At 62.8% G+C, this 113,861-nt stretch carries 106 protein-coding genes and 4 tRNA genes (1 of these 110 running past the window's edge); 65 read left to right on the forward strand and 45 right to left on the reverse strand.

Annotated elements, in window-relative coordinates; translation table 11 throughout:
- The 7 genes from CHB88_RS24405 to CHB88_RS25595 all read left to right on the forward strand — a co-directional run.
- Positions 1-129: hypothetical protein (locus CHB88_RS24405; protein WP_143131220.1), on the forward strand; the 129-nt coding region annotated here is incomplete at its 5' end.
- A 276-nt stretch (positions 130-405) separates the two neighbouring features.
- Positions 406-2,058 carry an FAD-dependent oxidoreductase gene (locus tag CHB88_RS11020; RefSeq protein ID WP_089399390.1) on the forward strand — a complete coding sequence of 551 codons (1,653 nt, stop codon included), beginning with the start codon at positions 406-408 and terminating at the stop codon, positions 2,056-2,058.
- A gap of 97 nt (positions 2,059-2,155) precedes the next feature.
- Positions 2,156-3,181 (forward strand): UDP-glucose 4-epimerase GalE, encoded by a 1,026-nt coding sequence (gene galE / locus CHB88_RS11025; RefSeq protein ID WP_089399391.1) that lies wholly within the window; start codon positions 2,156-2,158, stop codon positions 3,179-3,181.
- A gap of 133 nt (positions 3,182-3,314) precedes the next feature.
- Positions 3,315-4,106, forward strand: a complete 792-nt coding sequence (locus CHB88_RS11030; protein WP_176442417.1) for a polysaccharide deacetylase family protein — start codon at positions 3,315-3,317, stop codon at positions 4,104-4,106.
- Positions 4,107-4,108: 2 nt separating this feature from the next.
- A complete protein-coding gene (locus CHB88_RS11035) occupies positions 4,109-5,044 on the forward strand; it encodes a glycoside hydrolase family 16 protein (RefSeq protein ID WP_245844914.1) in 936 nt (311 codons plus the stop codon).
- Positions 5,045-5,047: 3 nt separating this feature from the next.
- Positions 5,048-6,202 carry a glycosyltransferase family 4 protein gene (locus tag CHB88_RS11040; RefSeq protein ID WP_089399393.1) on the forward strand — a complete coding sequence of 385 codons (1,155 nt, stop codon included), beginning with the start codon at positions 5,048-5,050 and terminating at the stop codon, positions 6,200-6,202.
- A gap of 356 nt (positions 6,203-6,558) precedes the next feature.
- Positions 6,559-8,409, forward strand: coding sequence for a glycoside hydrolase family 16 protein (locus CHB88_RS25595; protein WP_245844917.1), 1,851 nt, complete (start codon positions 6,559-6,561; stop codon positions 8,407-8,409).
- 248 nt (positions 8,410-8,657) lie between these two features.
- Here CHB88_RS25595 and CHB88_RS11060 read toward each other — a convergent pair whose 3' ends face one another.
- The 9 genes from CHB88_RS11060 to CHB88_RS11100 form a co-directional block, all read right to left on the reverse strand.
- Positions 8,658-9,428, reverse strand: coding sequence for a WecB/TagA/CpsF family glycosyltransferase (locus tag CHB88_RS11060; protein ID WP_089399394.1), 771 nt, complete (start codon positions 9,426-9,428; stop codon positions 8,658-8,660).
- Positions 9,418-10,587: a glycosyltransferase gene (locus CHB88_RS11065; protein ID WP_089399395.1), complete on the reverse strand. Its 1,170-nt coding sequence runs from the start codon at positions 10,585-10,587 to the stop codon at positions 9,418-9,420. Before CHB88_RS11065 ends, CHB88_RS11060 begins: the two co-directional genes overlap by 11 nt.
- Before the next feature lie 49 nt (positions 10,588-10,636).
- The gene (locus CHB88_RS11070) at positions 10,637-11,878 is read right to left on the reverse strand and encodes a glycosyltransferase (RefSeq protein ID WP_245844918.1); all 1,242 of its coding nucleotides are present in this window, start codon (positions 11,876-11,878) and stop codon (positions 10,637-10,639) included.
- A 203-nt stretch (positions 11,879-12,081) separates the two neighbouring features.
- Entirely contained in the window at positions 12,082-12,939 is an 858-nt protein-coding gene (locus CHB88_RS11075; RefSeq protein WP_089399396.1) for a glycosyltransferase family 2 protein, read from the reverse strand.
- The gene (locus CHB88_RS11080) at positions 12,936-13,745 is read right to left on the reverse strand and encodes a glycosyltransferase family 2 protein (RefSeq protein ID WP_089399397.1); all 810 of its coding nucleotides are present in this window, start codon (positions 13,743-13,745) and stop codon (positions 12,936-12,938) included. Before CHB88_RS11080 ends, CHB88_RS11075 begins: the two co-directional genes overlap by 4 nt.
- Before the next feature lie 31 nt (positions 13,746-13,776).
- Positions 13,777-15,219: an O-antigen ligase family protein gene (locus CHB88_RS11085; protein WP_089399398.1), complete on the reverse strand. Its 1,443-nt coding sequence runs from the start codon at positions 15,217-15,219 to the stop codon at positions 13,777-13,779.
- A 1-nt stretch (position 15,220) separates the two neighbouring features.
- Positions 15,221-16,750: a lipopolysaccharide biosynthesis protein gene (locus CHB88_RS11090; RefSeq protein ID WP_089399399.1), complete on the reverse strand. Its 1,530-nt coding sequence runs from the start codon at positions 16,748-16,750 to the stop codon at positions 15,221-15,223.
- An 812-nt stretch (positions 16,751-17,562) separates the two neighbouring features.
- Complete coding sequence (galU, locus tag CHB88_RS11095) at positions 17,563-18,519, reverse strand: UTP--glucose-1-phosphate uridylyltransferase GalU (protein WP_089399400.1); 957 nt, start codon at positions 18,517-18,519, stop codon at positions 17,563-17,565.
- A gap of 272 nt (positions 18,520-18,791) precedes the next feature.
- Positions 18,792-20,153 carry an undecaprenyl-phosphate glucose phosphotransferase gene (locus CHB88_RS11100; protein WP_245844920.1) on the reverse strand — a complete coding sequence of 454 codons (1,362 nt, stop codon included), beginning with the start codon at positions 20,151-20,153 and terminating at the stop codon, positions 18,792-18,794.
- A 377-nt stretch (positions 20,154-20,530) separates the two neighbouring features.
- Between CHB88_RS11100 and CHB88_RS11105 the strand changes: the two genes are divergently transcribed.
- The 3 genes from CHB88_RS11105 to CHB88_RS11115 all read left to right on the forward strand — a co-directional run bounded on the left by CHB88_RS11105 (position 20,531) and on the right by CHB88_RS11115 (position 23,838).
- On the forward strand, positions 20,531-20,932 hold the full coding sequence (locus tag CHB88_RS11105) for a group II truncated hemoglobin (RefSeq protein ID WP_176442418.1): 402 nt from the start codon (positions 20,531-20,533) through the stop codon (positions 20,930-20,932).
- A gap of 27 nt (positions 20,933-20,959) precedes the next feature.
- Positions 20,960-22,417 carry a DNA recombination protein RmuC gene (locus tag CHB88_RS11110; protein WP_089399403.1) on the forward strand — a complete coding sequence of 486 codons (1,458 nt, stop codon included), beginning with the start codon at positions 20,960-20,962 and terminating at the stop codon, positions 22,415-22,417.
- A 101-nt stretch (positions 22,418-22,518) separates the two neighbouring features.
- Positions 22,519-23,838, forward strand: coding sequence for a hemolysin family protein (locus CHB88_RS11115; protein ID WP_089399586.1), 1,320 nt, complete (start codon positions 22,519-22,521; stop codon positions 23,836-23,838).
- Between the two features lie 34 nt (positions 23,839-23,872).
- On the opposite strand, the gene moeA is transcribed toward CHB88_RS11115, so the two are convergent.
- The 3 genes from moeA to CHB88_RS11130 all read right to left on the reverse strand — a co-directional run bounded on the left by moeA (position 23,873) and on the right by CHB88_RS11130 (position 29,662).
- A complete protein-coding gene (gene moeA / locus CHB88_RS11120) occupies positions 23,873-25,156 on the reverse strand; it encodes a molybdopterin molybdotransferase MoeA (protein WP_089399404.1) in 1,284 nt (427 codons plus the stop codon).
- A 67-nt stretch (positions 25,157-25,223) separates the two neighbouring features.
- Entirely contained in the window at positions 25,224-26,582 is a 1,359-nt protein-coding gene (gene chrA, locus CHB88_RS11125; protein ID WP_089399405.1) for a chromate efflux transporter, read from the reverse strand.
- Between the two features lie 131 nt (positions 26,583-26,713).
- Positions 26,714-29,662, reverse strand: a complete 2,949-nt coding sequence (locus tag CHB88_RS11130; protein ID WP_089399406.1) for an Rne/Rng family ribonuclease — start codon at positions 29,660-29,662, stop codon at positions 26,714-26,716.
- Between the two features lie 577 nt (positions 29,663-30,239).
- Between CHB88_RS11130 and CHB88_RS11135 the strand changes: the two genes are divergently transcribed.
- The 4 genes from CHB88_RS11135 to CHB88_RS11150 are packed head-to-tail and all read left to right on the forward strand — an operon-like array spanning position 30,240 to position 33,370.
- Complete coding sequence (locus CHB88_RS11135; protein WP_089399407.1) at positions 30,240-31,262, forward strand: RluA family pseudouridine synthase; 1,023 nt, start codon at positions 30,240-30,242, stop codon at positions 31,260-31,262.
- Between the two features lie 55 nt (positions 31,263-31,317).
- On the forward strand, positions 31,318-31,977 hold the full coding sequence (locus CHB88_RS11140) for an HAD-IIIA family hydrolase (protein WP_089399408.1): 660 nt from the start codon (positions 31,318-31,320) through the stop codon (positions 31,975-31,977).
- Positions 31,974-32,348 (forward strand): Rieske (2Fe-2S) protein, encoded by a 375-nt coding sequence (locus tag CHB88_RS11145; RefSeq protein WP_089399409.1) that lies wholly within the window; start codon positions 31,974-31,976, stop codon positions 32,346-32,348. Before CHB88_RS11140 ends, CHB88_RS11145 begins: the two co-directional genes overlap by 4 nt.
- A gap of 20 nt (positions 32,349-32,368) precedes the next feature.
- Positions 32,369-33,370 (forward strand): S49 family peptidase, encoded by a 1,002-nt coding sequence (locus CHB88_RS11150; protein WP_089399410.1) that lies wholly within the window; start codon positions 32,369-32,371, stop codon positions 33,368-33,370.
- Positions 33,371-33,718: 348 nt separating this feature from the next.
- Here CHB88_RS11150 and CHB88_RS11155 read toward each other — a convergent pair whose 3' ends face one another.
- Together CHB88_RS11155 and CHB88_RS11160 are read right to left on the reverse strand one after the other, a co-directional pair.
- Entirely contained in the window at positions 33,719-34,483 is a 765-nt protein-coding gene (locus tag CHB88_RS11155; RefSeq protein ID WP_089399411.1) for an SAM-dependent methyltransferase, read from the reverse strand.
- A 36-nt stretch (positions 34,484-34,519) separates the two neighbouring features.
- Positions 34,520-35,134, reverse strand: a complete 615-nt coding sequence (locus CHB88_RS11160) for a Maf-like protein (protein ID WP_089399412.1) — start codon at positions 35,132-35,134, stop codon at positions 34,520-34,522.
- Positions 35,135-35,234: 100 nt separating this feature from the next.
- Here CHB88_RS11160 and CHB88_RS11165 point away from each other — a divergent pair, with 100 nt between their 5' ends.
- The 28 genes from CHB88_RS11165 (at position 35,235) to CHB88_RS11300 (ending at position 57,284) form a co-directional block, all read left to right on the forward strand.
- The gene (locus CHB88_RS11165) at positions 35,235-35,735 is read left to right on the forward strand and encodes a YceD family protein (protein ID WP_176442419.1); all 501 of its coding nucleotides are present in this window, start codon (positions 35,235-35,237) and stop codon (positions 35,733-35,735) included.
- Positions 35,736-35,847: 112 nt separating this feature from the next.
- A complete protein-coding gene (gene rpmF, locus CHB88_RS11170; protein WP_089399413.1) occupies positions 35,848-36,030 on the forward strand; it encodes a 50S ribosomal protein L32 in 183 nt (60 codons plus the stop codon).
- A 148-nt stretch (positions 36,031-36,178) separates the two neighbouring features.
- Positions 36,179-37,273 (forward strand): phosphate acyltransferase PlsX, encoded by a 1,095-nt coding sequence (gene plsX / locus CHB88_RS11175; protein ID WP_089399414.1) that lies wholly within the window; start codon positions 36,179-36,181, stop codon positions 37,271-37,273.
- The gene (locus CHB88_RS11180; protein ID WP_089399415.1) at positions 37,270-38,256 is read left to right on the forward strand and encodes a beta-ketoacyl-ACP synthase III; all 987 of its coding nucleotides are present in this window, start codon (positions 37,270-37,272) and stop codon (positions 38,254-38,256) included. Before plsX ends, CHB88_RS11180 begins: the two co-directional genes overlap by 4 nt.
- An 18-nt stretch (positions 38,257-38,274) precedes the next feature.
- Positions 38,275-39,207, forward strand: a complete 933-nt coding sequence (gene fabD / locus CHB88_RS11185) for an ACP S-malonyltransferase (protein WP_089399416.1) — start codon at positions 38,275-38,277, stop codon at positions 39,205-39,207.
- Positions 39,204-39,950, forward strand: a complete 747-nt coding sequence (gene fabG / locus CHB88_RS11190; RefSeq protein WP_176442420.1) for a 3-oxoacyl-ACP reductase FabG — start codon at positions 39,204-39,206, stop codon at positions 39,948-39,950. The genes fabD and fabG overlap by 4 nt, the downstream gene beginning before the upstream one ends.
- A gap of 115 nt (positions 39,951-40,065) precedes the next feature.
- Positions 40,066-40,305, forward strand: coding sequence for an acyl carrier protein (gene acpP, locus CHB88_RS11195; protein WP_040041346.1), 240 nt, complete (start codon positions 40,066-40,068; stop codon positions 40,303-40,305).
- A gap of 26 nt (positions 40,306-40,331) precedes the next feature.
- Positions 40,332-41,579 carry a beta-ketoacyl-ACP synthase II gene (fabF, locus tag CHB88_RS11200; protein WP_217900158.1) on the forward strand — a complete coding sequence of 416 codons (1,248 nt, stop codon included), beginning with the start codon at positions 40,332-40,334 and terminating at the stop codon, positions 41,577-41,579.
- A gap of 51 nt (positions 41,580-41,630) precedes the next feature.
- Positions 41,631-42,152, forward strand: coding sequence for a protein YgfX (locus tag CHB88_RS11205; protein WP_089399418.1), 522 nt, complete (start codon positions 41,631-41,633; stop codon positions 42,150-42,152).
- Positions 42,153-42,212: 60 nt separating this feature from the next.
- Positions 42,213-42,815 carry an RNA polymerase sigma factor RpoE gene (gene rpoE / locus CHB88_RS11210; RefSeq protein ID WP_019140877.1) on the forward strand — a complete coding sequence of 201 codons (603 nt, stop codon included), beginning with the start codon at positions 42,213-42,215 and terminating at the stop codon, positions 42,813-42,815.
- 69 nt (positions 42,816-42,884) lie between these two features.
- On the forward strand, positions 42,885-43,475 hold the full coding sequence (locus CHB88_RS11215; RefSeq protein WP_089399419.1) for a sigma-E factor negative regulatory protein: 591 nt from the start codon (positions 42,885-42,887) through the stop codon (positions 43,473-43,475).
- A 358-nt stretch (positions 43,476-43,833) separates the two neighbouring features.
- Entirely contained in the window at positions 43,834-45,303 is a 1,470-nt protein-coding gene (locus tag CHB88_RS11220) for a DegQ family serine endoprotease (protein ID WP_089399420.1), read from the forward strand.
- A gap of 80 nt (positions 45,304-45,383) precedes the next feature.
- A complete protein-coding gene (locus CHB88_RS11225) occupies positions 45,384-45,641 on the forward strand; it encodes a glutaredoxin family protein (RefSeq protein ID WP_089399421.1) in 258 nt (85 codons plus the stop codon).
- A gap of 199 nt (positions 45,642-45,840) precedes the next feature.
- Positions 45,841-47,634: a translation elongation factor 4 gene (gene lepA, locus CHB88_RS11230; protein WP_089399422.1), complete on the forward strand. Its 1,794-nt coding sequence runs from the start codon at positions 45,841-45,843 to the stop codon at positions 47,632-47,634.
- Entirely contained in the window at positions 47,631-48,548 is a 918-nt protein-coding gene (lepB, locus tag CHB88_RS11235) for a signal peptidase I (protein ID WP_089399423.1), read from the forward strand. The genes lepA and lepB overlap by 4 nt, the downstream gene beginning before the upstream one ends.
- 33 nt (positions 48,549-48,581) lie before the next feature.
- On the forward strand, positions 48,582-48,971 hold the full coding sequence (locus CHB88_RS11240; protein WP_245844922.1) for a DUF4845 domain-containing protein: 390 nt from the start codon (positions 48,582-48,584) through the stop codon (positions 48,969-48,971).
- An 11-nt stretch (positions 48,972-48,982) separates the two neighbouring features.
- Positions 48,983-49,957: a ribonuclease III gene (gene rnc, locus CHB88_RS11245; protein ID WP_217900155.1), complete on the forward strand. Its 975-nt coding sequence runs from the start codon at positions 48,983-48,985 to the stop codon at positions 49,955-49,957.
- Positions 49,954-50,856 (forward strand): GTPase Era, encoded by a 903-nt coding sequence (era, locus tag CHB88_RS11250; RefSeq protein ID WP_089399425.1) that lies wholly within the window; start codon positions 49,954-49,956, stop codon positions 50,854-50,856. Before rnc ends, era begins: the two co-directional genes overlap by 4 nt.
- A gap of 34 nt (positions 50,857-50,890) precedes the next feature.
- Positions 50,891-51,748 carry a DNA repair protein RecO gene (gene recO / locus CHB88_RS11255; RefSeq protein WP_089399588.1) on the forward strand — a complete coding sequence of 286 codons (858 nt, stop codon included), beginning with the start codon at positions 50,891-50,893 and terminating at the stop codon, positions 51,746-51,748.
- Positions 51,749-51,765: 17 nt separating this feature from the next.
- On the forward strand, positions 51,766-52,533 hold the full coding sequence (pdxJ, locus tag CHB88_RS11260; protein ID WP_089399426.1) for a pyridoxine 5'-phosphate synthase: 768 nt from the start codon (positions 51,766-51,768) through the stop codon (positions 52,531-52,533).
- A gap of 1 nt (position 52,534) precedes the next feature.
- Positions 52,535-52,927 carry a holo-ACP synthase gene (gene acpS / locus CHB88_RS11265; protein ID WP_089399427.1) on the forward strand — a complete coding sequence of 131 codons (393 nt, stop codon included), beginning with the start codon at positions 52,535-52,537 and terminating at the stop codon, positions 52,925-52,927.
- Positions 52,927-53,991 carry a beta-N-acetylhexosaminidase gene (gene nagZ, locus CHB88_RS11270; protein WP_089399428.1) on the forward strand — a complete coding sequence of 355 codons (1,065 nt, stop codon included), beginning with the start codon at positions 52,927-52,929 and terminating at the stop codon, positions 53,989-53,991. Before acpS ends, nagZ begins: the two co-directional genes overlap by 1 nt.
- A 13-nt stretch (positions 53,992-54,004) precedes the next feature.
- Positions 54,005-55,867, forward strand: coding sequence for an excinuclease ABC subunit UvrC (gene uvrC / locus CHB88_RS11275; protein WP_089399429.1), 1,863 nt, complete (start codon positions 54,005-54,007; stop codon positions 55,865-55,867).
- 87 nt (positions 55,868-55,954) lie between these two features.
- Entirely contained in the window at positions 55,955-56,542 is a 588-nt protein-coding gene (gene pgsA, locus CHB88_RS11280; RefSeq protein ID WP_089399430.1) for a CDP-diacylglycerol--glycerol-3-phosphate 3-phosphatidyltransferase, read from the forward strand.
- 87 nt (positions 56,543-56,629) lie between these two features.
- Positions 56,630-56,705: transfer RNA gene (locus CHB88_RS11285), tRNA-Gly, on the forward strand.
- Between the two features lie 71 nt (positions 56,706-56,776).
- A tRNA-Gly gene (locus CHB88_RS11290) sits at positions 56,777-56,852 on the forward strand.
- 115 nt (positions 56,853-56,967) lie between these two features.
- Positions 56,968-57,041: transfer RNA gene (locus tag CHB88_RS11295), tRNA-Cys, on the forward strand.
- A gap of 150 nt (positions 57,042-57,191) precedes the next feature.
- A tRNA-Leu gene (locus tag CHB88_RS11300) sits at positions 57,192-57,284 on the forward strand.
- A 614-nt stretch (positions 57,285-57,898) separates the two neighbouring features.
- Here CHB88_RS11300 and CHB88_RS11305 read toward each other — a convergent pair.
- The gene (locus tag CHB88_RS11305) at positions 57,899-58,558 is read right to left on the reverse strand and encodes a PEP-CTERM sorting domain-containing protein (RefSeq protein ID WP_089399431.1); all 660 of its coding nucleotides are present in this window, start codon (positions 58,556-58,558) and stop codon (positions 57,899-57,901) included.
- A 319-nt stretch (positions 58,559-58,877) separates the two neighbouring features.
- Here CHB88_RS11305 and CHB88_RS24415 point away from each other — a divergent pair, with 319 nt between their 5' ends.
- The gene (locus tag CHB88_RS24415; protein ID WP_143131221.1) at positions 58,878-59,153 is read left to right on the forward strand and encodes a hypothetical protein; all 276 of its coding nucleotides are present in this window, start codon (positions 58,878-58,880) and stop codon (positions 59,151-59,153) included.
- 24 nt (positions 59,154-59,177) lie between these two features.
- Here the strand turns inward: CHB88_RS24415 and CHB88_RS11310 are convergent, their stop codons facing one another.
- Positions 59,178-59,564: a DUF2237 family protein gene (locus tag CHB88_RS11310; RefSeq protein ID WP_089399432.1), complete on the reverse strand. Its 387-nt coding sequence runs from the start codon at positions 59,562-59,564 to the stop codon at positions 59,178-59,180.
- Between the two features lie 352 nt (positions 59,565-59,916).
- Here CHB88_RS11310 and CHB88_RS11315 point away from each other — a divergent pair, with 352 nt between their 5' ends.
- From CHB88_RS11315 to CHB88_RS11335, 5 genes are all read left to right on the forward strand, one after another.
- On the forward strand, positions 59,917-60,204 hold the full coding sequence (locus CHB88_RS11315; RefSeq protein WP_089399433.1) for a hypothetical protein: 288 nt from the start codon (positions 59,917-59,919) through the stop codon (positions 60,202-60,204).
- Positions 60,205-60,460: 256 nt separating this feature from the next.
- The gene (locus tag CHB88_RS11320) at positions 60,461-61,657 is read left to right on the forward strand and encodes an acyl-CoA dehydrogenase family protein (RefSeq protein ID WP_089399434.1); all 1,197 of its coding nucleotides are present in this window, start codon (positions 60,461-60,463) and stop codon (positions 61,655-61,657) included.
- Positions 61,658-61,667: 10 nt separating this feature from the next.
- The gene (locus CHB88_RS11325; protein ID WP_089399435.1) at positions 61,668-62,807 is read left to right on the forward strand and encodes an acyl-CoA dehydrogenase family protein; all 1,140 of its coding nucleotides are present in this window, start codon (positions 61,668-61,670) and stop codon (positions 62,805-62,807) included.
- A 15-nt stretch (positions 62,808-62,822) separates the two neighbouring features.
- Positions 62,823-63,287: a MaoC family dehydratase gene (locus CHB88_RS11330; protein ID WP_089399436.1), complete on the forward strand. Its 465-nt coding sequence runs from the start codon at positions 62,823-62,825 to the stop codon at positions 63,285-63,287.
- Between the two features lie 34 nt (positions 63,288-63,321).
- Positions 63,322-63,777: a MaoC family dehydratase gene (locus CHB88_RS11335; protein ID WP_089399437.1), complete on the forward strand. Its 456-nt coding sequence runs from the start codon at positions 63,322-63,324 to the stop codon at positions 63,775-63,777.
- A gap of 72 nt (positions 63,778-63,849) precedes the next feature.
- Here CHB88_RS11335 and CHB88_RS11340 read toward each other — a convergent pair whose 3' ends face one another.
- From CHB88_RS11340 to CHB88_RS11360, 5 genes are all read right to left on the reverse strand, one after another.
- Positions 63,850-64,542, reverse strand: a complete 693-nt coding sequence (locus CHB88_RS11340; RefSeq protein ID WP_089399438.1) for a glutathione S-transferase N-terminal domain-containing protein — start codon at positions 64,540-64,542, stop codon at positions 63,850-63,852.
- 89 nt (positions 64,543-64,631) lie between these two features.
- Positions 64,632-65,894, reverse strand: a complete 1,263-nt coding sequence (locus CHB88_RS11345; protein WP_089399439.1) for an acyl-CoA dehydrogenase family protein — start codon at positions 65,892-65,894, stop codon at positions 64,632-64,634.
- 67 nt (positions 65,895-65,961) lie between these two features.
- The gene (locus CHB88_RS11350; RefSeq protein ID WP_089399440.1) at positions 65,962-67,026 is read right to left on the reverse strand and encodes a phosphotransferase family protein; all 1,065 of its coding nucleotides are present in this window, start codon (positions 67,024-67,026) and stop codon (positions 65,962-65,964) included.
- 82 nt (positions 67,027-67,108) lie between these two features.
- Entirely contained in the window at positions 67,109-67,813 is a 705-nt protein-coding gene (locus CHB88_RS11355; RefSeq protein ID WP_089399441.1) for a histidine phosphatase family protein, read from the reverse strand.
- Positions 67,810-68,589 (reverse strand): oxepin-CoA hydrolase, alternative type, encoded by a 780-nt coding sequence (locus CHB88_RS11360; RefSeq protein ID WP_089399442.1) that lies wholly within the window; start codon positions 68,587-68,589, stop codon positions 67,810-67,812. Before CHB88_RS11360 ends, CHB88_RS11355 begins: the two co-directional genes overlap by 4 nt.
- Positions 68,590-68,847: 258 nt before the next feature.
- On the opposite strand from CHB88_RS11360, the gene CHB88_RS11365 reads away from it, so the two are divergent.
- The gene (locus tag CHB88_RS11365; RefSeq protein WP_089399443.1) at positions 68,848-69,501 is read left to right on the forward strand and encodes a glutathione S-transferase family protein; all 654 of its coding nucleotides are present in this window, start codon (positions 68,848-68,850) and stop codon (positions 69,499-69,501) included.
- 13 nt (positions 69,502-69,514) lie between these two features.
- Here CHB88_RS11365 and CHB88_RS11370 read toward each other — a convergent pair whose 3' ends face one another.
- Together CHB88_RS11370 and CHB88_RS11375 are read right to left on the reverse strand one after the other, a co-directional pair.
- Complete coding sequence (locus CHB88_RS11370; RefSeq protein WP_089399444.1) at positions 69,515-70,687, reverse strand: pyridoxal phosphate-dependent aminotransferase; 1,173 nt, start codon at positions 70,685-70,687, stop codon at positions 69,515-69,517.
- Positions 70,688-70,720: 33 nt separating this feature from the next.
- Complete coding sequence (locus CHB88_RS11375; RefSeq protein ID WP_089399445.1) at positions 70,721-71,203, reverse strand: PIN domain-containing protein; 483 nt, start codon at positions 71,201-71,203, stop codon at positions 70,721-70,723.
- 30 nt (positions 71,204-71,233) lie between these two features.
- On the opposite strand from CHB88_RS11375, the gene yaaA reads away from it, so the two are divergent.
- Positions 71,234-72,010, forward strand: coding sequence for a peroxide stress protein YaaA (gene yaaA / locus CHB88_RS11380; protein ID WP_089399446.1), 777 nt, complete (start codon positions 71,234-71,236; stop codon positions 72,008-72,010).
- Positions 72,011-72,091: 81 nt separating this feature from the next.
- On the opposite strand, the gene CHB88_RS11385 is transcribed toward yaaA, so the two are convergent.
- Positions 72,092-72,889, reverse strand: a complete 798-nt coding sequence (locus CHB88_RS11385; RefSeq protein ID WP_089399447.1) for an outer membrane protein assembly factor BamD — start codon at positions 72,887-72,889, stop codon at positions 72,092-72,094.
- A gap of 78 nt (positions 72,890-72,967) precedes the next feature.
- Here CHB88_RS11385 and CHB88_RS11390 point away from each other — a divergent pair, with 78 nt between their 5' ends.
- Together CHB88_RS11390 and pgeF are read left to right on the forward strand one after the other, a co-directional pair.
- Positions 72,968-73,969, forward strand: coding sequence for an RluA family pseudouridine synthase (locus CHB88_RS11390; protein WP_425436097.1), 1,002 nt, complete (start codon positions 72,968-72,970; stop codon positions 73,967-73,969).
- Positions 73,966-74,736, forward strand: coding sequence for a peptidoglycan editing factor PgeF (gene pgeF / locus CHB88_RS11395; RefSeq protein ID WP_089399449.1), 771 nt, complete (start codon positions 73,966-73,968; stop codon positions 74,734-74,736). The genes CHB88_RS11390 and pgeF overlap by 4 nt, the downstream gene beginning before the upstream one ends.
- 13 nt (positions 74,737-74,749) lie before the next feature.
- Here pgeF and CHB88_RS11400 read toward each other — a convergent pair whose 3' ends face one another.
- On the reverse strand, positions 74,750-75,004 hold the full coding sequence (locus CHB88_RS11400; RefSeq protein WP_089399450.1) for a hypothetical protein: 255 nt from the start codon (positions 75,002-75,004) through the stop codon (positions 74,750-74,752).
- Positions 75,005-75,082: 78 nt separating this feature from the next.
- Between CHB88_RS11400 and phaC the strand changes: the two genes are divergently transcribed.
- The 5 genes from phaC (at position 75,083) to CHB88_RS11425 (ending at position 80,762) form a co-directional block, all read left to right on the forward strand.
- The gene (gene phaC / locus CHB88_RS11405; protein WP_089399451.1) at positions 75,083-76,795 is read left to right on the forward strand and encodes a class I poly(R)-hydroxyalkanoic acid synthase; all 1,713 of its coding nucleotides are present in this window, start codon (positions 75,083-75,085) and stop codon (positions 76,793-76,795) included.
- A 254-nt stretch (positions 76,796-77,049) separates the two neighbouring features.
- Positions 77,050-77,622, forward strand: coding sequence for a polyhydroxyalkanoate synthesis repressor PhaR (phaR, locus tag CHB88_RS11410; RefSeq protein ID WP_089399452.1), 573 nt, complete (start codon positions 77,050-77,052; stop codon positions 77,620-77,622).
- Positions 77,623-77,702: 80 nt separating this feature from the next.
- Positions 77,703-79,064 carry a 30S ribosomal protein S12 methylthiotransferase RimO gene (rimO, locus tag CHB88_RS11415; RefSeq protein ID WP_089399453.1) on the forward strand — a complete coding sequence of 454 codons (1,362 nt, stop codon included), beginning with the start codon at positions 77,703-77,705 and terminating at the stop codon, positions 79,062-79,064.
- A 3-nt stretch (positions 79,065-79,067) separates the two neighbouring features.
- Positions 79,068-79,532 (forward strand): hypothetical protein, encoded by a 465-nt coding sequence (locus CHB88_RS11420; protein ID WP_176442421.1) that lies wholly within the window; start codon positions 79,068-79,070, stop codon positions 79,530-79,532.
- A gap of 39 nt (positions 79,533-79,571) precedes the next feature.
- Positions 79,572-80,762 (forward strand): cystathionine beta-lyase, encoded by a 1,191-nt coding sequence (locus CHB88_RS11425; protein WP_089399454.1) that lies wholly within the window; start codon positions 79,572-79,574, stop codon positions 80,760-80,762.
- Positions 80,763-80,787: 25 nt separating this feature from the next.
- Here the strand turns inward: CHB88_RS11425 and CHB88_RS11430 are convergent, their stop codons facing one another.
- From CHB88_RS11430 to mfd, 3 genes are read right to left on the reverse strand one after another with little or no spacing between them, the layout of a single operon-like run.
- Complete coding sequence (locus tag CHB88_RS11430) at positions 80,788-81,147, reverse strand: DUF4870 family protein (RefSeq protein ID WP_089399455.1); 360 nt, start codon at positions 81,145-81,147, stop codon at positions 80,788-80,790.
- A gap of 29 nt (positions 81,148-81,176) precedes the next feature.
- Positions 81,177-82,019 carry a phosphoserine phosphatase SerB gene (gene serB, locus CHB88_RS11435; protein WP_089399456.1) on the reverse strand — a complete coding sequence of 281 codons (843 nt, stop codon included), beginning with the start codon at positions 82,017-82,019 and terminating at the stop codon, positions 81,177-81,179.
- 26 nt (positions 82,020-82,045) lie between these two features.
- The gene (mfd, locus tag CHB88_RS11440; RefSeq protein WP_089399457.1) at positions 82,046-85,492 is read right to left on the reverse strand and encodes a transcription-repair coupling factor; all 3,447 of its coding nucleotides are present in this window, start codon (positions 85,490-85,492) and stop codon (positions 82,046-82,048) included.
- A 205-nt stretch (positions 85,493-85,697) separates the two neighbouring features.
- Between mfd and ispD the strand changes: the two genes are divergently transcribed.
- Together ispD and ispF are read left to right on the forward strand one after the other, a co-directional pair.
- Positions 85,698-86,396, forward strand: a complete 699-nt coding sequence (gene ispD / locus CHB88_RS11445) for a 2-C-methyl-D-erythritol 4-phosphate cytidylyltransferase (RefSeq protein ID WP_089399458.1) — start codon at positions 85,698-85,700, stop codon at positions 86,394-86,396.
- A complete protein-coding gene (gene ispF / locus CHB88_RS11450) occupies positions 86,393-86,878 on the forward strand; it encodes a 2-C-methyl-D-erythritol 2,4-cyclodiphosphate synthase (RefSeq protein WP_089399459.1) in 486 nt (161 codons plus the stop codon). The genes ispD and ispF overlap by 4 nt, the downstream gene beginning before the upstream one ends.
- Before the next feature lie 20 nt (positions 86,879-86,898).
- Here ispF and CHB88_RS11455 read toward each other — a convergent pair whose 3' ends face one another.
- From CHB88_RS11455 to dapC, 14 genes are all read right to left on the reverse strand, one after another.
- Entirely contained in the window at positions 86,899-87,114 is a 216-nt protein-coding gene (locus CHB88_RS11455; RefSeq protein ID WP_089399460.1) for a hypothetical protein, read from the reverse strand.
- Between the two features lie 119 nt (positions 87,115-87,233).
- Complete coding sequence (locus CHB88_RS11460) at positions 87,234-88,574, reverse strand: ATP-binding protein (RefSeq protein WP_089399461.1); 1,341 nt, start codon at positions 88,572-88,574, stop codon at positions 87,234-87,236.
- A gap of 38 nt (positions 88,575-88,612) precedes the next feature.
- The gene (ompR, locus tag CHB88_RS11465) at positions 88,613-89,380 is read right to left on the reverse strand and encodes an osmolarity response regulator transcription factor OmpR (protein WP_089399462.1); all 768 of its coding nucleotides are present in this window, start codon (positions 89,378-89,380) and stop codon (positions 88,613-88,615) included.
- Positions 89,381-89,464: 84 nt separating this feature from the next.
- A complete protein-coding gene (locus tag CHB88_RS24420; RefSeq protein WP_143131222.1) occupies positions 89,465-90,001 on the reverse strand; it encodes a hypothetical protein in 537 nt (178 codons plus the stop codon).
- Positions 89,985-90,833: a Rossmann-like and DUF2520 domain-containing protein gene (locus tag CHB88_RS11475; RefSeq protein ID WP_089399464.1), complete on the reverse strand. Its 849-nt coding sequence runs from the start codon at positions 90,831-90,833 to the stop codon at positions 89,985-89,987. Before CHB88_RS11475 ends, CHB88_RS24420 begins: the two co-directional genes overlap by 17 nt.
- 13 nt (positions 90,834-90,846) lie before the next feature.
- On the reverse strand, positions 90,847-91,416 hold the full coding sequence (locus CHB88_RS11480; protein WP_089399465.1) for a GNAT family N-acetyltransferase: 570 nt from the start codon (positions 91,414-91,416) through the stop codon (positions 90,847-90,849).
- Between the two features lie 52 nt (positions 91,417-91,468).
- Positions 91,469-92,566 carry a CaiB/BaiF CoA transferase family protein gene (locus CHB88_RS11485; protein ID WP_089399466.1) on the reverse strand — a complete coding sequence of 366 codons (1,098 nt, stop codon included), beginning with the start codon at positions 92,564-92,566 and terminating at the stop codon, positions 91,469-91,471.
- A gap of 68 nt (positions 92,567-92,634) precedes the next feature.
- Positions 92,635-94,596, reverse strand: a complete 1,962-nt coding sequence (locus tag CHB88_RS11490) for an ATP-binding cassette domain-containing protein (RefSeq protein ID WP_089399467.1) — start codon at positions 94,594-94,596, stop codon at positions 92,635-92,637.
- Positions 94,593-95,483 carry a 50S ribosomal protein L3 N(5)-glutamine methyltransferase gene (gene prmB / locus CHB88_RS11495; RefSeq protein ID WP_089399589.1) on the reverse strand — a complete coding sequence of 297 codons (891 nt, stop codon included), beginning with the start codon at positions 95,481-95,483 and terminating at the stop codon, positions 94,593-94,595. The genes CHB88_RS11490 and prmB overlap by 4 nt, the downstream gene beginning before the upstream one ends.
- 74 nt (positions 95,484-95,557) lie before the next feature.
- Positions 95,558-96,688: a succinyl-diaminopimelate desuccinylase gene (gene dapE, locus CHB88_RS11500; RefSeq protein WP_089399468.1), complete on the reverse strand. Its 1,131-nt coding sequence runs from the start codon at positions 96,686-96,688 to the stop codon at positions 95,558-95,560.
- Positions 96,685-97,041, reverse strand: coding sequence for an ArsC family reductase (locus CHB88_RS11505; RefSeq protein WP_089399469.1), 357 nt, complete (start codon positions 97,039-97,041; stop codon positions 96,685-96,687). The genes dapE and CHB88_RS11505 overlap by 4 nt, the downstream gene beginning before the upstream one ends.
- Entirely contained in the window at positions 97,041-98,174 is a 1,134-nt protein-coding gene (locus CHB88_RS11510; protein ID WP_089399470.1) for a PilT/PilU family type 4a pilus ATPase, read from the reverse strand. Before CHB88_RS11510 ends, CHB88_RS11505 begins: the two co-directional genes overlap by 1 nt.
- Positions 98,175-98,203: 29 nt before the next feature.
- On the reverse strand, positions 98,204-99,031 hold the full coding sequence (gene dapD / locus CHB88_RS11515) for a 2,3,4,5-tetrahydropyridine-2,6-dicarboxylate N-succinyltransferase (protein ID WP_089399471.1): 828 nt from the start codon (positions 99,029-99,031) through the stop codon (positions 98,204-98,206).
- 32 nt (positions 99,032-99,063) lie between these two features.
- Complete coding sequence (gene dapC / locus CHB88_RS11520) at positions 99,064-100,272, reverse strand: succinyldiaminopimelate transaminase (RefSeq protein WP_089399472.1); 1,209 nt, start codon at positions 100,270-100,272, stop codon at positions 99,064-99,066.
- A gap of 460 nt (positions 100,273-100,732) precedes the next feature.
- On the opposite strand from dapC, the gene smc reads away from it, so the two are divergent.
- On the forward strand, positions 100,733-104,263 hold the full coding sequence (gene smc, locus CHB88_RS11525; RefSeq protein WP_089399473.1) for a chromosome segregation protein SMC: 3,531 nt from the start codon (positions 100,733-100,735) through the stop codon (positions 104,261-104,263).
- A 59-nt stretch (positions 104,264-104,322) separates the two neighbouring features.
- Here smc and CHB88_RS11530 read toward each other — a convergent pair whose 3' ends face one another.
- The gene (locus CHB88_RS11530; protein ID WP_089399474.1) at positions 104,323-104,604 is read right to left on the reverse strand and encodes a hypothetical protein; all 282 of its coding nucleotides are present in this window, start codon (positions 104,602-104,604) and stop codon (positions 104,323-104,325) included.
- A 490-nt stretch (positions 104,605-105,094) separates the two neighbouring features.
- Here CHB88_RS11530 and CHB88_RS11535 point away from each other — a divergent pair, with 490 nt between their 5' ends.
- From CHB88_RS11535 to kefC, 5 genes are read left to right on the forward strand one after another with little or no spacing between them, the layout of a single operon-like run.
- Complete coding sequence (locus tag CHB88_RS11535) at positions 105,095-106,204, forward strand: cell division protein ZipA C-terminal FtsZ-binding domain-containing protein (RefSeq protein WP_089399475.1); 1,110 nt, start codon at positions 105,095-105,097, stop codon at positions 106,202-106,204.
- 5 nt (positions 106,205-106,209) lie between these two features.
- A complete protein-coding gene (ligA, locus tag CHB88_RS11540) occupies positions 106,210-108,282 on the forward strand; it encodes an NAD-dependent DNA ligase LigA (RefSeq protein ID WP_176442422.1) in 2,073 nt (690 codons plus the stop codon).
- 37 nt (positions 108,283-108,319) lie between these two features.
- Positions 108,320-108,856, forward strand: a complete 537-nt coding sequence (gene def, locus CHB88_RS11545; RefSeq protein WP_089399477.1) for a peptide deformylase — start codon at positions 108,320-108,322, stop codon at positions 108,854-108,856.
- Between the two features lie 47 nt (positions 108,857-108,903).
- Positions 108,904-109,500: a glutathione-regulated potassium-efflux system oxidoreductase KefF gene (gene kefF, locus CHB88_RS11550; protein WP_089399478.1), complete on the forward strand. Its 597-nt coding sequence runs from the start codon at positions 108,904-108,906 to the stop codon at positions 109,498-109,500.
- Positions 109,490-111,286 carry a glutathione-regulated potassium-efflux system protein KefC gene (gene kefC, locus CHB88_RS11555; RefSeq protein WP_089399590.1) on the forward strand — a complete coding sequence of 599 codons (1,797 nt, stop codon included), beginning with the start codon at positions 109,490-109,492 and terminating at the stop codon, positions 111,284-111,286. The genes kefF and kefC overlap by 11 nt, the downstream gene beginning before the upstream one ends.
- Before the next feature lie 10 nt (positions 111,287-111,296).
- Here the strand turns inward: kefC and CHB88_RS11560 are convergent, their stop codons facing one another.
- On the reverse strand, positions 111,297-112,043 hold the full coding sequence (locus CHB88_RS11560) for a pseudouridine synthase (protein WP_089399479.1): 747 nt from the start codon (positions 112,041-112,043) through the stop codon (positions 111,297-111,299).
- 52 nt (positions 112,044-112,095) lie between these two features.
- On the reverse strand, positions 112,096-113,861 hold the 3' portion of the coding sequence (locus CHB88_RS11565) for a [protein-PII] uridylyltransferase (protein WP_089399480.1). Its footprint extends 787 nt past the window's final position; only the last 1,766 of its 2,553 coding nucleotides appear in the window; the start codon falls outside the window, past its right edge; its stop codon occupies positions 112,096-112,098.

Genomic DNA, 113,861 nt, shown 5'->3' on the forward strand with positions numbered 1-113,861 from the left:
CCGTCCAACACCACGCCGGTGGTGGTGATGCGCTTCGAAGGCGAGAACCAGCAGGCGCTGGACCGCATCCAGCAGGAGTTCAAGCAAGCCATTCTCGCGCTCAAGCCGGATGCCCAGTTCCCGTTCTGATTCGGGAGCGGGGGACCGGTCGCCCTGGCGGGCGCTGCAGAAGAGGCAATGTTTGATCGGTTTGAAGCGAGGAAAGTATCGCCCCTATGCTAGATCAAGGGCGGCCTCGCGAGTAACGCTTATCGTTGTTCTGGTGCGGCGGCCGGCAAGGCGCCGATCGCTCGAGCCGCTGCCAGCGCAGACCGGCGCGGCAGCGAGCGGACTTGGGAGTCGGGTTGCGGGGCCTTCCAGGCGGAAGGCGGCGAAATTCAGTCTATTGAGGAAGCAGAAAAAACAATGTTCATCGACACAAGGCGCGTAGAAGAGGGCACGGTGGTCGAATCCGCCGTCTGCATCATCGGCGGCGGCGTGGCCGGCATCACGCTGGCAATGGAGCTCGACAAGCAGGGGATAGATGTCTGCCTGCTGGAGAGCGGCGGATTCGCGCCGGACGACGATACCCGGGATCTTTGCCGAGGAGAGGACGTCGGCGAATGGCGCTACAACTTCGCCGACGGCAGCCGCAGCCGCTTCCTCGGCGGCAGCAGCAATTGCTGGGGCGGCTGGTGTCGTCCGCTGGATCCCTGGGACTTCGAGAAGCGGGACTGGATCGATCATAGCGGCTGGCCGTTCGGCCTGGAGGAAATGCTGCCGTACTATGCGCGCACGCATGAGCTGCTGAAGCTGGGTCCGAACAACTTCGATCCGGAGTTTTGGGAGAAATCCATCGGCCGCCCCGATGTGCGCCGCATACCGCTGGTGACCGGCAAGGTGCGCGACACGATTTCCCAGTTCAGTCCGCCGGCCCGCTTCGGCAAGATGTACCGGGAGACGCTGAAGCGATCGCAGCGCATCCGTGTCTTCCTCTACGCCAACGTGGTCAACATCGATTCCGACCGCAGCGCCCGCACCGTCACCCGGGTCCAGGTCGCCACGCTGAGCGGCCGGCGCATGGACGTGAAGGCGCGCACCTTCATCCTCGCCACCGGCGGCATCGAGAATGCGCGGCTGCTGCTGGCGTCGAACAAGGTGCAGAGCGCCGGACTGGGCAACGGCAACGATCTCGTCGGCCGTTTCTTCATGGACCATCCGCGCCTGTTCAGCGGCAGCATCAAGTTCACGCGCGAATGGTCGCGCAACAAGCTGCCCGATGTGAAATATCACTACCAGAATGCGGCGGTGGCGGCGCACGGCACCTGCGTGGCGCACCAGTTCGCGCTGACGCCGGAAGTGATGCAGGAAGAGGGCATCCTCAACGCCCGCGCCTGGTTCTGTTCGGTGTTTCCCGGCGAAGGCAGCGAAGGCGCCCAGGCGCTGTTCCGCTGCAAGCAGGCGCTGTCCCAGAAGGAACAGGCAGGCTGGAGCATGTGGCGCGATGCGCTCACCATGGCCATGCATCCGCTGGACACCATCGGCTACGGCTATACCCGCCTGTTCCAGCCGCGCTGGCTGATCCGCGGCGTGAAGTTCCAGATCATCGTCGAGCCCGAACCGAATCGCGACAGCCGCGTAATGCTGTCGCCTGATCAGAAGGACCAGCTCGGCATGAACCGGGTGCGGGTCGATTGGCGCCTGACATCCAAGGTGCAGCGCACCTTTGACCGTACGCTGGCCATCCTGGCGGACGACATGCGCAAGAGCGGCGTGGCGAGCGTCGAGCTGGACGAACCGATCGAAGGCAAGAAATGGCCGGCGGATCTGGAGGGCACCTGGCACCACATGGGCACCACCCGCATGCACGACTCGCCCAAGGAAGGCGTGGTGGACCGCGATTGCAAGGTGCACGGCATGAGCAACCTGTATATTGCCGGCAGCTCCGTGTTCCCCACCTCGGGCGCCAACTTCCCGACTATCACGCTGGCGGCACTTGCGTTTAGACTGTCGGAGCACGTGACGAAGGAATTGCGCAACGCCACCGCGCCCAGCAATCTGTCGATGCAGGCGGCCTGACCGCCCGCATCGACGGTTGCCGGCGGCGGCGCCGCGCGGCAACCACCGGGCCGGCGCAACGGGTCGGCCCCAGCTTTACATAGATCGGAACAATGATATGGATTCTGCAAAAACCATCCTGGTGACCGGCGCAGCCGGCTACATCGGCTCCCATACCTGCGTCGAGCTGCTTTCCGCCGGCTACAACGTCGTCGCCATCGACAACCTGTGCAACAGCTCGCCCGAGTCGCTGAAGCGGGTGGAGCGCATCACCGGGAAGCCGCTGACTTTCATCGAACTCGACGTGCGCGACCGCGCCGGGCTCGACCAGCTTCTGCGCAGCCACAAGATCGACGCCACCATCCATTTCGCCGGCCTCAAGGCGGTGGGCGAATCGGTCGAGAAGCCGCTGTCCTATTTCGAGAACAACGTCGGCGGCACCGTCACCCTGCTGCAGGCGCTGGGCGACGCGGGGGTGAAGAACTTCCTGTTCAGTTCGTCGGCCACCGTCTACGGCGACCCGGAATCGGTGCCGATCACCGAATCGGCCCGCCTGTCGGTCACCAATCCCTACGGCCGATCCAAGCTGATGGTGGAGGAGGTGCTGAACGATCTGGCCAACTCGGACTCGTCCTGGGCCATCGGCGCACTGCGCTACTTCAATCCGGTCGGCGCGCATTCCAGCGGCCTCATCGGCGAAGATCCGCGCGGCATTCCCAACAACCTCATGCCTTTCGTCGCCCAGGTGGCGGTGGGACGGCGCGAGAAGCTGTCGGTATTCGGCAATGACTACCCGACGCCGGATGGCACCGGCGTGCGCGACTACATTCACGTGGTGGACCTGGCGCTCGGCCATCTGGCGGCGCTGGCGCGCATCTTCCGCACCGGCGACAGCTTCACGCTCAACCTGGGCACTGGCCGCGGCTACAGCGTATTGGAAATGGTGAAGGCCTTCGAGATCGCCAGCGGCCGTCCGGTGCCTTACCAGATCGTCGGCCGGCGTCCGGGCGACATCGCGGTGTGCTACGCCGATCCCGCCAATGCCAGGAATGAACTCGACTGGCAGGCGAAGAAGGGGCTGGCCGAAATGTGCGCCGATCATTGGCGCTGGCAGAGCACCAACCCGGAAGGTTACCGCAGCTAGCAGGCGCCAGCGCCTGCAGGCAGCAAGCAAGACGTACGGCCCGGCGGCGAAGAGCCGGGCTGCGTGGAGGGTCGTGCCCGCGAAAAGGCATGGCTCGAAAATAGGTACTTGATTCCCTACCGGGGGCCTGCCAGTGAACGACTCCATACCCATCCTCCTGTATCACCGCATCGACGAGTCCGGGCTGTCGACGGCGACGCCGCCGGCGGTGTTCCGCCAGCATCTGTCCAAATTGCGCAGCGATGGCTGGACCGCGCTCTCGCTCGACGAGTTCGCCTTCGTCACGACCAGCGGTCGGCCGGCGCCGGAACGCTCCTGCCTCATCACCTTCGATGATGGCTACGAGACGGTGGCCAGCGCCGCGCTCCCCATTCTGGAGGAGTTCGATTTCCGCGCCACGGTGTTCCTTGCCACGCGCTTCCTGCGCGAACCGGGCGGCAACTGGGGATTGACGGAAGATCCCGAGGCCGCCGGCTTCATGACTTGGGATCAAGCGCGGGCGCTGCAGGCAGGCGGCATCATCGATTGCCAGTCGCACTCGCATACCCACAGCAATTTCACTCACAGCTCGCTGACGGAAATCCGCAACGACCTGGGCATGTCCATTGACATGCTGGCCGGCGAACTCAACCTGCCGCGCAGCCACTTTTCCCACTTTGCCTGGCCATGGGGCTTGTCCCGTCCGGAGTGGCGCTCCATCGCCAGCAAATGCGGCTTCCGCTTCCAGTACACCGTTGCCAAGCAGTCCTGGCGTCCCGACTCGCCGCTCGACGAGATTCCCCGCACCTGCTTCGATGCCACCGATTTCGCCGCATTCCAGCGCCAGTTGTGGCTGCAGTCGGGGCAGCTGGCATCGGTGTGGGACTTCGCCTATCCGATGGGGCGCAAGCTGCGGCAGCTCTCCGCCGGACTGCTGGGGCGCTGATCATGGCGGCCAACCTTCCGAGCGCTGCGCCATTGCGGGCATTGCTGCATCGCGCGAGGCGCATCGCCAGTGCCTGCCTGCTCGCCTGGGTCGCCTTGCCCGCGGCCGGCGCCCAGGACGCCGAACGCAGCCTGCTTGCGCTGGAACGCCTGCCGCAGGCCGACGATGCCGGCGACGGCTGGCCGAGCGCGGTGACGCGCTCCCGCCGCGATGCGCCCGCCAGCCTGATCGCCGGTCCCTACGGGCAGCGCGCCGCCGACTACATCCTCACCTTTTCCGAGGAATTCGACCGCAGCCTGGACCGCTCCCGCTGGAACGACCATATCTGGTATGAACGCCCGCATCCGGTCAGGAACTATGCGGTGGAAAACGGCGTGCTGAAGATCTGGCCGGCACGGGATGCGAGCGGCGAATTCGTCAAGCGCACCATCGACACCGACGGCAAGTTCGAGCAGCGCTACGGCTACTTCGAGATGGAGGCCAAGCTGCCGCGCGGGAAGGGCTTGTGGCCCGCCTTCTGGCTGTTTGCCCATCCGGGTGAACGCCGGCCCGAGATCGACATCATGGAAGCCTATCCGGGCGGCGTCGATCCCTGGGGATTTCCGGGAAAGGACGGAGTGCCGCATCCGCGCGCCTACGGCGCGACCACATGGTTCGACAAGGACAGGCCGGCCGGCACGCGCCAGTTCGATACCGGGCTGGACCTCTCGGCCGGCTTCCACAAGTACGCCGTCAAGTGGGAACCCGACCAGCAGACTTACTACTTTGATGGAAAAGAAGTTTTGAAACTTCAGGCGAGCCTCTCCGATCCCATGTACATCCTGCTCGACCTCTGGTACGGCAGTTCCAGCGGCGATCCGGATGCCACCACGCCACTCGGGAAAGGAAACGCATTTGAAATCAATTACGTCCGTGCCTGGAAATTCAAGGGGCGCTGAAAGATGCTGAGAGTCGCGCTTGTCTCGAACGAGCTCCCGCCTTACAGGATTCCCTTTTTCGAAGCGCTCGGCAAAGTCTCGGGCATCGTCTTTCAGGCCATCCTGTGCAGCCAGCGCGAGCCGAACCGTCACTGGGAGTTGCCGCGGCTCGGGTTCGATCATGTGTTCCTGAAGGAGCGCGTCACCGAACGCAACGGCCGCTATATCCACAACAATCCCGACGTGATCGCCGCCCTGCGCCGCTTCCGGCCCGGGGTCATCGTCACCGGCGGCTTCAATCCAACCCATCTGTATGCCTTCGCCTATGCGGCGATGAAGGGCGTGCCGCACGTGCCCTGGACCGACGGCACGCTGGTCTCGGAGCAGCGGCTGCACAAGCTGCACCGGTCCATCCGCAAATTCGTCTATCAGCGGTCGGCGGCCTTCATTGCCTCGAGCGACAGCGGGATCCGCCTGTTCGAGAGCTACGGCATCGCGGAAGATCGCTGCTACAAGTCTTGCCTCTGCGTCGACAATGGCCATTTCGCGCCGCCGCCCGGCGTGAAGAAGCAATACGACTTCCTGTTCTGCGGCCGGATAGAGCCGGTGAAGAACCCGCTGTTTGCGCTCGAGGTGGCGCTGAAGACGGCCCGTCAGCTTGGACGCAGGGTGAGCATGCTCGTCGTCGGCACCGGGGCGCAGGAAGAGGAGCTGCGTCGTGCTGCGGCTGCATGCTCCGACCAGGTGAAGGTGGATTACCAAGGCTTCACCGCTCATGAAAATCTTCCTTCCATCTACCACTCGGCCCGCATTTTCATGCTGCCTTCGCTCTGGGAGCCCTGGGGCGTGGTGGTGAACGAGGCTTGCGCATCGGGGGTTCCGGTCATCGTATCGCCCCATGCCGGCGCGAATGAGCTCGTCGACCAGGGCCGCAATGGCTACATCGAAGCGCTGGACGCCTCGGCCTGGGCCAGGCGCTGCACGCAGCTGCTGTCGAATTCCGATGAGTGGCAGTCGTTCTCTCAGGCGGCGCTGCGGCGCGTGAGCGAGTACAGCTACGCCAATTCGGCCAAGGGTTTCATCGATGCCTGCCATGCCGCGCGGGGCGCGCTCGGCCGGGCCGACATCGCCCCGGTGCGGCCTCCTGCCGGCAGCCAGCCTGTCACCGAACGGGAATAAGGGCGCACCCACCTAGTTTGCGACCGGCCGGCCTGTTTTTCGGCCGGTCCCGGCTTTCGTCCTTGGCGCGGCCGCCGCGCATCTTTTCGATCTTTCTCTGACCAGCCCTTCGCCGTCCTGGTGGATTGGGTCATTCCGTTGGCTTGCCAGCCAAGGGGTCTGGGCGGGCTTGCCAATCTTTCATCCCTTCGCACTTCACCGCACAAGGGTGTGCGCGTCCGACACAAAAAATATTCCAATAGGGAATTCAAACGGATAAATAAATCCTATAAGACACGGAACTAGTTCCTCAAAGAAATGCTCTGACGAAACTCTTTCTTTTGAGAATCGTCAAACTGTTCCTTCCTGGGGGTTTTGTGTCCAAGTTTTCCATAGTCAACCCGCGCTCTTTATCAGCGCTCTCCTGCGCTTGCGCCGCCGTGCTGCTCGCCGCCTGCGGCGGCGGATCCGATCCAGCCAGCCAGCAAGCTAATGCCGCCGCCGTGCAGGAAGACGCATCCAGCGTCCAAGCCGCTACCACCTTCACCAGCGCCACTGCGCCGTCCGTTGCGCCCTACGGTCAGGATGCGGCGCAGTACGAGATGACTTTCCGCGAGGAGTTCAACAGCACCTTCGACGCCAGGATGTGGAACGACCACATGTGGTACGAGACTTCGAATGCGACGAAGAACTATGCGGTCGAAGACAATGTTCTGAAGATTTGGCCGCAGCGTGACGCATCCGGCAACTTCTTCAACCGTACCATCGACACCGACGGCAAATTCCAGCAGACCTACGGCTATTTCGAGATGGAAGCCAAGCTGCCCAAGGGCAAAGGCACCTGGCCGGCATTCTGGCTGTTTGCCCACCCGGACGACCGCCGTCCCACCATCAATGTGATGGAAGCGATGACCGGCGCCACGGGCTGGGGCTTCACCGACAGCACGGGCGTGGTCCATCCCTCATCGTTCGAATCGAAAACCTGGATAGGCGACTATGACGGCCACCTTGCCGGCTCCAAGCGCGTCGATACCGCGCTCGACTTGTCAGCCGCCTATCACAAGTATGCGGTGAAGTGGGAGGCGAACAAGCAGACCTTCTATTTCGACGGCAAGCCGGTCTATACGATCAACGTCAGCATGTCCGATCCGATGTATCTGGTGCTTGACCTGTATTTCGGCGGCGCGAGCGGCACGCCGGATGCGAGCACGCCCACCGGAAAAGCCAATTCGCTGCGGGTGAATTATGTCCGCGCATGGAAATTCAAGGGAACCGCGACGACCACACCGGCCCCGGCTCCTGTACCAGCTCCCGCACCAGTACCGGCTCCCGCTCCGGCACCAGTTCCTGCCCCGGCTCCCGCACCGGCACCGGCACCTGCACCTACACCGGCTCCTGCACCTGCACCTGCACCTGCACCTGCACCTGCACCAGCTCCTGCACCAGCTCCTGCACCAGCTCCTGCACCGGCTCCTGCACCGGCTCCCGCACCGGCGCCTGCGCCAGCTCCCGCACCGGCCGCCAGCCCCACGCCGTTCGGCCAGGATGCCAGCCTGTACAAGCTGACCTTCACCGAAGAGTTCAACAGCTTCAACACCAGCCTGTGGAATGACCATATCTGGTACTCGGGCAGCAACGCCACCAAGAACTACGCCGTGGAGAACGGCGTGCTGAAGATCTGGCCGCAGCGTGATGCATCCGGCAACTTCTTCGACCGCACCATCGACACCGACGGCAAGTACTACCAGACCTACGGCTACTTCGAGATGGAAGCCAAGCTCCCCAAGGGCAAAGGCACCTGGCCGGCATTCTGGCTGTTCAACCACATCGGCGACCGCCGTCCCGAGATGGACATCATGGAAGCCTATGCCGGCGGCAATGGCTGGGGCTACACCGATGGTTCGGGCGTGTCGATTCCCACCACTTATGCGGCCACTGTCTGGAAGGGCGACTACGACGGTCAGCAGGTGGGCTTCAAGATGTACACCGAGGGCACCGACCTGTCGGCCGGATTCCACAAGTACGCGGTGAAGTGGGAGCCGGGCAAGCAGACCTACTACTTCGACGGCAAGCAAGTGCTGGTGGTGAACACGTCGATGACCGACCCGATGTACATCATGCTGGACCTGTGGTTCGGCAGCGCTTCGGGCACGCCGGACAACTCGACCCCGCAGGGCAAGGCCAATTCCTATGAAGTGAATTACGTCCGCGCCTGGCAGTTCAAGTAAGCAGGGAAGGGCACGCGGCCCGCGGGCCGCTGTTGGAGCGTGTTATGACCTCAAACAGGGGTTGCGTTCGAGCGCAAGCACGTTCAGCGCAAGGGCTAAGCAGGGATTTCGAGCGGCATGCCGCTCACCTGCGGAGCTGCACCGGCTTGCAAGCCGGTGTGCGCCCTGCAAGGGCGCGCCGCTCAGGGGCCACGCATGCGTGGCGAAATCCCTGCTTGATGTCATCCACGCTCTAGAGAAGCCTCCGCTCAGGGGGCTTTTTTTATGGGCGCCTGCTGCATGGCAAGCTGGCGCAGGAAGCCGACGACGAAGAGGGTGTTGGTGACCAGGTAACGCTTGAACAGCCGGCGCGGTTCGGAGCCGAGGCGGTACAGCCATTCCAGTCCATTCCGTTGCCACCAGAGGGGAGCTCGCTTGAGAACGCCGGAATGGTAATCGAAGGCCGCGCCCACGCCGATCATCACCGCCTGTATCCGGCCGCGGTGGTCGGCCATCCATTTTTCCTGCTTCGGGCAGCCCAGCCCGACGAAGACCACGTTGGCGCCCGATTCGTTGATCATGCTGACGATGGCTTCGTCCTCTGCATGCGTGAGCGGGCGAAAGGGCGGCGAATACATGCCGGCGATCGCCAGCTTGGGGAAGCGTGACGACAGCGTGCCGCGCAGCTTCTCCAGCGTGCTGTCCACGCTGCCGTAAAAGAATGCCTTCTGCCCTACGCGCTCCGCCGCTTCCAGGTACTTCACCATCAGATCCGGTCCGTTGATGCGCTCCTGGGTGGGATAGCCCAGCCGGCGCATCGCCCACGCGATCGGCGCGCCGTCGGCGGTCGCCATGTCGGCATTGTTCACCGCCAGCTTGAATTCGATGTCCTGCGTGGTCGTGACCACCGAATGCGCATTGCAGATGCAGACATATCGCGATTCGCGCGCCGCGCCCCAGCGCAGGATGGCTTGAATCGCATCATCCCAGCTCAATGCATCGATGAATGCGTCGAGAATGGTCTGTCCCTTACGCAGCATGTGGCTGATTCCTTGTACTCGAAATTGCGTCTTCATAGATTCCCAACAGCATGTCGTAGTTGCGATCCGGCGTGTACCGGGTTTCATATTCGGTTCGAGCGTTGCGTCCCATGCGCCGCATCTCGTCCGGATGCCGGGCTGCCCAGCGCATCTTCGCGGCCAGATCGTCCGGACTGCCCGGATCGAACAGCAGGCCGGTAACGCCGTCGCGCACGATCTCGACCAGGGCCCCGAGGCGGCTGGCGATCACCGGCAGGCCGCTGGCGAAAGCCTCGACGATGGTGCGCGGCGAATTTTCATAGCAGATGCTCGGCAATACCATGAAGCTCGCACCCCGCATCCGCGCCATGATCTCGTCCAGGCTGCGATAGCCGAGATAGCCGTCGCCGAAGGCTGCCTTGGCGAGCGGTTCGAGCGGTCCGCCTCCGATCACCTCGATGCCCTCGAGCCTGGCGCCCTGAACGGCGGCGGCAAGCACGTCCAGGCCTTTTTCGCCGGACAATCGGCCGACATAGAGCCCGCCATGGCGTTCTCCTTCCTCCGGCGCGCCCGCGCTTGCCACGAAGTTGGGCTTGATGCGGATGCGATCCGCCGGCAAGCCGCCTTCCACGTATTTCGCCCGCGCGAATTCGTTCAGCGCGATGTAGCGGGTGATGCGCTGCTGATAGGTGCCGAGCGCGCGGTGAGTGGCCAGCATGCCGGTCACCACCGCCGACTGCACCGCCGACTCCCGATAGCATTTGCGCGTGACGGCGCGCCAGGGCAGCTTGCCGATACAGTCCTCGCAGATCTTTCCGTCGCGCAGAAAGATCGCCTGCGGACAGAGCAGGCGGAAGTTGTGCAGCGTCTGCACCAGCGGAATGCCCATCCTGTCCGCCGCCCAGTACAGCGACGGTGAAATCAGGGGAAAGGTATTGTGCACATGGATGATGTCGGGCCGGAATTCCCGGGCGATGGCAGCCGCATCGCGCTCGGTTTGCGTAGACCAGATGGCGCTCACCGCCGCAGCGGCCGGCGACATCTGCTTGATTGCATCGTTGTGCTGGCGGTACTCGCGCACCTCGTGGCCCCTGGAGCGCAGCAGAGCGATCTCCGCATCGACGACGGTGTCTTCGCCGCCGCGGTGCTGATAAGTGTTATGGGCAACCAGTATCTTCACGTAGCCATGCTCCAGGAACGGGCGTTGATCGACAGGGTCCTGACCGGCATCAGCTCAGTCCCGCCTTGCTCGCCACGATGCGCGCGCGCGCCTTGCGCGGATGGCGGACCGCCTGGGTGGCCGCCGCTACCACGCCGGCCGCGGCATGGTCGAAACTGTAGCCGGATACGATCTCGCGGCTGCGTTCCGAGAACCCTTGCCACAGGTCGTCGTCGGTCAGCAGCTGCACCGCCCGCTCCGACCAGGCGCCGACATCGAGATCGCAGATGAAGCCGTTCTGCTGGTCCAGGATCAGCTCGCCAGCCGTGCCGGCATGCGGAGATACGATGATGGGCAAGCCGGCGGCGCAGGCCTCGTTCGCGACCACGCCCCAGACGTCGGCCAGGGTCGGGAACAGGAAAACCTTCGCCGAGCGGTACAGCCCCGGCAATTCGTCCTGCGACGCGAAGCCATTGAAGTGCGCATCGACCAGGCCGGCATGCTGCTCCGCCGCGCGCCTGACCGCTTCTTCCTGGCTGCCGGATCCGACGAACAGGATGCTCACCCGGCGCTGCAGACGGCGCGCGGCTTCGGCGGCGACATCGAGCGCAAACAAGGGGTTCTTCCCGGGCACGATGCGGCCGCAGAAGATGAAATCGAATGCGCGCGACTCGGGATCGGCTTCGAGGTAGCTCGTGTTGTCGATGCACAGGCAAGACTTGAAGCAGCGCTCCGCTTCGACGCCATAGCTTTGGTAGAGGCGCTCGCCGCCGGCGCTTGCGGCGATGAAGCTGCCGGAGCGCGAATAGATGAAGCGGCGCAGCGTCTTGTGCCAGCGGCTGAGGGCCTGTTCGGACACTTCCGTGCCGTCGGTCATCGGAATATGCTTTACGCCGCTGGCGAGGCAGTAGGCGAAGGCGTAGAGGAAGGTTGGATTGAATCCGGTGGTAACGACCGCATCCGGGCCGAACTTGACCAGGGCGGGAAGCACGTCCGGATTGTTGTGGATGAAATTGTCGCCGCGGGTGACGAACCGCTCCTTGAGAAACAGGTGATTGAAGGTGAGCGGCGGCACCTTCCATTGGCGGTTCGGCTCGCGGCGGCTGCAGAAGATCACCAGCAGCTCGATTCCGGGCGTGGCGGCGATGCGCTCGAAGACCGGGATGCGGAACGGCGGCGGATGGTTGGTGATGATCGCGAGCTTGAGCGCTTGCTTGTTGCCGGTGGCAGGAAGCGGCGGCCGCAGGTCTCTGGGGTCCAGTGACCGGACCTCGATGGCCGTCGCCTTGATTTTCTTTTGCAATAGCATCATGGTTATACGCTTTGTTAGTCTTGCAGCATGGCGCTGCTTCTCCCTGAGCCCCGTTCGCTGCGCGGGGCGTGCCATCGATTACAAGATAGCTGCTGGCCGCCTGCATTCCCTGCGCAAGCTCATGCTTCTCCCGGCGGAGCAGGGCGGCATATCAAGCTCACGCAAGTTTCGCCCGTGCCATGCGCCGGAGGGGCTTGCAGCCATCAGGTGCCGGTACGCCGCCAGCGCAGCATGCCGTCGATCCGCCCGAGCATCACCGCGCATCCGTGCGCCAAATCGGCGCCGAAGGCGCCCTTGAGCAGCGGCCTCAGGATGGGCGACAGCAAACCGCGCAGGATCACCCAGGCCGGCAGCTGATGCTTGACGTAGAGCGCGCCGGTTCCGCGCGCACGGTGGCGCACCGCCAGGCGCGCCTGCGGCGTCGGGTCGGGCTTTTCCGGATTCACGTGGTGGTGCACCTCGGCCAGGGGTTCATAGCAGAACGCGGCGCCGGAGCGCAGCGCGCGCAGCACGAAATCGGTTTCCTCGCCGGCGCCGAAGTACTGGCCCACGCCGAGCCGCGCATCGAAACCGCCTATCGTCTTGAACAGGGCGCGATGGCAGAACAGGGTGATGGAGCTCACGGGCACGTCGCGGAATGCGCTGGCCCGCTTCCACGTCAATCGCGCCGCGGTCAGCGGCTGCTCGTTCTGCTCGACCCAGCGCACCACCACGCCTTCCGGCTGGTCGGCCTGCTCGAAGCGGGCGGCGACCTGTTCCAGCACTTTCGGGTCGTACCAGCAATCGTCATCCGGAAAGCCGATCCAGCGTCCGCGGGCGGCCTCGATCCCGGCATTGCGCGCCGCCGCCAGATTGGGCGGATCGTGCCGAATGTGCCGCACCGAGAGCCCGAGATAGCGGGCCCGTTCCAGGTGCGGCAGCAGCCGGTCGTCGCTGTTCTGGTCGACCACCACCACTTCGAAGTTGGCGAAGCTCTGGGCGGCGAAGGAATCGAACAGGCGGCCGAGTTCGCTGGTACGGCCCACGGTGGCCAGTACGAGGGTGATATCCGGGGTCCTCATGCGGGAACTCCTTGCTGAAGTACGCGGTGGCGGCGTACCAGGTAGTAGGCGTAATGCTTGGCGCGGGCGATCGGGTTCACGCCGAGATGAGACTTGCGTACCCGGAAGTCTTCCTCGAAGGCGGGCAAGCGGTCACGGGTGGAGAGGCTGCCCTGGTGTTCCCGGAAGGCGGCAAGCGGCTCGTCGAGCTGAACCGGGTCGCCCATTTCCGCCAGCCTCAGCCAGAGGTCGTAGTCCATCGCATATTTGAGCGAGGTGCTGAATCCGCCGGCGCGGTTCATCCAGTCGCGCCGCACGAAGGTGGCAGGGTGGGGGATGAAGTTGGCATGCAGCAGCCGGCTATGGCTGTAGCGCGGCGAGATGAAGTTTTCCTTTAGCAGGCTGCCGTCGACATCGCGCAGGATGCGGCCGAACAGCCATCCGCGCTCCTGCGTCTGCAAAGCGTCGGCGACCGTGGAGAGCACGCGCGGATGAATGTAGTAATCGTCCGAGTGGAGGTGGGCGATGACATCGCCGGTGGCGGCGCGTATGCCCTCGTTCATCGCGTTGCTGATGCCGCCGCGAACGTTTTCCAGCAGGCGGTATGGCCGTTCCAGGCGGCGTATGCGTTCCAGGGTGCCGTCGGTGGAGCCGCCGTCGACGAATATGTATTCGACATGCGGGTAATCCTGTTCAAGCACCGATTGAATGGACTGCGCCAGGTAGGGCTCGCTGTTCCAGGTGCAGGTGATGATGGAAAAGGTGAGGGCCTTTCCGGACTTGGCCTTGCCGCCCGGTGCGGGCCGCTGTTCGCGGTGTGTGCTCATGTGTTTCTTTGCTCCCTTGGCTTCGTTGTTGCTAGCGCAGCTGCATCTGCGGCATTACGTACGGCTGCTGCGGCATGCGGGCCAGCAGCGGATTGCGGCCCTTGTTCACGATCAGGGTGAACAGGATCGTCTGCGTCACCATCTCGCCGCTGAAAATGGTGCTGAGGTTGAAGGGGGCTTCGGTGAAGCAGCGCACGAACAGCAGCGCGAACATGGCCAGCGCCAGTCCGCCGGTGTGGCGGTTGGCGGCCAGGCAGTAGCGCAGCAGCATGGCGCCGTAGGCGAGCAGGCCGATGATGCCGAGCACGCCGGCCACCGATAGCGTCTGCATGAACTGGTTGTGGGCGTTGTAGGCGAAGTTCATGCCGATCATGCGGCGGAATTCTTCGTCCCACATCGTCGTGCCGTAGCCGAACAGCGGATTGCGCAGCCAGGTCTCGACCGCGACGTTCCAGATGGCGGTGCGGCCAGAGAGCGAGGTGACCTGCTGCTGGTTGGCGACTGCCGCCAGTCGGTCAGCCTGCATGGTGTAGAACAGGGCGATCAGCACGGCGCCGATGCCGAGCGCCGCCAGCATCAGGGGAATGGCCAGCCGGCGCAGGGCGTAGGGCGAGCGTCCGCGGCCGCCGGCCTGAGGGGCATACATCATGCGGGCAATCAGCAGCATCGGTACGCAGATCATGGTCGCCGCCCACGCCGTCTTGGACTGGGACAGGAACAGCACGGCCAGGCCGAGCAGCAGGCTCAGATGCTGCAGCAGCCAGTTGCGGAACGGCTTGTGCAGCAGCAGCAGGATGAACACCAGCGCCATCGGGCCGATGCTGTTTGGGTTCGAGCCGAGTCCCCAGAAGCGGATGTTGAATCCGGGTATCCAGCCGGCATAGTCGCGCTGCACCGCCAGCTGCGGCTTCACCACTGCCATCGCGCAGGATGCCAGGAAGAAAAGAAGCAGGCTGACCTTCATGGCATCGATGGCCACGCCGGCGTCCTTGTTGCGGCTGAAGTAGAGCGCGGTGAAGATGAACACCGGATAGATGGCGCGCTGGTCGAAGGTCGGCTTGGTGCCGAAGATGTTGTTGATGACGACGCTGGTGATGAAGAACGCCAGGAAGGCAAGGAACAGCGCGCGCCCCGTTTTCCCCCGCGGCGCATTGGACTGCGACACCGAGACCATGCGCGCCAGGCAGATGCCGAGCACCAGCATCGTCACTACCCGCAGCATCCAGGTGGTGAGCCCGGTCTCGGTGCCGCCCACGCTGCCGATCTCCAGGTCGGCGTTGGAGACGTTGCGGTTGTTGAGGATGGCCTGGATTCCCATCGGCAGGATGAGAAGCGGATAGATCATCGCCATGAGCCAGTTGCCCCCGCGCCGCTGGATGCCGATGAAGGCGCCGAATGCCACCAGCCCTGCGACGGCCGCCAGCGCTGTGCCGGCGATGGTGAGGGCGGCGGTGCCGATTTGAAGTTCATCCATGTCAGACAGACCTTTTCAATTGACCGCGAAAGAGAAGACGCTGCACCCATTCCCCGGTCCGTGCCGGCAGGCGGGAAGCCACCTTCCCGAACAGCTCGGCCACGTGGTCGTCGACCAGCCGCGGAAACAGGACCAGGGTGGACAGAAGGCCGATGCCGCCCGCCGCGACGTCGGCGATGAGCCAGGCGATCGGCGCGTCGCTCAGCTGCCGCGCCGCCAGGTCGGCGGCGATGATGGCGAGTGCCGTCGTGACCGTCGCCACCAGGCCGCCCGCCATGACGGAGAACAAGTCCTGCATGGTGATCTTCAGGGCGCGGCAGGTCGTGCCGACGATGATGGCGGCGCGAATGAAGTACATGGCGAAGACGGTCCACGCGACTGCTTCCAGCGAAATGGTCGCGGCAAGTGCAGCGGCGGCGACGAAGCCGATGGCCACCGGAATCTGGATCACGAATTCCTTGTGGGTGTGTCCCGACACCCAGAGCAGCGGGGTGGCCATGCCGAGCAGCAGGTAGAGCGGCATCGCCAGCGCGATCGGCCGCAGCAGTTCCGCCGCCGCCAGCCATTTTTCGCCATACAGGCCGTGCAGCACGCTGTCGGAGGCGGCGGCGATGCCGGCGAACACCGGGAACAGGAGCAGGGTGACGACGCCGATCATCGTCAGCAGGGCGCGGCGCAGGCGCGCATGGTCATCCTGGACCCGGGCGCTGGCGGAAAACAGCGCCGATTGGATCACGCCGATGATGGTGAGGGCCGGGCTGGAAACCAGGTTGTAAGACAGCGAGTAGAGGCCGACCTGTGCCGCCGGGAACATGCGGCCGATCAGCACCCGGTCGATATTGTTGATGATCCAGTTGATGATATTGGTGGCAAGGACCTTGAAGCCGTAGCTCAGCAGATCGCTCTTTTCCTTCGGCTTGAACAGGATGCCGATCGGGTGGCGCGAATGCCGGTACAGCAGGAAGAAATTCAGGGTTTCGGTGGTGATGAAGGCGCCAATGAGCGCCCACACCTGGTGGCCGGCCATGGCCATCGGAATGCCGACGAACACATAGCCGATCACATAGGCGCTGAGTTGCGACGCCTGGATAGATTTGAAATCGAGGTCGCGCTTGAGCAAGTTGAGCGAAGGCGAGGAGATCGCGTTCAGCAGACAGATCACCGACGATACCTGGATCACATCCACCAGCCGCTGCTCGTTGAAGAAGCCTGCGAGCGGGTGGGAGAGGAAGAAAACCACGGTGGCGACCACGAGGCCGATCACCACCTGCCAGGTGAAGACGAAGCGTATGTCGTCGTCCGACACTTCCTTTTTCTGGATCAGGCCGTAGGAGATGCCGATATCGGAAAAGAACTTGCTGAAGGTGAGGATGACGGTGGCGATGGCGAAGATGCCGTACTCGACCGGGCCGAGCAGGCGTGCCAGCACCACCTGCGTGCCGATCTGCAGCAGCGTTCTGATGACGGAGCCGAAGCCGCCCCAGAAAACGGCAGAGATGCCCTTGCTAGACAGATTGGCTTTTTTATCCATGAGCGTGTTTTTTCATTCGAATCTTTCTTCAGGCATGGCGAAGGCCGCCGTGCGTTGACGCTGCGAGGCCATGACCCTTGGCAGGTCCTCGCAGCGCTTGGCTCAGAAATTGTGACTTCCCGCCTTCTCCCAATATTGAGATGTGACAACGACAGTGAGGTATCGGGATGACGAGCCGCTTGGTGCGGTTCGATTGTCGGAAGCGGGCTTGTTTTTTGTCAGCCGCCGAGGGGGTTTGCGTAGCGGATTGCGCGTAAGGCTTGCATCGTCAGGCGGCGATGCGAGCGTTCGTTCCCCAAGCGTGATCGCGAAGCGGAAGATGAAAGCCAGCGACGCGGCGCGATCGATGCGGCGTGCTGTGCCGCCGCGCAGCAGCAGCGCCGGCTGAAGACTTGACTGTGGAAGAGAGTAGCGAAGAGGGTGGGTGGATGACGCCGGCCCGATCGATGAACCGCTGCTCTGCGGGCAGCAGGGCAAGTATTCCGATCATCAAGCCGCTGACGAGTAGCGCTGCGTCGAGGCATGCGCATGAGAGGAAATTGACGCCGCGGTCGTCGGCGGCGTGTCAGGGTCGATTTCTTCGCGGCTTTCCAGGAAAGCAGGCTCCCCTTCAAATAGCGGCAGCCCCCCATTCAAAAGGGAGGCTGGGAGGGGAATGGTCTCTTTCGTGCTCAGGAAATATGCTTCGCTTGCGCCAGAAACCGATCCCCACCCAAGTCCTCACTTTGAAGGGAGAGCGAACTGTCAGTCAGGCCTTGGGCCTCGCTCACGGCTGGGCCGGCGCGCACCCGGGATGCCCGCCGGAGGCATGGTCAGCCCATCCAGGCCGAGGCTTGCAGAGGAAGGATGGTGTTGGGTTCATTGCCGCTGTCGGATTGTCGCTGTCCGGTTTGACTGCCATGGTGCTGCCGCAGGAAGTCGCGGAACTGAGCGCCGACTTCGGGATGGCGCAGCGCGAATTCCACGGTAGCCTCCAGATAGCCGAGCTTGCTGCCGCAATCGTAGCGCTTGCCTTCGAACTGGTACGCCGTGATGATTTCGTCCCGAAGCAGCGATGCGATGCCATCGGTAAGCTGAAGCTCGCCGCCGGCGCCAGGCTGGATGGTGCGCAGGTGGTCGAAAATGGATGGCGTCAACACGTAACGGCCGACCACGCCGAGGTCCGAAGGCGCATCCTCCGGCGCGGGCTTCTCCACGATGCCGTGCAGCTTGAGCAGGCGCTCATCCAGCGGCGTGCCGGCCACCACGCCATAGGAGCGCGACTCCTCGGGCGCAATCTGCTCGACCCCGATGACGCTGCGGCCATACTGGCTGAAGACGTCCACCATCTGCCGCATCACCGGCTTTTGCTCATGGTAGAGCAGGTCGTCCGCAAGAATGATGGCAAAAGGCTTGTTGTTCACCATGCGTTCCGCACAAAGCACGGCGTGGCCGAGGCCGAGCGGCTCGGCCTGCCGCACATAGAAGCATTCGACGTTATCCGGCTTGATGCTGTGGATGACCTCCAGCAGCGCCTGCTTGTTTTTTGCTTCGAGCTCGGCTTCCAGTTCATAGGCCTTGTCGAAATGGTCCTCGATGGCGCGCTTGTTGCGGCCGGTGACGAAGATCATTTCGGTGATGCCGGCGGAGATGGCTTCTTCGACGGCGTACTGGATGAGGGGCTTGTCCACCACCGGCAGCATTTCTTTCGGGCTTGCCTTCGTGGCAGGGAGGAAACGGGTACCTAGTCCTGCGACCGGGAATACGGCTTTGGTAACGGGTCTCTGCATAGTCGGTGTCTTTTATAAAGGCTTGATCAGGAAAGTGGAAAACTGGATCGGCTGCCGCTTTTCCGCGCGGCAATCAGAACGGATCCCAGCCTGCTGCGATGATGGGGCTTATCATCGCGGGAGATATTGATCTGCCTTATTGGGATGACGGGTTTGTTAGGCGCATGCCGGCTTCCTTTCAGAATTGAACGGGAATGATGACCAAAAGAAAGCGGGTGTCAGGCAACGTGCCGACACCCGCTTGTGTAAGTGCGAGCAAAGCGCTGCTAGGTTCAATAAGCGTTCTTGCCGGTCCACCCCTTGAAGGCGGTCCAGGCGATGATGCGGATGTCCATCCACATCGACCAGTTCTGGATGTAGTGCAGATCGAACTGGACCCGCTTGGCCATCTTGTCGACGGTATCCGTTTCGCCGCGATGGCCATGGATCTGCGCCCAGCCGGTGATGCCCGGCTTGACGCGATGGCGCAGCATGTAGCACTCCAGCAGATCCTTGTACATTTCATTGTGCTGCAACGCATGCGGACGCGGACCGACCACCGACATGTCGCCGAACAGCACGTTCAGGAACTGCGGCAATTCATCCAGGCTGGTGCGGCGCAGGAATCCGCCGATGGGCGTCAGCCGCGGATCGCCCTTGCGCGCCTGGGTGACGGTGCCTTGTTCCTGATGCACCTTCATCGTCCTGAACTTGTAGACATTGAAGGGCCGGCCATTCAGACCGAGGCGGGGCTGCCGGAAGAATACCGGGCCTGGCGAGGTCGCCTTGATCGCAATCGCAAGCACGATGAACAGCGGCAGCAGCATGAAAAGCGCGGCCAATGCGAACACCTTGTCGAACAGGTCCTTGAAGATGCCGTTGACACCGGCCGTGACTGGCTGATTGAGATCCACTGCCGGCAAGCCGAGGAAGTCGCCCATCTTGTTGCTGAGCATCTGCAGGCTGAAGATGTCCGGTATCCAGCGCACGTCGACCAGGGTATTGCGAAGCATGTACTGCAGTTCCTGCAGCTTCGGCGATGCCATCAAGGGAAGGGTGATCCAGATCTCGTGCACGCTGTGCGCCGCCATGAAAATGGGGATGTCTTCCAGCTTTTGCAGCCTGGCGATACCGGAGTCCTGAATCTTCTGCGCATCCTTCTCATCGGCGTAGACGGCCCGCACATCATAACCGGCCCAGTCCTGGGCGATGGCGCGTCGATGCATTTCCTGTCCGGTGCTGCCGTAGCCGACGATGATCACGCGCTTGTTGTTCAATCCCTTCGCTCGGAAATAGCGGAGCATGAAGTACACGCCGATCCGGATCAGAATCATGAAGGTGAGGCCGAGTGCATACCAGTAGAACAGCCAGAGCCGGGATACATTGCCGACGTGATGGATGAGAAAGCTGAAGAACAGGCCTATGCTCAGCACCAGCGCCCAGGATCCGGCCAGGCGCAGGAAGCGGTCGGGAAGGGCTCGGCCGCGCCAGGAACCGTACAGGCCGAGCTGGGCGAACATGAGGAACGAAAGGCCGCTGCAGAAATGCAGCAGTACCGAGTGAATGGGCGCGGTCTCGCCGATGGGAGTTCGGAAATGGATATAGCTGGCGAGCAGGCCGGCGACCTCCAGCACCAGCACGTCCATCAGACGCATGGAAAATTCGAGTCTTGAGGAATTTTTGATGATCAAGTCTTGCATGGCGGATCCGTTTTTTTACCGTTGAGACGGGTAAGAGAGACTTACCTTTTCGACAATATTAGGGACTCGCAACGCCTTTCAGATGTGATTTGGATATTGCTTGCGAACGCTCAAAGCGACCGTTGTAAAAGCTCATGCGGGGTGTTAATGCGGGTCAACACTCTTGATCGCCGGAATCAAAAATGAGCGATTCTGCAGTTGTGGACCGCCTGATGGCCATACGAAAAGCGCTAAACATGGCAGGGCAAAGCACCGGTAAAACCACCCGGAGAATGCATTGAAGCCGGGAAACTCCTTCTCCCCTCCGGGCGCGATGCGCTATCATGCGCTGCATGGATCTTGAAGAAACCAAGGAAGTTACCGCTTTCGAACTCATCGGCGGCGCCGACAAGTTGCGCGAACTGGTCGACCGTTTTTACGACTTGATGGAACTGGAGCCGGAGTTCGCCGGCATTCGCGCCTTGCACCCGACGCCGATGGATGGTTCGCGAGACAAGCTGTACTGGTTCCTGTCCGGATGGATGGGCGGGCCCAGCCTGTATATCGAGCGATTCGGCCACCCGCGCCTGCGCGCCCGCCATCTTCCCTACGCGATTGCTTCCAGCGAGCGCGACCAATGGCTGCGCTGCATGGCGTGGGCCATGCAGGACGTCGGCATCGACGCCGGCTTGCAGGAGCGCCTGATGCATTCCTTCTACCAGACCGCAGACTGGATGCGGAACCGGGCCGGTTGACCAGCCTATGATCCCCGCCGGATTTCCATGTCAGTAAGCGAACTCATCCTTACCGGATTGGGCGTCGCCATTCTGCTGCTGCAGGTCTTCATGCTTCTGCGCAGCCGCGGCGGCGAAGCGGCCGATCTCAACCGCGTTCAGCAAGACCTTCAAGCGAGTCAGCAACAGACGGCTGAACGGGTCGAGCGGGAACTGCGCGCCCAGATCCAGACCTCCGCCCAACTTTCACGGCAGGAGGTCGGCACCGGCTTCAGCCAGTTTCAGCAGGCGATGCTGCACCAGCTCGCCAGCATGGCCACCCTGCAGAACAGCCAGATAGACGCCTTTGCCCAGCAGCTCGCCAAGCTGACCGAAGCCAACGGCTTGCAGCTGGAGACGCTGCGCAACGCCATCCTGGCGCAATCCCAGGGGGCGCGGCAGGAACAGGCCGCCGCCCTCAAACGCTTTGGCGACACGCTGGCGCTGTCCTTGAGCACCCTCACCGAATCCAATGCGCAGCGCATGAACGAGATCCGGTCCACGCTCGAAACCCGGATTCGCGACATGCAGGCCGACAACGGCACTCGTCTCGAGGAAATGCGCAAGACCGTGGACGAGAAGCTGCATGCCACCCTGGAGCACCGCCTGGGCGAATCCTTCAAGCTCGTTTCCGACCGGCTCGAAAAGGTGCACCAGGGATTGGGCGAGATGCAGCAATTGGCCATCGGCGTGGGCGATCTCAAGCGGGTGCTGACGAATGTGAAGTCGCGCGGCACCTGGGGCGAGGTTCAGCTGGAAATGCTGCTGGAACAGATGCTCACGCCCGACCAGTTTGGAAAGAATGTGGAAACCGTGCCGGGCAGCGGCGAGCGGGTCGAGTTTGCCATCCGCCTGCCTGGGCATGGGGAAGGCAGGCCGCCGGTATGGATGCCGATCGACGCCAAGTTTCCCAAGGAACAGTACGAGCGGCTGCTGGAAGCCGCGGAACGCGCCGATACGGATGGCATGACCGCCGCCGGACGGGAACTGGACAAGGCGGTGCGACTGCAGGCGAAGACCATCTCCGAGAAATACCTGTCCCCGCCGCTCACCACCGACTTTGCCATCATGTTCCTGCCGACCGAAGGCTTGTATGCGGAGGTAATGCGGCGGCCTGGCCTGGCCGACGACCTGCAGCGCGCCTGCCGCATCAGCATTGCCGGTCCATCGACCCTGCTGGCGCTGCTGAACAGCCTGCAGATGGGCTTCCGCTCGATCGCGCTGGAAAAGCGATCATCCGAAGTGTGGCAAGTGCTGGGCGCCGTCAAAACCGAATTCGCGAAATTCGGCGATGTTTTGACGGCGACCCGCAATTCGCTGGAGCGGGCCGCGAAAAATATCGAGCAGGCCGAGACCCGCAGCCGGCAGATGGCGCGCAAGCTGAAGTCGGTCGAAGCCTTGCCGGCCGAGGCGGCACAGCGCTTGCTTGGTGCTGAACTGGTAGGCGTGGAGGATGAAGGCGGCTGATTCGCCTTCACCTGCTGCGCGGCCAGCCCATGCCGCTGTATCCGCCCATGTGGAGCGGAACCGATAATTGCAATGACGACTTCGAGCTCACCTCAACCCATATGGAAATAGCGATTCTGTTCGGCCTCATTCTCCTCAACGGCGCCTTCGCCATGTCGGAGATCGCCCTGATCGCCGCGCGCAAGGTCAGGCTGCAGAGGCTGGCGGAAGAGGGCGACAGCTCGGCCGCGGCGGCGATGAAGCTGGGCGAGGATCCGAACCAGTTTCTGTCGACTGTGCAGATCGGCATCACCTCGATCGGCATCCTGAACGGCATCGTCGGCGAGGCGACACTCGCCGGCCCGTTCAGCGCATGGCTGCAGCGGCACGGCGTGGAAGCTTCCACCGCCGGCTATCTCGCCACCGGCCTGGTGGTGGTCTTCATCACCTATTTCTCGATTGTGCTGGGGGAGCTGGTGCCCAAGCGCCTGGGCCAGATCAGCCCCGAGGCCATTGCCCGCCTGGTGTCCCGGCCGATGCTGTGGCTGGCCGCGCTGACCCGGCCTTTCGTCAAGCTGCTGTCCGGATCCACCCGGCTCGTCCTGCGGACCTTCGGCGTGAATGAAAGGCTGGAGTCGGTGGTCACCCAGGAAGAGATCAATCTCATGCTGGAAGAGGGGTCCGATGCCGGCGTGATCGAGCATCATGAGCATCAGATGGTGCGAAACGTGTTTCGCCTGGATGACCGGCAGATCGCTTCCTTGATGGTGCCTCGCGGCGACATCGTCTATCTCGACGTGGATGAGCCGCTGGAGGAAAACCTGCGCCGCATCGAAGCCAGTCCGCATTCCCGCTTTCCGGTAGTGCGCGGCGGCTGGGACGATGTGCTGGGCGTGGCCACCGCCCGCCAGTTCCTGACCCAGACCCTGCGCGGCAACCGCCCCAATCTCACCGAGCACCTGCAGCCGGCGCTGTTCCTGCCGGAGTCGCTGACCGGCATGGAGTTGCTGGAGAATTTCAAGAATTCAGGAGTTCATCTCGCCTTCATCATCGACGAGTACGGCGAAGTGCAGGGCATCGTCACCTTGCAGGACGTGATGGAAGCCATCACCGGCGAATTCAAGCCGCATCACGACGAGGACGCGTGGGCGGTGCAGCGGGAGGACGGCTCCTGGCTGCTCGATGGACTTATTCCAGTGCCGGAACTCAAGGACCGGCTCGACCTGAAGGTGGTGCCGGAAGAAGAGCGCGGCCGCTACAACACGCTCAGCGGCATGGTGATGCTCCTGCTCGGCAAGCTGCCCCAGACCGGGGACCACTGCGAATGGGAAGGTTGGCGTTTCGAGATCGTGGACCTGGACGGAAAGCGCATCGACAAGGTGCTTGCCACGCCGCCGGCGAAAGACAGCCTCCTCCAGGAAACCCCGGAACCGACGATGTGAGTCCGGCGCGCCTGCGCCGCTGCCGTCACATCAATCAGATCAAGCCGTCGAACAGCGCCACGTCAACCGGATCGCCGGCAGCAATATTGCCCTGGGCGTGGTTCAACACCACCATGCAGTTCGCTTCCGACATGGAGCGCAGGATGCCGGAGCCCTGGGCGCCGGTAATCCTTACCTGAGGCATGCCATCCGCGCCCGCGCTGAGTACGCCGCGCTGATATTCGGTGCGGCCCGGCTTCTTGCGGATGGCCGTTTCCGATTTCGCCTTCAGCAACGGCAGCGCGGGCTCCTCGACTCCCATCATGCGCAGCAGCGCCGGCCGCGCCAGGAACAGGAAGGTGACCATCACCGCCACCGGATTGCCCGGCAGCCCGAACAGATAAGCACTCTTGCCGTTGGACTGGATTCGGCCGAAAGCCATCGGGCGGCCGGGCCGCATCGCGATCTTCCAGAACGTGGTGTCGCCGAGCTTGGCCATCATCTGCTTGGTGTAATCCGCTTCGCCGACCGACACGCCGCCGGAGGTAATGATCGCATCGGCGTTTTCGCAGGCGCTGCGGAAGGCGGCTTCCAGTTCGGCCGGATCGTCGCGCACCACGCCCATGTCGATGACGTCGCAGCCGAGGCGGCGCAGCATGCCGAAAATCGTGTAGCGATTGCTGTCGTAGACGCAGCCTTCGTCCAGCGGTTCGCCGATGGAGCGCAGTTCATCCCCGGTCGAGAAGAAGCCCACGCGCAGGCGGCGCCAGACAGGCACTTCCGCCACGCCAAGCGAGGCCAGCAGGCCGATGTCAGCCGGCCGCAGCATTTTCCCTTGCAGGAGCGCCGGCTTCCCCATGGCGAGATCTTCGCCGCGCAGGCGACGGTTGTCCCCCCGCCGCACTGCGCCGGCCGGGATGGTGACGCCGTTTTCGCTCGCGTTGCGGGTGAACTCCTGCGGCACCACGGTATCGCATCCGTCGGGCATCACCGCGCCGGTCATGATGCGCACACATTCGCCGCGGCCGACGCTGCCTTCGAAGCCTCGTCCCGCATAGGCGGTGCCGATCACCTTCAGGGTGAGATCGGCATCGGAGAGGTCGTCGCCGACGACGGCGAAACCATCCATGGCGGAGTTGTCGTGCGCCGGCACGTCGATGCTGGACACGATATCGGTCGCCAGGATCCGGTCCAGCGCGGCGCGGATGGCGAGCTTTTCGATGGCCGCGACCGGCGTGACGAAGTCACGCATGATTTGCTGCGCCTGCGCCACGGGCAGGGCATTCGGATCATAGCCGGACAGGCAGCTGACGATGTCGGAAAGGGCGGGAGCGGTCATGTTCCGTTTCTTGTACGAGTAATGATGAACAGGGCGGGCGCCGGGCGTCGAACCGCCGAGCGGAAAATCAGCGCAGATAAGATAGCACGAGGCCGGCGGCGGCACAGAGGCTGATCACCTGCACCGGGCCGAGCTTGAAGCGCATCAGGCAGGCGCAGGCGGCTGCCGCCAGCGCCATGGCGGTGACGTCCCAGGATGCCGGCGGCTTATCCCAATGAAATACATGGATGGCGAAGAACAGCGCCAGGCTGACGATGACCCCGACGACGGCCGCGGAGATGGCGGTCAGCGGCGCGGTCAGGCCCAGCTTCCCGCGCGTGGACTCCACCACCGGCGCACCGGCCAGGATGAATATGAAGGAGGGCAGGAAGGTGAAGAACGTCGCGACGCTGGCGCCGATGAATCCCCCGGCAAAACTCGCCTGGCTGCCGGCGCCGCCGATGAAGCCGATGAAGGCGACGATCATGATGAGCGGACCGGGCGTGGTTTCGCCGAGGGCGAGGCCGTCCATCATCTGCGCCGGCGTCAGCCAGGCATGGGTCTCCACCGCCGCCTGGTAGACGTAGGGCAGCACCGCATAGGCGCCGCCGAAGGTCAGCAGCGCCGCCTTGGTGAAGAAGTTGCCGATCTGCGTCAGCGGACTCTGTGCGCCAGCCAGCAGTGCGAGCAGCATGAGTCCGGCGAGCGTGATTGCGATGCCGATGGCGGATGAGGCAAGCAGCTTGCCCGCGGTGAAGCGGGCGTGGGCCGGCGTCGGCGTGTCGTCGCCGATGAGCGCCGCTCCGAGCGGCGCCTTGGCTGCGCTTGCATGACCGCCGGCCTGGCTGAAGCTGTCAGGTGCAAATCGGGCGCCGAGCGCGCCGATCGCGGCGGCGCACAGCACCACCCAAGGAAAGCCGATGTTGAATATCGAGATCGCGGCCAGGGCACCCAACGCGAGCAGGACCAGCCAGCGGTTGGTGAGCGTGCGCGAACCGATGCGCCAGGCCGCCGCCAGCACGATTGCGACGACGGCTGGCTTGATGCCATAAAAAAGCGCGGCCACCAGCGGTACGCTGCCAAAGCGCAGGTACAGCCAGGACAAGCCCACCAGCACCAGGAAACCGGGCAGCACGAACAGCAGCCCGGCCACGATGCCGCCCCAGGTGCGATGCATCAGCCAGCCGATGTAGATTGCCAGCTGGGTCGCCTCCGGGCCTGGCAGGAGCATGCAGAAATTGAGGGCGTGGAGAAACCGTCCCTCCGAGATCCAGCGACGCCGGTCCACCAGGTCCTGATGCATCAGGGCGATCTGGCCGGCCGGTCCGCCGAAGCTGACGAAGCCGAGCCAGAACCAATAGCGCACGGCTTCGGCAAAGGTCACGGCGGCGGGCGGCTGGGTGGGCGAAAACGGCGCGTCGGCCCGGTCTCGTTCAACGGTGTTCATGGAAAGAATCTTGCTGGGAAATGAGGCGGCTGATGATACTGGCGACCGCCGGCGACAGGCAAAAAGAAGAGGGGGCCAGGCCCCCTCTCGTCATTGTTGCGGCAGCAGGATGGCCCGAAAGCCATCCACGATCAAGCCTGCTGCCGGGTTTCCACCTGGATCAGCGGTTCGCTCGGCATCGGCGGCAGGGGCTTGCGCTCCCGCGGAATGCGAGGCTGGGGCGCCATCATGGCCGCGGCTTCCTGAGCCTTGCGCAGCTTTTCGGGATCCGTCATTGCCAACGTCAGGCCGGCGGCTGCGAGCACTTCACGCAGGCTTTCCACCGGCATCGATGCCGGGGCAGTCGATGCCGGCTTGGCTGCTTCGACGGAGGGCCGGGGCGTTTCCGGCTCAGCGGCGGCAGTTGCCGCAGCCACCTGCGGTGCCGGGATAGCCACCGCGGCAGGAGCGGCCGCTTCCGCGGCGACCTGCGGCTGAACGGCAGGTTCGACGGCGGCGGCTTCAACCGCGGCAGCTTCCGTTGCGGGTGCCGATTCGGCAATCTCGACGGGCTGGGCACCAGCGGCTTCCGACGGCGCTTCGGCGGCCGGCATGACCACGGTCGTGGTTTGTACCGACACGTCGCTGACTTCCGCATGCACCGCCGGTCGGGTGTCAGCCGATGTGGAGGCCGGCAGATCCACGGCGGTAGTCTGTACGGTGGCTTCGGTCATGACGACCTGCACCGTGTCCTGACCTTCGGACGCGCCTTCTTCCGCGCCGAGCTGTTCGCCGCCGGCGGACAGTTCCGAACCCTCGCGATCCCGGCGATTGCGGTTGCGGCCGCCACGGCGACGGCGACGGCGGCGCTCTTCGCTGCCCTCGGCGCCCGCCTCGGCTTCGCCTTCGGCGCCCATCACCTGGGCGTCTTCGGCGGTGGTTTCGGTGCCGACGGGAACCGCTGCTGCGGCCACGGCTGCGGCAGCCAAGTCTTCGGCCTGCAGGGCGGCCGGTACGGCAGCCGCGGCCAGGGCGTCAGCCGGCTGCTCCTTCGCTTCGCGCGGCTCGCGATTTTCCTTAGGCTCACGTTCGCGGCGCGGACGCTCGCGGCGGCTCTCCGAGCCCGCTTCGCGGTTCTCGCGGGGCGGACGCGGCTGGCGCGGTGCCGGAGCGCCGCCTTCGGCAGCAACCGGTTGCGCCTGCTTTTCTTCCCGCGCCTCGACACGGCTGTTGTCCCGCTCTTCCACCCGCTCGCGGCCGGTGCGGCCGCGGTTGCGGTTGCGCTGGCCGCCACGGCCGTTGCGCTCGCCGGCGCGCTCGCGCGCCTGCTGCGGCTTTTCCTCGGCTGCCGGCGCCGGCGCGACGACCGGCGCCACCGGCTTGCGGCGGAACAGGCCGAACATGCGGCTGAAGAAGCCGCCTTCGCTGACCGGCGCGGGTGCGGGCGCCTGCACGGGCGCCGGCTCAACCGGCTTGCGCTCGACGATGGGCGCCGGCTGATCCGGCGTGATGCCCTTGACCATCGCTTCCTGGCGTGGACGCGGCTCTTCCTTCTGGCGCTTGCCGTAACCGATGTCGGTATCGACTTCTTCCGCCATGTCGTAGCTCGGCTGGCTGTCTTCGAGGCGCGGATCGTCGTGCTTGATGCGCTCCAGCTTGTAGTGCGGCGTCTCCAGATGCTTGTTCGGGATCAGGATGACGGTGACGCGGTGGCGCGTCTCGATCTTCAGGATCTCGCCGCGCTTCTCGTTGAGCAGGAAGGCAGCCACGTCGACCGGGGCCTGGACGTGGATGGCGGCGGAGTTTTCCTTCATCGCCTCTTCCTGGATGATGCGCAGCACCTGCAGGGCGGAGGACTCGGTATCGCGAATGTGACCGGTGCCGTTGCAGCGCGGGCAGGTCACGTGGCTGCCTTCGGACAGCGACGGACGCAGGCGCTGGCGCGACAGCTCCATCAGGCCAAAGCGGGAAATCTTGCCCATCTGAACGCGGGCGCGGTCGTAGCGCAGCGCATCCTTGAGGCGGGTCTCGACTTCGCGCTGGTTCTTCGCGTTCTCCATGTCGATGAAGTCGATGACGATCAGGCCGCCGAGGTCGCGCAGGCGCAGCTGGCGCGCGACTTCGTCGGCGGCTTCGAGATTGGTGTTGAGCGCGGTGGTCTCGATGTCGCTGCCGCGGGTGGCGCGGGCGGAGTTGACGTCGATGGAGACCAGGGCCTCGGTGTGGTCGATGACGATGGCGCCGCCGGACGGCAGCGGCACGGTGCGGGAATAGGCGGTTTCGATCTGGTGCTCAATCTGGAACCGCGAGAACAGCGGCACGTCGTCGCGGTAGCGCTTGACCCGGTGCACCATGTCGGGCATCACGTGGGCCATGAACTGGCGCGCCTGATCGTGGATGTCGTCGGTGTCGATCAGGATTTCGCCGATGTCGGGCTGGAAATAATCGCGGATGGCGCGGATGACGAGGGACGATTCCTGGTAGATCAGGAATGCGCCCGGCGCCGATTGGCCGGCGCCTTCGATGGCGCGCCACAGCTGCATCAGGTAATTCAAGTCCCACTGGAGTTCCTCGACGCTGCGGCCGATGCCGGCGGTGCGGGCAATCACCGACATGCCGGCCGGCAGGTCGAGCTTGTCCATCGTCTCGCGCAGTTCCTGGCGGTCCTCGCCTTCGACACGGCGGGAAACGCCGCCGCCGCGCGGGTTGTTCGGCATCAGGACCAGATACCGGCCGGCCAGGGAAATGAAGGAAGTGAGGGCGGCGCCCTTGTTGCCCCGTTCTTCCTTTTCGACCTGGACCATGATTTCCTGGCCTTCGCGCAGCGCTTCCTTGATGGAAGCGTTGCGCACGTCGACACCTTCGCGGAAATAGCTGCGGGCGACTTCTTTGAAGGGGAGGAATCCGTGGCGCTCTTCGCCGTAGTTGACGAAGCAGGCTTCGAGGGAGGGTTCGATGCGGGTGATGACACCCTTGTAGATATTGGACTTGCGCTGTTCGCGTCCGGCGGTTTCGATATCGATGTCGATCAGCTTCTGCCCATCGACGATCGCCACGCGCAGCTCTTCCTGCTGCGTGGCATTGAACAACATGCGTTTCATTTCTTCTCCGTATGGCACGAGGCCATCAAGTGCCGTCAGCGGCGGCTTCGCCGTTGCTGCGGCAGACTAGCGGGATGTACGCGAGAACGGAGGGCTTGGGAGGAATTGCCTCAATGTGGGCCAAAGCGAAGATGATCCGCCATTGCCGCCACGGGGCGCGGATGAGGTTGACGCGTGTGCCGGGTGCGTGCCGCTTCCTGCCCGGGCGGCTCGATTCCTTCGAGCGCGGCGCCAGGCGCACAGCGGCTTGTCTGACCACTAGAAGATCTCGGGTTTTCCAACATCGGCAGACGATTCATCAACACCATCAACCAGCAAGCATGCCGCGACCTATGCGAAAGGCACTGCTTGCCGGACTTATCCATTCGATTCAAGCTGACTCGTTCAACATCCCTGCACGCCGCCCGGCTGCAACTGCGGTGCCGCCCTGGCTCATGCGGGGATGCTGCATACACATCTCTTTTCCATCAAATTTGCGGTTTGGCGAGGCTGGTGGAGACGCCCCTGTGTAGAATGTGCTTTTTATTCTTACACGTGCACCGGTTCGTGACTGGTGCGAAACGATTATATATTCAAAATGAAGGACTTACCGGATTTTTCTGGGAATGCGCCCGAAAATCGCGCCGACCCTCCATCCGCTCCGGTGGTTCCGCAGGTCCGCTTGATTACGATCGGCGAAGAAGAGGCCGATCAGCGCATCGACAATTTCCTCCTCCGTATCTGCAAGGGCGTGCCGAAGAGCCACGTCTACCGGGTGCTGCGCTCGGGCGAGGTGAGGGTCAACAAGGGTCGCATCGATCAAACCTATCGCCTGAAGGCGGGAGATGTGGTGCGCGTGCCGCCGGTGCGGGTCGCCGAAACGCAGAAGGCAGCCGTGCCCGGCGCCGAGTTCACCATCCTGCATGAAGATGCGCACCTGCTGGTGATCGACAAGCCGGCCGGCGTGGCGGTGCACGGCGGGTCGGGCGTGAGCTACGGCGTCATCGAGCAATTGCGCGCGTCGCGCCCGCAGGCCAAGTTCCTGGAACTGGTGCACCGGTTGGACCGGGAAACTTCCGGCATTCTGCTGCTGGCCAAGAAGCGCTCGGCGCTGACCAATCTGCACGAGCAAATCCGGGAAGGGACGATCGACAAGCGCTATCTGACCCTCGTCCACGGCGAATGGAAAAATGCTCGGCAGCATATCAAGCTGCCATTATTTAAATACAATACGCCCGATGGCGAGCGCCGGGTGAGGGTGCAGTCCGATGGAATGGCCTCGCACACCGTGTTCAACCTCGTCCGGAAATACGGCGCCTTCGCGCTGCTGGAAGCGGAGCTCAAGACCGGGCGCACGCACCAGATTCGCGTACACCTGTCGGCCAGCGGCTATCCGATCGCCGGGGATGACAAGTATGGCGACTTCGGCCTGAACCGGGCGCTGCAAAAGCCGCAGGGCAGCCGGATTGCGCTCAAGCGCATGTTTCTGCATGCCCACCGGATCACCTTCCTGCATCCGGAAAGCGGCGAACCGCTGACGCTGAAGGCCGAATTGCCTCGCGAGTGCGACGCCTTCCTGCGCAGTTTGCAAGCCGAGGCTGCGGACGAGCGGGTATCCTGACGGCAAGGCAAAACATATTTACAGGGAGTGGGCGCTTCGGCGGCCCGTGATAACTATGGCAAGAAAAAAGTTCGACCTGATCGTGTTCGATTGGGATGGCACCCTGATGGACAGCACCAGCACCATCGCCAAGTGCATTCAGGCGGCGGCCAAGGATCTCGGGCTGCCCGTGCCGGACACCCGTGCCGCTTCCTACGTGATCGGCCTCGGACTGCAGGATGCGATGGAAGCCGTGCTTCCCGGCGTCGATCCGAAATACTATCCGCGCATGGTGGAGCGCTATCGCTACCACTACCTGTCGAAGGACAAGGGATTGGACCTGTTCGACGGGGTGCGCGAGATGCTGGTCGACCTTTCCCAGCAAGGCTATTTTCTGGCGGTTGCCACCGGCAAGAGCCGGGTCGGGCTCAATCGCGCGCTCGATGCCACCAAACTGCTGTCGGTCTTCGACGCCACCCGCTGCGCCGATGAAACCTTCTCCAAGCCGCATCCGGCCATGCTGCAGGAACTCACCCGTGAACTGGGCCAGGACATGCAGCGCACGGTGATGATCGGCGACACGACCCACGATCTGCAAATGGCAAGCAATGCCGGTGCGGCGGCGATTGCCGTTCATTACGGCGCCCATCCATCGGAACAGCTGTCGGCGCTCAATCCGCTATTTTCGGCGAATTCGGTCGCCGATCTGCATGCCTGGCTGAGGGAAAACGGATGACGGAAGCGGTTTCCATCCCGATCTGCGCTTCGGCCGACCTGGAGGATGGCGGCAAGGGCGTGCGCTTCCCGGTTACCGCTGGCGGCGAGGACCGGACCGGCTTCGTGGTGCGCCACGATGGCCAGGTCTATGGTTATCTCAATCGCTGCGCCCATGTGCCGATCGAACTCGACTGGAATGAAGGGGAGTTTTTCGAGTCTGGCGGCGGCTACCTGATGTGCTCCACGCACGGCGCGCTCTATGTGCCAAGCACGGGTCTTTGCGCCGGCGGCCCTTGCCGCGGCGGGCGGCTGCGCCCGATCCAGGTTACGGAGGCTGACGGTCAGATTTCCTGGCACCCGGATGATTTCATCAGGCCGGTTCGGGCCTAATCTAGAAAAAGTGATAAACGATGAGCAACGACGGTTACAACGCAAACAATGATTTGCCGCCCGGCCGGGATGGCCGCAATGAGCGCTCAGGCGCCTGGGAGCGCGACGTGCTTGAAAAGCTGGCATTCGCCACGCTCAGGGAACAGCGTGCGCGCCGGCGCTGGAACATCTTCTTCAGGCTGGTCACCCTGGTGCTGGTCGTGTACGGCCTGTGGATGGCCTTTCAGTACAACGTAGCCGAGTCCGAGCCGGTGGGGCCGCATACCGCATTGATCCAGATCGATGGGACGATCGAATCCGGCACGTCCGGCGCTGCGGATAGCGTGATTCCGGCGCTCAATCGCGCTTTCGCCGATGACAACTCGGTCGGCGTCGTCCTGAGGATCAACAGCCCGGGCGGCAGTCCGGTGCAGGCAGGCATGATCAACGACGAGATCGTCCGGCTGCGCAAGGCTTACCCGAAGAAGCCTCTATTCGTCGTGGTCGATGAGATCTGCGCTTCCGGCGGCTATTACATTGCGGCGGCGGCCGACAAGATCTTTGTCAACAAGGCCAGCATTGTCGGCTCCATCGGCGTGCTGATGGAAGGTTTCGGCTTCACCGGCCTGATGGATAAACTCGGCGTCGAGCGGCGCCTGATGACGGCCGGAGAGAACAAGGGTTTCCTCGATCCGTTCAGCCCGCAAAGCGGCAAGCAGAAAGCCTTCGCTCAGGACATGCTGAACGAGGTGCATCAGCAATTCATCGACGTGGTGCGCCAAGGGAGGGGCAGTCGGCTGAAGGAAACGCCTGAAACCTTTTCCGGCCTTTTCTGGAGCGGCTCGCGGGCGGTGCAGATGGGCCTGGCGGATGGTTTCGGCACGGTGGATACCGTTGCCCGGGATGAGCTGAAGGCCGACGACGTGGTCGACTATACCCAGCATGAAGGCTTGTCGGAAAAGTTGCTCAAGAAATTCGGCGGCGCGGTCGGTACGGCTGCCATGGCATCGTTCTGGAATTCGGCACGCCCTTCCATGCGCTGACCCTAAAGGCAATTTCCATCATCGGGGAGATTGCCGCTGACTCTTAACTGGGGGCGGTCCCGCACGGTGGGACACCAAGCAGGGAGGCTATTCCAAATTTTTTCCTTAGCGCCCTTGAATCTGAAAAGCGGCGATCTATACTGCCCATTGTCCGGCGCGGTTCTTCCGATGCGGTAAACCATCTGGAAGGCGTATCGGGCTGGATGTCCTACCGCATCCGCGATGCGGCGTTGAAGGAGTCTTTGACTTCTTTCTTCACTACCCAATAGCCATCTGGCTAGCAAAACGGCGGCGCAATACCGCCGTTTTGCACGTCTGAACCATCCTCTTTTGTCCCTGGCGACAAACCTATTTCCGTTGAGTCTCGGCCAGCATCAGAAACACTGTCGGTTTCTTTTGAATGTCAGGTGCTTGTTGATTCTGCAGGCGTTTCTTCCAATCTGCCGCACTATGGGTCCGGATGGTTTCGGTTGGCAGGGTAAGGTCGGTCGCGATGCAGAGCAGGGTCTGCGGCTGGCAATGATCCGCCAAGGCTTGCAGCATGGCTTGATTACGGTAAGGCGTCTCGATGAAAAGCTGCGTCTGGCGCTCTTGGCGTGAGCGGTCTTCCAGCGTTTTGATGCGCTTGGCGCGCAGCGCGGGATCGGTCGGCAGGTAACCGTTGAACGCGAAGCTCTGACCGTTCAGACCGCTTCCCATGACGGACAACAGCAGTGAGGAAGGGCCTACCAGCGGCCGCACCGTGATTCCCTTGGCATGCGCCATTCGGACAAGATCGGCGCCCGGGTCGGCGACGGCAGGTACGCCTGCTTCGGAGATCAGACCGGCATCGCGTCCGGCCAATAGCGGTTCGAGAAGTGCGGGAAGGGCGGTGGCATCCGAATTCACGTTCAATTCCCGGATCTCGATTTCCTGCAGTGCCCTGTTCAACGGGAAATCCATGCCGACCAGCTTGAGAAAGGCGCGGGTGGTCTTCGCGTTTTCCGCGATGAAGTAATCCAGCTTGGCGGTGAGGGCGGAAACCTGGGCCGGTATGATGCCGGCCAAGAAGCCGGACTCTCCGGTAACGGGCACGCCAAGGCTGTTGGGAATCAGAAAAAGAGTGCCGGGCATGGACGGTCTCGATGGTGATGAGAGGAAACGGTAGGTTCAGCGCCGGAAGAAGGTTACGCCGGCGGTGCGCAGCATCGTGGTGAGCGAGATCAGCGGCAGTCCGGTCAGGGCGGTTGGATCGGTGCTTTCCAGACGTTCGATCAGGGCGATGCCCAAACCCTCGTTCTTGGCGCTCCCGGCGCAGTCATACGGCTGCTCGATGCGAAGGTAGGCATCCAGCTCCTCGTCCGGCAGCGAGCGGAACGACACGCGAGTCTGCGCGTCGACCATCTGCAGGCGCGGACCGGAGGGCGTCTTGCGCGCATCGAGCAGGCAAAGGGCGGTATGGAAGATGACGTCTCTTCCCCGCATCATGCGAAGTTGCGCCATCGCGTTGTCGTGCGTACCCGGTTTCCCGATTTGCTCGCCGTCCAGGGTGGCCACTTGGTCGGAGCCGATCACCAGCGCATCCTTTTCCGTTTCAGCGATTTTTTCAGCCTTCGACTTTGCCAGCCGCAGTGCGGTCGCTTCCGGTGCTTCGCCGGCCAGAGGCGTTTCATCGATGTCCGGGCTGATGGTGTCGAAGGGCAGGCAAAGCCGTTCCAGCAGGCTCTTGCGATAAACCGAACTTGAAGCGAGGATGATGCGCGGTGGCAGAGGTAACGCAGTCATGTTGGCAATGGATGGCGGGAAAAGCCTTGAAAAGCGCTAAAGCTTTGACGGATAAAGGAAAAGCCTGTTATTATCGCAGGTTTTCCGGGTTCGGCTCATTATGAATGCTTTTGTGATCGACGCCTTCGAGTTCTGTCGCGTCAGGGAGCGGCGTGAGGGCGAGCTTGCCGTTGCCGACTTGCCCAGGCTGGGCCAGGAGTCGGTGAGTGGTTTCGGTTCGGTCAAGTGGCAACTTGCCGGTGGCAGCGACAAGCAGGGGCATTCCCAGCTGACGCTGTCGGTGTCCGGTTCGGTGCGCCTGATCTGCCAGCGCTGCCTGACGCCTTTCGAATTTCCCTTCGAGACCGCGTCGGTGCTGATTCTTGCAGAGACCGAAGGCGTGGCGGATGAGCTGGATGCCCAGCTCGAGGATGAATCGGTGGAAGTCATCGTTGGCAGTCGCAGCTTCAATATTCGCGACCTGATCGAAGATGAAGCACTGCTGGCACTGCCGCTCTCGCCCAAGCACGAAACCTGCCTTGACCAGTTGGTGTCGGGCGTGCAGGCGGAGACGGAAAAGTTATCGCCTTTCTCGGTTCTCAAGGACTTGAAGCGCTCCTGACGTCTTGGCCGCTGCAAGTTTGCGCCTCGGCGACAGGCGAAGAAATTACAGTCTGGCAATGAATTGCCGGCTGTCTGTGTTAAAATCTCTCTCTTATGGTTTAGGAGTCATCATGGCCGTTCAGCAAAACAAAAAATCCCCCTCGAAGCGTGGCATGCACCGTGCCCACGATTTCCTCGTCGCTCCGCCGCTGGCAGTCGAGCCGACCACTGGTGAAACCCACCTGCGTCACCACATCAGCCCGAATGGCTACTACCGTGGCCGCAAGGTCCTGAAGACCAAGAACGACGAGTAATCGTCAGTCTTTGCAAACTGATGAAAAGCGGCGCGAAAACTGGATTTAGCGCCGTTTTTTTCATATGCTCCCTATTCTCGTTGCGTCATTTTGAATCATGCCGGATCTGGCTTCCAAGCGGCCTGAAACGCGCTTCTGAATCAACTAAATGACAATCAAAATCTCCATCGACTGCATGGGCGGAGATCACGGCCCGGCAGTGACGATTCCGGCTGCAATCTCCTTCGTAAATCATGTTCATGACGCGGAACTGATTCTGGTGGGCCAGGAGGATGTCGTCCGGGCGGAACTGAGGAGGCACAAGGCCGACGCGCATCCGCGCTTGTCCGTTGTGCATGCCTCCGAAGTCGTCGCCATGGATGACCCGGTTGAAACCGCATTGCGCAGGAAGAAGGATTCTTCCATGCGCGTCGCCATTTCGCTGGTGAAGGAAGGCCGGGCGCAAGCTTGCGTTTCCGCTGGCAATACCGGCGCACTCATGGCGGTGTCGCGTTATGTTCTGAAAACCATCCCCGGCGTCGACCGTCCTGCCATCTGCACGCTGATCCCGAATCAGAAAGATTCGCCAACCTATATGCTGGATCTGGGTGCGAATGTCGACTGCGAAGCCCAGCACCTGCATCAGTTCGCACTCATGGGGTCGGCGCTGGTTTCCTCCCTTGAAGGTAAGGCCAAACCCACCGTCGGTCTGCTCAACATCGGGTCGGAAGACATCAAGGGCAACGACGTGGTCAAGCAGACCGCAGCGCTACTGCGCGCCGACCATGAAAAGGGAATCCTGAATTTCTACGGCAACGTCGAAGGCAACGACATCTTCGCCGGCACGACCGACATCGTCGTATGCGATGGCTTCGTCGGCAATGTAGTGTTGAAGGCGTCGGAAGGGCTGGGTCGTTTCGTCAAGAAAGCGTTGACCGATGAATTCAAGCGTAATCCACTGAACATGCTGGGCGCCTTGATTGCCCGCGGCGCGATCAAGGCTTTTTCCAGTCGCATGAATCCGTCACGCTACAACGGCGCCAGCCTGCTCGGCCTGCGTGGTCTCGTGTTCAAGAGCCATGGCGGCGAAAGCGCGTACGGCTACGAATGGGCGATCAGGCGAGCCTATGACGCGGCAAGCCATGGGCTGATCGAGCGCATCAGCCGAAGCATCGCCGAATTCATCCCAACGCCTGATGTCATTGCCGCGCCGGCTTCTGCCGAAACTGCGCCCGCTGACTTAACTCCGCATAAGACCGCATGACCTTGTACAGCAAAATCACCGGCACGGGCAGCGCATTGCCGCCCAAACGCGTCACCAACCAGCAACTGGCCGATCAACTCGCCACCCGTGGAATCGAAACCTCGGACGAATGGATCGTTTCCCGCAGCGGCATTTCGGCGCGCCACTATGCCGGCGAGGGCGTGAACGCCAGCGATCTCGGTGCGGAAGCGGCGCGCAAGGCAATCGAGGCAGCCGGCCTGCAGCCGAACGACATCGGCATGATCGTGCTGGCGACTTCCACGCCCGACCATTTCGGTGGCTTCCCCAGCACTGCCTGCATCGTGCAGCAGAAACTCGGAATCGGAAACCACTGCGCCGCCATGGACGTCCAGGCTGTCTGCAGCGGCTTCGTCTATGCGGTTTCCATTGCCGACAGCTTCATCAAGGCTGGCGCTCACAAGCATGTGCTCGTCATCGGCAGCGAAGTGTTTTCACGCATCCTGAATTTCGAAGACCGCACCACTTGCGTGCTGTTCGGCGACGGCGCCGGAGCGGTCGTGATGAGCGCTTCGGAAGAACCGGGCGTGCTTGCCACGGCGCTGCATGCGGATGGCAGCCATGCGGACATCCTCTGCATTCCTGGCCGCGTCAGCCATGGTGCGGTCGAGGGCAGCGCCTTCCTTCACATGGATGGACAGGCGGTGTTCAAGCTGGCGGTGTCGGTGCTCGAAAAGGTCGCCAAAGAGGCGCTGGAGAAGGCCGGAATGGCGTCTGATCAGATCGATTGGCTGATTCCTCATCAGGCCAACATCCGCATCATGCAAGGCACCGCCAAGAAGCTCGGCTTGCCGCTGGAAAAGATGGTGGTCACGGTCGACCAGCATGGCAATACCTCGGCCGCCTCGATTCCGCTGGCATTGGACCAGGCAGTGCGCGACGGTCGTGTCCGCCCCGGCCAGAATGTCATGATGGAAGGCGTGGGCGGCGGCTTCACCTGGGGTGCGGTCCTCGCACGAATGTAAAACCACTTCATCAATCGCATGACAAAATTTGCCTTTGTATTCCCCGGACAGGGATCGCAAGCCGTCGGCATGCTCAACGGCTTCGGCGATAACCCGGCCGTCGCTCGCACACTGGAAGAAGCTTCCGATGCGCTCGGCATGAACATGGCGAAACTGATCGCCGAAGGGCCGAAGGAAGACCTCGACCTCACCACCAATACACAGCCGGTCATGCTGACCGCCGCCGTTGCAGCCTATCGCGCCTGGCTGGACGCGGGCGGCACCCAGCCTTCGGTGGTCGCCGGCCATAGCCTGGGCGAGTACTCTGCGCTCGTGGCAGCCGGCGTGATCCCGTTTGCCGACGCCGTTCCGCTGGTGCGTTTTCGCGCGCAGGCAATGCAGGAAGCCGTTCCGGTCGGGCAGGGCGGCATGGCTGCCATCCTCGGCTTGTCGGATGAAGACGTGCGCGAAGCCTGTGCCAGCGCCGCACAGGGCGACGTGGTGGAAGCGGTCAACTTCAACGCGCCGGCCCAAGTGGTCATTGCCGGACACAAGGCAGCTGTCGAGCGTGCCTGCGAAGCGGCCAAGGCCAGGGGCGCCAAGCGCGCGCTGCCGCTGCCGGTGTCGGCGCCGTTTCATTCATCCTTGTTGAAGCCGGCGTCCGACAGACTGCGAGCGTATCTGGCCGGCATCAACTTTTCCAAGCCTTCCATCCCGGTGATCAACAACGTCGATGTCGCCATTGTCGATGATCTGGAAGGCATCAAGGACGCGCTGGTCCGCCAGGCGGCCAGCCCGGTGCGGTGGGTGGAGTCGGTGCAGAAGATCGCGTCGCTCGAGGTCACTCACCTCATCGAGTGCGGACCGGGCAAGGTGCTCGCCGGTCTCACCAAACGCATCAACGGCAATCTGGTGGGCGAGGCAATCGTTGACCAGGCATCTCTCGAAAAAGTCCTGGAGTCCCTGAAGTGAATCTGCAGAATCAGGTCGCGCTGGTCACCGGCGCATCCCGCGGCATCGGCCGTGCCATCGCCACCGAACTCGCCCGCCAGGGTGCAAAGGTCGTTGGCACCGCCACCACTGCTGCCGGCGCCGACGCCATCACCGCCTATCTCGACGGCGTTGCGCCGGGCGCAGGCAAGGGTGTCGTGCTCGACGTCAATGATGCCGCCCGCTGCAACGATGTGGTGGAAGAGGTGCAGAAGGAATACGGCTCGGTTTCCATTCTCGTGAACAACGCAGGCATCACCCAGGATCAACTGGCGATGCGGATGAAGGACGAAGAGTGGGATGCCGTGATCAGCACCAACCTGACAGCCGTAGCGCGCCTGTCTCGCGCCGTGCTGCGCGGCATGATGAAGGCGCGCAGTGGCCGTATCATCAACATCACCTCGGTGGTCGGTTCCGCCGGCAATCCGGGCCAGATGAACTATGCGGCTGCAAAGGCGGGCGTGGCCGGCATGAGCCGTGCGCTGGCGCGGGAAATCGGTAGCCGGAACATCACCGTCAATTGCGTCGCTCCGGGTTTCATCGACACCGACATGACCAAGCAGTTGACCGAACAGCAAACCAACGCGATGCTGCAGCAGATTCCGCTCGGCCGTTTCGGTTTGCCGGAAGACATTGCAGCAGCCGTCGCTTTCCTCGCTTCGCCGCAGGCAAGCTACGTCACCGGCACCACGATCCATGTGAACGGCGGCATGTTCATGAGCTGAACGAGGCTGCCGTTCCACCAGGAAACTACGTTTCACCGAGATTGAAAATTCAATTTTCATAGCGCAAACCTGCTAAAATGCGCGCACTTTTTATGTAACCCATTGGAGGGAAGATATGTCCGACATCGAACAACGTGTTAAGAAAATCGTCGCTGAACAACTCGGCGTTGCTGAAGCTGATATCAAGAACGAGTCGTCCTTTGTCGACGACCTCGGCGCCGATTCCCTTGACACCGTTGAGCTCGTCATGGCCCTGGAAGACGAGTTTGAGATGGAAATCCCGGATGAGCAGGCTGAAAAGATCACCACCGTTCAGCAGGCAATCGATTACGCCAAGGCTCACGTCAAGGCCTAAGTTTTAGATTGGAACAGGAGAAGCGTTTGATCCGCTCACGTGAACGCCGCGTCGTCGTTACCGGCCTGGGGTGCGTCTCGCCTGTTGGCAACAACATAGCCGATTCCTGGGCTGCGCTGCTTGCTGGCAAATCGGGCATCGCCACCATCACCAAGTTCGATGCCTCGCCTTTCTCAACGCGGTTCGCGGGTGAAGTCAAAGGCTTCAACATCGAAGACTACATTCCGGGCAAGGAAGCCCGCCATATGGATACCTTCATCCACTATGGCATGGCAGCCGGGATGCAAGCCTTCCAGGATGCCGGCTTGCAGGTCACAGAAGAGAACGCCGAGCGCATCGGCGTGATGGTCGGCTCCGGCATCGGCGGCCTGCCGATGATCGAAGAAACGCATGCCGAATTGACCAATCGCGGTCCGCGACGCATCAGCCCCTTCTTCGTGCCGGCCTCGATCATCAACATGATCTCGGGCCACCTGTCGATCAAGTACGGGCTCAAGGGCCCGAACCTGGCGATCGTCACCGCCTGCACGACCGGTCTGCATTGCATCGGTGCCGCAGCTCGCATGATCGAATACGGCGATGCCGACGTGATGATCGCCGGCGGCGCCGAATCCACCGTGTCGCCTCTGGGCATCGGTGGCTTTGCTGCCGCACGTGCGCTGTCGGCCCGCAACGACGATCCGGCCACTGCTTCCCGTCCTTGGGACAAGGACCGCGACGGTTTCGTTCTGGGAGAAGGTGCGGGTGTGGTGGTGCTCGAAGAGTATGAGCATGCCAAGGCGCGAGGCGCCAAGATCTATGCCGAGGTTCTCGGCTTCGGCATGAGCGCCGACGCGCATCATATGACCGCGCCTCTTGAAGACGGTGACGGCGCTCGGCGCTGCATGGTGTCAGCGATGAAAAACGCCGGCGTCAATGCAGACCAGGTGAGTTACGTGAATGCTCACGGCACTTCGACCCCGCTTGGCGATATCGCCGAGACCGTGGCCATCAAGCGTGCCCTGGGTGATCATGCGCAGAAGGCGGTGGTGAATTCGACCAAGTCCATGACCGGCCACCTGCTGGGCGGCGCGGGCGGACTCGAGTCGGTCTTCACCATCCTCGCGGTGCACCATCAGGTCTCGCCGCCGACAATCAACATCTTCAATCAGGATCCCGCCTGCGACCTCGATTACTGCGCCAACACGGCGCGCGAAATGAAGATCGACGTCGCGGTCAAGAACTCGTTCGGCTTCGGCGGAACGAACGGCACCCTGGTGTTCGGCAAGGCCTGATGTCGTACGCGCTTCCGTCCTGATGGCGGAAGCGCTTTCCTCTCTCATCGCATGTCGATCGCGGTTTCCGTCACCGTGGTTCCATCCAGGATGCTGCGCATCCTGTCTGGCATGCTGTGCCTATCCATTCTCAGTGCCGCCGGCACCATAGCTTTCGGCTACATCGGGGAGCTTTCCCCGGTCTTTCGAATAACCCTTGCCCTTGCGATGGTTTTTGCCGCGCTCCTTGGGTTTTATCATACCGCCCGCCAGCAAAAGGCTTTACATATAGATATCACTGGAAGCGGACAATTTCGGATTGCCGAAATCTCTTCTGCAGATGCCTCTTGTATGGATGCGAGTTGGCCGCAAGTGATAAAGATGTCCCGCCCATGTCGTTTGCTGGAGAGCTCGACGCTGTGGCCTTGCCTGTTGCTGCTCAGACTGCAGGAACCAGAGGGCAAGACCAGGACCATTCGGATCTTGCCGGATAGTCTTGAAGGCGACAGCTTTCGTTCTCTGGCGGCGGCTTGCCGCTGGATGGCGGCACGGGGCGGAGATACCGATACGCGGCCTGTTCAGGGCTCCAAATGAACGAGGATTGATCGCCGGAAATCATGGCGCTTGATCTGAAACGGAACAAGGAAACGTGGATTGACGACAGAACGCGATATTGACCAACTGCTAGTCGAACGCGTCCAGCGCGGTGACAAGAAAGCGTTCGAACTGCTGGTGACAAAGTATCAGCGAAAACTGATGCGTCTGGTTTCGCGCCTGGTGCGCGATCAGGCTGAGGCTGAAGACGTGGTTCAGGAGGCTTTCATCAAGGCGTACCGTGCCTTGCCCCAGTTCAGGGGGGATTCGGCTTTCTATACCTGGCTCTACCGGATTGGCATCAATACGGCAAAGAACTATCTGGTCACCCAGGGCAGACGTGCTCCGACATCAACCGAAGCTGACGCAGAGGAGGCGGAAACCTTCGACGACGGCGACCATCTCCGAGATATCAATACCCCGGAATCGATGCTGGCAACCAAGCAGATCGCCGAGACGGTGAACGTGGCGATGGATGCCTTGCCCGATGAACTGCGCGTGGCGATCACGTTGCGTGAAATCGAAGGCTTAAGCTACGATGAAATTGCCGAGGCGATGGGATGTCCCATCGGAACGGTGCGCAGTCGAATTTTCCGGGCACGGGAGGCGATTGCAGAGAAATTGAGACCGCTTCTGGGCACCGCGATAGACAAGCGCTGGTAGCGGTTTCGATCAGGAAAACGCGATTTTTGGGCCGTTTACCGAGCTTGGCCAGCGAGATTTGGGGTACAAATGGAATCAAAAGAAAAAAGCCGTGCACAGATTTCCGCCTTGATGGATGGGGAAGTGGCGGATGCCGAGCTCGACATTCTCCTCGCTGAACTTGACAAGGAGGAAAGCCGGGAAGAATGGAAAATTTATCATCAAATCGGCGATGTGTTGCGTGCAAACGACAGTAATGGTGAGCTCAGTGCAGGATTTTCTGCGCGCTTGAAGGCGCGGCTTGAGCTTGAGCCGGTTCATGGCGACACCAACACCTCCGACCTCACGGCGAATCAGCTAACGACTGCGACAGGCACGGAAAAGCAGCTTCAACAGCAGTCCGGCGCCCACCGTTGGGTCGTCCCCGGGGTTTTGGCAATTGCGGCGACTACCGTCGGCGTGTTTGCCGGCCCTCAATTGACCATGGCGACCAAGGGGCAGCCGGCCGCCGATGGAACTGCCAAGGTGGCAAGTTCCGCCAGCCTGACGCTTCCCGCGACCGACAACCAGACGGGTGCTCTTGGCGCGATCAAAGCCAACGGTCAAACCCTCGTCGCCGCGTCGACCGACTCGTCGCCCGGAGCCCAAGTCATTGCATCGACACATCAAATAGGCAAGTGATTGTCGGCCGGTGCATCACCGGCCGCTTCCTGCTCCTGCTTCGAAATTAGCAAATCTGCAGCTACTCGCCGGGACCTCATCTCTCAGCATTTCCCGGCGCAGCCACACAAAGCCTGACAGTAGCATCTCTTTTCAATCCAAAGATTGAAGCTGGCAGCACTGTCCCCATATTGCCCTTGTTTCCTTGCAATCACCGTTGAGATTTCTCTGTCGCGCCATACCGAGGCAAGCGATATTGAAGTTTTTGGCTTACTATCGTGAGCGAAATGTCAAAGATGGTAATTTGTCATGAGGCTTTTCCAACCGATTCCAGATCAAGCGAAAAACAGGATTTATGAAAGCAATTCCAATTCGTTCCATGCGCAACACCTTCGCTGCGCTACTCGTACTGTTTGGCGGCGCAGTATTGCCGCCTGAGGTAGGCGGACTGGTTGCAACCGCCTCGGCGGCCAATGTAGCCGGATTGCCCGACTTTGCCGACCTCGTCGAAAGGACTGGCGGCGCCGTGGTGAATATTCGCACCACCGAAAGGGCCAAGCCTGGCCAGCAGGGCTTGCCGGGTGCGGATGACGAGGAAATGCAGGAGTTCTTCCGCCGCTTCTTCGGCGTGCCAATGCCGCCTCGCCAGCAGCAACCCGAACGTACTCCGCGCGGGCGTCGCCAGGCACCCCAGCAGCAGGAGGAAGAAGTTCCTCGAGGCGTCGGCTCGGGCTTCATCATTTCGGCCGACGGCTTCGTGTTGACCAACGCCCATGTGGTCGAGGGCGCGGATGAGGTCTATGTCACGCTGACCGACAAGCGCGAATTCAAGGCAAAGATCATCGGCGTCGACAAGCGTACCGACGTTGCCGTGGTCAAGATCGACAGCAATAACCTGCCTCGGCTGGCCATCGGCGACCCCAGCAAGCTGCGCGTCGGCGAATGGGTGATTGCCATCGGCTCGCCGTTCGGCCTTGAGAACACGGTTACCGCAGGCATCATCTCCGCCAAGGCACGGGATACCGGCGACTATCTGCCGCTGATTCAGACCGACGTCGCGGTCAACCCTGGAAATTCGGGCGGCCCCCTGATCAACATGCGCGGCGAGGTCATTGGCATCAACTCCCAGATCTACAGCCGTTCCGGCGGCTACATGGGCATTTCGTTTGCCGTGCCGATTGATGAAGCAGTGCGAGTGGCTGACCAGCTTCGCACCACCGGACGTGTGACGCGCGGGCGGATTGGCGTCCAGATCGGCGAAGTGACGCGGGACGTGGCGGACTCGCTTGGCCTTCCGCGAGCGCAGGGTGCCCTGGTGCAGCGCGTCGAACCGGGCGCGCCGGCAGAAAAAGCCGGATTGGAGGCAGGCGACATCATCTTGAAGTTCAATGGCAGCAATATCGAAAAGTCGAGCGATCTGCCGCGACTTGTCGGCGCAACCAAGCCGGGAACCAAGGCCACGGTCAACGTATGGCGCAAGGGGGCGGTGCGTGATGTGACCCTCACTATCGCTGAACTCGAGCCGGAAAAGGTGGCGAAGAAGGAGGAACGCAAGGCCAAGCCGGAGCAGGCTGCCAATGCACTTGGACTCGTGGTCAGCGAGCTGAGCGAAGCCCAGCGCCGCGAGCTCAAGACCGAGGGCGTGCTGGTTGAGGCGGCAGAAGGCGCAGCCGCTCGCGCCGGCTTGCGGCCGGGCGACGTCATCCTCCGGTTGAACAATACGGATGTGAAGGACGCCAAGCAGTTCAATGCGCTGGTTGCCAAGCTTGAGCCGCGCAAGGTGGCGGTCGTGTTGGTCCGCCGGGGCGACGCCTCGCAGTTCGTTCCCATCCGACCGAACGGCCAATAAGCTTGTTTTGACATGAAGGCATCGGCTCAGACAGCCGATGCCTTTTTCGTTTGCGGCTCGCGCATGCTGCAATACCACTCATGATCGAATTCACCCTCTACAGCCGTAGCTACTGCCATTTGTGCGAAGACATGCTGCGAGCCCTGCAATCCCTTGTCGGCGATACCGCCTGCATCATCGAAACTATCGACGTGGACACGGATGATGAGCTGGTCGCCCGCTACGATGAACTGGTGCCGGTGCTCATCGGCCGTCATGGCGGGGCGGCGGAGGAACTCTGCCACTATTTCCTCGACGTTGAAAAAGTCAGGGCGTTTCTTGCCTGCGAGGCGGCTTGAACGGAACCTTGCTGCGAGCGAAGAGCCGCCGCTTCCAGCCATCCAGGCCAGCTTTCCCCGAAAGGGTCTGCCCTCCCTCTGGCAGCCCGGGTTTTCTATCCCGAAATCCAGTAAAATGACGGGTTATTCAATCAACTTGCAGAGGGCGCTCACTGGTTTGCTTGTGACTTGAGCGCCTTTTTGTATTTGCAATCTATTAATGGACAACATTCGGAATTTCTCGATCATCGCCCACATCGACCATGGCAAATCCACCTTGGCCGATCGCATCATCCAGATCTGCGGCGGGCTGTCCGACCGTGAGATGGAAGCGCAGGTGCTCGACTCGATGGACCTGGAGCGGGAACGGGGCATCACCATCAAGGCGCAGACCGCGGCCCTGAATTACAAGGCGCGCGACGGCAAGGTGTACAACCTGAACTTGATCGATACGCCGGGCCATGTGGACTTCAGCTACGAAGTGAGCCGATCGCTGTCCGCCTGCGAAGGCGCGCTGCTGGTGGTGGATGCGTCGCAGGGTGTCGAGGCGCAGACGGTAGCCAATTGCTACACCGCACTCGATCTGAACGTGGAAGTCGTGCCGGTGCTGAACAAGATCGACCTGCCTGCGGCGGATCCCGATCGCGCCAGCGGCGAGATCGAGGATGTGATCGGCATCGATGCTACCGACGCGGTGCGCTGCTCCGCCAAGACCGGCATGGGCGTGGAAGACGTGCTCGAAGCGCTCATTGCCAAGGTGCCGCCGCCCAAGGGCGATCCGGACGCGCCGCTGCAGGCACTGATCGTCGATTCCTGGTTCGATAACTACGTCGGCGTGGTCATGCTGGTGCGTATCATCAATGGAACCTTGCGCCCCAAGGACAAGATTTTGCTGATGGCGACCGGCTCGCAGCATCTGACCGAAAGTGTCGGCGTGTTCTCGCCGAAAGCCCAGCCGCGTGAGTCGCTCTCCGCCGGCCAGGTGGGTTTCATCATCGCCGGCATCAAGGAATTGAAAGCGGCCCGGGTGGGCGATACTGTGACCCTGACTTCCAAGCCGGCGAAGGAAGCGCTGCCCGGCTTCAAGGAAGCACAGCCGCAGGTGTTCGCCGGCCTGTTCCCGGTCGAAGCCAATCAGTACGACGCGCTGCGCGATTCGCTGGAAAAGCTCAAGCTGAATGACGCCGCGCTGCAGTTCGAGCCGGAGGTGTCGCAGGCGCTCGGCTTCGGTTTTCGCTGCGGCTTCCTGGGTTTGCTGCACATGGAGATCGTGCAGGAGCGCCTGGAGCGCGAGTTCGACATGGACCTCATCACGACCGCGCCAACCGTGATTTACGAGGTGGTGCAGCGCGACGGAACCATCCTCATGGTGGACAATCCGTCGAAGATGCCGGATCCGTCCAAGATCGAGGAAATCCGCGAGCCTATCGTCACCGTGCATCTTTACATGCCGCAGGAGTATGTCGGCTCGGTGATCACCCTCTGCACTCAGAAGCGCGGCGTGCAGATCAACATGAGCTATCACGGCAAGCAGGTCATGCTGACCTATGAAATGCCGATGGCCGAGATTGTGCTCGATTTCTTCGACAAGCTGAAATCCACGTCGCGCGGCTACGCCTCGATGGAGTACGAGTTCAAGGAGTACCGTGCCGCGGATGTCGTCAAGGTCGACATGCTGATCAATAGCGAAAAAGTCGATGCATTGGCCATCATCGTCCACCGATCCTCCAGCCAGTACCGGGGCAGGGCGGTGGCGGCAAAGATGCGCGAATTGATTCCGCGTCAGATGTTCGACGTGGCCATCCAGGCAGCGATCGGTTCCAACATCATCGCCCGAGAGAATGTGAAGGCAATGCGGAAGAACGTGCTGGCGAAGTGCTATGGCGGCGACATCAGCCGCAAGCGCAAGCTGCTGGAAAAACAAAAGGCGGGCAAGAAGCGCATGAAACAGGTTGGTTCGGTGGAAGTGCCGCAAGAAGCTTTCTTGGCAATCCTACAAGTGGAAGATAAATGACCCTGCAAGCGATTCTCGGCAATTTTGCGCTCATTCTTTTCGTTCTCACGGTACTTACAGGGGTTGTCTGGTTTCTCGATGTGTTCGTGCTCGCCAAGCAGCGGCGCGCCCGCGCCAATGCGGCGCTGGCCGAATACGACGCACGCAGCGCCCGGTTGAGGCAGGACGGCATCCGCGGCGACACCAGCGATGCAGGCAGGGCGTCGCTGGAAGCTTCGCTGCTGAAGCAACCGGCGTGGATCGAATATTCCGGCAGCTTCTTTCCCGTGATCGCGCTGGTATTTGTGCTGCGCTCTTTTCTGTTCGAACCCTTCAAGATTCCGTCGAGTTCCATGGTGCCCACCCTGGTCGTGGGCGATCTCATCCTTGTCAACAAATTTACTTACGGTATCCGGCTCCCGGTGATCAACAAGAAGATCGTCGATGTCAACAACCCGCAGCGTGGCGACGTCATGGTGTTCAAGTATCCCAAGGATCTCTCGCTTGATTACATCAAACGAGTCATCGGCGTTCCTGGTGATAAAATCACGTATAGAAACAAACGTTTATCGATCAATGGTAAAGAGGTTTCTTACGAAGCGCTGCCCGACTACCTAAACGAGGAGCACCTCAATTATTCGAGGCAGTTCGTCGAAAAGCTGCCGGGATCGACGCACCGGATTTTGAACGACGACAGAGCGCCGGCGTATGTGCCGAACCCGGATGCGTTTCCGTTTCGCGAGTCGTGCAACTACAACCTTGAGGGGTTCACTTGTACGGTCCCGCCGGGCCATTACTTCATGATGGGCGATAATCGGGACAACAGCCTCGATAGCCGTTTCTGGGGATTCGTGCCGGATGAAAACATTGTCGGAAAGGCATTTTTCATCTGGATGAATTTGGGCGATTTGAAGCGTATCGGCAGCTTTAGATAAAAACATGCTGAGGGGAGTAATCGGATGGATTCCTTGTCAAAGGCAGTAGGGCGAAGTGGGCATCAATCGGGCTTGTCGCTGGTTGGCTTCCTTTTAACGGCGATGGTGGTCGGCGCGCTGGCGGTATTGGCGCTCAGAATCGTTCCCACAATCACCGAATACATGGCGGTCAAGAAAGCAATCACGTCCGCCAAAGCGTCAGCCAATAGTGCCCGTGAGATTCAGGCTGCGTTCGATCGCCAGCGCGATGCCGGCTATATCGAATCGGTGTCGGGCAAGGATCTGGAAATCACGCGCTCGGCGTCGGGGTTCGAAGTCAGCGTTGCTTATCAACGCAAGATTGGCCTGATCGGGCCGGCGAGCCTCGTGCTTGACTATGTGGCGAGCACCGACGGCAGGGCATCAAAAGCTGAGCGACCTTAATTTCAAAAAATATGGATTTAACGTTATTGCAAGGCAGGCTCAAGCATACCTTCAAGGATGCTGCATTGTTGCAGCAGGCCTTGACTCATCGCAGCCATAGCAGCTTGCATAACGAAAGGCTGGAGTTCCTGGGCGATTCGATTCTTAACTGCGTCGTCGCCTCGCTCTTGTTCGAACGCTACAACAAGATCGACGAAGGCGATCTTTCACGCCTGCGTGCCAACCTCGTGAAGCAGCAGTCCTTGTATGAGATCGCCCAGCGGATTGAGCTCTCGCAATTCCTGCGCCTGGGCGAGGGCGAACTCAAATCCGGGGGATTCAGAAGGCCGTCCATTCTGGCCGATACGCTGGAAGCGCTGTTTGGCGCAATCTTCCTTGATGCCGGATTCGACGCCGCCCGGGACGTCATCCGGTCGCTCTATATTCCAATCCTGGAGCATGTCGATCCCAAGACCTTGGGCAAGGATGCAAAGACATTGCTTCAGGAGTATCTGCAAGGCAAGAAGATCGCGCTGCCCCAATACAACGTGGTGGCGACGCACGGCGCTGCCCACAATCAGGAATTTGAAGTCGAATGCCTCGTGCCCAAGCTCGACATTCAAGTTTTCGGCACCGGTGGCAGCCGCCGCGCCGGTGAGCAGGCGGCTGCCAAGCTGGCGCTGGAAGCGGTGCAGCAGGCACTTGCCAAGAACAGCGTGACCGGCCGCAAGCCGCGTCAGCGTTCCGCCCAATTGAAGCTGGCCGGCATTGCGACCATCCAGTCGGATGCATCGGCCGAGCATGAACCGCGTAAACCCCGTTCCTCCTCGAAGACGGACAGCCGGCAGGAAGCGGCCAAGCCTGAACGGTCCGAGGATGGCCCGGACGGTGAGCCAGACGGCGTTCAGCACACCATGGACCTCGGCCTCGACAATGCCTCCCAGGCGACCGCCGGCCAAACAGCCACAACGGCCACCGCAGCCACTCAAGAACCCAAGACCGCATGACAGACGCGATTGACAACCCCGAATTCCGCTGTGGCTACATCGCTATCGTCGGCAGGCCGAATGTCGGTAAATCCACTTTGATGAATGCGCTGATCGGCGCCAAGGTCAGCATCACGTCGCGCAAGGCGCAGACCACGCGCCATCGCATCACTGGCATCCAGACCCGCGAAAACGTGCAATACGTCTATGTCGATACGCCGGGCTTTCAGACCCGCCATTCGAACGCGCTCAACCGCACGCTGAACCGTACCGTGACCAACACCCTGACGGCCGCGGATGTCATCCTGTTCGTGGTCGAGGCCGGTACCTACGGCCAAGCCGACCAGCAGGTCGTGGCGCTGCTGCCGCCGAAAGTGCCGGTGATCCTGGTCATCAACAAATCGGACCGCATCAAGGACAAAGCGGTTGCGTTGCCGTTCGCCCAGAAGGTCGCAGCCGAACATGACTTCGCCGCGATTGTTCCCGTGTCAGCCAAGCAGCGCTTCCAGCTCGAAGCGCTGGAGCAGGAAATCGCCAAGCATCTGCCTCGGCAAGGGCCGATGTTCGACGAGGACGACATCACCGACCGGAGCGAGAAATTCCTCGCTTCAGAAATCGTGCGGGAAAAGGTGTTCCGCTTCGTCGGCGAGGAATTGCCTTATACCAGCACGGTGATCATCGAAAAGTTCGAGCAGGAAGGCAACCTGCGCCGCATCTTCGCCGCCATCCTGGTGGACCGGGATGGCCACAAGGCGATGATCATCGGGCAGAAGGGCGCCAAGCTGAAGGACATCTCGACCCAATCCCGGCTCGACATGGAGAAGCTGTTCGGTGGTCCGGTCTATCTCGAAATCTGGGTCAAGGTAAAGTCCGGCTGGGCTGACAACGAAGCCGGCTTGAGGGCGTACGGCTACGAGTAGTCCACGCAATTTTATGGCCAATGCCAACGACAGGATGCCTGGCGATGATGCCCATGGCGAGGACGGCGCTTCTTCGGGTGCATCCTTCGATGCGCTTTCCCTGACGCCGCCGCTCGACAATCCGCCGGAAGCCCAGCAGGCAGCCGCAAAGCCGGCACGCCGCGCGCGCAGCACCGAAGCCGATACCCGGATCGTCGGCCAGCCCGGTTTCGTCATGCACAGCTACCCCTACAAGGAAACCAGCCTGCTGGTGGATGTGTTCACCCGAGATCACGGACGGCTGGCGCTGGTGGCGAAAGGCGCAAAGCGTCCCAATTCCAAGCTGCGCGGCGTGCTGCAGACCTTCCAGCCGCTGGCGCTGGACTGGAGCGGCCGCGGCGAAGTGCGCAATCTGATCAATGCGGAGTGGGTGGGCGGCTTGCGGCCTCTGGAGCGGGCCGCACTGCTGAGCGGCTTCTATCTCAACGAACTGCTGGTCAAGCTGCTGGCGCGCGACGATCCGCATCCGGTACTGTTCGACCACTATGTCGCCACGCTCAACGAACTGGCACATGACGAGCCGGCGCCCATCGTGCTGCGCAAGTTCGAGATGGCGCTGATGAAGGAAACCGGGGTGCTGGTGAATTTCACTTACTGCACCCGTACCGGCCGCAGGGTCGATACGGACGCAATTTACGTGGTCGATCCGGAGCAGGGGCCGCGGCCGGCGATGGCTTCCGACAATGCGCCGCGGGTCAGCGGCAAGACCCTGATCGACATGGACAATGAGGATTACGCCGATCAGCCGACTCAAGTCCAGAGCAAATTCCTGATGCGCTATCTATTGGCCCATCATCTTGGCGGCGGGACGCTAAACACGCGTCAAATTCTGATAGATTTGATGCAACTGTAACTCTCATCCACACCAGCATGAGCCTTCTCCATCCGAACAGTCCCGTTATCGATCTCGGCGTCAACATCGACCATGTCGCCACGCTGCGCAACGCGCGCGGCACCGTCTATCCTGATCCGCTTCAGGCGGCGCTGCTGGCCGAGGAAGCGGGCGCCGACGGCATCACGCTGCATTTGCGCGAAGACCGCCGCCACATCCGCGATGCCGATGTCGAAGTCATCCGTGCCCAGATCCGCACCCGCATGAACCTGGAATCGGCGGTGACGTCCGAGATGATCGATTTCGCCTGCCGCATCAAGCCCCAGGATGTCTGCCTGGTGCCGGAGCGTCGCAACGAGATCACCACCGAGGGCGGCTTGAACGTCATCGGCCATTTCAATGAAGTGTCGGCCGCGGTGAAGCAGCTGGCCGCGCAGGGCATCCGGGTCAGCCTCTTCATCGATCCCGACGCCGAACAGATCAAGGCTGCGGTCGAGGCCGGTGCGCCGGTGATCGAAATCCACACCGGCCGCTACGCCGACGCCGTAACGGAGGCGGAACAGCGGGCGGAACTGGAGCGGGTCCATGCGGCGGTGCTGGAGGGCATACGCCATGGGCTCAAGGTGAATGCCGGCCACGGGCTGCATTACACCAACGTGCAAGCCATCGCCGCCATCCCGGAAATCGCGGAACTCAACATCGGCCACGCCATCGTTTCAGAGGCGATTTTCATCGGCTGGAAGAACGCGGTGCGGGAAATGAAGTCCATCATGGTGGCGGCCCGCCTCGGCCTGCACAAGAAATGACATGATCTACGGCATAGGCACGGACATCATCCAGATCGATCGCATTCGCGCCGTCCTGGCGCGTAACGGCGACCGCTTCGCCGAAAAGATACTCGGGCCGGAAGAACTGGCCAAATACCATCGTCGTCGCGCCAAGATCGAAGAGCGCGGCGTCCGCTTTCTCGCGACCCGCTTCGCCGCCAAGGAAGCCTTTTCCAAGGCCATCGGCCTCGGCATGAGGATGCCCATGACCTGGCGCAGCATGCAGGCGCTGAACGCGCCGAGCGGGAAGCCGATTGCCGTGATGAGCGGCAAGCTGAAAGATTTCATGGATCAGCACGGCCTGACCGCGCAGATTTCGATTACCGACGAGTCCGACTATGCGGTCGCCTTCGTCATCGTGGAGAAGAATTGATGTTCGCAGCAGCCCAAACCAATAACAACGATCCGCTCGGCCCGGTGATGCTCGATGTGGTCGGCACCGCCCTCACCGAAGACGACCTGCGCCGCATCCGCCATCCGCTCACGGGCGGCGTGATCCTGTTCGCGCGCAATTTCCAGAACCGGCAGCAGTTGACGGCGCTGACCGCCGCCATTCACGCCGCCCGGCCCGGCGTGCTGATCGCCGTGGATCACGAGGGTGGCCGAGTGCAGCGCTTCAAGACCGATGGCTTCACCCATCTGCCCGCCATGCGCCGCCTCGGCGCGCTGTGGGACAGGGATGTGCTGGGCGCGATGAAGGCGGCTACCGAGGTTGGCTTCGTGCTGGCAGCGGAACTGCGTGCCTGCGGCGTCGATTTGTCCTTCACGCCAGTCCTCGACCTCGATTTCGGCGAATCCGGGGTCATTGGCGATCGCGCCTTTCACCGTGACCCGCGCGTCGTTGCCATGCTGGCGCGGGCACTGAACCAAGGCCTGGCCCTGGCGGGTATGGCCAATTGCGGCAAGCATTTCCCTGGGCATGGTTTCGTCAAGGCGGATTCGCATGTGGACATTCCGGTGGATGAACGCGATCTCGACGCGATCCTCGGCGAAGACGCTGCGCCGTACGACTGGCTCGGACTCGGCCTCTCGGCGGTGATGCCGGCGCATGTGATCTACCCGAAGGTGGACAAGCATCCGGCCGGCTTCTCGCGCAAGTGGCTCACCATGCTGCGCAAGGACATGGGTTTCGAAGGCGTGATCTTCAGCGACGATCTCAGCATGGAAGGCGCAAGCGTGGCCGGTTCGGTAGTGGACGGCGCGCATGCGGCGCTCAAGGCTGGCTGCGACATGGTCCTGATCTGCAATTCGCCGGACAAGGCCGATCAGCTGCTGTCCGGCCTGAACTGGCAGGCCGATGCCGAGGCTTCCCGCGCGTCTTCCCGGCGCATCGCCGGCCTCGTGCCCGCCATGCCCGCGCTGGATTGGGACGCGCTCCAGAAGGAACCGCGCTACAAGGCGGCGAAGCAGGCGGCGAAAGGCATTGCCGCCGACTGACGAGGTGTAACCCATGTCTGAAATGGAAGCGATCGATCCGCGTGAATCCCTGCTGGCGACGGTGGCCAAGCTGCCGAACCTGCCGGGCGTGTACCGCTATTTCGACGCCCAGGACAACCTGCTTTACGTCGGCAAGGCGCGCGACCTGAAGAAGCGCGTCTCGAGCTACTTCCAGAAAAACCTGGCCAGCCCGCGCATCGCCATGATGGTGGAGCGCATCGTCCGGCTGGAAACCACGGTCACGCGCAGCGAGGCCGAAGCGCTTCTGCTGGAAAGCAACCTGATCAAGAAGCTCCAGCCGCGCTACAACATTCTGTTTCGCGACGACAAGTCGTATCCCTACCTGAAAATCACCGGACAGGATGTGCCGCGCATGGCTTACTACCGCGGCGCGGTGGACAAGAAGAACCAGTACTTCGGTCCATTTCCCAGTGCCTGGGCGGTGAAGGAGTCGATGCAGATCCTGCAGAAGGTGTTCCGCATCCGCACCTGCGAGGACACCGTCTTCGCCAATCGCACCCGGCCTTGCCTGCTGTACCAGATCAACCGCTGCAGCGGTCCATGCGTAAACGCCATCAGCAAGGAAGACTACGTCACCGATGTCGACAACGCCGCCAAATTCCTGCGCGGACGCCAGACAGAAGTCATGGCGAACCTCGAGGAGAAGATGCATGCCTTCGCCGCTGAGTTGAAATTCGAGCAGGCAGCCGCAGTGCGCAACCAGATATCTGCCCTCTCCAAGGTGCTGCACCAGCAATCCATGGAAGTCGTCGGCGATGCCGACATCGATATCATCGCGGTGCTGGTCCAAGGTGGCCGAGCCTGCGTGAATCTCGCCATGGTGCGCGGCGGCCGCCATCTGGGCGATCGCGCCTATTTCCCGGCCCACGTCGACAGTGCGCTGGCGAGCGCGGACGAGGGCGCCAGCATCGAAGTGGAAGTGCTCAAGGCCTTCCTGGCCCAGCACTATGTCGACAAGTTCATCCCGGGCATCATCATCCTGAACACCGAGCTTGATGAACCGGCGCTGATCATGGCGCTGTCAGAGCAGTGCGGGCACCGCATCAACCTGGTGTTCCAACCGCAGGGACAGCGCCGCCAATGGCTGGAAATGGCGCAGAAGGGCGGCGAGATCGCCCTGGCGAGGCTATTGTCGGAACAGGGTTCGCAGCAGTCGCGCACCCGCGCCCTGGTCGACGTGCTCGGCCTGGATGTGGAGGACATGGAAGCCTTCCGCGTCGAATGCTTCGACATCAGCCATACGCAAGGGGAAGCGACCCAGGCGTCGTGCGTGGTCTACCACCATCATGCGATGCAGAACAGCGAATACCGGCGCTACAACATCAACGACATTACGCCCGGCGACGACTACGCCGCCATGCGCCAGGTGCTCACCCGCCGCTACGAAAAGGTGGTGAACGGCGAAGGCGTGATGCCGGACATCGTGCTCATCGACGGCGGCAAGGGGCAGGTGGAGGTCGCGCGCCAAGTGCTGAGCGAACTCGGGCTGGACATCAGCCAGATCGTCGGCGTCGCCAAGGGCGAGGGCAGGAAGGTCGGCCTGGAGACGCTGGTGTTTGCCGACGGCCGCGAACCGCGCGAGCTGGGCAAGGAATCGGCAGCCCTGATGCTGATCGCCCAGATCCGCGACGAAGCCCACCGTTTCGCCATCACCGGCATGCGCGCCAAGCGAGCCAAGGCTCGCCAGACCTCGCAGCTGGAGGAAATCGAAGGAGTCGGCGCCAAGCGTCGCCAGCGGCTGCTGGCCCGCTTCGGCGGCCTGCGTGGCGTGGCGTCAGCGAGTGTTGATGAACTTGCTTCGGTGGAAGGCATCTCGCGCCAGCTAGCGGAAGAAATCTACCGGCAACTGCATTGACCGCGGGCGGACAGGCGGCCCGTTTTAGATTGCGCTTGATGCAAGATGCGCGAGATAATTCGCAGCAATCCGTCAACGACTCAAGCCATGCCTTTCAATATCCCCATTCTGCTGACCTGGATGCGAGTCGCCTTGATTCCGCTGGTGGTCGGCGTGTTCTACCTGCCCGACGCCTGGCTGAGTCCATTCGCTAAAGGCGCCGCCTCGACCGCCATCTTCATCATCGCTGCGGTGACGGACTGGTTCGACGGCTACCTTGCGAGGCGCTGGAACGAGACGTCCTCCTTCGGCGCTTTCCTCGATCCGGTGGCCGACAAGCTGATGGTGGCCGGGGCCTTGCTGGTGCTGGTCGAGTTCGAACGGGTGAACGCCGTCATCGCCTTCATCATCATCGGCCGTGAAATCGCAATCTCCGCATTGCGCGAATGGATGGCGCAAATCGGAGCTTCCAAGTCGGTGGCCGTCAGTTCGCTAGGCAAGATCAAGACCACCGCGCAGATGGTGGCCATCCCCATGTTGCTCTTCAACGGCCAGATACTAAATGTGATTGATACCCGCTACTGGGGCGGATGGCTGCTAGGCGTTGCCGCCATCCTGACCATCTGGTCGATGTTCTATTACCTGCGCAAGGCTTGGCCGATGATCAAGGAGCGTTCCGACGCCGCTAGGGTATAGGGGAATTTGGTCTTACGCAGATGTCATCCACACAAGGGGCGATTGACAAAATGTGCTGTTCCTCTATAATCCATGCCTGTCGTCGACGCGGGAATAGCTCAGTTGGTAGAGCGCAACCTTGCCAAGGTTGAGGTCGAGGGTTCGAGCCCCTTTTCCCGCTCCAAGCATTCGAAAGGAAGCTTAAACGGCTTCCTTTTTTATTGAGTGTCAGCGTCATGGCAGGCGCTCAAAAACGCGGGAATAGCTCAGTTGGTAGAGCGCAACCTTGCCAAGGTTGAGGTCGAGGGTTCGAGCCCCTTTTCCCGCTCCAGTTTTGCATCTGCGGATTCGCTCGGCGGGTTGGATTCGCAGATGACACCGCAAGGAACGGCTGCCAGTCGAAGCACTGAGCGGTTCTCCGGAATGCGGTAAAATACGGCTCCCTCGGCGGGGTAGCAAAGTGGTTATGCAGCGGCCTGCAAAGCCGTCTACGCCGGTTCAATTCCGACCCCCGCCTCCAAACATGAAAGACCTGCTTCGGTGAAGCAGGTCTTTTTTTTGCCGATGTTTGGCGTCGTTCATGGCGTTTCTGGACATGCTCCGAACAGCACACGTCAAGATTGCCATTTTGGGAACGATGCATGGGGTTTGGATGTAGAATGCACCCGCTGCCCGAGTGGTGAAATTGGTAGACACAGCGGACTTAAAATCCGCCGCTTACCCGAGAGGGGGCGTACCGGTTCGATTCCGGTCTCGGGCACCAAGTATCTTGATCGAATAGCTACATTGAAAATGGCCCGCGTGTATGTCGGGCCATTTGCTATGGTCTGTACTGAACATGATGAAGCTCTTGATTTTGCCGGAGCGACTCGAATTCCAGTGACTTGGGGAGAACCGATTCTAGATCCGGCAATATTGGCCGTAACAAGCCGGTGACAGCGGTGCATACTGCAGATTTCATGCTTGGCCTCGTACGACTTATTGTGGCCTAGCTCAACCGGCTGACCCGCCAGTTCGAGGCGCAAAGCCTCCCTCAGCATTCCCGCTATACCGTATTGATCCGCCTTGATGCAGGCCGCTTGGTATCGCTTGATTTTTCAAAGCGACTTCCTGAGGTCCGCGTTATTCCGGTTGTATTCTTGTTTGCTTGCAGAATTCTCGAGAGAGGTTCTTTGAATACGGCGAACTTTATCCAACTATATAACTTAGGGGCGTGAGCAGTGTACTGCATGCTGACGGACGCAATGCCGGCAAAACGCGCTTAGCGCGGCGACACACAAAGATTGATTGCAGTTCCTCCGGTGCGACGATTCACAGACCGGTACAGACGTAAAAAAGCCCGCGCGCGGCGGGCTAAAACAACGTGATCGGACCAATCTATGCAATCTTATTCTTCGCCCGTTTGCGACGTGAAGTAGCCACACCAAGCAGGCCGAGTCCAAGCAAACCTAGAGTGGCCGGCTCAGGTACTTCAGCGCGGGTCAGGGTTACATTAAAGCCGTTAGAAATCGGACCCGTTCCACGGAAAATAAAGTCGCCGACATCAACCACGAATGCACCGCTCGTGCCAAAGTTAACTGTGACAGGGTTGAAATCGATAGAGTAGTCAACATCGTTGTCACCGTTGACAGTACCGACGAAAGCCCCAACGATGGCAACGTTCGACACGGTAGTGGCCAATGGGCTCGCAAACGTCAGATTGGCGGTTACACCCAAATTATTGGTTTCATCTTTTCCAAGCCCACTGAGCCCGCAGGCAAAGAAATCAACCAAGCCATTACCGCTATTGATGCATGACTCGTTGAGCGTCACGCGCCCAAACAGGAAGGACGCGGTTTGCCCAACAGCCAGGTCAAACGACGTAGGTGCCACCAAGCTGGTGAACGTAACGTCCAACTGGCCATCGCCGGTACCATAACCCGTACCTGTACTAAACGATCCGCCAGTGATGCTGAATGGTGTCGCGCTTGCCGCAGCGGAGAGGCCCAGTGCAGCAAAAAATCCAAGACCTAGCAGCGCCTTTTTTACGAAGTTCATCTTTTCCCCTTTTTAATCAATTATCGATTGGTGTGTTGCGTTGCTCTAATAGCAATGCACATGCCAATCCAAAATATTCAATTAAATCAATGGTGTGAACTTCCGGTACTTGGATTTTAACCAAAAGGTGTTAATTAATTCGACAACGATAATGGCGCAACTCGGCCGAAGTAAAACTTCTAAGCAGATATGGAAGATTTGTCCAGCCAGCGTAGATGACGCAGCACAAACAAACCATCAAAATAACTCTGTCTCCATTCGCAAGAACAAGGCGTCACATGGAAATCACTATCTCCCGATATAGGAAGGTGACAGGTGAATGGAAGTTGGGAAGAATGTTGTAAAAGAGTTCGACTCGACAACGATCGTCAACGCAGCGCTGCGGGATCGTTTCGCTACTCAACATCGTCAATCGTTACCCGTCCATCGCAACAAGACGAGAATCAGAGTATTGACCCAAGGCGCTTCCCATTTCCTGATCCGTACCTTTAAGGCGGCGGGCGCAAATTGCGGCGTGGGTCAAGCCAAGACGGTCAAGCATGTTCTTGCGTCGAGATCCGCAATCAAATCAGCTAAAGCAACGAGTTTGCCGTGAGCCCCGAGCCGGCTCAGAGCGTGATCAAGCATTATGCCGGTACTGCTCCAATATCTCGAGCGGAATGAGGTCCAGCGCATTGATGTTGGTACTCTCCAGTACCACCTGCGGCGCAGCGCCCTCGTTGAAGGCTTCGATCCAGCGAAGCGCGCAGATGCACCATTGGTCACCCGGCTTCAAGCCGGGGAAATTCCACTCGGGGACCGGGGTGCTGAGGTCATTGCCATGCTGCTTGCTGAATGCAAGGAAGTCCGCCGTCACGATGGCGCAGATGACATGGGTGCCGACATCTTCCTGCGTAGTCTTGCAGCAGCCGTCGCGAAAGAACCCGGTCAAGGGCTCGAAGGAGCATGGGACGAGCGGCTCGTTGTAGACGTTCCTGGCCGGCGGAGGCGGAATGTGGTGGGGCATGGCGAGACCCGATGTAGGCGAAAGCTATAAGCCGATCATAGACCAATTCGACCGCGCTGCACTTGAGAATCGGCATGGCAGCAAGCGACCCCGGATGAGGCCAAACATTTCGTGACTTCAACTTCCCTTGCGATTTCTCAAAATTTCCTGCGTTAAAAATCGATACGATGAGGGCGGTCCCTAAAGGCCTCCCAGGAAGTCTTAGCCCGCAATGCGTGAGCCTTGCGGGTTTTTTTATTTCCGCAATCCATCGAACTTGTCTACACCTTTGATTCGGCTCAAGTTAAATGGCGGAAACTCTGAAATACTCTGCGTGCTAAGAAAATTCCTAACTTCAACGGAAAGCGCGGACATGAAAAAGAAGCTGAACTCCGACATGATGATTGAGGAACTCGTAGTGGCCGTGTACGGCGATGAGGCAAACGACAGGTCGAAGCATGTCTACCGGGAGACGCTGCGCAGTCTCGTCCGTCTGGCAAAGACGGAAATGCTTCATGAAATGAAAACCAACATTGAGCTGTTGACCGGCGGCGTCACCGCAAAGGCGGCGCGTCGTCAAACGAAGCTGCTGCTGGCGGCGCAGCGTCCCGGCATGCCGGATGACGCCGGCCAGTGGCAACTCGCCTTCAACAAGCCGTGAGCGTGCTTACGCTCATCTCCTCTCCACGCTGAGCCATTCCGCTCCCTGCGACGCTCGCAGTACTCCTCTCGGCGCCACGCCCGTCGGCTTAGTGCAGCATTCCAGTCTCCGCCTGAAAGACGCTCCACATCGTCATCCAGACGCAAGGTGCGTGATCATGCGCCTTGCGCCGATGAATAAATCCCGCGCGCCGGGGTTCTTCTCTGTATAATCTTTTAGAACGATCGTGCTTTTATAATTCAACACAGGAGACAGCATGGACCTGAGCTACTCGCCCGAGGACCTCGCCTTTCGCGACACCGTTCGCGCCTTCCTCGATGCCAATCTTCCCGACGACCTGCAGCGGAAAGTCCTGAATCACAAGCGTTTATCGAAGGATGACTTCGTCCGCTGGCACAAGATCGTCGCCAAGCAGGGCTGGGTCGGCACTGGCTGGCCGGTCGAGTACGGCGGCACTGGCTGGAGCGCCGTCCAGCGCCATATCTGGGAAGAAGAGTGCGCCCGCGCCGGCACGCCGCCGATCCTGCCATTCGGCGTGAACATGGTGGCGCCGGTCATCATGGCTTTCGGCAACGAGGCGCAGAAGCGGCACTATCTGCCGCGCATCCTGAACTGTGACGACTGGTGGTGCCAGGGCTACTCCGAGCCTGGCTCCGGTTCCGACCTGGCGTCGCTCAAGACACGTGCAGAGCGTCAGGGCGACCATTACATCGTCAATGGCCAGAAGACCTGGACCACGCTGGCCCAGCATGCCGACATGATTTTCTGCCTGGTTCGCACCGATCCCCAGGCGCGCAAGCAGGAGGGCATTTCCTTCCTGCTGATCGACATGAAGACCCCGGGCATTACCGTCCGTCCGATCGTCATGCTGGACGAAGAACATGAAGTGAACGAAGTCTTCTTCGACAACGTCAAGGTCCCGGTGGAGAACCTGATCGGCGAAGAGAACAAGGGCTGGACCTATGCCAAATACCTGCTCGGGCACGAGCGCACCGGGATCGCCGCGGTCGGCCGCGCCAAGCGCGAGCTGCAGTTCCTGAAAAAGGTGGCCGGCACCCACATGAAGAACGGCAAGCCCATCATCGACGATCCGCTGTTCGCCGCCAAGGTGGCCAGCCTGGAGATCGAGATCATGGCGCTGGAAATGACGGTGCTGCGCGTGCTGTCTCAAGAAAAGACCCGTCGCGGACCGGGGCCGGAAGCTTCCATGCTGAAGGTCAAGGGCACCGACATTCAGCAAATGCTCACCGAACTGATGATCGAGGCGGTCGGCCCGGCTGCCTTGCCCTTCGATCCGCGCTATCTCGAAGGCGAACAGGAGCACAGCATCGCGGCCGACGACGACGCGGCCCCGCTTGCCGGCTACTACTTCAACTTCCGCAAGACATCCATCTACGGCGGTTCCAACGAGATTCAAAGAAACATCATTACCCAGATGATCCTGGGCCTGTGAGGAGACGGCGATGAACTTCGATTTCACCCCCGAACAACAGCAATTTTCCGACGCGCTGCGCCGCTGGGTCGACAAGGATTATCAGTTCGAGCAGCGCATGAAGGTCATCCGCTCCGACAAGGGCGTGTCCGACGACGCCTGGGCGACGCTGGCCGAACTCGGAATGACGGCGCTGCCGATCCCGGAAGAGCAGGGCGGGTTCAACGGCACCGCGGTCGACATGATGGTGGTGATGCATGAACTGGGCCGCGGCCTGGTGGTGGAGCCGTATTTCGCCACCATGCTCGGCGCCCGTTTCCTCGCCCTGGCTGGCGACCGCGGCGAACTGCTGGAGCAGGTTGCCAGCGGCGAACTGAAGCTGGCCTGCGCACTGGCGGAGAAGCAGTCGCGCTATGACCTGGCCGACATCGCCACGTCCGCCAGGCGCGACGGCGACCGCTACGTTCTGAACGGCGCCAAGACGGTAGTGCTGCACGGCGCCCAGGCCGGCCAGATCATCGTGTCGGCGCGCAGCGCCGGCGGCCAGCGCGATGCGGAGGGCATTTCCCTGTTCCTGGTGCCCGCGGGCACCGAGGGCATGACGGTGCGGGAATACCGTACCCTGGATGGCATGCGCGCAGCCGACATCGAGTTCGGCAACGTTGCCTTGCCGGCATCGGCGCTGCTCGGTAAGGAAGGCCTGGGATGGGAGTCGCTGGATGCGGCATCGGACTACGGCGTGGCACTGCTCTGCGCGGAAGCGGTGGGCGTGATGGAAGCGCTGAACGCCGCCACGCTGGAGTATCTGAAGACGCGCCAGCAGTTCGGCGTCCCCATCGGCAAGTTCCAGGCGCTGCAGCATCGCATGGCCGACATGTTCATCCACTTCGAGCAGGCCCGCTCCATGGCGACGCTGGCAGCGGTGAAAGCGGATTCTGCGGATGCGCAGGAGCGGCGCCGCACCGTGTCCGCCGCCAAGGCGCGCATCGGCCAGGCGGCGCGCTTCATCGGCCAGCAGGCGGTGCAGCTGCATGGCGGCATGGGCGTCACCAATGAACTGCCGGCAGCGCATCACTTCAAGCGCCTGTCCCTGATCGAGCTGACTCTTGGCGATACCGACCACCATCTGGCGCGGTTCGCTTCTCAACCCGGCTTCCGCGACGCGGCCTGAGGCGACGGAGTCCCCATGCGTCAATTCAAGTGGTATTTCGAGGACTTCACGCCGGGCCGAACCATCCACGTCGGCACCCGCCTCGTGGAGGAGCAGGAGATCATCGATTTCGCGCGCCAGTTCGATCCGCAACCCTTTCACGTCGACAAGGCGGCCGGCGAGCAATCCATCTACGGCGGCCTCATCGCCAGCGGCTGGCACACCTGCGGCATGATGATGCGCATGATGGTCGACGGCTTCATGCGGGAAGCCGCCAGCCTCGGTTCCCCCGGCGTGGACGAGATCCGCTGGCTCAAGCCGGTGCGTGCCGGGGATACCCTCAGCGTCACGACCACGGTGCTGGATGCGAGGCCGTCGGCCAGCAAGCCGGACCGCGGCGTGGTCCATACCATGTGGGAAGCGAAGAACCAGCATGGCGAGACGGTGACCACGGTGAAGGGCATGGGCATGTTCATGCGTCGGCCGAAGGAAGCGGCTTAGCGAGAGCCGCTTCGCGTACAGACAGGGAGAAGAAATGCGAACGATCGAATCCGTCGCCGAGCTCAGGGAACTGGTCGGCCGGGAAGTGGCAGTGTCGGAGTGGGTGGAAATCACCCAGGAGCGGGTGCGGAAATTCGCAGACGCCACCGACGACCACCAATGGATACACCTCGACGTGGAACGCTGCCAGCGTGAGTCGCCCTATGGCGGCACCATCGCCCACGGCTTTCTCACGCTTTCGCTGCTGCCGATGATGATGGCCAGCGCCATGCAGATGCCGGCAGCGAAGATGAGCGTGAACTATGGCTTGAACAAGGTGCGTTTTCCGGCGCCGGTGCCGGTCGGCAGCCGCGTCCGCGGCCGCATGCTGCTGATGGCGCTGGAAGACATTCCCGGCGGCGTGCAGATGACCTGGCAAGTAACAATGGAAAGGGAAGGCGGCGACAAGCCGGTGTGCGTGGCGGAGTCGCTGTCGCGTCGCTACGAGTAGGGCGATCGGTGCCGATGTGATGAAAGGCGGACCAGGCGGTCCGCCTTTTTTCCTTGCGGAGCGGTGAAGGGTTCAGCGCCGCTCGTACTGCGTCTTGCCGAACAGGATTTCCTTAGCCTTGTCGTCCCGTATCGGCTTGCGCAGGTCGGCGAGCACCTGCACGCCGCGCTGCACTGCGGGGCGTGCCTCGATTTCGTCGAACCAGCGCTTGGCATTCGGGAAGTCGGCCCAGTCGATGCCCTGGTTCTTCCATGAGCGCAGCCAGGGGAAGGTCGCGATGTCGGCGATGGTGTATTCGCTGCCGGCGAGATAGCCTTCCTTGGCCACCTGGCGGTCGATCACGCCGTACAGCCGGCGCGCTTCGTTGGTGTAGCGGTTGACCGCATACTCGATCTGTTCCGGCGCATAGATGCGGAAATGGTGCGCCTGCCCGAGCATGGGGCCTACGCCGCCCATCTGAAACATCAGCCATTGCAGGGTGGCGAACTTCTGCCGGTCGGTGTCGCCGAGGAAGCGTCCGACCTTGCTGGCGAGGTAGAGGAGGATGGCGCCGGACTCGAACAGCGACATCGCCTGGCCGTCGGGACCATCCTCGTCGACGATGGCGGGAATCTTGTTGTTCGGGGAAATCGCCAGGAACTCCGGCTTGAACTGGTCGCCGGCGCCGATATCGATATGGTGAACGCGGTAGGGCAGGCCGCATTCCTCCAGCATGATGTGGACCTTGTGGCCGTTCGGCGTGGCGGTGGAATAGACGTCGATCATTAGCATCCTTTCGAAACGGGTTGTCGGAAAACGAAACGCGGCTGCCGCCGGGCGGCAACCGCGTTCCTGTCAAAGTCGCGGCGGTTGAATCAGGAACGGGTGATAGGCAGCTCCAGGTCCTTTTTCGGAATCGACATGTGCTTGGCCAGCTCCAGCTTGGCGATGGCATTGCGGTGCACTTCGTCCGGACCGTCGGCGATGCGCAGGGTGCGGTTGCCCGCCCACTGGCCGGCGAGCGGGAAGTCGTCGCAGACGCCGCCTGCGCCGTAGGCCTGAATGGCCCAGTCCAGCACCTGCTGGGTGACGTTCGGCGCCAGCACCTTGATCATCGCGATCTCGGCCCTGGCGTGCTTGTTGCCGACCGTATCCATCATGTAGGCGGCCTTCAGCGTGAGCAGGCGGGCGGTGTCGATGCGGATGCGGGCCTCGGCGATGCGCTCATGCCAGATGCTCTGCTCGGAAACCCGCTTGCCGAACGCGACCCGGTCGTTGAGGCGCTTGCACATCAATTCCAGCGCGCGTTCGGCCACGCCGATGGCGCGCATGCAGTGGTGGATGCGGCCTGGTCCAAGGCGGCCCTGGGCGATCTCGAAGCCGCGTCCTTCGCCGAGCAGGATGCTGGAGGCGGGCACGCGCACGTTCTCGAACAAAATTTCGCAGTGGCCGTGCGGCGCGTCGTCGTAGCCGAAGACGTTGAGCGGGCGCTTGATGGTGACGCCCGGCGTATCGCGCGGCACAAGGATCATGGATTGCTGCTGGTGGCGCGGCGCGTCCGGATCGGTCTTGCCCATCAGGATGAAGATGGCGCAGCGCGGATCGCCCGCGCCGGAGATCCACCACTTGTGGCCGTTGATCACGTACTCGTCGCCGTCGCGCTCGATGCGGGTCTCAATGTTGGTGGCATCGGAAGAAGCCACGCGCGGTTCCGTCATCGCAAAGGCGGAACGGATCTCGCCGCGCAGCAGCGGCTCCAGCCACCGGCGCTTGTGTTCTTCGCTGCCGTAGCGCTCGATGGTTTCCATATTGCCGGTGTCCGGCGCAGAGCAGTTGAACACTTCCGGGGCCCAGGGCACCCGGCCCATGATTTCGCACAGCGGCGCGTAATCGAGGTTGGACAAGCCTTCCGGCGCGCGCGGCGACTTCGGCAGGAACAGGTTCCACAGGCCCTGTTCGCGCGCCTTCGGCTTGAGCTGTTCGATCAGCTCGGTGGCGATCCAGCGATTGCCCTTTTCCCGGCCGTTGCGGTCCACTTCCTCGTCGTATGCCTTTTCATTCGGATAGATGTGTTCATCCATGAAGCGCAGCAGCTTCTGCTGCAGTTCCTTGCAACGGGCGGAATACTCGAAGTCCATGTCGTCTCCTTGAGGCTGGTGTCAGCCGGTTTAGCGTTGGTTGTATCGGTTTATCGGGAAAGGGCGGTCATTGGCCCTGGCCGCTCGCATAGCGCCAGCCCATCTCCGCCATCGGGCGGGCCGACTTGCCGGACTTGAGCGCCTGCTCGCTGGAAGCGGTGCCGTCCACATAGCGCTTCATGATGCCTTGCAGGATGCCGGCCATGCGGAACATGTTGTAGGCGAGGTAAAAGTTGAAGTCGGCCTTGTTGATATTGCTGCCGGTGCGTTCGCAGTACTTGGCGATGTACTCGTCCTCGGACGGAATGCCGAGTGCTTTCAGGTCGAGCCCGCCGATGCCGCGGAACTGGCCCTGGGGAATGTGCCAGCTCATGCAGTGGTAGGAAAAGTCGGCGAAGGGATGGCCGAGGGTGGACAGCTCCCAGTCCAGCACCGCCAGCACGCGCGGCTCGGTCGGGTGGAAGATCATGTTGTCCATGCGGTAGTCGCCATGCACGATGCTGGTCTGGTCTCCGGCGGGGATGTTCTTTGGCAGCCACTCGATCAGGTGGTCCATCGCCTCGATGGTCTCCGTCTCCGACGCCTTGTACTGCTTGGTCCAGCGGTCGATCTGGCGGGCGAAGTAGTTGCCGGGCTTGCCGTAGCTGCCGAGGCCAATCGCTTCATAGTCGATGGTGTGCAGCTGCGCGATCACGCGGTTCATCTCGTCGTAGATCTCCGCACGCTGCTCGCGGCTCATGCCGGGCAGCGACTGGTCCCACAGCACACGCCCTTCGACGAACTCCATGATGTAGAAGGCGCGGCCGATGATGGATTCGTCGGTGCAGAGAGCATGCTGGCGCGGCGCCGGGAAGCCGGCCTTGTTGAGCGCATCCATGACGCGGAATTCGCGGTCGATGGCATGGGCGGAGGGCAGCAGCTTGGCGGCGGGCGCGGGCTTGGTCCGCAGCACGTATTGACGATCGCCGGCACTCAGCTTGAAGGTGGGATTGGATTGGCCGCCCTTGAATTGCTCGACGGCGAGATCGCCGGAGTAGCCTTCCACATGCTGGCGCATGTAGTCCTGCAGCGCGCCGACGTCGAATTTCTGGCGCTCGGAGACCGGGCGGGTCCCCATGTATTCTTCGTACATCTTGTCTCCTGGATGTTCTCGAACCGTGTGTTCGATTCTAACCCAACATTGCGCACGGTCGTACTTTTTTACGTTTTGCTCTTCAGCCGGCGCGGAACTTCTTGTACTGCTCGAGCAGCTTCTCCATGGTGGTGCTGCGCTCCTCGCCCTGCAGGTGCGAAGGCGGGGAGAAGTTCATCAGGCGCACCACCCAGTCGGCCTGCTGTTCGCCGACATCCAGGGCATTGATGCAGCCGGCGGTCTGCGCCAGGTTGCCGAGGAACAGGCGCTGGTTGGTCAATGCGTAGGACAGGATGGCGCGGTTGACGCCGCCGTGCAGCACCAGCAGCACCGTGTCCCAGCGCTTGTCGGCGCGCAGGCGGTCGATGGCGGGGTGCACCCTGTCCAGCAGCTGGCCGATGCTTTCGCCGCCGAGAAACTGCTTATGCTCAGGCACGACGCCGTCGAAGGCGCCGACGAAGGCTTCCCGCAGCGCTTCATCCGGAATGGCTGACAGTTTGCCGCCGCGGATTTCCTGCAGTTCGGGCCATTGCTCGAATTCGGCCTGTTGCCCGGTCTCGGCCAGCACCCGGGTCGCGGTTTCGACGGTGCGCGGCAAGCCGGAAACGATCACCTTGTCGAAGCGTATGCCTTCACTGGCGAAGACCTTGCCGGCGGCGCTGGCCTGGGCGCGTCCGTCTTCATTCAGCGGCACCTGCTCGGGCAGGAAGGGGCGTCCGGTGGCATCGAAATAGGTCACGCTGCCGTGACGTATCAGGTAGATGCGGCGTCTCTCCATGGGCTTCATTTGTAGCGGGGCTTTCTTTTTTCAAGGAAGGCGCTGATGCCTTCCTGGGCATCGGCATGATGCAAGCTTTCGACGAAATGGGTCTTCTCGACTTCGAAATGCTGGGGCAGCGAGGTATTCAGCGCTTCGTGAGAGAGCGACTTGATGCGCTCCACCGCATTCGGCGACAGCTCGGCCAGTGCGTCGGCCCATTCCAGCGCCTGGTCCAGCGCGCTGCCGTCGGGCACGAGGCGGTTGACCAGCCCGAGCTGATGCAGGCGTTCGGCGCCGATGGGCTTGCCCTCCACCATGATTTCCATCGCCAGCTGGCGCGGCAGGGCGCGGCTCAGGAACCAGCTGCCGCCGCCGTCGGGCGTCAGGCCCACCTTCACATAGGCCATCACGAACTTGGCGCTGGCGCCGGCCACCACGAGGTCGCAGGCCAGCGCCAGCGAAAAACCGGCCCCGGCCGCGGCGCCGTCGACGGCGGCGATGACCGGCTTCGGGCAATCGCGGATGGCTTCGATCCAGCCACGCAGGTTGTCGAGGGAAGCTTCCTGCACCGACTTGTCCTTGCTGCGGTTTTCCAGCAGGCGATTGAGGTTGCCACCGGCGCAGAAGAAATGGTCGGCGCCGGTGAGCACCACGGCGCGAATCGAGTCATCGCGTTCGGCGGTGGTCAGGGTTTCCACCGCGGCGGCGTACATGTCGGGATGCAGCGCGTTCTTGGCGCCGGGATTGGAAATCGTGAGGATCAGGGTCGCATCGCGGCGCGAGGCTTGAAGTTCGGCGGACATGGCGGTGAATGAAGTTGGGAGGGCTGGCGTCTCTTGCGGCTTTCGGCATGCGGCAGTGAAGCGGCATGCCGATCGGTGGAATCATTGTTCGGCTGTTCGATTCAGGTTTTTCTATTATTGCCGAAAACGCATATTCGGGTGGCGCGGCCCGCCATCTTCCTGCCGGTGGAGGCGAGCATCGATTGGTGCGATACTTCACGGCGCGGTGGGCAAGCTGCGCCATTCGACCGCACAAGATCATCAACGACAGGAGACATCATGCTCAAGCTATGCGGCTTCGCACTCAGCAATTACTACAACAAGGTCAAGCTCGCCCTGCTGGAAAAGGGCGTGGCTTTCGAGGAAGAGCTGGTGTGGGCCGACCGTTCGCCGGCGCTGCTGGCGCGGTCGCCGCTCGGCAAGATACCGTTCATCGAGACCGAGGCAGGGTCGCTGTGTGAATCGCAGGTGATCATGGAGTATATCGAGCAGGCTTATCCGCAGCAGCCCTTGTTGCCGGCCGATCCCTATGCGGCGGCGAAGGTGCGTGAACTGATCACCTTCATGGAACTGCACCTGGAACTGGTGGCGCGGGAGCTCTATCCGAAAGCCTTTTTCGGCGGCGCCCTGAGCGAGGAAAGCCAGGCCAGGGTGCAAAAGCTGTTGAAGCGAAATATCGCCGCCTTCACCAAGATGGCGAAATTCTCGCCTTACATCGCAGGGAATGAGTTCACCATTGCGGACTGCGCCGCCTTCGTGCACCTGCCGCTGATCGGCATTGCCACCAAGGCGGTTTTCGGCGAAGACATGATGGCGGGCCTTCCGGTGCGCGACTATGCGCGCATGATCGGCGAGCGCCCAACCGCCCAGCGGGTGAATGCCGACCGCAAGGCGAATCAGGAGCTGGCCGCGCAGCGCAAGCCGGCATCCTGACGGAGGGGAGGGATCAGAGGCGGGCCAGCTTGTCGAGGGCCTGCTTCAGGGTCTCGTCTTTCTTGGCGAAGCAGAAACGCACGATGCCGGATTCGCGCGGATCGTCATAAAAGGCCGAGACCGGAATCGCCGCTACGCCCATCTCGGTGGTGAGCCACTTCGAAAACTCGGCTTCGCTCAGATCCGACACCGCCGAATAATCGACGCACTGAAAATAAGTGCCGTCGGACGGCAGCAGGCGAAGCCGGGTGCTCTGGAGCCCGTCCCGGAACAGATCGCGCTTGCGCTGGTAGAAGCCGGCAAGCTCCAGGTAAGGCGCCGGATTGCCCATGTAGGCGGCGAGGCCGTGCTGAACCGGCGTGTTGACGGTGAACACATTGAACTGGTGCACCTTGCGGAACTCGGCGCTGAGCGCGGCCGGGGCGGCGACATAGCCGATCTTCCAGCCGGTGACATGGTAGGTCTTGCCGAAGCTGGAGACGACGAAGGCCCGTTCCGCCAGTTCCTGATGGCGGCAGACCGATTCGTGGCGCGCACCGTCGTACACCATGTGTTCGTACACCTCGTCCGACAGGATCAGGATATTGGTGCCGCGCACGATGTCGGCCAGGGCCTGGATGTCGGCTTCGCGCATGACGGAGCCAGTCGGATTGTGCGGCGAGTTGATGATGATCAGCCGAGTCTTGCCGGTGACGGCGGCGGCCACCTTGTCCCACGGCGTGGCATAGCCGGCTTCCCGCAGTTCCATCTGCACGAACACTGGCGTGCCGCCGGCCAGTTCGATGGCAGGCACATAGCTGTCGTAAGCCGGTTCGATGACGATCGCTTCCTCGCCCGGATGCAGGCAGCAAAGGATGGCGGTGAGAATGGCCTGGGTCGCGCCGGCGGTGACGGTGATTTCGCTGTTGGCGTCGTAATGCCGGCCGTAGAGTGCTCCGATCTTCTGTGAAATCGCCGCGCGCAGCGCCGGCACGCCGGTCATCGGCGGGTACTGGTTCATGCCGTCGCGCATCGCATTCGACACTGCCTCCACCAGCGCCGGATCGCAATTGAAGTCCGGGAAGCCCTGGCCTAAATTGACCGCGCCTTTTTCCGCCGCGAGAGCGGACATCACGGTGAAGATGGTGGTGCCGACTTTCGGCAGGCGGCTGGGCGGCACGAGGCTGGATGCGGTGGCTGTCGTCATGGATGGAGGTTGGGCTAGTGGTTGTGCATGGTGTCAGGCTGGCATTGTAGCGGCTGGTGACGTTACATTCGGCGTTTCATTCTCCGCCAGCCAGGCTTCCGGCGTGATGATGCGAAACAGGCCGATGCGGGCAAGCCGGCGCGCCAGTTTCAGCAGCGCCTTGTCTTTGGTGATCAGGATCTCGGCGCCGGCATCGCGCGCCAGCTCCAGGAATTTCTGGTCGTCCTTGTCCTTGCAGGCGGGCAGGGGATGCGGCTCCGGCGCCGGCTCCTGTCCGGAGGGCTGGATCAGCCGGTCGAAGTCCGCCTGGGCGGCATGGCGGCCGGCCTCATCCAAGGGCAGGTGCGAATACTGCAGTACCAGCAGCCATTCCTTGCGGCAGTCGGTCCGGGTCACCGCCTGCAGCAGACCGGTCTCCAGTCCGGCAAGCAGGCGTTGCCAGCGCGGATCGCGGAAGACGAACAGATCGAGGCAAACATTGGTGTCCAGCACTATCCGGCTGGGCTTGGGTATCATTGCGTTCATCATCACTTTCGAAACACTGCAATGCTGCTAGTCCTGTCCCCGGCGAAAAGCCTCGACTACGAAACCCCGCCGATCACCGAGAAGCACACGAAGATTCGCTTCGCCCGCCATTCCGCTGAACTGATCGATATTCTGCGCGGCTATTCGCCGGACCGGATCGGCAGCCTGATGCAGATTTCGGATGCGCTAGCTGCCCTCAACGTGCAGCGCTACGCCACCTGGTCGACGCGTTCCACGACGAAAAACGCCAAGCAGGCGGTGCTGGCTTTCAATGGCGATGTCTACGATGGGCTGGCGGCTGCGACGCTCTCCACGGATCAGCTGGACTTCCTGCAGCGACATGTGCGTATTTTATCCGGCTTGTACGGCTTGCTGCGGCCGCTCGACATGATGCAGCCGTACCGGCTGGAAATGGGTACCCGGCTCGAGAATCCGCGCGGTAAGGATCTGTATGCGTTCTGGGGCGAAACGATCACCGAAGCACTCAACCGGGATCTGTTGGAGGCAGGCGGCGAGGTGCTGGTGAATCTGGCGTCGGAGGAGTATTTCAAGTCGGTCAAGCCCAAGCTGCTTCAGGCGCGGCTGGTGACACCGGTGTTCGAAGACTGGAAGAACGGCCGGTACAAGATCATTTCCTTCTTCGCCAAGCGCGCCCGGGGGCTGATGGTGCGTTACGCTGCGTTGAACGGGATCACCGATGTCGAGCGACTGAAGGCGTTCGATCTTGACGGCTATGCCTACGCCCCTGAAGCATCGGACGCCGATATCTGGGTGTTTCGCAGGCGGTTGGAGGCCTAAGCCGGGCGAAGGCGACCGGTTCGGAAGGGTCGGAAAATAAAAAAGCCTCGCAACGCGAGGCTTTTTATTGATGAGGCTGGCTTACCAGAATTTCCACCAGGGATCGGACTTCGCCTGTTGTCCTGGCGGATAGCTGCTGTTGGGGAAGTTGGCCTTCAGCACCCGGCCGGCATCGTCGCGCAGCTTGGGCATGCCCATCGCATCGTAGGAGCGCACCATGATCCACAGCGCTTCCTCGATGACTGGCGCCTCCCGGTACTCGGTGACGGCGCGCTGCGCTCGGTTGGCGGCGGCAAGGTAGGCGCCGCGCCGGTAATAGTAGTTGGCGACATGCACTTCATACTGCGCCATGGCGTTCACCAGGTACTTCATCCTGGCGGTGGCATCCTTGGCGTAGATGCTGTCCGGGAAGCGTTCCACCAGCTGCTTGAAGGCATCGAAGGCATCGCGTGTGCCCTTGGAGTCGCGCTCGCTCGGGTCCTGGCGGGTAAGGAAGCTGAGAAAGCCGAGCTGGTCGTTGAAGTTGATCAGGCCGCGCAGGTAATACATGTAATCGACGTTCGGATGGTTCGGGTGCAGCTTGATGAAGCGCTCCACCGCCGCCAGCGCCTGCGCCTGGTCCGCCTGGCGGTAGTAGGCGTAGGCGACTTCCATCTGCGCCTGCTGGGCGTAGGTGCCGAAGGGATAACGGGATTCCAGCTTCTCGAAGTACTGGATGGCCTTTTCGTAATTGCCCGACGAGAGCTCGTCCTTGGCCTCCGAGTATAATTTCGACGCCGACCACCCGCGGGTTTCGTCCGCCTTCTCCGGCAGCAAGCCGCAGGCGGACAGGGAAACCGCAAATACGAGGGTGAGGCCTTTCAACAGAACTTTTCGCATGACTTTGCAATGGTGCATTCGGACAATCGTTCGATTATAGCTGATGCACATCATGCCAATTCAATCCCAGCACCGATTTTGAACAATACCCTCCCCGAAAACGATCCCGCCGACGCCGAAGACGACCTGCTTCTTTCTCCCGAGAATGAGGAAATCGTGATCCGCTTGAGCGCAGATGCCTGCGGCAGCCGCTTCGACAAGGCGCTCTCGGCACTGCTTCCCCAGTATTCCCGCAACCGCCTGCAGCAATGGATGGAAGCCGGCCTGATCACCATCGAGGGCCAGCCGGTCAAGCCCAAGGCGACCGTGTACGGCGACGAGACGGTGGTGGTGCGGCCGCAGCCCGACCCGGAAACCATGTCCTATAGCGCGGAAGCCATGGCGTTGCCGATCGTGCATGAAGATGAAACCATCCTCGTGATCGACAAGCCGGCCGGCATGGTGGTGCACCCGGCGGCGGGCAATTGGAGCGGTACGCTGCTCAATGGGCTGCTGCATCACAGCCCGGCGATCGCTGGCGTGCCGCGCGCCGGCATCGTGCACCGGCTCGACAAGGAAACCAGCGGGCTGATGGTGGTGGCCAAGACGCTGGAGGCGCAGACCAACCTGGTGCGCCAGCTTCAGGCGCGCAGCGTCAAGCGTGAATACCTCGCCCTGGTGTGGGGCCAGACGATGGTCAGCGGCAAGGTGGAAGCGGCGATCGGACGCCATCCGCGCGATCGCATCAAGATGGCCGTGAGCGACAGCCCCAGCGCCAAGCCGGCACTGACGCATTACGAGCGGTTGGCGACCGGGGCCATCGACGGGCGTCAAGTGTCACTGCTGCGCTGCCGTCTGGAAACGGGCCGCACCCACCAGATCCGGGTTCACATGCAATCCATCGGCTTCGGCCTCGTCGGCGATCCGCTGTATGGCAAGCCGCACCTGGCATCGGTTTTCCCACGGCAAGCCTTGCACGCACAGCGGCTGGGGCTGCTGCACCCGGCCACCAATGAGGCGTGCGAGTGGCAGGCGCCCCTGCCTGATGATTTCTCCGGCTTGTTGCAACGCGCCGGCATTGCGCACGGAGCAGCCGAATGAGCACCGCCGGCAGCGGGAAGCCGCAGATTCTCGTGCCGGAATGGCCTGGCTTGCCGGCCAGCGTGCATGCGCTGTGCACCACCCGCTGCGGCGGCGTCAGCGCCGGCCCGTATGGCGGCATGGACGGCGGATTGAATCTCGGCGCCCATGTCGGTGATGCGCCGGAAGCCGTGGCGGCGAACCGTGCCTTGCTGCGGCGCTTGCTGCCGGCTGAGCCTGCATGGCTTTCCCAGGTGCATGGTGCGCGGGTAGTGGATGCCTGCGCGGCGCAGGGTGTACCGGAGGCCGATGCCGCGGTTGCCGACCGGCCGGGCGTGGTATGCGCCATCATGACGGCGGATTGCCTGCCGGTGCTGTTTTCCGATGCCGGGGGCAGAGTAGTGGGCGCGGCCCATGCCGGCTGGCGCGGGCTCGCAGGCGGCGTGCTCGAAAATACGCTGGCACGCATGCGCGACGCCGGCGCCCAGGCCGTCAGCGCCTGGATGGGGCCGGCCATCGGCCCGGAGCGCTTCGAAGTCGGTGACGACGTTCGCCAGGCCTTCGTTGCCGCTGCGGCGAGCGATCAGGACGCCTTCGCTGCCATCGAAGGCAAGCCCGGCAAGTATCTGGCTGACATTTATGCGCTGGCGCGCCGCCGGCTGGCCCGCGCCGGGGCGGTGGCCGTGCATGGCGGCGGCTTCTGCACCGTCGAGGATCGCGACCGCTTTTACTCCTATCGGCGCGACGGCGTCACCGGCCGCATGGCGGCACTCATCTGGTTCGACTGAACCCGCCCGGGACTCAATTCTCCTGCCGTTTTCCCCGTTCGACGGCCGCCGGATCGGCGGCGGCCTGTCTTTGGGCATCTGCCGCTGCCTGCATTTTTTCCCGTTCCGCCTTCATCCGCTTGCGCCGAGGCGTACCCATTATGTATAAAATGATTGACAACGGAAATACGCCGTAGAGGAGGAAGGTCATTATTCCCGCGATGACCGAATGCTCGGTGATCGCCATCATAAAGACGACGTAGATCCAGGCGATGGCAATGATGTACATGGCAGCGAGCAGTGCAGGATGAGACGTAACGATACGCGAAAAGCGTGACAACGGAAGCGCCAACTGAAAGAGGCCAAGATGAATATGTTTAGCCCGCACTCCGGAACCCCGGCCTGGATGAACCAGTTCGCCGATCCCAACGCATGGCAGACCTGGATGAAGCCGCCGCAGATCGACACCCGGCCGATACTCTCCACCATTGCCGAACTCGGCGCCAGCATCGACCCGGCCGACATGGCGCAGCTGCAGCAGGATTACATGCAGCAGCTTTGCGCGCTCTGGCAGGATGCGGTCGCCGGCAAACCGATTCCGGTAGCGGACCGCCGCTTTTCCGCGCCCGAGTGGCAATCCAATGTATGGGCTGCCTTCAACGCCGCGACCTATCTGCTCAACAGCCGCTTCCTGTTGGCGATGGTCGACGCGGTGGATGCCAAGGCAAAGACCAAGCATAAGATCCGCTTCGCGGTGCAGCAGCTGATCGATGCCATGTCGCCTGCCAACTACCTCGTCACCAATCCCGAGGCCCAGCACAAGATCATGGAAACCAAGGGGGAGAGCCTGGCCAAGGGCATTACCCATATGCTGGCCGACTTGCAGAAGGGCCGCATCTCGCAGACCGACGAGACCGCCTTCGAAGTCGGCCGCAACGTCGCCACCACCGAAGGCGCGGTGGTATTCGAGAACGATCTGTTCCAGCTGATCCAGTACCAGCCGCTGACCAAGACCGTGTTCGCGCGGCCGCTGCTGCTGGTGCCGCCCTGCATCAACAAATTCTACATCCTCGACCTGCAGCCGGAGAACTCCCTGGTGCGCTACGCGGTGGAGCAGGGGCATACGGTGTTCCTGGTCTCCTGGCGCAATCCGGATGCCTCGCTCGGCCATCTCACCTGGGACGACTATATCGTCGAAGGCGTGATCAAGGCATTCGAAGTTGCCCGCGACATCAGCGGCGAGGACAAGGTGAACGCCTTCGGCTTCTGCGTCGGCGGCACCCTGATCGCCACCGCGCTCGCCGTCCTCGCGCAACGCGGGGAACAGCCCGCTGCCAGCCTCACGCTGCTCACCACGCTGCTCGACTTTTCCGACACCGGCATCCTCGATGTCTTCATTGACGAGGCGCAAGTCACCCTGCGCGAGCAGACCATCGGCCAAGGCGGCTTGATGCCGGGTCGCGACTTCGCCTCCGCCTTCTCCAGCCTGCGGCCGAACGACCTCGTTTGGAACTATGTGAAGACCAATTATTTGAAGGGCGAGGAGCCGCCGGCGTTCGACCTCTTGTACTGGAACGCCGACAGCACCAATCTGCCGGGCCCGATGTTCTGCTGGTATCTGCGCAATATGTACCTGGAGAACAATCTGCGCGTGCCTGGGAAGCTCACCGTGGGCGGCGAGAAGGTCGATCTGTCGCTCATCGATGCGCCGGTCTTCATCTACGGTTCGCGCGAGGACCATATCGTGCCCTGGACCTCCGCCTACGCCTCCGTCGAACTGCTCAATCCCGGCCAGCGCGAACGCAACCGCTTCGTACTGGGCGCCTCCGGCCACATCGCCGGCGTCATCAACCCGCCGGCCAAGAAGAAGCGCAGCTACTGGATCAATGACAAGGCAGCCGGCAGTGCCGACGCTTGGTTCGCCGGCGCTCAGGAGCGCCCCGGCAGCTGGTGGACGGAGTGGGCAGCCTTCCTCGAGGCCGGCGGCGGCAAGCAGGTCAAGGCGCGCAAGCCGGGCAGCAAGAAATATCCCGAAATCGAACCCGCCCCGGGCCGCTATGTGAAGGTGAAAGCCGAATAGGAAGAGCAAGCCGGGACGGGGCAAAAGCTGAGTTCAGGGGCGCTGCGCCAACGGGTTCAGCGCCCCTTGTTTTCCCGCAGCGCAAAAATAGTCATGGGGTATGGCTGTTTTTCCCACTCGCCGGCATAATGAAAATAGATGCTGCAACCGCATAATCAGCGGCCTTTACCCTTAAGCCAAAGCGGATGTGGAGACCATCCGCCCGTTTTCCCACAAAAGCCGCGCAGGCAGCGGCATTAAAACTGGAATGTGTGATGAATAGTGCAAAAAAGACGACAGAGCGTTTGATCAAGAAATACCCGAACCGCAGGCTGTACGATACGCAGACGAGTTCCTACATCACACTGTCCGATGTGAAGCAGCTGGTTCTCGACAACGAGGATTTTTCCGTAGTCGATGCCAAGAGCGAAGAAGACCTGACCCGCAGCATCCTGCTGCAGATCATCCTGGAGGAAGAGTCCAACGGCACGCCGATGTTTTCCAGCGGCGCGCTGGCCCAGATCATCCGCTACTACGGCCATGCGATGCAGGGCATGATGGGGTCCTACCTGGAAAAGAACATCCAGGCCTTCATCGATATCCAGAACAAGCTGGCGGAAAGCTCCAAGGGGTTCTACGAGGGCAAGCCTTTCAGTCCGGAAATGTGGACCCAGTTCATGAATGTCCAGGGCCCGATGATGCAAGGCATGATGAGCAACTACATCGAGCAGAGCAAGACGCTGTTCATCCAGATGCAGGAGCAGATGCAGAACCAGACCAAGAGCATGTTCGGCTCCTTCCCCTTTACCGGCGCCGCCGCGCCGGGCACGGACAAGCAGGGCAAGTAAGCCTTCTTGCGTACGGCGAGGCAGAACCTCGCCGAAGCGACAGGGTACAATAGCGGATTCGCTCTCGTACCCCATTTCCCATGTCTCAAGATTCTCAAGCCGCCCCCAAGGTGGGCTTCGTCTCGCTCGGTTGTCCCAAAGCCCTGGTTGACTCCGAGCAAATCCTCACCCAGCTGCGCGCCGAAGGTTATGAAACCGCCAAGTCCTACGACGGCGCCGACCTCGTCATCGTCAACACCTGCGGCTTCATCGACGCCGCGGTGCAGGAATCGCTCGATGCCATCGGCGAAGCCCTGACCGAAAACGGCAAGGTGATCGTCACCGGCTGCCTCGGCGCGAAGAAGGATGCCGACGGCAAGGACATCATCCAGAACGTCCATCCCAAGGTCCTGGAAGTGACCGGTCCGCATGCGCTGGGCGAGGTGATGGCGGCGGTGCACAAGCACCTGCCCAAGCCGCACGATCCCTTCCTCGACCTGGTGCCGGCCGCCGGCGTCAAGCTGACGCCGAAGCACTTCGCCTACCTGAAGATTTCCGAAGGCTGCAACCATCGCTGCAGCTTCTGCATCATTCCGTCCATGCGCGGCGACCTGGTGTCGCGCCCAGTGGCGGAGGTCATGCTGGAAGCGGAGAACCTGTTCAAGGCCGGCGTCAAGGAACTGCTGGTGATTTCCCAGGACACTTCCGCCTATGGCGTCGATGTGAAGTTCCGCACCGGCTTCTGGAACGGCAAGCCGCTGCGCACCCACATGACCCAGCTTTCAGCCGCGCTCGGCGAACTGGCCGCCCAGTACGGCGCCTGGGTGCGCCTGCATTACGTTTACCCGTACCCGCACGTCGACGACGTCATCCCGCTGATGGCCGAGGGCCGCATCCTGCCTTACCTTGACGTGCCGCTGCAGCACGCCCATCCAGACGTGCTCAAGCGCATGAAGCGTCCGGCCAGCGGCGAGAAGAACATCGAGCGCATCCAGGCTTGGCGCAGGATGGCGCCGGACCTGACCATCCGTTCCACCTTCATCACCGGCTTTCCGGGCGAGACCGAGGCGGAGTTCGAGTACCTGCTCGACTTCCTGCGCGAGGCCCGGATCGACCGCCTCGGCTGCTTCGCCTACTCTCCGGTGGAAGGCGCCACCGCCAACGACCTCCCGGACCAGGTGCCCGAAGAGGTGAAGGAAGACCGCCGCCGCCAGGTAATGGAACTGCAGGAAGGCATCTCCCGCCAGCGCCTGCAGGCCAAGGTCGGCAAGACGATCAAGGTGCTGATCGACTCGGTGGATGCCTCCGGCGCCACCGCCCGCTCCGCCGCCGATGCGCCGGAGATCGACGGCGTGGTCTACGTCAAGCTGCCCTACGAGCCTCACCGCAAGCTGAAGGTGGGCGAGTTCGTCGACGTGCGGGTGACCGCCGCCGACGCGCACGACCTCTGGGCGGAATCCTGACCCATGCGCGCTGTGGTCACGCTGTCTCTGGCCGGCGTATTGCTTCTCGCTCCGGCGGTCGCATTCAGCGCCGAAGGGGGACCCGGCGGCGCGGTGGTCCAACCGTTCGCGGCGCCCGTCGTGCTGCGAGGCACGCTGGGTGAGCGCCAGATCCAGATGCAGCTGCGCCCGAAGACGGGCGAAGAGGGCATCGAGGGGGATTATTTCGCATTCGGCAGTTCAGCCAAGGTGCTGCTCGCGGGCGAAGCCGACGCAGGCGAACTGGTGATGGAAGAGTCCGAGAACGGCACCGACGTCTCCGGCCACTGGCTCGGCACGGTGAATGGTGACAGCATCAGCGGCAACTGGGAGTCGCTGGATGGCTCGGTCCAGCGGCCTTTCCAACTGCAGGTGGTCCGCGCAGACAAGAGCAGGCCGGCCGCTGCGCCGCGCCCGGCAAAGCAGGCGGAAGCGAGCAAGCGGCCGTGAGCCGGCAAGACTGAACCAGGCAACTCATCAGGAGGCGGCGTGACCCAGCCCAAGAAATCCGTCCAGACCGCGCTGATCCACAGCGACTACACCGCGCCGCCGGGCTTCGCCGCCTTTCCCACCGCCATCCACCATGCCTCCACCGTCCTGTTCAAGGATGTCGCCTCGCTGCGTTCCCGGAACTGGCAGGACAAGAACGCTTATACCTACGGCCTGCACGGCACGCCGACCACCTTCACCCTGGAAGCCCGTCTCGCCGCGATAGAAGGCGGCAATCACTGCCTGCTGGCGCCAAGCGGGCTGGCGGCGATTGCCATGGTCGACCTGGCGCTGCTGCGCACCGGCGACGACGTGCTCATTCCCGACAATGTCTACAACCCGAACCGGGAAATGGGTCGCTGGCTGGAAAAGGATTTCGGCATCACGGCACGTTTCTACGATCCGCTCATCGGCGCCGGCATCGCCGAACTGATCCAGCCGAACACCCGCCTGATCTGGACCGAGGCGCCCGGCTCGGTGTCGATGGAGGTGCCGGACGTGCCGGCCATCTGCGCCGTCGCCCGCGGTCGGCGCGAGCAGGGCCAGGACATCCTGGTGGCGATCGACAATACCTGGGCGGCCGGGCTGGCTTTCCCGGCCTTCGATCACGGCGTCGACATCGTGATGCAGGCCCTGACCAAGTACCAGTCCGGTGGTTCGGACGTGCTGATGGGCGCAGTGATCACCCGGGATAAGGCGCTGATCCATCGCATCGAGATGGCCCACATGCGCCTGGGCATGGGCGTGTCCGCCGACGATGCCTACCTGGTGATGCGCGGCCTGCCGACGATGAAGATGCGCTTCGAGGCCCACGACGCCGGCGCCCGCAAGGTGGCTGCGTGGCTGAAGCAGCGGCCGGAGATCGCCACCGTGCTGCACCCGGCATTCGAGGATTGCCCGGGGCACGACATCTGGAAGCGGGACTTCACCGGCGCCGGCGGCTTGTTCTCGGTGATCTTCGATGAGCGCTACAGCGAGGCGCAGACCGATGCCTTCATCGACAGCCTGCGTCTGTTCAAGATCGGCTACAGCTGGGGCGGTGCGAACAGCCTCTGCGTGCCATATCGCATGCAAGCCATGCGCTGGCACTGGCCGCACCAGGGCCAGCTGGTGCGCTTCAACATCGGGCTGGAGGCGCCGGACGACCTGATTGCCGACATCGAGCAGGCGCTGGCCGGGCTCGCTTCCTGAGCCGCCCGGCAGCGCTACCCAATTTTCACGGCATCGGCTTGTTGTCGTTCAGGTAGATGAAGCCCTTGATCAGCCGGTAAGCCTTCCACACCCAGGCAACGGACCAGATCAGCCATGCCAGCGGGATGCCGATCACCGTCAGGAACAGCACGCCGCCCAGCGCCATCCAGATGAAATACCACCAGAACGAGCGTATCTGCCAGGAATGATGGCTGTAGACGAAGGTGCCGGCGGTGTCGTCGCGCTTGACGTAGTTGAGGATCAGCGGGATCCAGGAAAAGGCGCCGAGCGAGAAGAAGAAGCTGGCGGCGTGAAACAGGTATAGCCACCAGGCCAGGTTCTTGCCGGATTGCAGGTTGTTGTCCAGTACCAGTTCCTGAGCCATCGCATCTCCTCACTAGAGTGGGTGGGGAATCAATCGAACAGGTTTAAGATGCCGTCCAACCCCACAAAATTCAATGCCACATCGGCCTGCGTGCGCACGACCGGCTTGGCGCGGAAGGCTACTGAGAGGCCGGAAATACCCATCATCTTCAGGTCGTTGGCGCCGTCGCCCATGACGATCGCCTGCCGGGTGGAAATGCCCAGTTCGGCGCAAACCCGTTCCACAGTGCGCTTTTTCTCGTCGGCATCCACGATGCCGCCCACCACCTTGCCGGTCAGCTTGCCGTCTGCTACCTCAAGCAGGTTGGAATGGGTGTAGTCCAGCGCCAGCCTTTGCTTCATGCGGTCGGTGAAGAAGGTGAAGCCGCCCGAGACCAGCAGCGTCTTCAGGCCGGCGGCCTGAACCGCACGCAGCATGTTTTCGGCGCCCGGCGACAGTTTCAGGCGCTCGTCGTAGACCCGCTGCAGCGCGGAAGCATCGAGGCCCTTCAGCAGGCTGACGCGGCGCTTCAGGCTTTCCTGGAACTCGATCTCGCCGCGCATCGCCGCCTCGGTGATTTCCGCCACCTGCGGCTTGAGGCCCTGCATGTCGGCGATCTCATCGATGCATTCGATGGTGATCAGGGTGGAATCCATGTCCATCGCCACCAGGCCGAAGTCGCTCAGCTTGCGGCCGGGTTCGATGAAGGTGGCATCCAGCTTCGCCTCGAAGGCGGCTTGGCCGACCTCCGCCTTGAGCGCCGGATCGGCGGACACGCCTTCGCACCGGAAGGCGAGCGGGGAAAGCGCCACGACATGCTTGGCGCCAGCGATGCGGGCAATGCGGTCCACGGCCGGCCGGTCGGCCGACAATCCTTGCAGAATCAGGTTCATGTTCGAATCGTTGTTGAGTAATCTTGTCAGGCCGCCAGCGAGCGGATGGTGGTCTTCACCTGGCCGACGCGGGCGGCGAGGTCAGGCATGGCGGCCGTGATGCGCAGCTTGTCCTGGCCGTTCAGCTTGATATGGCGGTTCTTCTGCACCAGTTCGATGATGCGCATCGCGTCCACCGGCGGATTCGGCTGGAATTGCAGCACCGCCGACTCCGCATGGGCATCGATCTTGACGATGCCGATCTGCTTGGCCGACACCCGCAGGCGGTGCGTCTCCACCAGCGCCTTGACCGGGTCCGGCATCTTGCCGAAGCGGTCGATCAGTTCCTCCTGCATGCTGTCGATGGCATCCTGCGTCTCGCAGTTGGCGAGGCGCTTGTACAGCGACAGGCGCTCGTGCACGTCGCCGCAATACTCGTTGGGCAGCAGGGCCGGCACATGCAGGTTGATTTCGGTGGTGGACGCCAGCGGCGCCGCCAAATCCGGCTCCTTGCCGTTCTTGAGCGAGCGGATGGCTTCGCTCAGCATGTCGGAGTAGAGCTGGAAGCCGACCTCGTGCATCTCGCCCGACTGGTTCTCGCCCAGCACTTCACCGGCACCGCGGATCTCCAGGTCGTGCATGGCGAGGTAGAAGCCGCTGCCCAGTTCCTCCATCTGCTGGATCGCTTCCAGGCGGCGCTGCGCCTGCTTGGTCAGACCCTGCACATCGTGCACCAGCAGGTAGGCGTAGGCCTGGTGGTGCGAGCGGCCGACGCGGCCGCGCAGCTGGTGCAGCTGCGCCAGGCCGAACTTGTCGGCGCGATGCATGACGATGGTGTTGGCGGTCGGCACGTCGATGCCGGTCTCGATGATGGTGGTGCAGAGCAGGATGTTGAATCGCTGGGCGACGAAGTCGCGCATCACCTTTTCCAGGTCGCGTTCATGCATCTGACCGTGGGCCACGGCGATGCGCGCCTCGGGCAGCAGCCGCTCAAGCATCTGGCGCCGGTTCTCGATGGTCTCCACTTCGTTGTGCAGGAAATACACCTGGCCGCCGCGCTTGAGCTCCCGCAGGCAGGCTTCGCGCACCACCGATTCGTCCTCGCGCCGCACGAAGGTCTTGATCGCCAGGCGCTTCTGCGGCGCGGTGGCGATGACGGAGAAGTCGCGCATGCCTTCCAGCGCCATGCCGAGGGTGCGCGGAATCGGCGTGGCGGTGAGCGTCAGCACATCCACTTCGGCGCGCAGCGCCTTCAGCGCCTCTTTCTGGCGCACGCCGAAACGGTGCTCCTCATCGATGATGACCAGGCCCAGGCGCTGGAACTTCACTTCGCTGGACAACAGCTTGTGGGTGCCGATGACGATGTCCACCGTGCCTTCGGCCAGGCCCTTGATCGCCGCCGACACTTCCTTGCCGGTGCGGAAGCGCGACAGCTCGGCGATCTTCACCGGCCAGTCGGCGAAGCGGTCGGCAAAGGTCTGCGCATGCTGCTCCGCCAGCAGGGTGGTGGGCGCCAGGATGGCGACCTGCTTGCCGCCCATCACCGCGACGAAGGCGGCGCGCAGCGCCACTTCCGTCTTGCCGAAGCCGACGTCGCCGCAGATCAGGCGGTCCATCGGGCGGCCGCTGGTCATGTCCTGGATCACCGCATTGATGGCAGCGCTCTGGTCTGGCGTCTCGTCGAAGCCGAAGCTTTCGGCGAAGGTTTCGTAGTCGCGCGCCGAGTACTGGAAGGCGTGGCCCTGGCGCACCGCGCGTCGCGCGTACAGGTTGAGCAGCTCGGCGGCGGTGTCGCGCACTTGCTGCGCCGCCTTGCGCTTGGCCTTTTCCCACTGGCCGGAACCGAGCGAATGCAGCGGCGCGTCCTCGGGCGAGGCGCCGGAGTAGCGGGATATGACGTGCAGCTGCGACACCGGCACGTAGAGCTTGCTCTCCTTGGCGTACTCCAGGTGCAGGAACTCGGTTTCGCCTTCGCCGAGATCCATGCTCACCAGGCCCATGTAGCGGCCGATGCCGTGGTTGACGTGCACCACCGGGTCGCCGATCTTGAGTTCCGACAGATCGCGCACCATCGCGTCGACCTGGCTCGTGGCTTCCTGGCGTTTGCGGCCGGCGCGGCGGCCGCTGCCGGCATAAAGCTCGGTCTCGGTGATGAAAGCCAGATTGCCCAGGTCCGGGCCAAGCTGGAAGCCGGCGTGCAGCGGCGCCACGCCGAGCATCACCCGGCCGTCGCTGGCGGCGAAATCCTCGAAGCCGGCGCAGCCTTCCAGGTCGAGCTTGAACTCGCTGAAGTACTGCTGCAGGGTTTCGCGGCGGCCGCTGGAGTCGGCGCAGATCATCACCCGCTTGTCGGTCTGCAGCAGGAAGGAGCGCAGGTTGGCAAGCGGATCGTCGATGCGGCGATTGACTGCGATATTGGGCAGCGGCGCCGAGATTTCCGACGGCTCATCCGATGGCTGCAACACCATGCGGCCGTGCGGCTTGGCCAGGGTGAAGAAATCGTCGCCGGTGAGGAACAAGTCTTGCGGCGGCAGCAGCGGCCGTTCCCGGTCCGATCTCAGGAATTGGTAGCGCGACTGGGTGTCGCTCCAGAAGCGGCGGATGGCTTCGTCGACATTGCCGACGAAGGCCAGCGTGGCATCTTCCGGCAGGTACTGGAACAGGGTGGCGGTTTCATCGAAGAACAGCGGCAGGTAATACTCGATGCCGGCCGACGGCACGCCGTTGCCGATGTCCTTGTAGATCGGCGACTTGGTCGGATCGCCCTCGAACACTTCGCGCCAGCGCTTGCGGAAGGCGGTGCGGGAGGCTTCGTCCATCGGGAATTCCCGCCCCGGCAGCAGGCGCACTTCCTTCACCGGATACAGCGAGCGCTGGGTGTCGGCATCGAAGGTGCGGATGGTCTCGATCGCCTCGTCGAACAGGTCGATGCGATAAGGCAGGGCCGAGCCCATCGGGAACAGGTCGATCAGTCCGCCGCGCACCGAATACTCGCCGGGCGACATCACCTGGGTGACATGCGCATAGCCGGCGAGCGTCAGCTGGGTCTTGAGGCGGGCTTCATCGAGGGTCTCGCCCTGCTTGAAGAAAAAGGTGTATGCGGCGAGGAAGGAGGGCGGCGCCATGCGCAGCAGCGCGGTGCTGGCCGGCACGATGAGCACGTCGGACTGGCCGTTTTGCACGTCATACAGGGTGGCCAGGCGCTCGGAAACCAGATCCTGGTGCGGGGAAAACGCATCGTAGGGCAGGGTTTCCCAGTCGGGCAGCAGGTGGCAGCGCAATTCCGTGCCCTGGCGGTGGGCGAACCAGGGAATCTCAACCAGCAGGCGCTGGGCATCGGCGGCATTGGCAACGACGATGGCCAGCTGACGCTTTTCCGCCTTGAGCCGGAGGCCTGCTTCCGCCAGGACGAAGGAATCGGCGGAGCCGTGGACGGCCGGCAGGGCGTGGCGGTGACCGGGTTTGGGAAGGGCGTTCTTGAGATCGAATGACATCGGTATGGAAGACGGCAAGCGTTCCAGTCCGAGGGAGCCCGCGCTGCCCGGCTGAAACAATGAACCGGAGATTATAAACGAAGGCATTTGCCGGCCCCGGCGCCTCCCGGCTGCTGTTGGAGTGCCGGGCTAAGGTATGATTCCCGTTCCCGATAGCAAACCATGACAGCGCCTGGACCACCGGCCAGCCGCTGCGCGCCATTTGATGAGTTCCACCCGTTTCCATGCCCTGATTCCCGCCGCCGGCGTCGGCGCACGCCTCGGCGCGACCCTGCCCAAGCAGTACCTGCCGCTTGCCGGCAAGCCGATGCTGCTGCATGCGCTCCAGGCCTTCGTCGATTCGCCGCAGATCGACCGCATCCACCTCGTCGTCAGCGCCGCGGACGGCTATGTCGATGAGGCCCTAAGTGCCGAGCCCGAACTGCAGGGCAGGGTGAACGTCCTGCGCTGCGGCGGCGAGACCCGCAAGGCGTCGGTGCTGAACGGCCTGCGCACGATCGCCGGCGAAACACGGGTAAACGACTGGATCCTGGTTCACGATGCCGCTCGACCGGGGCTGACGCCGCAACTGGTGAGCAAGCTCATCGACGCCGTGGCCGACAGCCCGGTGGGCGGCTTGCTGGCGCTGCCGGTGGTGGATACGCTGAAGGCCGCCGATGCGAACGGAAGCGCCGAACGCACCGTGCCGCGCGCCGGCCTGTGGGCGGCGCAGACGCCGCAGATGTTCCGCCATGGCCTGCTGCTGCGGGCGCTGGAAGCCGCCGGCGAAATCACCGACGATGCCAGCGCGATCGAAGCGCTCGGCCTGCGCCCGCTGCTGATCGAAGGCAGTCCGCGCAACTTCAAGGTCACCCTGCCGCACGACATTGCGCTGGCCGAACTTTATCTGAAAGGACAAGCATGAAGACCACGATCCGCGTCGGCCAGGGCTACGATTGCCATGCATTGGTACCGGGCCGCAAGCTGATTCTCGGCGGCGTGGATATTCCCCACGCCAGCGGCCTGCTCGGCCACTCCGATGCCGACGCGCTCCTGCATGCAATCACTGACGCCATGCTCGGCGCAGCGGCGCTGGGCGACATCGGCCGGCATTTTCCGGATACCGATGCCGAGTTCGCCGGTGCCGATTCGCGCGCATTGCTGCGGGAAGCCTGTCGCCGGGTGAGGGCAGCCGGCTATCTGGTGGGGAACGTCGATGCCACCATCATCGCCCAGGCGCCGAAGATGGCGCCGCACATTCCGCAGATGGTCCTGCATGTGGCCGAGGACCTGGGCATCGCGCCGGATGAGGTGAACGTCAAGGCCAAGACGAACGAAAGCCTCGGCTGGGAAGGCCGGGAAGAAGGAATTGCCGCGCAGGCGGTGGTGCTGCTGGTTCGGGCGTAAGGAATTTCCGGGCGGAAGAATCAGCCGCCGCCGATGCCTTCCACGATCTTGCCGGTGCCGCCGCAGTTCGGGCAAGGGGTGCCGTCGCCCAGTTTGCCCTTGCCGCTGCATTGGGGGCACAAGTCCTCGCCGGTGCCCGGGGTGCCCGGCGCGGCTTCGTCGCCCGGATTCATTTGCGAACCGGGATTGCCGCCCTGGTTGCCGCCCTGGTTGCCGCCTTGATTGCCTGCATTCATGGAGCCTCCTCTTGCCGATCCGGACGAACGGAACATCCCGCGATGATCCGGGATGCGGACTTGGTAGATTGCTCACGAAGAGGGAAGTTCAGCGGCGGCGCAGACGGCGAGCGGACTGGTCAGGCGGCGGGCAGGGTGATGCCCGCCTTCAGGCCGCCGCCCTCCCGGTTGGCAAGCTTGAGTTCGCCGCGATGGCGCTTGACGATGCGCTCGACGATGGCCAGGCCGAGGCCGGAGCCGTTCGCCTGGCTGCGGGCGACGTTGAGTCGGGTGAAAGGACGCAGCAGGCGCTCCAGTTCGCTGTCGGGAACGCCGTCGCCATGGTCGGCGATCTCCAGCAGCGCCTTTCCGCCTTCCAAGCGGCAGGCAATGTCGATGGTGGCGATTTCCTCGTCTTCCTTCTTGCCGTAGCGGCGCGCATTCTCGATCAGGTTGTTGATGACGCGGCGCAGGTCTGTCGCATCCCCTTGCACATGGATGCCATCGGCAACCCGGGCATCGATGCGAACGTCGGGCAGGCGCGCCGCTTCCTCCGCCGTCTGCGTCAGCAGGCCGCTCAGATCGACGCGGGTGAACTTGGCGACATCGGTCGGCCGGGCGTAGTCGAGGAACTGGCCGATGATGGCATCCATCTGGGTCAGGTCGGACTGCATGCCCTTGCGTGCATCGTCCGGCAGGTGGGCCATTTCCACCTCCAGCTGCATGCGCGCCAGCGGCGTGCGCAGGTCGTGCGAGATGCCGGCGAGAATCACGGCGCGATCGGACGCCACCCGCTCGAGGTCGTCCACCATCTGGTTGAAGCTGCGGTTGGCCTGGCGGATCTCCGCCGGCCCGCTTTCCGGCAGGGGAGGCGGGCGCTGGCCGGCAGCGATGGCGCGGGTGGCGGCGGTCAGGTTGGCCAGCGGCTGGTTGATCAGCCGCGAGATGAACACCGCGCCCACCAGCGCCATCAGCAGGGTGATGGTGCCCCAGCCCAGCCACTGGATGCCGGACACCCGCTCGATACGTTCGCGGTCGAGGCGCAGCCAGTATTCATCATCCTCGATCTTGAAGCTGATCCAGAAGCCGGCGACGTCATTGACCCGGCCGGCGAACTTGGTATCGGCGCCCAGGTTGTCGCGCACCGTGTCGCGCAGGATGGGCAGCAGCACGTTGTCAGGCGGCGGCTCCACCTCATCGCTCTTTTCCAGCGGATAGATGCGGATCCCCTCGTTGCTGGCGAGATCGAACAGCAGTTCGCGCCGCAGGTCGGGCGCGGAGTGGGTCAGCGCGGCCCGGGTGATGGTGACGATGGAAATGATCTGGGCCGCCAGCTGCTGGGCGCGCGGCGTGCGCTCGACGACCCGGAAGCTCGCGACCCAGGCGGCGAGGCTGGCGGTGATGAGAAAGGCAAGCAGGAAGAAGGTGCGCCACAGCAGGCCGCTCTTCAGCCAGCCGAGGCGGTTCAGCTTGCTCCGCATGCTGGAAAAGGGGAGCGCGGATTCTTCGGGCGAACTGATCAGCGCGATTGTCCTTCGGGAATGAACACGTAGCCGAGGCCCCAGACGGTCTGGATGAAAGCAGGGTTGGAGGGGTCGCTCTCGATCAGCTTGCGCAGGCGGGAGATCTGGACGTCGAGGCTGCGGTCGAACACTTCGTATTCGCGGCCGCGAGCCAGCTCCATCAATTTCTCGCGCGACAGCGGCTGCCGCGGATGGCGGGCAAACACCTTCAGCACCGAAAACTCGCCGGTGGTGAGGCTGATGCTCTCGCCATTTTTCTTCAGGGTGCGGGTGCCGAGATCGAGCACGAAATCGCCGAAGGCGAAGGTTTGCGGCGTTTCCGACGGCGCACCGGGAATCTCGTCGGGACCCTTGCGGCGCAGGACGGCGTTGATGCGCGCCACCAGCTCGCGCGGATTGAAGGGCTTGGGCAGATAGTCGTCGGCGCCCATTTCCAGGCCGACGATGCGGTCCACGTCCTCGCCCTTGGCGGTGAGCATGATGATCGGCGTCTGGTCGCCGGCGCCGCGCAGGCGGCGGCAGATCGACAGGCCATCCTCGCCGGGCAGCATGAGGTCGAGCACCAGCAGATCGTAGCGCTCGCGCAGCCAGAACTTGTTCATGCTCTGGGCATTTTCAGCGGTGACGACATTGAATCCCTGCTCCGACAGGTAGCGGCGCAGAAGATCGCGCAGGCGCGCATCGTCGTCCACGACGAGGATCTTGGCCTGGTGCGCATGCTGGGAGACGGCGCTGGCGTTGCCAGCAAGATTTGTCGTATTCATGGCGCTATGGTAAGGTCGACTAGCGGGTTTTGATAGAGGAATGACGTAGTATTACAGCTTGTTACACACTTTACCCCAAACGGGTTACGTCCCGGTTCGCAGCGGCCTACACTGGGACATCTCGATACCTGCTTGCCGTGGACGCTGATGCCCATATATGTGAGAAAGGCAGAGACGATTCACGGAACAACGGTTGATCTCATGGCGCTCAAGCAATTCACTCTGGCAGTTCTGTTGACCGCAAGCGCGGTTGGCGCGCTCGCCCAGCCGGGACATTTCGGTCAGGCTGGCAGGGAGATCCTGCGCGGCTTTTTTACGCAGAAGACCGACTATGACCCGAGTTCGGATCGGCAGCAACCGGTCCAGCAGCAAGGCGCCCAGCAGATGCCTCAGAACCAGGGCTGGCAGAGCAGCGGTTATGGCGACCAAGGCAGCCAGAATGCCCAGGGAGGCGGCGATCAGGGCGGCCAGCGCCGCCAGGATAACAACAGGATGTCTCCGGACGACCGGCGCCGCCTGCGCCAGCAGATCGAACAGGCCGGGCACGAAGTGTATCAGCGGCGTCATTAAGCCGAACTCCTTGCCGTGCGGCATTTGATTTCCATCAAGTTGTGAATTCAAGTGATGTTTCTGGCGGCGTCTTGCCCGCAAGACGGGCGCTGAAGCGGCCCAGCAGTTCATAAAGGCGGGCAAGTTCATCGTCCCATTCCTGCAGAGCTGACTGCTGGCGCTTCAGGGTTTCCCAGTCCCCCCTGGCGGCCGGCCCGGACAGCGCGGCCTTCGGTCCCGCCGCGAGCGCATTCCTCACCGCATGCATGGCCAGCGGCGCCATCATCTGCAATGCCGTTTCCGGCGCGATGCCGGCCTTGCCATAAGCTTGAACGGCGATGTCGAGCAGGGTCACCGGATAGTTGGCGGCGAATACCGCCGCGGCATGATAAAGCGTTTTGGCATCCGGATCGATGCGCACCAGACGCGCGCCGAGCGCCGCGAACCCCGGTTCGAGCACCGCCAATGCCTGTTCGTTTCCTTCGACGCCGCAGAAGGTGCCGGCGAAATCGCTGATCACGTTTTCCGGCACCGCAAAGCTGCGGATGGGATGGACGCTGGCGATCAGAGCCCCGCGGGCTTCGACCGGCGCAAGGAGCGCGGAGGGCAAGGCGCCGCTGCAGTGAAATACGATACGCCCGGCAAAATCCAGTGGGGTCCGCGCCAGCACCGCCGCCGTTTCGGCGATCGCGCCGTCGGGCGTGGCGATCAGGATGGCATCGGCTTCCCGCATGTCCGCGATTTCCGAAAGCGGCCGCCCGCCGCCGATGAATCGAACCGCGTCGGCCGCGCTTGCCGCAGAGCGGTTGACCACGTCGCCGATCGCGAAGACGCCGGCCTGCTGCCACATCCTGCCGACTGTCCTGCCGAGCGCTCCGGCGCCGATGATGTTGAGGGTCTTCATGCCTGCTCCAGGTTCAATCATCCCGGCTGCGCTGCGACTGCCGCCAATCCTGCTCCAGCAGCGAGTAGCAGTTCAGATCATGGTAATGCCCGGACCAGTAAGCCTGTTCCCGGTGCACACCCTCGTAGCGAAAGCCGAGGCGCTGCGCGAGCTGGATCGAATCATGGTTGTCGGGGTGAGTCTCGGCCTGGATACGGTGCACCTGCATGCGGTCGAAGCCGTAGTCGATTACCGTTTCCAGCGCTTCGCGCATATAGCCCTGGCGACGGCAATCGCGGGCCAGCTCATAGCCAATGACGCAGTTGCGCCAGCTCTTGTTCCAGCGGAACAGACCGCAGGTGCCGATGAGGCGCCCATCCAGCCGGCGCTCCAGCGCCCAGCGGAAGCCGGTGCCGGCCACGAACCAGCCGGAAAACATGTCGGCCAGCTGCTCCGCCTGCACGCGCTGGGTGACCGGCTCGACGCCATACCATTTCATCCATTCGACGTCGGAGTGGATGGCGAAGAGCGCATCAGCATCCTGCATGGTGACGCGGCGCAGGCGCAGGCGTGCGGTGGACAGCGTGGGGAAGAGCAGGCTCATCGGCACCGGCCTTGTCAGGAGGGGTTGAGGATTCAGATGCGCCGAGTCTAAATCAATTCCGGAAGCGGATGGCGGGCGCCACCGCCCAATACTCGCCTTCGGTCGGATGAACCTGGCGCGACACCATGCCGCGCTCCCGGAACAGCGAATGCTGCAATGCCTCGTCCATGCGCAGAACCGGCGTGACGCAGCAATCGGCATCGGCGAACAGCGCGGTCCATTCGGCCTGGGTACGCTGGCGGAACAGCGCATCGAGGTCGGACTTGATCGCCATCGCCTCCGCGCCGCCGACCTGCTGGCCGAGGCTCCAATGGCGATGAGCGAGATCGGAGCGGCCGAGGCGCTCGCACACTGCCTGCCAGAACTTCAATTCGAGCGCCCCGACCGCCATGAAACGGTCATCGCTGGTCCGATAGACGTTGTAGCAGGGCACGCCGCCGGTCAGCAGGTCACGGCCGGGCGCGGCGCTGCGGCCCTCGTTGTTCACCGCCACCAGGGGCATGATGTTGTGCGCCAGGACGCCGTCGGTCATGGAAATGTCGACGAAGCGGCCAGCGCCGGTGGTCCTGGCGCCGATCAGCGCGGCAAGAATGCCGGAGACCGCCTGCTGCGCGCCGCCGAGCAAATCTGCCACCTGCAGGTTGGGCAGGGCGGGCGTGCCGTCCGGACCGGCGTTCTGCTCCAGCATGCCGGACAAGGCGAGATAGTTGATGTCGTGGCCGGCCAGCGCGGCGAACGGGCCGTCCTGACCGTAGCCGGAAATCGCGCACATCACCAGGCGCGGATTGCCTTGCTTCAGGGTTTCCCAGCCCAGGCCAAGGCGGTCCATCACGCCGGGGCGGAAGCTCTCCACCACCACATCGGCCAGCCTGGCCATCTCCAGGAATTCGCCGCGTTGAGCCGCGTCCTTCAGGTCCATGCGCAGCATGCGCTTGCCGCGGTTGACGGCGACGAAGAACTGCGACACCTCGGCCCGCACCTTGCCCATGGTGCGGGCATAGTCGCCGCTGCCGGTGTCTTCTATCTTGATCACCTCCGCGCCCAGGTCGGCGAGATGCTGCGTCGCCAGCGGGCCGGGCAGAAGGCGGGTGAGGTCGAGCACGCGGACGCCGTGCAGCGGCAGGGCATTCGAAACGGCGGCTTTCTCCATGCTGCATCCTCCAGAGGGGCGGGTGGGACAATCCCTGCTACAGACGGTTTGTCCGCCCGGGTGATCGGTCAGGCGCCGACGCGCTCCAGCGCGTCCTGCTGTTCCAGCCACTCGGTTTCGAGCTGTTCCAGTTCCTTCGCCACGTAAGCCTGGTCGAGGATGAGGGACTTCAGTTCCTCCTTTGCGCCATCTTCGTAGATCGCAGGGTCGGCCAAGCGTGCGTCGATCTCCGCCTTGCGCTGGTTGAGCTTGACCAACTGCTCGTCCAGCCGCTTGATGCGCGATTCGATCGGCTTGCGCAGGGCGGACAGGCGTTGTCTTTCCTCCGCCTCGCGTCGGCGCCGCTCCTGCCGGTCTTCCGTCGGCACCGGGGCGGATTCGGCCGCCGCCTTCGCCTTCGTGCCGCCATCGGACGCTGGATCGGCCTTGCCGAGCCGGGTCTTGAACAGCCAGTCGCGGTAGTCGTCGAGATCGCCGTCGAATGGATTCAGGCGGCCGTCGGCCACGATGAAGAACTGGTCGGTGGTGGCGCGCAGCAGATGGCGGTCGTGCGAGACCAGCACCAGGGTGCCCTCGAACTGCGCCAGCGCCATGGTCAGCGCCTCGCGAGTCTCGAGGTCGAGGTGGTTGGTCGGTTCGTCGAGCAGCAGCAGATTCGGCCGCTGCCAGACGATCAGCGCCAGCGCCAGCCGCGCCTTCTCGCCGCCCGAGAACGGGGCGATGGACGAAGTCACCATGTCGCCGGGGAAATTGAAACCGCCGAGGAAGTTGCGCAGGTCCTGCTCGCGCGCATCCGGCGCCAGCTTCGTCAGGTGCCAGAGCGGCGACTCGTCGTGGCGCAGCATTTCCACCTGGTGCTGGGCGAAATAGCCGATCACCAGGCCCTTACCGAAGCGGGCATCGCCCGCCAGCGGCTGCAGTTCGCCGGCGATGGTCTTGATGAAGGTCGACTTGCCGGCGCCGTTCACGCCGAGCAGGCCGATGCGCTGGCCCGTCTGCAGCGAGAAATTGATGCGGGAAACGATGGTCTTCCCGTTGCCGTCCTCGACCTGGTAGCCGGCATCCACATCTTCCATCACCAGCAGCGGGTTGGGCGAGCTGAGCGGCTCTCGGAACTCGAAGGAAAATTCGGCGGCGGCGCGCAGCGGCGCGATCTCTTCCATCTTCGCCAGCATCTTCATGCGGCTCTGCGCCTGCTTGGCCTTGGTGGCCTTGGCCTTGAAGCGGTCGATGAAGGATTGCAGATGGGCGCGCTGCCTTGACTGCTTTTCGAAGGCGGCCTGGCTCAGCGCCATCTGGGCGGCGCGCTGGCGCTCGAAGGCGGAGTAGTTGCCGCTGTAGCGGATCAGCTTGCGCTGGTCGATGTGGACGATGACGTTGACCACGCCGTCGAGGAAGTCGCGGTCGTGCGAGATGATGACCAGCGTGCCGGGATAGCGCTTGAGCCAGTCCTCCAGCCACAGGATGGCGTCGAGGTCGAGGTGGTTGGTCGGTTCGTCGAGCAGCAGCAGGTCGGAAGGACACATCAGCGCCTGCGCCAGGTTCAGGCGCATGCGCCAGCCGCCGGAGAAGCTGGCCACCGGCCGCTGCATCTGTTCCAGGGTGAAGCCGAGGCCGGTAAGCAATTGCTGGGCGCGGGAGCGGACGGTATAGGCATCGGCATCGGCCAGCGCCGCATGCAGCTCGGCGATGCGGTTGCCGGTGTGGTGGCTGTCGGCCTGGGCTTCGGCCTGTGCCAGATCGGCTTCCAGTTGGCGCAGGTGAACGTCGCCGTCGATGGCGTATTCGAGCGCCGCACGGTCGAGCGCCGGCGTTTCCTGGGCGACGTAGGCCATGCGCCACTTCGCCGGGAAATCGACGCTGCCCTGGTCGGCATGCAGCTCGCCGCGCAGCACTGCGAACAGGCTGGACTTGCCGGCGCCGTTGGCGCCGATCAGGCCGATCTTGTCGCCGGGATTGAGGGTGAGGTCGGCGTTTTCCAACAGCGGTTTGACGCCCCTCGTGAGACTGACTTGCTGAAACCGTATCATCGCTTCTTCAGTTGGCTTGCGGTGAGCAGGAACACCATGTCGTCGCCCGCGGAGGTGGAGAGCCAGGTGAGCTCCATGTCGCCGAAGGCTGCCTCGGCGTATTCGCGTTCGTTGCCGATCTCGACCATCAGGACGCCGTTGCGGTTAAGGCGCTCGGCGGCGCCGTCGACGATGCGCCGCACCAGGTCCATGCCATCCGCGCCGCCGGCCAGCGCGATCTGCGGTTCATGCCGATACTCCTGCGGCAGGCGCTCCATGGAATCCGCATTCACGTAAGGCGGGTTGGTGATGATGAGGTCGTATTTCTTCTTCGGCAGCGCTTCGTAGAGATCCGACTGGACCAGGTTGATCCGGTCTTCCATTTCATAGTCGGCGACATTGCGCTTGGCTACCGCCAGCGCATCCGGGGAGATGTCCACGGCATCGATGGCCGCATTCGGAAACGCATCCGCCATCATGATGGACAGGCAGCCGGATCCGGTGCACAGCTCCAGGATGCTGGTGATGCCGTCGGGGTCGGCCACCCAGGGCGCGAACTGCTCGGGAATCAGCTCGGCGATGAAGGAGCGCGGCACGATCACCCGTTCGTCGACCGTGAAGCGGTAGTCGCCCAGCCAGGCTTCGCCGGTGATGTAGGCGGCCGGCACGCGCTCCATCGCGCGGCGCTCGATTACCTTCAATACCGCCTCCACTTCGTCCGGCAGCAGCTTGGCGTCGTAAAAGGGTTCCAGCTTGTCCAGCGGCAGCGAAAGCGTGTGCAGCACCAGGTAGGCAGCTTCATCGAAGGCGCTGGCGGAGCCGTGGCCGAAGAACAGCTTTTCGCGATTGAAGCGGGTGACCGCATAGCGCAGCAGGTCGCGCACGGTCGACAGGGTGTTAGGGTTCATGCCAGGAATGTTGATGGGCGGCATGGCCGCCGTTGAAAACGGGAGCGGCGCCGAAAGGCGCCGCCATGATCGGATCAGGTTAGCAGCTTTTCCAGCGTGCGGCGGTAGATGTTCTTGAGCGGATCGATGAAGCGGATCTCGATATGCTCGTCGATCTTGTGGATGCTGCCGTTGGGCGGGCCGAACTCGATCACCTGCGGGCAGATGCGGGCGATGAAGCGGCCGTCGGAGGTGCCGCCGGTGGTGGAGAGCTCGGTGTCGATGCCGGTTTCCTCCCGGATCGCGCCGGACAGCGCATCGCTGAGCGCGCCGCGCGGCGTGAGGAAGGGATGGCCGCCGATGGTCCACTTCAGGTCGTAATCCAGCCCATGCTTGTCGAGGATGGCGTGCACCCGCTGCTGCAATCCCTCGGCGGTGCTGGCGGTGGAGAAGCGGAAATTGAAGTCGATCACCACCTCGCCCGGAATCACGTTCGACGCGCCGGTGCCGCCGTGGATGTTCGACATCTGCCAGGAGGTCGGCAGGTAGTACTCGTTGCCTTCATCCCATTTCTCGGCCACCAGTTCGGTGAGCGCCGGCGCCGCGAGGTGGATCGGATTCTTTGCCAGCTGCGGATAGGCGATATGCCCCTGGATTCCCTTGACGGTGAGGCGTCCCGACATGGTGCCGCGCCGGCCGTTCTTGATCATGTCGCCGAGCTCCTGGTTGGAGGTCGGCTCGCCGACGATGCAGTAATCCAGCCTTTCGCCGCGCTCCTGCAGCTTGTCGCAGACGATCACGGTGCCGTCGGTGGCCGGACCTTCCTCATCGCTGGTGATCAGGAAACCGATCGATCCCTTGTGGTCCGGATGGGTGGCGACGAATTCTTCCACCGCCACGACCATGGCGGCGATCGATGTCTTCATGTCGGCGGCGCCGCGGCCGTACAGCTTGCCGTCGCGATGGGAGGGCTTGAACGGGTCCGATTGCCACTGGTCCACCGGGCCGGTGGGCACCACGTCGGTATGGCCGGCGAAGACCAGCAGCGGGGCGGCGGTGCCGCGCCGCGCCCAGAGGTTGGTGACGCCGCCGGACTCGATGGATTCGCAATCGAAGCCGAGTGGAGAAAGCAGATCGATCAGGCGCCGCTGGCAGCCCTTGTCGTCCGGCGTGACGGAGGAAAGGGCGATCAGCTCTTCGGTGAGCGCGAGGGTTTTGCTGGTCATGATGGCTTGAAGATGTCCTGATAAGCCGCGTCGGAAAAGCCGACGTGGATGGCGCCGCCGGTCGCGAGCACCGGGCGCTTGATGAGGGAGGGCGCTTCCTGCATGAGCGACGATGCGCCGGCGGCGTCGCTCACCTCGGCCCGGCGCGTTTCGGGCAGGCCGCGCCAGGTGGTGCCGCGGGTGTTGAGCAGAGTAGTCCAGGGAACCTGTGTCAGCCAGCCGTCGATCAGCGCGGCCGGTGCGCCCGCCTTCTTGAAGTCATGGAAGACGTAGGCGATGCCCTTGCTGTCGAGCCAGATGCGGGCCTTCTTGACGGTGTCGCAGTTGGGAATGCCGTAGAGCGTGACTGTCATCAGATGTTGAGGGTGAATTCGGTGAAGGTGGGGCCATCGTCCTTCGGCGGTTCCGGCTCCGCCTCCTGTTTGGCGGCGGTCTGGTTGTTGAGCAGCCAGTAGAGGTTGGTCGCCGAGTCGGCATTGGCCAGCGCTTCGTCCACCGATACCGCCCCTTCGGAAATAAGCTGCATCAGCGATTGCTCGAAGGTCTGGGAACCGGGCGAGATGCTCTTCTCCATCGCTTCCTTGATCTTGCTGAACTCGCCTTCCTCGATCAGCTCGGCGATGTGGCTCGTGTTGAGCAGCACTTCCACCGCCGCGCGCCGGCCGCCATCGACCGAGCGGACCAGGCGCTGCGACAGAACCGCCTTCAGCGTGGCGGCCAGGTCGCTCAGCATGAGTTGCCGCGTCTCCAGCGGGAAGAAGCTGATCACGCGGTTGAGCGCATGGTAGCTGTTGTTGGCATGCAGGGTGGCGAGCACCAGATGGCCCGACTGGGCATAGGCAATCGCCTCCGCCATGGTTTCCGTGTCGCGGATCTCGCCGATCAGGATGCAGTCGGGCGCCTGGCGCAGCGCATTGCGCAGGGCGATGGACAGGCTCTTGGCGTCGGTGCCGACCTCGCGCTGATTGACCACCGATTTCCGGCTCTGGAACAGGTATTCGATCGGGTCTTCCAGCGTCAGGATGTGGCCGAACTTGTGGCTGTTCCGGTAGTCCAGCATCGAGGCGATGGTGGTCGATTTGCCGGAGCCGGTGGCACCGGTGACCAGCACCAGCCCGCGCTTTTCCATCACGATATCGGCCAGCGCCGGCGGGAGCTTGAGGTCGGCGAGCGCCGGGATGTCCATCGGGATGAAGCGGAACACCGCCGACACGCTGCCGCGCTGGCGGAAGGCGGAGAGGCGGAAGTTGCCGATGTCGCGGACGGGAATGCCGAGATTGAGCTCATGGTCGTCGTCCAGCTGGCGCATCTGGTCCAGCGGGACGACCTCGCCGAGGAGGGCGCGCACCGTGACGTCGTCCAGCTTCTGCTGGTTCACCGGCAGCACCTGTCCATTGATCTTCACATGGACCGGCGCGCCGGGGGACAGGAAAAGGTCGGAAGCCTTCTTTTCCTTCATCAGCTGAAACAGGCGTTCGATGGCCATGCGCTTCCTCCCGGAGCGGACTGCGTTTGTCAGGCGTCGCGCAGCAGTTCGTTGATGCCGGTCTTGGCGCGGGTCTTGGCGTCCACGCGCTTGACGATCACGGCGCAATACAGGCTGTACTTGCCGTCGGCCGAAGGCAGGCTGCCGGAGACCACTACCGAGCCGGCCGGGATGCGGCCGTAGCTGACTTCGCCGGTGGCGCGGTCGTAGATCTTGGTCGACTGGCCGATGTACACGCCCATGGAGATGACGGAGTTCTCTTCGACGATCACGCCTTCGACGATCTCGGAACGGGCGCCGATGAAGCAGTTGTCCTCGATGATGGTCGGGTTGGCCTGCATCGGCTCCAGCACGCCGCCGATGCCGACGCCGCCGGACAGGTGGACGTTCTTGCCGATCTGGGCGCAGGAACCGACGGTGGCCCAGGTGTCGACCATGGTGCCTTCATCGACATAGGCGCCGATGTTGACGTAGGAAGGCATCAGCACGACATTCCTGGCGATGAAGCTGCCGCGGCGGGCGACGGCCGGCGGCACCACGCGGAAGCCGCCCTTGGCGAAGTCTTCTGCGGTGTAGTTGGCGAACTTGGTCGGCACCTTGTCGAAGAACTGCATGTGTTCGCCGGAGGGCATGGCCGCATTGTCTTCCAGGCGGAAGGACAGCAGCACCGCCTTCTTCACCCACTGGTTGACCTGCCAGGAACCGCTTTCCTTCTGCGCCACGCGCAGGGTGCCGGCGTCCAGTTGGGACAGCACGTCGGCGACGGCGTTGCGCACGTCGGACGGGGCGGATTTGGGCGAGAAATTGGCACGGTCTTCCCAGGCCTGGTCGATGAGTTGCTGCAGTTGTTGTGTCATGGTGGTTTCTCTACGGGTCTCGATGGATGGAATCAGGAAAGGGATAGCTTGCGGGCGTATTCGACGATGCGGCGGGCGGCCTCCAGGCATTCGTCGACCTCGGCCACCAGCGCCATGCGGATGCGGTTGCTGCCGGGGTTGATGCCATGCGCTTCGCGCGCGAGATAGCTCCCAGGCAACACCGTCACATTATAGTCGGCGTACAGTCCGCGGGCGAAGTCGGTATCGGTCACGCCGCCGAGCCTGTCGACTTTCGCCCACAGGTAAAAGCCGGCGTCCGGCAGCGCCACGTCGAGCACTTCTTCCAGCAGCGGTGTGACCTGGTTGAACTTGGCGATGTACTTGGCTCGGTTCTCGGCGACATGGGTCTCGTCGTTCCATGCGGCCAGCGAGGCGGCCTGCACCGACGGGCTCATGGCGCCGCCATGGTAGGTGCGGTAGAGCAGGAATTGTTTCAGCACATCGGCGTCGCCGGCGACGAAGCCGGAACGCATGCCCGGCACGTTGGAACGCTTCGACAGGCTGGAAAACACCACCAGGCGGCGGAAGTCGCCGAAACCGAGGCGGTGCGCTGCTTCCAGCGCGCCGAGCGGCGGTTCGTCCTTGAAATAAATCTCGGAGTAGCACTCGTCGGCGGCGATGATGAAGCCGTATTTTTCGGACAGCTGAAACAGGTTTTTCCAGTCGTCCAGGCCGAGGACGGCGCCGGTCGGGTTGCCGGGCGAGCAGACGTAGAGCAGCTGCACGTGGCGCCAGCTTGCCTCGTCCAGCACCGAGAAGTCCGGCGCGAAATTGCGGGCCGGGTCGGAATTCACGAAATAGGGCTTGGCGCCGGAGAGGTAGGCCGCGCCCTCGTAGATCTGGTAGAACGGGTTGGGACAGACCACCAGCGCGCCGGGGCGCGGGTCGATCACCGTCTGCGCCAGCGCGAATAGTGCCTCGCGCGAGCCGTTCACCGGGAGAACCTGGGTGGCGGCGTCGATTTTCGGCAAGCCGTAGCGTCGTTCCAGCCACCCGGCGATGCCGGCGCGCAGCGCCTCCGAACCGGCCGTGGTCGGATAGCTTGCCAAGCCGTCGAGGTTGTCGGCCAGCGCCTGCTGGATGAAGCGCGGCGTCGGATGCTTGGGCTCGCCGATGCCGAGGCTGATGGGTGAATAAGCCGAATTCGGCGTCACCCCGGCGAACAATCGCCGCAATTTTTCGAAAGGGTAGGGCTGGAGCTGGTCGAGGAGCGGATTCACGTTAGAACAATGACAAGAGGTCTGGCTGCCCGGGCGGGCGAAGGCGGAATTATACAGTTGCGTATCTGGCTACGCAGGAAACACTGCCTCTTCAGAAGCGGAAATGCGCTGAGCTTCCGGCGTGAAATGATATGATGGCCCCCTTCGAAAGCCTCCTTTTGTTGTCGGTTTCAGAGCTTGATCAGTATTTATTTGGCAAGTGCGCAGCCACGCGAACCGGTCGAATGCTAGGCGGGGCGACGCGACGTAGCGGGGCTACGGCAAGGAGCCGCAACGACGCAGGCGATCGGTTCCCGTGGCTGCCCGAAGGGTTCAAGCAAGAAGGGCGCATTGCGGCGTTGCGGCGCTTGCACAGGGGACCACCCTGAGCGGCGCGCCGCGCCTTGCACTGCATCCCTTCCTGCTTGAACGCACATGCCAAATAAATACTGATCAGGCTCTTACAACTTTTCTCGATACCGTGCGCCTAACTTCGATCAAACTCTCCGGCTTCAAGTCCTTCGTCGATCCGACCAACTTCCAGGTGCCCGGCCAGCTGGTCGGCGTGGTCGGTCCCAACGGCTGCGGCAAGTCCAACATCATCGACGCGGTACGCTGGGTGCTGGGCGAATCCAAGGCATCGGAGCTGCGCGGTGAATCGATGCAGGACGTCATCTTCAACGGTTCCACCAACCGCAAGCCGGCCGGCCGCGCCTCGGTGGAACTGGTGTTCGACAACAGCGATGGCCGCGCCGCCGGGCAGTGGAGCCAGTACGCCGAGATCGCCGTCAAGCGCACGCTGACGCGCGACGGCACCTCGACCTACTACATCAACAACCAGGCGGTACGGCGCCGCGACATCCAGGACATCTTCCTCGGTACCGGCCTCGGCCCGCGCGCCTACGCCATCATCGGCCAGGGCATGATCTCCCGCATCATCGAGGCTCGTCCTGAAGAGCTGCGCGTCTTCCTGGAAGAAGCCGCCGGCGTCTCCAAGTACAAGGAGCGCCGCCGCGAAACCGAGAACCGGCTGCACGATACCCGCGAAAACCTCACCCGGGTCGAGGACATCCTGCGCGAGCTGAATGCCAACCTGGAAAAGCTGGAGGCGCAGGCGGCGGTGGCCCAGAAGTTCCGCGAGCTGCAGGCCGACCAGGAGGAGAAACAGAAGCTGCTCTGGCTGCTGCGCAAGAACGAAGCCAAGGCCGAGCAGGAAAGGCAGTTCCGGGACATCGAGAAGGCCCAGCTCGACCTGGAGCAGAACACCGCCCAGCTGCGCCACATCGAGGCCGAGCTCGAGCACATGCGGCAGGCGCATTACGCCGCCGGCGACCGCATGCACCAGGCGCAGGGCCATCTGTACTCGACCAATGCCGAGATCGGCAGCCTGGAAGCACAGATCAAGTTCGTGATCGAGTCGCGCGGCCGCTTGCAGACGCAGCTGAATTCGCTCTCGGCGCAGCGCGAGCAGTGGCAGCGCCAGGGCCGGCAGCACCAGGAAGACCTGGAAGAAGCCGAGATGCGGCTGGAAGAACATGCGATGCGGGTGGAGCAGGCCCAGCATGCGGCGCAGGCGCAGAACGACAGCCTGCCGGCGCTGGAGCAAGCCTGGCGCGAGAGCCAGGGAAAGACCACCGAATCGCGCGCCCGCATCATGCAGGCGCAGCAGCAGATCGAGCTGGAGTCGGCCCACCAGCGCAACGCCTCCAACATTCTGTCCAGCCTGGCCACGCGCCGCGAACGCCTGACCCAGGAACGCGGCGGACTGAGCGTGCCGGACCCGGCGCACCTCGATAACCTGAAGATGCAGCTGGAAGAAAAGCAGGCCACCCTGGAGGAAGCCCGCGAACAGCTGGAATCGGCGCAGGAGCAGCAGCCGCGCCTGGAGGACGAGCGCCGCGCGGCGCAGGAATCGCTGAACCGCGAGACCGCCACCCATGCGCAGCTCGAGGCGCGCCTCGCCGCGCTGAAGCAACTGCAGGAAAACGTGCAGACCGAGGGCAAGGTACAGCCCTGGCTGAAGAAGCACGAGTTGGGCGAATTGCCGCGCCTGTGGCAGAAGCTGCATATCGACCAGGGCTGGGAAACCGCGCTGGAGGCGGTGCTGCGCGAGCGCACGTCAGCGCTGGAAGTCTCGAACCTGGACTGGGCCAAGGCCTTCTTCAACGACGCGCCGCCGGCCAAACTGGCTCTCTACACCCCGAACGCGATCCCGGTCGCTTCCCAGGACGCGGCGCCGGCCGGGCTCAAGCCCTTCATCAGCCTGCTGCAGCTGAACGATCCCGGCCTGCGGGCGATGCTGCAGGATTGGCTGCACAACGTCTTCGTCGCCGAAGACAGCGCCGCCGCCTTGCTCGACCGTGCCAAATTGCCGCAAGGCGGATGCTTCGTCACCCGGCAGGGTCATGTCATCAGCCAGTCCAGCGTGCGCTTCTACGCCTCCGATTCCGAGCAGGATGGCATGCTGGCGCGCCAGCAGGAAATCGAGAATCTCGGCAAGCAGCTGCGCGCCCAGCACATGCTGGCGGACGAGGCGCGCACCCGTGCGGTACGTGCCGATGCCGCCGTCACTGGCGCCGGCCAGCGTCTGCAGGAACTGCGTCAGCGCGTGGCCGCCTTGACCCAGGCGGTGCACGGCCTGCAAATCGACGTCATGAAGTTGAGCGAAGTGCAGGAGCGCTACAACCAGCGCAGCACCCAGATCGAATCCGACCTGGCCGAGATCGCCGCCCAGGAGGAAGAGCAGAAACTGATCCAGGCCGAGTCTGAAGCCAGGTTCGAGCAGCTCGATATGGAGCTGGCCGAACTGCAGGAAACGCACGAGCAGGGACAGACGGAGTACCTGGAAAAGGAACGCCAGCTGAACGATGCCCGTCTGCGCCTGCGGGAGCTGGAGCGGGCGGCCCAGGAAGCGGAGTTCGCCGAGAAATCGCACCGCAACCGCATCGACGAACTCAGGCGCAGCATCGTCACTGCCCAGGAGCAGTCGGCGCAGCTTCACGCCAGCATGGAGCAGGGCCAGCTGGAACTGGAAAATCTGGACGATGAGACGGCGCAGGCCGGTTTGCAGGAGTTGCTGGAAAGGCGCAGCGCTCAGGAGCGGGCGCTGGCCGATGCGCGCCATGAGCTGGACCAGATCACCCAGAAGCTGCGCCACCATGAGGAGTCGCGCATGCAGGCGGAGCGCAGCCTTCAGCCCCAGCGCGACCGGATCATGGAATTGCAGCTGAAGGAGCAGGCGGCCCGCCTGAGCCAGGAGCAGTATGCGCAGGCGCTGGCGGACACCCAGGCCGACGAGGCCGCGCTGGCGCAGAAGCTGAACCCGGACATGAAGCCGTCCTATCTCCAGGGCGAGGTTACCCGCCTGACCAATGCCATCGCCGCGCTCGGGGCGGTCAATCTGGCGGCGCTGGAGGAACTGGCGCAGGCATCGGAGCGCAAGCATTTCCTTGATGCCCAGTTCGCCGACCTGTCGGAAGCCATCGCCACGCTGGAAGACGCGATCAGCAAGATCGACCGCGAAACCCGTGACCTGCTGCAAGACACTTTCGACAAGGTGAACCGCCATTTCGGCGAGTTGTTCCCGATCCTCTTCGGGGGCGGCAACGCCAAGCTGATCATGACGGGCGAGGAAATCCTCGATTCAGGCGTGCAGGTGATGGCGCAGCCTCCAGGCAAGAAGAACGCGACGATTCACCTGCTGTCGGGCGGCGAGAAGGCGCTGACGGCGACGGCACTGGTGTTTTCGATGTTCCAGCTGAATCCGGCGCCGTTCTGCCTGCTGGACGAGGTTGATGCGCCGCTGGACGACGCCAATACCGAGCGCTTCTGCAACATGGTCAAGCGCATGTCCTCGCACACCCAGTTCCTTTTCATCTCGCACAACAAGATCGCGATGGAAATGGCGCAGCAGCTGATCGGCGTCACCATGCAGGAGCAGGGCGTGTCACGCATTGTCGCGGTGGACATGGAAGCGGCGGCCAATTTCGCCTCCGAGGCGCAGGCGGCGTGACACGCGGTGGGAAGGACGCCGGAACGGTCCGGCCCCTCCCAGTGCGTTCTTGGATACGCTCAGTGCCGGGCAGCGCGGGCCAGGGCGGCGCGTTTCTGGTAGTAAGCGACGTTCTGCTGGGCTTCACGGGCGCGCTGCAACTCGACGTCGGCGCAGATCAGGTAATGGCGCTCGGCGCGCTGCATCCACCAGTTGTGCAGGTAGCGCACCAGCGGCGCAAATGCCAGGCCGGCCAGCTCCGGCAGCTTCAATTCCTGCATGCCGCCGGACGCGGTGTGGCTGCGGGCGAGGCGAGCGCCGCGCGGGGAGATGTCGCTCGGAATCTTGACTGTCTGGGACATCGCTAGGCTTTCTCTCAGATTTCTGTGCATGCGGGTCTCCGTGATCAGAAAGGTGTCTTGGGATGGCGGCCGCGCTTCCCTATCATGCTTCGTCCACTCCTGCATCGGCATCCGGAAGTTAAGGCGAGGCAACGGTTCCTATTCTATTGGCCGTGCCATCCGTCAAGTATTGACCGCCGTCAACTAGGTGCTTGCGCCGTATTGCGCGTTCTCGACCCGCCGTCTTTCCGGGCGGAAGAAAGTGCTTTTCGAGCGCCAGGCAATGAAAAAACTGTATTGCTTGACAAGCTTACCGGCCGACACTACCCTGACTCCCTCGTGTCGGCGCCGCCGAGGCGTCCGTGCGGGCAGCCAGCCCCGGAACGCTGACTGGCGCGCCGACGATTCACTGGAACTTGTAAATGATTCAATCCGTTTCCCGGTCATCCTCTGTCTATCCTCGGCGCCAGCGCGCCGGCAACCCTTCCCCCTCACAACAGGACGCACACGCATGACCGACCTTCAGATGAGTCTGATGGCGATTGGCGGCACTATCGTTGTTGGCGTCATTAGCTATAACAAGTGGCAGGAGTACAAAGCCAGAAAAACCGTCGAGCGCGCCTTCGCTTCCGAGCATGAAGATGTGCTGATGCGGGTGGAACCGCAGATCGATGCGCATTCCGCCGCCCGTCAGGAACCCGGCCTGGAACCCGCCAATGCGGATCAATCGGCCGAACCGGCGCAGCCCGCACATGAAGCGCCGTCTCACGAATCGTCGGCGGATGACGCCGCTGAAAGCCCCATCGTTCCGCCGGTAGCGTTCGAGAAGGAGCTGCCGATCGACGACATGATCGATTGCCTGATTCCGATTTCCCTCAGCTCCCCGGTGCGCGGCGAGCGCGTGCTCGGCAAGATCCAGGCGCTGCGCCATGTCGGCAACAAGCCGGTGCACTATATCGGCCAGCGCGAGGATGGCAGTTGGGAAGAAGTCGCCCATGGCGGCGTCTATCATGCGCTGCAGGTGGGTTTGCAGATCGCCAACCGCTCCAAGCCGCTCAATGAAATCGAGTATTCCGAGTTCATCGCCATGCTGCGCCAGGTTACCGACGACATCGACGCCGAAATCGAGGTGCCTGACATGACGCGGGTAATGGAGCATGCCCGCGGCCTGCACCAGTTCGTCAGCGAACACGATGCGCAGCTGAGCGTGAACGTGCGTTCCAACGGCGCGCCCTGGGCCATCAACACGCTGCTGGCGGCGCTGGAGCGGCAGGGCTTCGACCTGCGTCCGGACGGCCGGCTGGTGATGCCGGACGGCGACGGCGGCGTGCTGTTTTCCGTCTCCACCAATGTTACGCTCGCGGCCGAAACCACGTCGCTGCTGACGCTGCTGCTGGATGTGCCGCGCGTCGCCCCGTCCTTCGATGGCTTCGGCGCCATGACCGCCTGCGCCCGCATGCTGGCCAACCGCCTCGATGGCACCGTCGTCGACGACGGCGGCCAGCCCCTGGCTGAGGGCGCGCTCGCCGAGATCGCGGAGCAGGTCCGCAGCTTCTACGAGCACATGGAGTCTTCCGGCATTCCGGCCGGCTCGCCGCGCGCGCAGCGCCTTTTCAGCTGACCGCCATGTCAAGCGAAATCTCATCCGCCGCGACCCAGGACGGCGCCGTTGACGTATCCGGTCTCGAGAACTGGCAGACGCGCGCCGACTGGCTTCGTGCCGAGATCAACCGTCACAGCCACGCCTACTATGTGCTCGACAATCCGACCATTCCGGACGCCGAGTACGACAAGCTGTTCCGCGAACTGGTAGCGCTGGAGCAGGCCCATCCCGACCTCCTGACAGCAGACTCCCCCACCCAGCGCGTCGGCGGCAAGCCGCTGCCCCAATTCGAGCAGGTGCGCCATGCGGTGCCGATGCTCTCGCTTAACAACGGCTTCGACGACGAGGACATCGACAACTTCGACCGCCGGGTACGCGAAGGGCTGGCTGACATTGCCGAGGCGGAGTACTCGACCGAGCTCAAGTTCGACGGCCTTGCCATCAGCCTGCGCTACGAGAACGGCTTGCTGACCCAGGCCGCCACCCGCGGCGACGGCGTGACCGGGGAAAACGTCACCGCCAACATCCGCACGGTGAAGGCCATCCCGCTGCGCCTGCATGGATCAGCGCATCCTGCGGTGCTCGACGTGCGCGGCGAAGTATTGATGTTCAAGGCCGATTTCGCCAAGCTCAACGCGCGCCAGCGCGACGCCGGCCAGAAGGAATTCGCCAACCCGCGCAATGCCGCCGCCGGCAGCCTGCGCCAGCTCGACCCGCGCATCACCGCGCAGCGCACGCTGCGCTTTTTCGCTTACGGCATCGGCGTGCTGGAAGGTGCGTCGCTGCCGCCTACGCATTCGGCGCTGCTCGACTGGTATGCCGAGCTCGGCCTGCCGGTGTGCCGTGAACGCGCCGTGGTGAAGGGCGCATCCGGCCTGCTCGGTTTTTTCCGCGACATCGGCCAGCGCCGCAAGAGCCTGCCGTACGAAATCGACGGCGTGGTGTACAAGGTGAACAGGCTCGACCAGCAGCAGGCGCTCGGCTTCGTGTCGCGCGCGCCGCGTTTCGCCATCGCCCACAAGTTTCCGGCGGAAGAAGCGATGACGGTGGTGCAGGATATCGGCGTGCAGGTCGGCCGCACCGGCGCCATCACGCCGGTGGCAAGGCTGGCGCCGGTCTCGGTCGGCGGCGTCACCGTCACCAACGCCACGCTGCACAACGAGGATGAAGTGCGGCGCAAGGATATCCAGATCGGCGACACCGTCATCGTGCGCCGCGCCGGCGACGTTATCCCGGAAGTGGTGAGCTACGTTCCGGAACTCCGGCCGGCTGACGTTCGCCCCTTCGTCATGCCGGCCCTGTGCCCGATCTGCAGCTCGCCCATCGTCAAGCCGGAGGATGAGGCGGTGGCGCGCTGCTCCGGCGGCTGGGTGAAATGCCCGGCCCAGCGCAAGGGCGGCCTGCTGCATTTTGTTTCTCGGCGGGCGATGGACATCGAAGGCCTGGGCGATCAGCTGGTCGACCAGCTGGTTGAAAAGCAGGTCATCACCACCGCCGCCGACCTGTACAAGCTCGGCCTGACGGCGCTCAGCGAACTGGATCGCATGGCCGCCAAATCGGCTCAAAACGTGGTCAATGCCATCGAGAAGTCGAAGTCCACTACGCTGGCGCGCTTCATCTACGCGCTTGGGATCCGGCACGTGGGCGAGGCCACGGCCAAGGAGCTGGCTGCGCATTTCGGCAGCCTCGACCGCCTGCTGCAGGCCTCCGAAGCGGAGCTGCTCGAAGTGGCGGACATCGGCCCGGTAGTGGCGGCATCGATCAGGAGCTTCCTCGACGATCCGCTGAACCAGGAATTGATCGCGCAGCTGCGCGCCGCCGGCATCCACTGGGCCGAGAACGCGGTCGGCGAGAACAAGCCGCGGCCGCTGCTGGGCAAGACTTTCGTGCTGACCGGCACGCTGCCGACGCTTACCCGCGACGAAGCGGCCGCCATGATCGAGTCCGCCGGCGGCAAGGTGGCCGGATCGGTGTCGAAGAAGACCAGTTACGTCGTCGCCGGGGAAGAGGCCGGCAACAAGCTGGCCAAGGCCCAGGATCTCGGCGTGCCCATCCTGGACGAGGATGGACTGAAGCGTTTGCTCGAAACCCAATGACGGCGCTCCAGCAGGGCGCCGCAGGCAGGAGAATGAGATGGCGGTAAGGGAAATTCTGCGCATGGGCGACCCGCGCCTGCTGCGCCAGGCGCAGCCGGTGACGGAGTTCGGCACGCCGGCGCTGGAGGCGTTGATCGCCGACATGTTCGACACCATGCATGCGGCCAACGGCGCCGGTCTGGCCGCACCGCAAATCGGCGTGGACAAGCAGCTGGTGATCTTCGGCTTCGGCAAGAATGCCCGCTATCCCGACGCTCCGCCTGTGCCGGAAACGGTGCTCATCAACCCGGTGCTGACGCCGCTCGGCGAGGAGATGGAAGAGGGCTGGGAAGGTTGCCTGTCGGTGCCGGGACTGCGCGGCGTGGTGCCGCGCTGGAAGCGCCTGCGCTACCAGGGCCTCGACCAGCACGGCAAGACTATCGACCGCGAGGTCGATGGCTTCCACGCGCGCGTGGTGCAGCATGAATGCGACCATCTGGCCGGCATCCTGTATCCGATGCGGGTCAAGGATTTCTCCCGATTCGGATTCGTCGATATCCTGTTCCCCGAACTCGATCCCGCCAGCGACGATTAGCCTCTTTCGCCGGGCCGCAGATGACGGCCGGGCCACGCCGACCCGTTATGAGCCCGACCACCGACCCGCGCATACTCCTGATCTTCGCCCACCCGACGCCGCATCGCTCGCGCGCCAACCGGCTGCTGCGCGAAGCCGCCGCTTCGCTGCCGAACGTCAGGGTGCACGATCTCTACGAAACCTATCCCGACTTCCATATCGACGTCCCAGCCGAACAGGAGTTGCTCGCCGCCGCCGACCTCGTGGTGTTCCAGCATCCTATCCGCTGGTACAGCATGCCTGCGCTGCTCAAAGAGTGGGTGGACGCGGTGTATGAGCATGGATGGGCTTACGGAGAAGGCGGCAACGCGCTTCGGGACAAGGATTGCTGGATGGTGGTGACCACCGGCGGCAGCGAGGATGCGTACCAGGAGAACGGCCACCACGGCCATCCCTTCGAAACCTACCTGCCGCCGTTCGAGCAGACGGCCAGGCTGTGCGGCATGAACTGGCTGCCGCCGCTGGTGCTGCACGGCGTCGGGCAGGCGTCGGACGCTGAACTGGCCCGGCAGGCGGGCGCTTTCCGCGACCGGCTCGCAAGCTATCCATCGTGGTCTGGCCACGGTTTGCCGATTACCGCCAGGGAGGATGGCCATGGAAAATAAGCTGCTGCTGAATGCCTTGCTCTACCTCGCGGCGGCTGTCGTCGCCGTTCCCGTCGCCAAACGGCTGGGCCTGGGTGCGGTACTGGGCTATCTGATCGCGGGCATCGCGATTGGTCCCTGGGGGCTCGGACTGATCAGCGAGGTCGAAAGCATTCTGCACTTCTCGGAATTCGGCGTGGTGCTGCTGCTCTTCCTGATCGGGCTGGAACTGGAGCCGACGCGCTTGTGGGCGCTGCGCCGCTCCATCTTCGGCTGGGGCGGCGCCCAGGTGGGGCTGGTGAGCGCTGCGCTCGCGGCCGCGGCGCTGGTGTTCGGCGTGCCGTGGAAGGTGGCGCTGATCGCCGGCCTCGGCTTGTCGCTGTCCTCCACCGCCATCGCTTTGGCCACCCTGGAAGAGCGCCATCTGATGGCGACGCCGGCCGGCGCCGCCGGCTTTTCCATCCTGCTGTTCCAGGACATCGCCGCGATCCCGATGATCGCCATCGTGCCCATGCTCGGCGTTGCCGCGGCGGATGACGGCGAACCGGCCTGGATGGCGGCCGGCAAGGCTTTGCTGGTGATTGCCGTGCTGGTGCTCGCCGGCCGCTTCCTGATGCGGCCGCTGTTCCGCCTCATCGCCCGCACCGGCATGCGCGAAATCTTCACCGCGCTGGCGCTGGCGATGGTGATCGGTATCGGCCTGCTGATGCAGATGGTGGGTTTGTCGATGGCACTCGGCACCTTCCTGGCCGGCGTGCTGTTGGCGGATTCAGAGTATCGCCATGCGTTGGAGACCGATCTCGAACCCTTCAAGGGATTGCTGCTCGGCTTGTTTTTCATCGCCGTCGGCATGTCGATCGACTTCGGCGTCCTGCTGCACCAGCCGCTGCTGGTGGCGGGTCTCGTTGCCGCCTTCCTGGTCATCAAGATCGGCATCCTGGCGTTCCTCGGCCGGCGTTTCGGCATTGCCGGCGACCAGCGCCTGTTCTTCGCCTTTCTGCTTTCTCAAGGCGGCGAATTCGCCTTCGTGGTGTTCGGTGCGGCGGCAACGGCACGGGTGTTTTCCGCCGATACCGCATCGTTGCTGATGGTCGTGGTGGCGCTTTCCATGGTGTCGACGCCGCTTCTGATGCTGGCGTACGACAAGCTGATCGCGCCGCGTTTCCGGGCTGCCCGCAAGCGCGCTGCCGACCGCATCGAGGAAGAGAATCCGGTCATCATCGCCGGCTTTGGCCGCTTCGGGCAGATCATCGGCCGACTGCTGCATGCCAACCGCATCGGCGTCACGGTGCTCGATCATGACCCGGACCAGATCGACCTGCTGCGCCGATTCGGCTTCAAGGTGTTCTACGGAGATGCCACCCGCGCCGACCTGCTGGCCACCGCCGGCGCGAAGCAGGCGAGGGCGCTGGTGGTCGCGATCGACAGCATCGAGGACAGCCTGAAGCTGGTGGATGCGGCGAAGGAAGCGTTTCCGGGGCTGAAGATCCTTGCGCGGGCGCGCAACGTTACCCACTACTACGATCTGATGGACCGCGGCGTCACCGTGATCGAGCGCGAAACCTTCGAGTCGGCGCTACGGCTGGGGCGGCAGGCGCTGCAGGAAGTGGGCTATGGTGCCTACCAGGCGCGCGAGGCGGCGATGAAATTCCGCGATCACAACATCAAGACCCTGGAAGCGGTCTACCCGTATTACCGTGACCAGCAGCAGTTCGTGTCGCTTTCGGTGCAGGCAAGGGAGGAACTGGAAGCCATGTTCGCCCGCGACGTCGAAGCGCTGCAGTCGGAGCAGGGCGAAGGCTGGTAACCGCGCCGAATCAGAAGCTTTCGTCAGGCCCGAGGTAGCGCCACTGTCCCTGCGGCAGATTGCCGAGCGTGACGCGGCCAATGCGGATGCGCTTCAGCCCCAGCACCTTGAGGCCGACTGCCTCGCACATGCGGCGGATCTGGCGTTTCTTTCCTTCCTTCAGGATGAAGCTGAGCTGATCCTCGTTCTGCCAGCGTACCTTTGCCGGACGCAGCTTCTTGCCATCCAGACTCAGTCCATGGTTCAGCAGCTTCAGGTCCGCTTCGGGAAGGCGGCCCGGCTTGGTGTACTTCACCCGCACCAGATATTCTTTCTCGATGCCCGAATCCTCGCCGATGAGCTGCTTGGCGATGCGCCCGTCTTGAGTCAGCACCAGCAGGCCATTGGAGTCGATGTCGAGGCGGCCGGCGGGCACGAGGCTGCGCAGCTGGCTTGGATGGAACTGGGTGGACGTTTTGTCTTCGGTCCAACGGCGGTCCGGCGTGATCAGCACGACGGCAGGCTGGTACCCGTCTTCGGCCTGGCCGCTGACATAGCCGATCGGCTTGTGCAGCAGCACCGTGACGCGCCGCGCCTGCTCCGCCGCCGCCTGCCGTTCCACCGTGACGCGCTGGTGCGGCAGGACCTTGCTGCCGAGTTCGGACACCACCTTGCCGTCGACCCGCACCCAGCCGCGGGCGATCCATTCATCGGCCTCGCGGCGGGAGCAGAGGCCGAGTTCGGACATGCGTTTGGACAGGCGGACGGGTTCGGTCATGGCGATGCGTTTTTCGTGGCGTGAAACGGAATTCGGAGCAGGGCGTACGGCGCTAGATGCGCAGCGCTTCAAGGAGGTCGGTTTCGAGCTGGATCTGGCTGCGCGGGTTGTGCAGTAGCGGCCCATCCACCAGGAACACGTCCTCGACGCGTTCGCCCAGGGTCATGATCTTGGCGGTGTGCAGATTGATGCGGTATTTCGCCAGCACGTTGGCGATCGAGTACAGCAGGCCGTTGCGGTCGTTGGCGGTGACCGAGAGCAGATAATGCTGTCCCCGCTCGTCCGGCCGCAAATCCACCGTGGGCGTCACCGGGAAGCTGCGCGACAGCCGCGACAGCCGCGCCTTTGTCGGCGCAGGCAGCGCATCCTGGCTCTTGAGCAGGGTGGAGAGTTCATGCTCGATCAGGCTGATGATGTCGCGGTAGCTGTTGGCGAACACCGGCGCCTGCACCAGGAAGGTATCGAGCGCGTAGCCATGGCGGGTGGTATGGATCTTGGCGTCGAGGATGCTGAAGTTCTTTCGGTCGAAGTAGCTGCAGATGCGGGCGAACAGATCAGGCTGGTCCTTGACGTAGACTGTAACCTGCACGCCTTCGCCGATTGGCGCCAGCCTCGCCTTGACCACCGGCTCCTGGCTGTCGACCCGGTGATAGAGGCTGCGCGTCTGCCAGGCGATGTCGCCGGCTTCGTGCCGCAGGAAATAAGCCACGTCGAGCTGCTGCCACAGCTTCTGGTGCGCATTCTCCGGCAAGCCGTACAGGCGAAGCGTCTTCAGGGCATGCTGCTGGCGTTCGGCGAGCTCGTGCTCGGTGGAGGGATCTTCGCCGCCCAGCACCCGCAGGGTCATGCGATACAGGTCTTCCAGCAGCTTGCCTTTCCAGGCGTTCCACACCTTCGGGCTGGTGCCGCGGATATCGGCCACGGTCAAGAGGTAGAGCGCCGTGAGATGGCGCTCGTCTTTCACCACCCCGGCGAAATGCCGGATCACGTCCGGGTCGGACAAATCCTGTTTCTGCGCCACATGCGACATGGTGAGGTGATGCTGAACCAGGAACACGATCAGCTCGGTATCTTCCTGCGAGAAACCGTGGTCGCGGCAGAAACGGCGGGCGTCGCCCATGCCGAGTTCCGAGTGGTCGCCGCCTCGCCCCTTGGCGATGTCATGGAACAGTGCGGCGGTGTAGAGCAGCCAGGGCTTGCCGAAATTGGCCATGAGCTGGCTGCAGAACGGATACTCATGCGCATGCTCGCTCATGGTGAAGCGGCGAACATTGCGCACCACCATCAGGATGTGCTGGTCCACCGTGTAGACATGGAACAGGTCGTGCTGCATCTGGCCGACGATGCGCCGGAAGTTCGGCAGGTAGCGGCCGAGGATGCTGGTCTGGTTCATTCCGCGCAGCGCATGGGTGATGCCTTCCGGCGCCTGGATGATGTCGAGGAACAGCTTGCGGTTTTCCGGATTGCGGCGGAAGGTTTCGTTGATGCGAACCCGCGCATGCCAGAGGGCGCGCAGGGTGCGGGCGGTCATGCCGCGCAGTTCGCGATGGCGGGCGATGAGCAGGAACACTTCCAGCATTGCCGACGGATGGTTCTCGAAGACGTCGTCGCCGGCGATGTCAATCAGGTCGTTGACGGCATTGAATCGCTCATTGATCGGCTGCGATTCGACCGGGCGCGGGAAGAGATGGGCCTCGATGTTCTGCAGCAGAATGGTGTTGAGCTGGGTCACCGCCTTCGCCGACCAGTAGTAATGCTGCATCAGGTATTCGCTGGCGCGGCGCGTCTCGCTGCTGACGAAGCCGAAGGATTCGGCCA

Source organism: Noviherbaspirillum humi, from assembly GCF_900188095.1.
GTDB classification, from domain to species: Bacteria; Pseudomonadota; Gammaproteobacteria; order Burkholderiales; family Burkholderiaceae_D; genus Noviherbaspirillum; species Noviherbaspirillum humi.

Bases quoted from the DNA above. Each gene is read 5' to 3' on its own strand.
- CHB88_RS11135 (WP_089399407.1), top strand. From the start codon at position 30,240: ATGAAGGACTTACCGGATTTTTCTGGGAATGCGCCCGAAAATCGCGCC.
- acpS (WP_089399427.1), top strand. From the start codon at position 52,535: ATGATCTACGGCATAGGCACGGACATCATCCAGATCGATCGCATTCGC.
- phaR (WP_089399452.1), top strand. From the start codon at position 77,050: ATGAATAGTGCAAAAAAGACGACAGAGCGTTTGATCAAGAAATACCCG.
- prmB (WP_089399589.1), bottom strand. From the start codon at position 95,483: ATGAACCCTAACACCCTGTCGACCGTGCGCGACCTGCTGCGCTATGCG.
- CHB88_RS24415 (WP_143131221.1), top strand. From the start codon at position 58,878: ATGGAAGTTGGGAAGAATGTTGTAAAAGAGTTCGACTCGACAACGATC.
- CHB88_RS11485 (WP_089399466.1), bottom strand. From the start codon at position 92,566: ATGGAGAAAGCCGCCGTTTCGAATGCCCTGCCGCTGCACGGCGTCCGC.
- CHB88_RS11020 (WP_089399390.1), top strand. From the start codon at position 406: ATGTTCATCGACACAAGGCGCGTAGAAGAGGGCACGGTGGTCGAATCC.
- CHB88_RS11090 (WP_089399399.1), bottom strand. From the start codon at position 16,750: ATGGATAAAAAAGCCAATCTGTCTAGCAAGGGCATCTCTGCCGTTTTC.
- CHB88_RS11475 (WP_089399464.1), bottom strand. From the start codon at position 90,833: ATGAAGACCCTCAACATCATCGGCGCCGGAGCGCTCGGCAGGACAGTC.
- CHB88_RS11330 (WP_089399436.1), top strand. From the start codon at position 62,823: ATGCGTCAATTCAAGTGGTATTTCGAGGACTTCACGCCGGGCCGAACC.
- CHB88_RS11430 (WP_089399455.1), bottom strand. From the start codon at position 81,147: ATGGCTCAGGAACTGGTACTGGACAACAACCTGCAATCCGGCAAGAAC.
- CHB88_RS11155 (WP_089399411.1), bottom strand. From the start codon at position 34,483: ATGCCCGGCACTCTTTTTCTGATTCCCAACAGCCTTGGCGTGCCCGTT.
- CHB88_RS11370 (WP_089399444.1), bottom strand. From the start codon at position 70,687: ATGACGACAGCCACCGCATCCAGCCTCGTGCCGCCCAGCCGCCTGCCG.
- CHB88_RS11180 (WP_089399415.1), top strand. From the start codon at position 37,270: ATGACCTTGTACAGCAAAATCACCGGCACGGGCAGCGCATTGCCGCCC.
- CHB88_RS11455 (WP_089399460.1), bottom strand. From the start codon at position 87,114: ATGAATGCAGGCAATCAAGGCGGCAACCAGGGCGGCAACCAGGGCGGC.
- serB (WP_089399456.1), bottom strand. From the start codon at position 82,019: ATGAACCTGATTCTGCAAGGATTGTCGGCCGACCGGCCGGCCGTGGAC.
- CHB88_RS11490 (WP_089399467.1), bottom strand. From the start codon at position 94,596: ATGATACGGTTTCAGCAAGTCAGTCTCACGAGGGGCGTCAAACCGCTG.
- CHB88_RS11325 (WP_089399435.1), top strand. From the start codon at position 61,668: ATGAACTTCGATTTCACCCCCGAACAACAGCAATTTTCCGACGCGCTG.
- ompR (WP_089399462.1), bottom strand. From the start codon at position 89,380: ATGAATACGACAAATCTTGCTGGCAACGCCAGCGCCGTCTCCCAGCAT.
- CHB88_RS11560 (WP_089399479.1), bottom strand. From the start codon at position 112,043: ATGACCGAACCCGTCCGCCTGTCCAAACGCATGTCCGAACTCGGCCTC.
- CHB88_RS11040 (WP_089399393.1), top strand. From the start codon at position 5,048: ATGCTGAGAGTCGCGCTTGTCTCGAACGAGCTCCCGCCTTACAGGATT.
- pgsA (WP_089399430.1), top strand. From the start codon at position 55,955: ATGCCTTTCAATATCCCCATTCTGCTGACCTGGATGCGAGTCGCCTTG.
- CHB88_RS11320 (WP_089399434.1), top strand. From the start codon at position 60,461: ATGGACCTGAGCTACTCGCCCGAGGACCTCGCCTTTCGCGACACCGTT.
- kefF (WP_089399478.1), top strand. From the start codon at position 108,904: ATGAGCCCGACCACCGACCCGCGCATACTCCTGATCTTCGCCCACCCG.
- plsX (WP_089399414.1), top strand. From the start codon at position 36,179: ATGACAATCAAAATCTCCATCGACTGCATGGGCGGAGATCACGGCCCG.
- rpmF (WP_089399413.1), top strand. From the start codon at position 35,848: ATGGCCGTTCAGCAAAACAAAAAATCCCCCTCGAAGCGTGGCATGCAC.
- galU (WP_089399400.1), bottom strand. From the start codon at position 18,519: ATGCAGAGACCCGTTACCAAAGCCGTATTCCCGGTCGCAGGACTAGGT.
- CHB88_RS11385 (WP_089399447.1), bottom strand. From the start codon at position 72,889: ATGCGAAAAGTTCTGTTGAAAGGCCTCACCCTCGTATTTGCGGTTTCC.
- CHB88_RS11530 (WP_089399474.1), bottom strand. From the start codon at position 104,604: ATGTCCCAGACAGTCAAGATTCCGAGCGACATCTCCCCGCGCGGCGCT.
- CHB88_RS11115 (WP_089399586.1), top strand. From the start codon at position 22,519: ATGGAAATAGCGATTCTGTTCGGCCTCATTCTCCTCAACGGCGCCTTC.
- recO (WP_089399588.1), top strand. From the start codon at position 50,891: ATGCCTGGCGATGATGCCCATGGCGAGGACGGCGCTTCTTCGGGTGCA.
- CHB88_RS11160 (WP_089399412.1), bottom strand. From the start codon at position 35,134: ATGACTGCGTTACCTCTGCCACCGCGCATCATCCTCGCTTCAAGTTCG.
- CHB88_RS11360 (WP_089399442.1), bottom strand. From the start codon at position 68,589: ATGTCCGCCGAACTTCAAGCCTCGCGCCGCGATGCGACCCTGATCCTC.
- ispF (WP_089399459.1), top strand. From the start codon at position 86,393: ATGAAGACCACGATCCGCGTCGGCCAGGGCTACGATTGCCATGCATTG.
- dapE (WP_089399468.1), bottom strand. From the start codon at position 96,688: ATGACCAGCAAAACCCTCGCGCTCACCGAAGAGCTGATCGCCCTTTCC.
- CHB88_RS11365 (WP_089399443.1), top strand. From the start codon at position 68,848: ATGCTCAAGCTATGCGGCTTCGCACTCAGCAATTACTACAACAAGGTC.
- acpP (WP_040041346.1), top strand. From the start codon at position 40,066: ATGTCCGACATCGAACAACGTGTTAAGAAAATCGTCGCTGAACAACTC.
- rimO (WP_089399453.1), top strand. From the start codon at position 77,703: ATGTCTCAAGATTCTCAAGCCGCCCCCAAGGTGGGCTTCGTCTCGCTC.
- CHB88_RS11215 (WP_089399419.1), top strand. From the start codon at position 42,885: ATGGAATCAAAAGAAAAAAGCCGTGCACAGATTTCCGCCTTGATGGAT.
- chrA (WP_089399405.1), bottom strand. From the start codon at position 26,582: ATGAACACCGTTGAACGAGACCGGGCCGACGCGCCGTTTTCGCCCACC.
- CHB88_RS11150 (WP_089399410.1), top strand. From the start codon at position 32,369: ATGAGCAACGACGGTTACAACGCAAACAATGATTTGCCGCCCGGCCGG.
- CHB88_RS11510 (WP_089399470.1), bottom strand. From the start codon at position 98,174: ATGGCCATCGAACGCCTGTTTCAGCTGATGAAGGAAAAGAAGGCTTCC.
- CHB88_RS11035 (WP_245844914.1), top strand. From the start codon at position 4,109: ATGGCGGCCAACCTTCCGAGCGCTGCGCCATTGCGGGCATTGCTGCAT.
- lepA (WP_089399422.1), top strand. From the start codon at position 45,841: ATGGACAACATTCGGAATTTCTCGATCATCGCCCACATCGACCATGGC.
- CHB88_RS11060 (WP_089399394.1), bottom strand. From the start codon at position 9,428: ATGCTGCGTAAGGGACAGACCATTCTCGACGCATTCATCGATGCATTG.
- CHB88_RS11350 (WP_089399440.1), bottom strand. From the start codon at position 67,026: ATGTACGAAGAATACATGGGGACCCGCCCGGTCTCCGAGCGCCAGAAA.
- CHB88_RS11305 (WP_089399431.1), bottom strand. From the start codon at position 58,558: ATGAACTTCGTAAAAAAGGCGCTGCTAGGTCTTGGATTTTTTGCTGCA.
- pgeF (WP_089399449.1), top strand. From the start codon at position 73,966: ATGAGCACCGCCGGCAGCGGGAAGCCGCAGATTCTCGTGCCGGAATGG.
- CHB88_RS11165 (WP_176442419.1), top strand. From the start codon at position 35,235: ATGAATGCTTTTGTGATCGACGCCTTCGAGTTCTGTCGCGTCAGGGAG.
- CHB88_RS11345 (WP_089399439.1), bottom strand. From the start codon at position 65,894: ATGGACTTCGAGTATTCCGCCCGTTGCAAGGAACTGCAGCAGAAGCTG.
- kefC (WP_089399590.1), top strand. From the start codon at position 109,490: ATGGAAAATAAGCTGCTGCTGAATGCCTTGCTCTACCTCGCGGCGGCT.
- def (WP_089399477.1), top strand. From the start codon at position 108,320: ATGGCGGTAAGGGAAATTCTGCGCATGGGCGACCCGCGCCTGCTGCGC.
- CHB88_RS11110 (WP_089399403.1), top strand. From the start codon at position 20,960: ATGTCAGTAAGCGAACTCATCCTTACCGGATTGGGCGTCGCCATTCTG.
- galE (WP_089399391.1), top strand. From the start codon at position 2,156: ATGGATTCTGCAAAAACCATCCTGGTGACCGGCGCAGCCGGCTACATC.
- fabD (WP_089399416.1), top strand. From the start codon at position 38,275: ATGACAAAATTTGCCTTTGTATTCCCCGGACAGGGATCGCAAGCCGTC.
- moeA (WP_089399404.1), bottom strand. From the start codon at position 25,156: ATGACCGCTCCCGCCCTTTCCGACATCGTCAGCTGCCTGTCCGGCTAT.
- era (WP_089399425.1), top strand. From the start codon at position 49,954: ATGACAGACGCGATTGACAACCCCGAATTCCGCTGTGGCTACATCGCT.
- phaC (WP_089399451.1), top strand. From the start codon at position 75,083: ATGAATATGTTTAGCCCGCACTCCGGAACCCCGGCCTGGATGAACCAG.
- CHB88_RS11400 (WP_089399450.1), bottom strand. From the start codon at position 75,004: ATGTACATCATTGCCATCGCCTGGATCTACGTCGTCTTTATGATGGCG.
- CHB88_RS11340 (WP_089399438.1), bottom strand. From the start codon at position 64,542: ATGATCGACGTCTATTCCACCGCCACGCCGAACGGCCACAAGGTCCAC.
- mfd (WP_089399457.1), bottom strand. From the start codon at position 85,492: ATGTCATTCGATCTCAAGAACGCCCTTCCCAAACCCGGTCACCGCCAC.
- CHB88_RS11535 (WP_089399475.1), top strand. From the start codon at position 105,095: ATGACCGACCTTCAGATGAGTCTGATGGCGATTGGCGGCACTATCGTT.
- CHB88_RS11460 (WP_089399461.1), bottom strand. From the start codon at position 88,574: ATGCGGAGCAAGCTGAACCGCCTCGGCTGGCTGAAGAGCGGCCTGCTG.
- CHB88_RS11070 (WP_245844918.1), bottom strand. From the start codon at position 11,878: ATGATGCTATTGCAAAAGAAAATCAAGGCGACGGCCATCGAGGTCCGG.
- CHB88_RS11420 (WP_176442421.1), top strand. From the start codon at position 79,068: ATGCGCGCTGTGGTCACGCTGTCTCTGGCCGGCGTATTGCTTCTCGCT.
- CHB88_RS11130 (WP_089399406.1), bottom strand. From the start codon at position 29,662: ATGAAACGCATGTTGTTCAATGCCACGCAGCAGGAAGAGCTGCGCGTG.
- CHB88_RS11075 (WP_089399396.1), bottom strand. From the start codon at position 12,939: ATGAGGACCCCGGATATCACCCTCGTACTGGCCACCGTGGGCCGTACC.
- uvrC (WP_089399429.1), top strand. From the start codon at position 54,005: ATGTCTGAAATGGAAGCGATCGATCCGCGTGAATCCCTGCTGGCGACG.
- CHB88_RS11505 (WP_089399469.1), bottom strand. From the start codon at position 97,041: ATGACAGTCACGCTCTACGGCATTCCCAACTGCGACACCGTCAAGAAG.
- yaaA (WP_089399446.1), top strand. From the start codon at position 71,234: ATGCTGCTAGTCCTGTCCCCGGCGAAAAGCCTCGACTACGAAACCCCG.
- pdxJ (WP_089399426.1), top strand. From the start codon at position 51,766: ATGAGCCTTCTCCATCCGAACAGTCCCGTTATCGATCTCGGCGTCAAC.
- dapD (WP_089399471.1), bottom strand. From the start codon at position 99,031: ATGACACAACAACTGCAGCAACTCATCGACCAGGCCTGGGAAGACCGT.
- ispD (WP_089399458.1), top strand. From the start codon at position 85,698: ATGAGTTCCACCCGTTTCCATGCCCTGATTCCCGCCGCCGGCGTCGGC.
- CHB88_RS11140 (WP_089399408.1), top strand. From the start codon at position 31,318: ATGGCAAGAAAAAAGTTCGACCTGATCGTGTTCGATTGGGATGGCACC.
- CHB88_RS11145 (WP_089399409.1), top strand. From the start codon at position 31,974: ATGACGGAAGCGGTTTCCATCCCGATCTGCGCTTCGGCCGACCTGGAG.
- CHB88_RS11375 (WP_089399445.1), bottom strand. From the start codon at position 71,203: ATGATACCCAAGCCCAGCCGGATAGTGCTGGACACCAATGTTTGCCTC.
- CHB88_RS11355 (WP_089399441.1), bottom strand. From the start codon at position 67,813: ATGAAGCCCATGGAGAGACGCCGCATCTACCTGATACGTCACGGCAGC.
- CHB88_RS11310 (WP_089399432.1), bottom strand. From the start codon at position 59,564: ATGCCCCACCACATTCCGCCTCCGCCGGCCAGGAACGTCTACAACGAG.
- CHB88_RS11335 (WP_089399437.1), top strand. From the start codon at position 63,322: ATGCGAACGATCGAATCCGTCGCCGAGCTCAGGGAACTGGTCGGCCGG.
- CHB88_RS11225 (WP_089399421.1), top strand. From the start codon at position 45,384: ATGATCGAATTCACCCTCTACAGCCGTAGCTACTGCCATTTGTGCGAA.
- CHB88_RS11480 (WP_089399465.1), bottom strand. From the start codon at position 91,416: ATGAGCCTGCTCTTCCCCACGCTGTCCACCGCACGCCTGCGCCTGCGC.
- lepB (WP_089399423.1), top strand. From the start codon at position 47,631: ATGACCCTGCAAGCGATTCTCGGCAATTTTGCGCTCATTCTTTTCGTT.
- CHB88_RS11205 (WP_089399418.1), top strand. From the start codon at position 41,631: ATGTCGATCGCGGTTTCCGTCACCGTGGTTCCATCCAGGATGCTGCGC.
- rnc (WP_217900155.1), top strand. From the start codon at position 48,983: ATGGATTTAACGTTATTGCAAGGCAGGCTCAAGCATACCTTCAAGGAT.
- CHB88_RS11315 (WP_089399433.1), top strand. From the start codon at position 59,917: ATGAAAAAGAAGCTGAACTCCGACATGATGATTGAGGAACTCGTAGTG.
- nagZ (WP_089399428.1), top strand. From the start codon at position 52,927: ATGTTCGCAGCAGCCCAAACCAATAACAACGATCCGCTCGGCCCGGTG.
- CHB88_RS11085 (WP_089399398.1), bottom strand. From the start codon at position 15,219: ATGGATGAACTTCAAATCGGCACCGCCGCCCTCACCATCGCCGGCACA.
- CHB88_RS11080 (WP_089399397.1), bottom strand. From the start codon at position 13,745: ATGAGCACACACCGCGAACAGCGGCCCGCACCGGGCGGCAAGGCCAAG.
- CHB88_RS11220 (WP_089399420.1), top strand. From the start codon at position 43,834: ATGCGCAACACCTTCGCTGCGCTACTCGTACTGTTTGGCGGCGCAGTA.
- CHB88_RS11100 (WP_245844920.1), bottom strand. From the start codon at position 20,153: ATGCGTCTGATGGACGTGCTGGTGCTGGAGGTCGCCGGCCTGCTCGCC.
- CHB88_RS11105 (WP_176442418.1), top strand. From the start codon at position 20,531: ATGGATCTTGAAGAAACCAAGGAAGTTACCGCTTTCGAACTCATCGGC.
- ligA (WP_176442422.1), top strand. From the start codon at position 106,210: ATGTCAAGCGAAATCTCATCCGCCGCGACCCAGGACGGCGCCGTTGAC.